Source organism: Emticicia sp. 17c (assembly GCF_037153985.1).
Taxonomy (GTDB): Bacteria; Bacteroidota; Bacteroidia; order Cytophagales; family Spirosomataceae; genus Emticicia.
This window is the reverse complement of record NZ_JBBAYI010000001.1, coordinates 115,344-230,686: the sequence shown is the minus strand read 5'-3', so window position 1 is coordinate 230,686 and position 115,343 is coordinate 115,344. Positions and strand designations below refer to the sequence as shown.

Annotated in this window: 107 protein-coding genes and 1 tRNA gene (2 of these 108 cut by a window edge); 61 read left to right on the top strand and 47 right to left on the bottom strand. The window is 38.4% G+C overall.

The features are described from left to right. On the bottom strand, positions 1-2,292 hold the 5' portion of the coding sequence (gene clpB, locus WAA15_RS01015; RefSeq protein ID WP_337040490.1) for an ATP-dependent chaperone ClpB. 327 nt of this gene lie to the left of the window's left edge; 2,292 of the gene's 2,619 nt are visible here — the first part of the coding sequence; its start codon is at positions 2,290-2,292; the stop codon falls past the left edge of the window. A 169-nt stretch (positions 2,293-2,461) separates the two neighbouring features. On the opposite strand from clpB, the gene WAA15_RS01010 reads away from it, so the two are divergent. Continuing rightward, positions 2,462-3,076, top strand: a complete 615-nt coding sequence (locus WAA15_RS01010; RefSeq protein WP_337040489.1) for an IMPACT family protein — start codon at positions 2,462-2,464, stop codon at positions 3,074-3,076. Positions 3,077-3,133: 57 nt separating this feature from the next. Here the strand turns inward: WAA15_RS01010 and WAA15_RS01005 are convergent, their stop codons facing one another. From WAA15_RS01005 to WAA15_RS00995, 3 genes are all read right to left on the bottom strand, one after another. Then, positions 3,134-3,424 (bottom strand): hypothetical protein, encoded by a 291-nt coding sequence (locus WAA15_RS01005; protein WP_337040488.1) that lies wholly within the window; start codon positions 3,422-3,424, stop codon positions 3,134-3,136. A 544-nt stretch (positions 3,425-3,968) separates the two neighbouring features. Beyond that, positions 3,969-4,145, bottom strand: coding sequence for a Sec-independent protein translocase subunit TatA/TatB (locus WAA15_RS01000; RefSeq protein WP_337040487.1), 177 nt, complete (start codon positions 4,143-4,145; stop codon positions 3,969-3,971). A 91-nt stretch (positions 4,146-4,236) separates the two neighbouring features. Further along, positions 4,237-4,668, bottom strand: coding sequence for a YkvA family protein (locus tag WAA15_RS00995; RefSeq protein WP_337040485.1), 432 nt, complete (start codon positions 4,666-4,668; stop codon positions 4,237-4,239). Between the two features lie 346 nt (positions 4,669-5,014). Between WAA15_RS00995 and mdh the strand changes: the two genes are divergently transcribed. From mdh to secG, 3 genes are all read left to right on the top strand, one after another. Continuing rightward, positions 5,015-5,959 carry a malate dehydrogenase gene (mdh, locus tag WAA15_RS00990; RefSeq protein WP_337040484.1) on the top strand — a complete coding sequence of 315 codons (945 nt, stop codon included), beginning with the start codon at positions 5,015-5,017 and terminating at the stop codon, positions 5,957-5,959. Between the two features lie 196 nt (positions 5,960-6,155). After that, the gene (locus WAA15_RS00985; protein ID WP_337040483.1) at positions 6,156-6,818 is read left to right on the top strand and encodes a tetratricopeptide repeat protein; all 663 of its coding nucleotides are present in this window, start codon (positions 6,156-6,158) and stop codon (positions 6,816-6,818) included. A 61-nt stretch (positions 6,819-6,879) separates the two neighbouring features. After that, the gene (gene secG, locus WAA15_RS00980; protein ID WP_337040482.1) at positions 6,880-7,239 is read left to right on the top strand and encodes a preprotein translocase subunit SecG; all 360 of its coding nucleotides are present in this window, start codon (positions 6,880-6,882) and stop codon (positions 7,237-7,239) included. Between the two features lie 130 nt (positions 7,240-7,369). Here secG and WAA15_RS00975 read toward each other — a convergent pair whose 3' ends face one another. Both WAA15_RS00975 and WAA15_RS00970 read right to left on the bottom strand, forming a co-directional pair. Then, positions 7,370-7,738, bottom strand: a complete 369-nt coding sequence (locus WAA15_RS00975; RefSeq protein WP_337040481.1) for a DUF2304 domain-containing protein — start codon at positions 7,736-7,738, stop codon at positions 7,370-7,372. 155 nt (positions 7,739-7,893) lie between these two features. Continuing rightward, entirely contained in the window at positions 7,894-9,135 is a 1,242-nt protein-coding gene (locus WAA15_RS00970) for an ABC transporter permease (RefSeq protein WP_337040480.1), read from the bottom strand. Positions 9,136-9,413: 278 nt separating this feature from the next. Here WAA15_RS00970 and WAA15_RS00965 point away from each other — a divergent pair, with 278 nt between their 5' ends. Next, the gene (locus WAA15_RS00965; protein WP_337040479.1) at positions 9,414-10,976 is read left to right on the top strand and encodes a M20/M25/M40 family metallo-hydrolase; all 1,563 of its coding nucleotides are present in this window, start codon (positions 9,414-9,416) and stop codon (positions 10,974-10,976) included. A 47-nt stretch (positions 10,977-11,023) separates the two neighbouring features. On the opposite strand, the gene WAA15_RS00960 is transcribed toward WAA15_RS00965, so the two are convergent. Continuing rightward, entirely contained in the window at positions 11,024-12,286 is a 1,263-nt protein-coding gene (locus WAA15_RS00960; protein WP_337040478.1) for an RNA polymerase sigma factor, read from the bottom strand. A gap of 2 nt (positions 12,287-12,288) precedes the next feature. Next, complete coding sequence (locus WAA15_RS00955; RefSeq protein ID WP_337040477.1) at positions 12,289-12,642, bottom strand: YciI family protein; 354 nt, start codon at positions 12,640-12,642, stop codon at positions 12,289-12,291. A 280-nt stretch (positions 12,643-12,922) separates the two neighbouring features. On the opposite strand from WAA15_RS00955, the gene WAA15_RS00950 reads away from it, so the two are divergent. Further along, positions 12,923-14,185 carry an asparagine synthetase B gene (locus tag WAA15_RS00950; protein ID WP_337040476.1) on the top strand — a complete coding sequence of 421 codons (1,263 nt, stop codon included), beginning with the start codon at positions 12,923-12,925 and terminating at the stop codon, positions 14,183-14,185. A 62-nt stretch (positions 14,186-14,247) separates the two neighbouring features. Here the strand turns inward: WAA15_RS00950 and WAA15_RS00945 are convergent, their stop codons facing one another. From WAA15_RS00945 to WAA15_RS00935, 3 genes are all read right to left on the bottom strand, one after another. Then, a complete protein-coding gene (locus WAA15_RS00945) occupies positions 14,248-14,442 on the bottom strand; it encodes a DUF2188 domain-containing protein (protein ID WP_337040475.1) in 195 nt (64 codons plus the stop codon). A 36-nt stretch (positions 14,443-14,478) separates the two neighbouring features. Then, a complete protein-coding gene (locus WAA15_RS00940) occupies positions 14,479-15,078 on the bottom strand; it encodes a DUF4142 domain-containing protein (RefSeq protein ID WP_337040474.1) in 600 nt (199 codons plus the stop codon). Positions 15,079-15,432: 354 nt separating this feature from the next. Further along, positions 15,433-15,774, bottom strand: coding sequence for a LytR/AlgR family response regulator transcription factor (locus WAA15_RS00935; RefSeq protein ID WP_337040472.1), 342 nt, complete (start codon positions 15,772-15,774; stop codon positions 15,433-15,435). Between the two features lie 299 nt (positions 15,775-16,073). Between WAA15_RS00935 and WAA15_RS00930 the strand changes: the two genes are divergently transcribed. After that, positions 16,074-16,373, top strand: coding sequence for a GNAT family N-acetyltransferase (locus WAA15_RS00930; protein ID WP_337040470.1), 300 nt, complete (start codon positions 16,074-16,076; stop codon positions 16,371-16,373). Between the two features lie 8 nt (positions 16,374-16,381). Then, complete coding sequence (locus WAA15_RS00925) at positions 16,382-16,948, top strand: DinB family protein (protein ID WP_337040469.1); 567 nt, start codon at positions 16,382-16,384, stop codon at positions 16,946-16,948. A 75-nt stretch (positions 16,949-17,023) separates the two neighbouring features. On the opposite strand, the gene WAA15_RS00920 is transcribed toward WAA15_RS00925, so the two are convergent. Both WAA15_RS00920 and WAA15_RS00915 read right to left on the bottom strand, forming a co-directional pair. Beyond that, positions 17,024-18,481, bottom strand: coding sequence for a hypothetical protein (locus WAA15_RS00920; protein WP_337040467.1), 1,458 nt, complete (start codon positions 18,479-18,481; stop codon positions 17,024-17,026). Positions 18,482-18,794: 313 nt separating this feature from the next. Then, complete coding sequence (locus tag WAA15_RS00915; protein ID WP_442892736.1) at positions 18,795-19,964, bottom strand: aldose epimerase family protein; 1,170 nt, start codon at positions 19,962-19,964, stop codon at positions 18,795-18,797. 181 nt (positions 19,965-20,145) lie between these two features. Between WAA15_RS00915 and WAA15_RS00910 the strand changes: the two genes are divergently transcribed. Then, complete coding sequence (locus WAA15_RS00910) at positions 20,146-22,137, top strand: M1 family metallopeptidase (protein ID WP_337040465.1); 1,992 nt, start codon at positions 20,146-20,148, stop codon at positions 22,135-22,137. Positions 22,138-22,149: 12 nt separating this feature from the next. Here WAA15_RS00910 and folB read toward each other — a convergent pair whose 3' ends face one another. The 3 genes from folB to WAA15_RS00895 form a co-directional block, all read right to left on the bottom strand. Continuing rightward, positions 22,150-22,530: a dihydroneopterin aldolase gene (gene folB / locus WAA15_RS00905; protein WP_337040464.1), complete on the bottom strand. Its 381-nt coding sequence runs from the start codon at positions 22,528-22,530 to the stop codon at positions 22,150-22,152. 41 nt (positions 22,531-22,571) lie between these two features. Continuing rightward, a complete protein-coding gene (locus WAA15_RS00900; RefSeq protein WP_337040462.1) occupies positions 22,572-24,059 on the bottom strand; it encodes a DivIVA domain-containing protein in 1,488 nt (495 codons plus the stop codon). A gap of 162 nt (positions 24,060-24,221) precedes the next feature. Next, complete coding sequence (locus WAA15_RS00895) at positions 24,222-25,127, bottom strand: WD40 repeat domain-containing protein (protein WP_337040461.1); 906 nt, start codon at positions 25,125-25,127, stop codon at positions 24,222-24,224. 114 nt (positions 25,128-25,241) lie between these two features. Here WAA15_RS00895 and WAA15_RS00890 point away from each other — a divergent pair, with 114 nt between their 5' ends. Beyond that, positions 25,242-25,751 carry a phosphoheptose isomerase gene (locus WAA15_RS00890; RefSeq protein WP_337040460.1) on the top strand — a complete coding sequence of 170 codons (510 nt, stop codon included), beginning with the start codon at positions 25,242-25,244 and terminating at the stop codon, positions 25,749-25,751. A 37-nt stretch (positions 25,752-25,788) separates the two neighbouring features. On the opposite strand, the gene WAA15_RS00885 is transcribed toward WAA15_RS00890, so the two are convergent. Further along, a complete protein-coding gene (locus WAA15_RS00885; RefSeq protein ID WP_337040458.1) occupies positions 25,789-26,985 on the bottom strand; it encodes a class I SAM-dependent rRNA methyltransferase in 1,197 nt (398 codons plus the stop codon). A 143-nt stretch (positions 26,986-27,128) separates the two neighbouring features. Here WAA15_RS00885 and WAA15_RS00880 point away from each other — a divergent pair, with 143 nt between their 5' ends. Then, positions 27,129-28,112, top strand: a complete 984-nt coding sequence (locus tag WAA15_RS00880) for a sugar phosphate isomerase/epimerase family protein (protein ID WP_337040457.1) — start codon at positions 27,129-27,131, stop codon at positions 28,110-28,112. Between the two features lie 80 nt (positions 28,113-28,192). Here the strand turns inward: WAA15_RS00880 and WAA15_RS00875 are convergent, their stop codons facing one another. From WAA15_RS00875 to WAA15_RS00865, 3 genes are all read right to left on the bottom strand, one after another. Beyond that, positions 28,193-29,008: a purine-nucleoside phosphorylase gene (locus WAA15_RS00875; protein WP_337040456.1), complete on the bottom strand. Its 816-nt coding sequence runs from the start codon at positions 29,006-29,008 to the stop codon at positions 28,193-28,195. Between the two features lie 86 nt (positions 29,009-29,094). Next, the gene (gene rpmB, locus WAA15_RS00870; protein WP_116985525.1) at positions 29,095-29,334 is read right to left on the bottom strand and encodes a 50S ribosomal protein L28; all 240 of its coding nucleotides are present in this window, start codon (positions 29,332-29,334) and stop codon (positions 29,095-29,097) included. Positions 29,335-29,424: 90 nt separating this feature from the next. Further along, on the bottom strand, positions 29,425-29,568 hold the full coding sequence (locus tag WAA15_RS00865) for a DUF5522 domain-containing protein (RefSeq protein ID WP_337041304.1): 144 nt from the start codon (positions 29,566-29,568) through the stop codon (positions 29,425-29,427). Positions 29,569-29,653: 85 nt separating this feature from the next. Here WAA15_RS00865 and WAA15_RS00860 point away from each other — a divergent pair, with 85 nt between their 5' ends. After that, a complete protein-coding gene (locus WAA15_RS00860; protein ID WP_337040454.1) occupies positions 29,654-30,094 on the top strand; it encodes a GNAT family N-acetyltransferase in 441 nt (146 codons plus the stop codon). On the opposite strand, the gene WAA15_RS00855 is transcribed toward WAA15_RS00860, so the two are convergent. Then, positions 30,091-30,594, bottom strand: coding sequence for a hypothetical protein (locus WAA15_RS00855; protein WP_337040452.1), 504 nt, complete (start codon positions 30,592-30,594; stop codon positions 30,091-30,093). The genes WAA15_RS00860 and WAA15_RS00855 overlap by 4 nt on opposite strands. Before the next feature lie 36 nt (positions 30,595-30,630). Beyond that, positions 30,631-31,206, bottom strand: coding sequence for an RNA polymerase sigma factor (locus WAA15_RS00850; RefSeq protein WP_337040451.1), 576 nt, complete (start codon positions 31,204-31,206; stop codon positions 30,631-30,633). A 134-nt stretch (positions 31,207-31,340) separates the two neighbouring features. Between WAA15_RS00850 and WAA15_RS00845 the strand changes: the two genes are divergently transcribed. Further along, positions 31,341-31,685 (top strand): DUF6249 domain-containing protein, encoded by a 345-nt coding sequence (locus WAA15_RS00845; protein WP_337040450.1) that lies wholly within the window; start codon positions 31,341-31,343, stop codon positions 31,683-31,685. Between the two features lie 18 nt (positions 31,686-31,703). Here WAA15_RS00845 and WAA15_RS00840 read toward each other — a convergent pair whose 3' ends face one another. Beyond that, positions 31,704-32,726 (bottom strand): WD40/YVTN/BNR-like repeat-containing protein, encoded by a 1,023-nt coding sequence (locus WAA15_RS00840; RefSeq protein WP_337040449.1) that lies wholly within the window; start codon positions 32,724-32,726, stop codon positions 31,704-31,706. 35 nt (positions 32,727-32,761) lie between these two features. Here WAA15_RS00840 and WAA15_RS00835 point away from each other — a divergent pair, with 35 nt between their 5' ends. Further along, entirely contained in the window at positions 32,762-34,117 is a 1,356-nt protein-coding gene (locus WAA15_RS00835) for a BatD family protein (RefSeq protein ID WP_337040448.1), read from the top strand. 1 nt (position 34,118) lies between these two features. Here the strand turns inward: WAA15_RS00835 and WAA15_RS00830 are convergent, their stop codons facing one another. The 6 genes from WAA15_RS00830 to WAA15_RS00805 all read right to left on the bottom strand — a co-directional run bounded on the left by WAA15_RS00830 (position 34,119) and on the right by WAA15_RS00805 (position 41,748). Then, the gene (locus WAA15_RS00830) at positions 34,119-35,768 is read right to left on the bottom strand and encodes an amidase (protein ID WP_337040447.1); all 1,650 of its coding nucleotides are present in this window, start codon (positions 35,766-35,768) and stop codon (positions 34,119-34,121) included. 213 nt (positions 35,769-35,981) lie between these two features. After that, positions 35,982-38,315: a ChbG/HpnK family deacetylase gene (locus tag WAA15_RS00825; RefSeq protein ID WP_337040445.1), complete on the bottom strand. Its 2,334-nt coding sequence runs from the start codon at positions 38,313-38,315 to the stop codon at positions 35,982-35,984. 115 nt (positions 38,316-38,430) lie between these two features. Beyond that, complete coding sequence (locus WAA15_RS00820) at positions 38,431-39,072, bottom strand: alpha/beta hydrolase (RefSeq protein ID WP_337040444.1); 642 nt, start codon at positions 39,070-39,072, stop codon at positions 38,431-38,433. Between the two features lie 59 nt (positions 39,073-39,131). Next, complete coding sequence (locus tag WAA15_RS00815; protein ID WP_337040443.1) at positions 39,132-40,418, bottom strand: NAD(P)/FAD-dependent oxidoreductase; 1,287 nt, start codon at positions 40,416-40,418, stop codon at positions 39,132-39,134. Positions 40,419-40,562: 144 nt separating this feature from the next. Further along, on the bottom strand, positions 40,563-41,093 hold the full coding sequence (locus WAA15_RS00810) for a DinB family protein (protein WP_337040441.1): 531 nt from the start codon (positions 41,091-41,093) through the stop codon (positions 40,563-40,565). A gap of 91 nt (positions 41,094-41,184) precedes the next feature. Then, positions 41,185-41,748, bottom strand: a complete 564-nt coding sequence (locus WAA15_RS00805; RefSeq protein ID WP_337040440.1) for a YceI family protein — start codon at positions 41,746-41,748, stop codon at positions 41,185-41,187. Positions 41,749-42,252: 504 nt separating this feature from the next. Between WAA15_RS00805 and iolB the strand changes: the two genes are divergently transcribed. From iolB to WAA15_RS00760, 9 genes are all read left to right on the top strand, one after another. Continuing rightward, complete coding sequence (gene iolB, locus WAA15_RS00800; protein WP_337040439.1) at positions 42,253-43,119, top strand: 5-deoxy-glucuronate isomerase; 867 nt, start codon at positions 42,253-42,255, stop codon at positions 43,117-43,119. 12 nt (positions 43,120-43,131) lie between these two features. Beyond that, positions 43,132-44,151: a 5-dehydro-2-deoxygluconokinase gene (gene iolC / locus WAA15_RS00795; protein WP_337040438.1), complete on the top strand. Its 1,020-nt coding sequence runs from the start codon at positions 43,132-43,134 to the stop codon at positions 44,149-44,151. Between the two features lie 28 nt (positions 44,152-44,179). Beyond that, positions 44,180-45,646, top strand: a complete 1,467-nt coding sequence (locus WAA15_RS00790; protein ID WP_337040437.1) for a CoA-acylating methylmalonate-semialdehyde dehydrogenase — start codon at positions 44,180-44,182, stop codon at positions 45,644-45,646. Positions 45,647-45,717: 71 nt separating this feature from the next. After that, complete coding sequence (iolG, locus tag WAA15_RS00785; protein WP_337040436.1) at positions 45,718-46,746, top strand: inositol 2-dehydrogenase; 1,029 nt, start codon at positions 45,718-45,720, stop codon at positions 46,744-46,746. A gap of 81 nt (positions 46,747-46,827) precedes the next feature. Next, positions 46,828-48,438, top strand: coding sequence for a sodium/sugar symporter (locus tag WAA15_RS00780; RefSeq protein ID WP_337040435.1), 1,611 nt, complete (start codon positions 46,828-46,830; stop codon positions 48,436-48,438). Between the two features lie 87 nt (positions 48,439-48,525). After that, entirely contained in the window at positions 48,526-49,470 is a 945-nt protein-coding gene (locus WAA15_RS00775; protein WP_337040434.1) for a class II fructose-bisphosphate aldolase, read from the top strand. Positions 49,471-49,503: 33 nt separating this feature from the next. Then, positions 49,504-51,375 (top strand): 3D-(3,5/4)-trihydroxycyclohexane-1,2-dione acylhydrolase (decyclizing), encoded by a 1,872-nt coding sequence (gene iolD, locus WAA15_RS00770; RefSeq protein WP_337040433.1) that lies wholly within the window; start codon positions 49,504-49,506, stop codon positions 51,373-51,375. A gap of 53 nt (positions 51,376-51,428) precedes the next feature. After that, entirely contained in the window at positions 51,429-52,328 is a 900-nt protein-coding gene (gene iolE / locus WAA15_RS00765; protein ID WP_337040432.1) for a myo-inosose-2 dehydratase, read from the top strand. Further along, positions 52,325-53,368, top strand: a complete 1,044-nt coding sequence (locus WAA15_RS00760; RefSeq protein ID WP_337040431.1) for a LacI family DNA-binding transcriptional regulator — start codon at positions 52,325-52,327, stop codon at positions 53,366-53,368. Before iolE ends, WAA15_RS00760 begins: the two co-directional genes overlap by 4 nt. Before the next feature lie 5 nt (positions 53,369-53,373). On the opposite strand, the gene WAA15_RS00755 is transcribed toward WAA15_RS00760, so the two are convergent. Continuing rightward, positions 53,374-54,234 carry a dienelactone hydrolase family protein gene (locus WAA15_RS00755; RefSeq protein ID WP_337040430.1) on the bottom strand — a complete coding sequence of 287 codons (861 nt, stop codon included), beginning with the start codon at positions 54,232-54,234 and terminating at the stop codon, positions 53,374-53,376. 613 nt (positions 54,235-54,847) lie between these two features. Between WAA15_RS00755 and WAA15_RS00750 the strand changes: the two genes are divergently transcribed. From WAA15_RS00750 to WAA15_RS00720, 7 genes are all read left to right on the top strand, one after another. Then, the gene (locus WAA15_RS00750) at positions 54,848-55,897 is read left to right on the top strand and encodes a sensor histidine kinase (protein ID WP_337040429.1); all 1,050 of its coding nucleotides are present in this window, start codon (positions 54,848-54,850) and stop codon (positions 55,895-55,897) included. Further along, complete coding sequence (locus WAA15_RS00745; protein ID WP_337040428.1) at positions 55,897-56,643, top strand: LytR/AlgR family response regulator transcription factor; 747 nt, start codon at positions 55,897-55,899, stop codon at positions 56,641-56,643. Before WAA15_RS00750 ends, WAA15_RS00745 begins: the two co-directional genes overlap by 1 nt. A gap of 108 nt (positions 56,644-56,751) precedes the next feature. Continuing rightward, on the top strand, positions 56,752-57,240 hold the full coding sequence (locus WAA15_RS00740; RefSeq protein WP_337040426.1) for a hypothetical protein: 489 nt from the start codon (positions 56,752-56,754) through the stop codon (positions 57,238-57,240). A gap of 168 nt (positions 57,241-57,408) precedes the next feature. After that, a complete protein-coding gene (locus tag WAA15_RS00735; RefSeq protein ID WP_337040425.1) occupies positions 57,409-58,041 on the top strand; it encodes a hypothetical protein in 633 nt (210 codons plus the stop codon). Between the two features lie 940 nt (positions 58,042-58,981). After that, positions 58,982-59,659 (top strand): response regulator transcription factor, encoded by a 678-nt coding sequence (locus WAA15_RS00730; protein WP_337040423.1) that lies wholly within the window; start codon positions 58,982-58,984, stop codon positions 59,657-59,659. A 14-nt stretch (positions 59,660-59,673) separates the two neighbouring features. Continuing rightward, the gene (locus WAA15_RS00725) at positions 59,674-61,044 is read left to right on the top strand and encodes a sensor histidine kinase (protein ID WP_337040422.1); all 1,371 of its coding nucleotides are present in this window, start codon (positions 59,674-59,676) and stop codon (positions 61,042-61,044) included. A gap of 9 nt (positions 61,045-61,053) precedes the next feature. Further along, a complete protein-coding gene (locus WAA15_RS00720; RefSeq protein WP_337040421.1) occupies positions 61,054-61,908 on the top strand; it encodes a sugar phosphate nucleotidyltransferase in 855 nt (284 codons plus the stop codon). Positions 61,909-61,944: 36 nt separating this feature from the next. On the opposite strand, the gene WAA15_RS00715 is transcribed toward WAA15_RS00720, so the two are convergent. Then, on the bottom strand, positions 61,945-63,195 hold the full coding sequence (locus WAA15_RS00715; RefSeq protein WP_337040419.1) for an MFS transporter: 1,251 nt from the start codon (positions 63,193-63,195) through the stop codon (positions 61,945-61,947). A 98-nt stretch (positions 63,196-63,293) separates the two neighbouring features. On the opposite strand from WAA15_RS00715, the gene WAA15_RS00710 reads away from it, so the two are divergent. The 6 genes from WAA15_RS00710 to WAA15_RS00685 all read left to right on the top strand — a co-directional run bounded on the left by WAA15_RS00710 (position 63,294) and on the right by WAA15_RS00685 (position 68,788). Continuing rightward, positions 63,294-64,397 (top strand): plastocyanin/azurin family copper-binding protein, encoded by a 1,104-nt coding sequence (locus tag WAA15_RS00710; protein WP_337040418.1) that lies wholly within the window; start codon positions 63,294-63,296, stop codon positions 64,395-64,397. Between the two features lies 1 nt (position 64,398). Beyond that, positions 64,399-65,880 (top strand): DUF7133 domain-containing protein, encoded by a 1,482-nt coding sequence (locus WAA15_RS00705; RefSeq protein WP_337040417.1) that lies wholly within the window; start codon positions 64,399-64,401, stop codon positions 65,878-65,880. Between the two features lie 111 nt (positions 65,881-65,991). Further along, a complete protein-coding gene (locus WAA15_RS00700) occupies positions 65,992-67,290 on the top strand; it encodes an acetyl-CoA hydrolase/transferase family protein (RefSeq protein ID WP_337040416.1) in 1,299 nt (432 codons plus the stop codon). A gap of 65 nt (positions 67,291-67,355) precedes the next feature. After that, a complete protein-coding gene (locus WAA15_RS00695; protein WP_337040415.1) occupies positions 67,356-67,826 on the top strand; it encodes a RidA family protein in 471 nt (156 codons plus the stop codon). Positions 67,827-67,906: 80 nt separating this feature from the next. Further along, positions 67,907-68,293, top strand: coding sequence for a MoaF-related domain-containing protein (locus WAA15_RS00690; RefSeq protein WP_337040414.1), 387 nt, complete (start codon positions 67,907-67,909; stop codon positions 68,291-68,293). A gap of 21 nt (positions 68,294-68,314) precedes the next feature. Further along, a complete protein-coding gene (locus WAA15_RS00685) occupies positions 68,315-68,788 on the top strand; it encodes a GNAT family N-acetyltransferase (RefSeq protein ID WP_337040413.1) in 474 nt (157 codons plus the stop codon). A gap of 78 nt (positions 68,789-68,866) precedes the next feature. Here the strand turns inward: WAA15_RS00685 and WAA15_RS00680 are convergent, their stop codons facing one another. Together WAA15_RS00680 and WAA15_RS00675 are read right to left on the bottom strand one after the other, a co-directional pair. Then, the gene (locus tag WAA15_RS00680; protein ID WP_337040412.1) at positions 68,867-70,108 is read right to left on the bottom strand and encodes an alkaline phosphatase family protein; all 1,242 of its coding nucleotides are present in this window, start codon (positions 70,106-70,108) and stop codon (positions 68,867-68,869) included. 102 nt (positions 70,109-70,210) lie between these two features. Further along, positions 70,211-70,618 carry a lipocalin family protein gene (locus WAA15_RS00675; RefSeq protein ID WP_337040410.1) on the bottom strand — a complete coding sequence of 136 codons (408 nt, stop codon included), beginning with the start codon at positions 70,616-70,618 and terminating at the stop codon, positions 70,211-70,213. Between the two features lie 208 nt (positions 70,619-70,826). Between WAA15_RS00675 and WAA15_RS00670 the strand changes: the two genes are divergently transcribed. From WAA15_RS00670 to WAA15_RS00660, 3 genes are read left to right on the top strand one after another with little or no spacing between them, the layout of a single operon-like run. Further along, complete coding sequence (locus WAA15_RS00670; protein WP_337040409.1) at positions 70,827-71,621, top strand: penicillin-binding transpeptidase domain-containing protein; 795 nt, start codon at positions 70,827-70,829, stop codon at positions 71,619-71,621. Positions 71,622-71,648: 27 nt separating this feature from the next. Beyond that, complete coding sequence (locus tag WAA15_RS00665) at positions 71,649-71,999, top strand: DUF1801 domain-containing protein (protein WP_337040408.1); 351 nt, start codon at positions 71,649-71,651, stop codon at positions 71,997-71,999. Positions 72,000-72,032: 33 nt separating this feature from the next. After that, positions 72,033-72,371, top strand: a complete 339-nt coding sequence (locus tag WAA15_RS00660) for a hypothetical protein (protein ID WP_337040407.1) — start codon at positions 72,033-72,035, stop codon at positions 72,369-72,371. Positions 72,372-72,455: 84 nt separating this feature from the next. Here the strand turns inward: WAA15_RS00660 and WAA15_RS00655 are convergent, their stop codons facing one another. The 3 genes from WAA15_RS00655 to WAA15_RS00645 form a co-directional block, all read right to left on the bottom strand. Next, entirely contained in the window at positions 72,456-73,361 is a 906-nt protein-coding gene (locus WAA15_RS00655; protein WP_337040406.1) for an OmpA/MotB family protein, read from the bottom strand. Between the two features lie 295 nt (positions 73,362-73,656). Continuing rightward, the gene (locus WAA15_RS00650) at positions 73,657-74,313 is read right to left on the bottom strand and encodes a heavy metal-binding domain-containing protein (protein ID WP_337040405.1); all 657 of its coding nucleotides are present in this window, start codon (positions 74,311-74,313) and stop codon (positions 73,657-73,659) included. Between the two features lie 159 nt (positions 74,314-74,472). Continuing rightward, positions 74,473-74,544 (bottom strand) — tRNA-Glu (locus tag WAA15_RS00645). Positions 74,545-74,721: 177 nt separating this feature from the next. On the opposite strand from WAA15_RS00645, the gene WAA15_RS00640 reads away from it, so the two are divergent. Both WAA15_RS00640 and WAA15_RS00635 read left to right on the top strand, forming a co-directional pair. Next, positions 74,722-77,220, top strand: a complete 2,499-nt coding sequence (locus WAA15_RS00640; RefSeq protein WP_337040403.1) for a M14 family metallopeptidase — start codon at positions 74,722-74,724, stop codon at positions 77,218-77,220. Between the two features lie 25 nt (positions 77,221-77,245). Next, positions 77,246-78,175, top strand: a complete 930-nt coding sequence (locus tag WAA15_RS00635) for a sugar phosphate isomerase/epimerase family protein (RefSeq protein ID WP_337040402.1) — start codon at positions 77,246-77,248, stop codon at positions 78,173-78,175. Positions 78,176-78,231: 56 nt separating this feature from the next. On the opposite strand, the gene WAA15_RS00630 is transcribed toward WAA15_RS00635, so the two are convergent. Both WAA15_RS00630 and WAA15_RS00625 read right to left on the bottom strand, forming a co-directional pair. Then, positions 78,232-79,326, bottom strand: coding sequence for a PepSY-associated TM helix domain-containing protein (locus WAA15_RS00630; RefSeq protein WP_337040400.1), 1,095 nt, complete (start codon positions 79,324-79,326; stop codon positions 78,232-78,234). A gap of 20 nt (positions 79,327-79,346) precedes the next feature. Further along, entirely contained in the window at positions 79,347-80,390 is a 1,044-nt protein-coding gene (locus WAA15_RS00625) for an SMP-30/gluconolactonase/LRE family protein (RefSeq protein WP_337040399.1), read from the bottom strand. 571 nt (positions 80,391-80,961) lie between these two features. Here WAA15_RS00625 and WAA15_RS00620 point away from each other — a divergent pair. Beyond that, positions 80,962-81,813, top strand: coding sequence for a glycoside hydrolase family 16 protein (locus tag WAA15_RS00620; protein WP_337040398.1), 852 nt, complete (start codon positions 80,962-80,964; stop codon positions 81,811-81,813). A 486-nt stretch (positions 81,814-82,299) separates the two neighbouring features. On the opposite strand, the gene WAA15_RS00615 is transcribed toward WAA15_RS00620, so the two are convergent. Genes WAA15_RS00615 through WAA15_RS00605 form a run of 3 tightly spaced genes read right to left on the bottom strand, consistent with a single transcriptional unit; the run spans position 82,300 to position 86,139 of the window. Continuing rightward, entirely contained in the window at positions 82,300-82,944 is a 645-nt protein-coding gene (locus WAA15_RS00615; protein ID WP_337040397.1) for a response regulator transcription factor, read from the bottom strand. Further along, complete coding sequence (locus WAA15_RS00610) at positions 82,941-84,899, bottom strand: sensor histidine kinase (RefSeq protein ID WP_337040396.1); 1,959 nt, start codon at positions 84,897-84,899, stop codon at positions 82,941-82,943. Before WAA15_RS00610 ends, WAA15_RS00615 begins: the two co-directional genes overlap by 4 nt. A 4-nt stretch (positions 84,900-84,903) precedes the next feature. Beyond that, a complete protein-coding gene (locus WAA15_RS00605) occupies positions 84,904-86,139 on the bottom strand; it encodes a nucleoside recognition domain-containing protein (protein ID WP_337040395.1) in 1,236 nt (411 codons plus the stop codon). A 109-nt stretch (positions 86,140-86,248) separates the two neighbouring features. Here WAA15_RS00605 and WAA15_RS00600 point away from each other — a divergent pair, with 109 nt between their 5' ends. From WAA15_RS00600 to glmS, 8 genes are all read left to right on the top strand, one after another. After that, complete coding sequence (locus tag WAA15_RS00600) at positions 86,249-87,025, top strand: M15 family metallopeptidase (protein WP_337040394.1); 777 nt, start codon at positions 86,249-86,251, stop codon at positions 87,023-87,025. Between the two features lie 8 nt (positions 87,026-87,033). Then, positions 87,034-87,630, top strand: coding sequence for a Crp/Fnr family transcriptional regulator (locus tag WAA15_RS00595; protein ID WP_337040393.1), 597 nt, complete (start codon positions 87,034-87,036; stop codon positions 87,628-87,630). A 150-nt stretch (positions 87,631-87,780) separates the two neighbouring features. Further along, entirely contained in the window at positions 87,781-88,719 is a 939-nt protein-coding gene (locus tag WAA15_RS00590; RefSeq protein WP_337040392.1) for a ring-cleaving dioxygenase, read from the top strand. Between the two features lie 7 nt (positions 88,720-88,726). Further along, complete coding sequence (locus WAA15_RS00585; protein ID WP_337040391.1) at positions 88,727-89,356, top strand: alpha/beta hydrolase; 630 nt, start codon at positions 88,727-88,729, stop codon at positions 89,354-89,356. Positions 89,357-89,432: 76 nt separating this feature from the next. Continuing rightward, complete coding sequence (locus WAA15_RS00580) at positions 89,433-90,242, top strand: glutaminyl-peptide cyclotransferase (RefSeq protein ID WP_337040390.1); 810 nt, start codon at positions 89,433-89,435, stop codon at positions 90,240-90,242. Positions 90,243-90,444: 202 nt separating this feature from the next. Continuing rightward, the gene (locus WAA15_RS00575; RefSeq protein ID WP_337040388.1) at positions 90,445-91,254 is read left to right on the top strand and encodes a glycogen/starch synthase; all 810 of its coding nucleotides are present in this window, start codon (positions 90,445-90,447) and stop codon (positions 91,252-91,254) included. Beyond that, positions 91,196-92,626: a DUF4270 family protein gene (locus tag WAA15_RS00570; RefSeq protein ID WP_337040387.1), complete on the top strand. Its 1,431-nt coding sequence runs from the start codon at positions 91,196-91,198 to the stop codon at positions 92,624-92,626. Before WAA15_RS00575 ends, WAA15_RS00570 begins: the two co-directional genes overlap by 59 nt. 167 nt (positions 92,627-92,793) lie before the next feature. Then, positions 92,794-94,632, top strand: coding sequence for a glutamine--fructose-6-phosphate transaminase (isomerizing) (gene glmS / locus WAA15_RS00565; protein ID WP_337040385.1), 1,839 nt, complete (start codon positions 92,794-92,796; stop codon positions 94,630-94,632). 93 nt (positions 94,633-94,725) lie between these two features. Here glmS and WAA15_RS00560 read toward each other — a convergent pair whose 3' ends face one another. Then, a complete protein-coding gene (locus WAA15_RS00560; protein ID WP_337040384.1) occupies positions 94,726-95,232 on the bottom strand; it encodes a GbsR/MarR family transcriptional regulator in 507 nt (168 codons plus the stop codon). A 339-nt stretch (positions 95,233-95,571) separates the two neighbouring features. On the opposite strand from WAA15_RS00560, the gene WAA15_RS00555 reads away from it, so the two are divergent. The 4 genes from WAA15_RS00555 to WAA15_RS00540 all read left to right on the top strand — a co-directional run bounded on the left by WAA15_RS00555 (position 95,572) and on the right by WAA15_RS00540 (position 102,905). Further along, positions 95,572-96,945, top strand: coding sequence for an aminopeptidase P family protein (locus tag WAA15_RS00555; RefSeq protein ID WP_337040383.1), 1,374 nt, complete (start codon positions 95,572-95,574; stop codon positions 96,943-96,945). Between the two features lie 45 nt (positions 96,946-96,990). Then, positions 96,991-98,244: a glucuronyl esterase domain-containing protein gene (locus tag WAA15_RS00550; RefSeq protein WP_337040382.1), complete on the top strand. Its 1,254-nt coding sequence runs from the start codon at positions 96,991-96,993 to the stop codon at positions 98,242-98,244. A 147-nt stretch (positions 98,245-98,391) separates the two neighbouring features. Then, positions 98,392-99,258: an ABC transporter ATP-binding protein gene (locus WAA15_RS00545; protein ID WP_337040381.1), complete on the top strand. Its 867-nt coding sequence runs from the start codon at positions 98,392-98,394 to the stop codon at positions 99,256-99,258. A gap of 20 nt (positions 99,259-99,278) precedes the next feature. Next, a complete protein-coding gene (locus WAA15_RS00540) occupies positions 99,279-102,905 on the top strand; it encodes an ABC transporter permease/M1 family aminopeptidase (RefSeq protein ID WP_337040380.1) in 3,627 nt (1,208 codons plus the stop codon). A 39-nt stretch (positions 102,906-102,944) separates the two neighbouring features. Here WAA15_RS00540 and WAA15_RS00535 read toward each other — a convergent pair whose 3' ends face one another. Next, a complete protein-coding gene (locus WAA15_RS00535; protein ID WP_337040378.1) occupies positions 102,945-103,523 on the bottom strand; it encodes a hypothetical protein in 579 nt (192 codons plus the stop codon). Positions 103,524-103,988: 465 nt separating this feature from the next. Here WAA15_RS00535 and WAA15_RS00530 point away from each other — a divergent pair, with 465 nt between their 5' ends. The 5 genes from WAA15_RS00530 to WAA15_RS00510 all read left to right on the top strand — a co-directional run bounded on the left by WAA15_RS00530 (position 103,989) and on the right by WAA15_RS00510 (position 109,525). Continuing rightward, positions 103,989-105,245: a nucleoside permease gene (locus tag WAA15_RS00530; RefSeq protein WP_337040377.1), complete on the top strand. Its 1,257-nt coding sequence runs from the start codon at positions 103,989-103,991 to the stop codon at positions 105,243-105,245. A gap of 671 nt (positions 105,246-105,916) precedes the next feature. Further along, positions 105,917-106,348, top strand: coding sequence for a hypothetical protein (locus tag WAA15_RS00525; RefSeq protein ID WP_337040376.1), 432 nt, complete (start codon positions 105,917-105,919; stop codon positions 106,346-106,348). A 970-nt stretch (positions 106,349-107,318) separates the two neighbouring features. After that, positions 107,319-107,969, top strand: a complete 651-nt coding sequence (locus WAA15_RS00520) for a hypothetical protein (protein ID WP_337040375.1) — start codon at positions 107,319-107,321, stop codon at positions 107,967-107,969. Next, positions 107,948-108,754: a sensor histidine kinase gene (locus WAA15_RS00515; RefSeq protein ID WP_337040374.1), complete on the top strand. Its 807-nt coding sequence runs from the start codon at positions 107,948-107,950 to the stop codon at positions 108,752-108,754. The genes WAA15_RS00520 and WAA15_RS00515 overlap by 22 nt, the downstream gene beginning before the upstream one ends. A gap of 96 nt (positions 108,755-108,850) precedes the next feature. Further along, positions 108,851-109,525 (top strand): response regulator transcription factor, encoded by a 675-nt coding sequence (locus WAA15_RS00510; RefSeq protein ID WP_337040373.1) that lies wholly within the window; start codon positions 108,851-108,853, stop codon positions 109,523-109,525. A gap of 9 nt (positions 109,526-109,534) precedes the next feature. On the opposite strand, the gene WAA15_RS00505 is transcribed toward WAA15_RS00510, so the two are convergent. Then, positions 109,535-110,626, bottom strand: coding sequence for a fatty acid desaturase family protein (locus WAA15_RS00505; RefSeq protein ID WP_337040372.1), 1,092 nt, complete (start codon positions 110,624-110,626; stop codon positions 109,535-109,537). 200 nt (positions 110,627-110,826) lie between these two features. After that, complete coding sequence (locus WAA15_RS00500; RefSeq protein ID WP_337040371.1) at positions 110,827-112,194, bottom strand: FGGY-family carbohydrate kinase; 1,368 nt, start codon at positions 112,192-112,194, stop codon at positions 110,827-110,829. 146 nt (positions 112,195-112,340) lie between these two features. Between WAA15_RS00500 and WAA15_RS00495 the strand changes: the two genes are divergently transcribed. Further along, positions 112,341-112,709, top strand: coding sequence for a hypothetical protein (locus WAA15_RS00495; protein WP_337040369.1), 369 nt, complete (start codon positions 112,341-112,343; stop codon positions 112,707-112,709). 53 nt (positions 112,710-112,762) lie between these two features. On the opposite strand, the gene WAA15_RS00490 is transcribed toward WAA15_RS00495, so the two are convergent. Together WAA15_RS00490 and WAA15_RS00485 are read right to left on the bottom strand one after the other, a co-directional pair. After that, on the bottom strand, positions 112,763-113,179 hold the full coding sequence (locus tag WAA15_RS00490; protein ID WP_337040368.1) for a hypothetical protein: 417 nt from the start codon (positions 113,177-113,179) through the stop codon (positions 112,763-112,765). Positions 113,180-113,332: 153 nt separating this feature from the next. Beyond that, positions 113,333-114,196 (bottom strand): chromate resistance protein ChrB domain-containing protein, encoded by an 864-nt coding sequence (locus tag WAA15_RS00485; protein WP_337040367.1) that lies wholly within the window; start codon positions 114,194-114,196, stop codon positions 113,333-113,335. A gap of 628 nt (positions 114,197-114,824) precedes the next feature. Between WAA15_RS00485 and WAA15_RS00480 the strand changes: the two genes are divergently transcribed. Continuing rightward, positions 114,825-115,343, top strand: partial view of a glycosyltransferase gene (locus tag WAA15_RS00480; RefSeq protein WP_337040366.1) — the 5' portion only. The gene runs 462 nt beyond the window's last position; the window shows 519 of its 981 coding nt (coding positions 1-519); its start codon is at positions 114,825-114,827; its stop codon lies beyond the right edge, outside the window.

The window sequence follows — 115,343 nt, the reverse complement described above, 5'->3', positions numbered from 1 at the left end:
TTCATCAATACGGTTCAAAAACTCTGGCCTTACATAAGCCTTCAATTGGTCGAGAACGGCATTTTTAGCTTCTTCCAGAATAAGGTGGTAATTCCAACCTTCGTTTTCTGCAAATTTTTCCTGAATAATATTACTACCCATGTTTGAGGTCATGATAATAATTGTATTCTTGAAATTGGCTATACGCCCTTTGTTATCGGTGAGGCGACCTTCATCAAGCACCTGCAACAGAATATTCCAAACGTCTGGGTGAGCCTTTTCTATTTCGTCGAGTAATACTACACTATAAGGTTTTCGACGAATAGCCTCGGTTAACTGTCCACCTTCATCATACCCAACGTATCCTGGAGGGGCCCCCACCAAACGGCTTACAGCGTGGCGTTCCTGATACTCACTCATATCTATTCTGACCAGTGCGTTATCGTCATTAAACAGATACTCAGCTAGCGCCTTCGCTAATTCTGTTTTACCAACACCAGTAGGCCCCAGAAACAAGAAACTACCAATAGGACGTTTAGGGTCTTGCAGCCCTGCACGTGAACGACGTACAGCATCGGCTACTACCTGAATGGCCTCGTCTTGACCTGCCACCCTGTTGTGTAGCTCGGTTTCCAGATGCAATAATTTTTCACGTTCGCTCTGAAGCATTTTAGCCACCGGAATACCCGTCCATTTAGCTACAACCTCAGCAATATTTTCGGCAGACACCTCCTCATGTAAAAGAGTGGCCTGTGTGTTGTCGGCCTGTTTTTGTATAGCATTTAACTGATTATTGGCTTCAACTAACTTACCATACCGAATTTCGGCTACTTTTCCATAATCTCCTGCCCGCTCGGCTTGTTCGGCTTCTAATTTCAGTTGTTCGATTTGTTCTTTCAACGAACGTAGTTCATTGATTGATTTTTTCTCGTTTTCCCATTTTGCCTTTAACTCGTTACGTCTTTCGTTGAGGTCGGCAATTTCTTTATTCAGAATGCTTTCTTTGTCTTTATTATTTTCTCTTCGAATTGCCTCACGCTCAATTTCTAATTGCATGGTTCTACGGTTCAGTTCGTCGAGTTCTTCAGGAACTGAATCCATCTCGAGGCGTAATTTTGAAGCCGCTTCATCCATCAAGTCAATTGCTTTATCGGGCAAAAAACGGTCTGAAATATACCTGTCTGACAATTCTACTGCTGCAATTACGGCATCGTCCTGAATCCTGACGCCATGATGCACCTCATATTTTTCTTTAATCCCTCTCAGAATCGAAATGGCATCCGTCACAGTTGGTTCATCAACCATTACGGCCTGAAAACGTCGTTCAAGGGCTTTATCTTTTTCAATGTATTTCTGATACTCATTCAAGGTGGTTGCGCCTATGGTATGAAGCTCCCCGCGCGAAAGGGCCGGTTTCAGTAAGTTTGCGGCATCCATTGCTCCTTCGCCACCAGCACCTGCACCAATAAGGGTATGAATTTCGTCAATGAACAAGACCATCTCCCCTTCTGAGTCTGTTACTTCCTTGATAACAGCTTTCAGACGTTCCTCGAATTCACCTTTATATTTTGCACCGGCAATCAACAAACCCATATCGAGCGATACAATGGTTTTAGATTTAAGGTTTTCTGGCACATCGCCTGATACGATTCTTTGCGCAAGCCCTTCAACAATAGCCGTTTTACCAACCCCTGGCTCACCTAACAGAATAGGGTTATTTTTGGTACGGCGTGATAAAATCTGTAACACACGACGAATTTCGTCATCACGCCCGATTACAGGGTCAATTTTGCCTTGCCTAGCCAAATCATTCAGATTTTTGCTATAACGTGCAAGGGCTTGGTAAGTGTTTTCTGCGTTTTGGTCTTTCACGGGGTTATTTTTTCCTCTAAGTTCTTGTATGGTGGATTTTAGTTCTTTTTCTTTAAAGCCGACTTCTTTCATCAGGTTTGCCACAGAATCTTTTCCGGCAATTAATCCCAGATAAAGAAGTTCGACACTAATAAACTGGTCGTTAAATTCTTTTAGATAAGTTTGTGACTTTGCTAAGGCAGCCGAGAGGTCGTTGCCTAAATAGGGCTGTGCGCCACTTACTTTAGGATAAGCATTTACAATATCTTCCAGACGTTTCTTGAAAATATTCTGGTTGACATTTAACTTGTTTAAAAGAAACGATGACGTATTGGCATCTTCTTCTAACAAAGCCTTTAATAAATGCCCGGTTTCAACAGCTTGCTGCATATTACCCTGCGCAATCTGAACAGCCTTCTGGATAATCTCCTGAGCCTTTATGGTATATTGATTAAAGTTCATAGTTCAAAAATTTTGTAATTGTTTATACATCTACAAAAAATATGCGAACAGAGCATTTTCGGAAAAATTGACAGAAAAACACTATTTTCTTCAAATTTCATGAGACAAAAAGGCAGATTCACGGCATTACTCTTATATTTTTAGCATTTTTGGCATTTATTTCTGGAATATGCTTTTTGACGACACCTATAAAACCATTGCCAAGCCAGCCGAGGGCTTATTTAAAGACAGAGGCAGTAAGTTTCTGGCGTTTGCTTACCCGTTACATCAGGAACAAGAGGTAAAGCAGCACCTCGACACACTGAGAAGCCTACACCCAAAAGCCAATCATCATTGTTATGCCTACCGTTTAGGAACAGACCGCAGCCAGTTCAGGGTAAATGATGATGGCGAACCCGCAGGCTCGGCTGGCAGGCCAATACTGAATGTTTTGTTATCAAAAGATATTAGCAATGTACTGGTGGTAGTAGTTCGCTATTTTGGTGGCACATTACTTGGCGTACCGGGCCTAATTAATGCCTATAAAGCAGCTACTTTAGAGGCTATGGCTAATGCACAGGTAGTTGAAAAAACTGTAAATGACCTCTACGAAGTGAGTTTTGATTTTGAGCAAATGAATGATGTGATGAAGATTATTAAAGAGTTTTCTCTAAAGATAAGCAATCAGGTTTATGATAACCGCTGTACTCTTACCTTAGAGGTAAGAAAATCGCTTCTGAATCAGGTGCTTAATAAAATTGAAAAAATTGATAGTGCCTCTGCTAATTATCTGCACACCCTTTAAAACAAAAAAAGCAAGACGGAAAGTCTTGCTTAATTTTGATATTTAATTTATAGTTTGTTAGAAGAGTCTTGAGAAGGCAACAGCTACAAATACTACAATTGATGCCCACATAGGCACACGACGTGCTTTGTATACCGCTACTTTAAATACTTTCAGATATTCCATTCTTAACCATACAGAAACAGCTAACAACAAGCACATGGCTGCGCTGGCAAACTTAAATGCCATTGCATGGGTTGGATTTTGTGAGAAAAAAAGGAAAATATTTACCAATAAAAGTAGGACTCCTAGAAGACCGAACACCTTCATTGTCCATGTGTAAGTTTCTTTATCTATGTTATTTCTCATGATTTTGTTGTTTGATGGACAAATTTAAAATATTTATTATGTATATGTCAAGTATTTTAGAATAATTTTTGGCTATATATATTATTTCCAAATAATATTCTGACCACATTCTTTATTATATATCTTTTAATATTAGAATAATACAATAAATATTTTACTAAAACTCTAAAATCATGTTTAAAAATATAGCATAGCAGATAATAAAAATTAAAATATCTAAAAAAACACCTTTCGGATTAAACTTATTAAAGCATTAAATAATATAACTTTTCCAAGAGTTAATTAAGATGTTTCAAGAGTTACTACATAACTTGAAGCCACCTGAGTAAATAAGACCAAATAAATGGTAAAATTCTGAAAAGTAAATTTGAGAAAAGAAGCAGCAGAGAAGTGAACGAGTTTTTTATTGAAAGCGTAGAAATAGCAGACAGGGCGTGGAATTGGCAGCTTTTATAGGGCTTATAAAATAATAAAGACAATAGCGATTCATACAAAACATGAATGCTATTGTCTTTCTGGATTAGGGCTGAATGAGATAATATTATTATTTTTCTTCAGAAGCAGCCTTTTCGATATTTTCTCTTACTTCGCGAGAAGCATCTTTGAATTCACGGATACCTCTTCCAAGTCCACGAGCTAACTCAGGGAGTTTTTTTGCTCCGAAGAAGAAAAGGACAACGACCAAAATCAAAACCATCTCTGTTGTTCCAAGACCAAACATGACGTATTAAGTTTAAATGTTTACTACAAAAATTCTATCACAAATATAAGTAAAATCTGAAAAATTAAAAATTAAATTCCTCTTAAATCCTTTAATTAGATTGAGGGACTGTTCTCTTCCATTGTTCAAATTTTTCTAGTTCATTACCAATGTTTTTAACAATAAACATCAGTAAAGCTACGTCGTCGGCAAAACCAACGTACGGCAATATATCGGGCAACAAATCAATGGGAGAAATAAAATAAATAAAACCCGCAATGATTTTCAATAAATTCTGTATTTCTATATCTCTATATTCTCCTACGGCATAAGCCTTTAACAGGCTTCCCAATAAGGTGATTTTTTCACGGAGCACATCAAACACTCCACCAACACCTAACTCTTGTACTTTGACAAGCGCATTTCGTAAAAGTTTAAGCAGGCTTTCGGCATTTTTAGCTAGTCTGGGGGCTTTTCTTAATGCACTTCTGTAAAACGCTGATTCTAATACTTTCGCAAGCAAGTTTTGTGAGTCTGATGCCATCTATGTTTTTATAAAGCTGATAATTTACTTAATAAACGAAAAAAAATTAAAAAAAAGTGGTGCGCTCGGAAAAAATGCAAAAAAAACACTAAAAAACCTTGTATTATATTAGTTTTGTCCAATAAATTTGGGCTAAAATTCTGAGTAAGTATCAGGCCACCAGCTTAATTACATTATATTTATATAAAATAATAATAAAATTATATACTTAAGTTTGTGGTTCAATTATTACATTATTTTATTTAAAATATTTATGAAACTTCATGTCAATAAATTTTACCCCAATGCATGATATGTTTCTAACCAATAAGCTCCGTTAGATACGGATTAGGGGTATTATTATCAAATGAAAGTAACCGTAGTTGGTGCAGGTGCCGTAGGAGCAACCACCGCCGATAACATCGCTCGCAAACAGATTGTTGACGAAGTAGTATTGTTAGACATCAAAGAAGGAGTAGCAGAAGGAAAAGCAATGGACTTGATGCAAACGGCTTCTCTGGAAGGTTTTGACACCAAAATTATTGGGTCAACTAACGACTACGCCAAAACAGCCAAGTCTGATGTAGTAGTGATTACTTCAGGTTTACCACGTAAACCCGGCATGACTCGCGAAGAGCTTATCGGTATTAATGCAGGTATTGTAAAAGGAGTTGTTACTCAAATTCTTACACACTCGCCTAAAGCCATTTTATTGATTGTATCAAACCCGATGGATACCATGACTTACCTTGCCTTGCAGGTTGCACAGTCGTTGGGTGTTAACAAAAAACGTGTAATTGGTATGGGCGGAGCGTTAGACTCATCTCGTTTCCGTTACTTTTTATCACAAGCCATGGGTGTTTCTCAGAATGACCTTCATGCAACTGTTATCGGAGGCCATGGCGATACCACAATGATTCCTCTTACCCGCCTTGCAACTTGGAATGGTATTCCGGTAAGTCGTTCTTTATCTAAAGAAACACTTGATAAAGTTGCTGCTGATACTATGGTAGGTGGTGCAACTTTAACCAAATTGTTGGGTACTTCGGCTTGGTATGCTCCGGGTATTGCAGCCTGCTCGATGGTTGAAGCCATTGTACGTGACGAAAAACGTGTAATTCCGGCTTCGGTAGCCTTAAATGGTGAGTATGGCCAAAAAGACATTTGTATGGGTGTTCCGGTAGTAATTGGCAGAAATGGCTGGGAAAAAATCATTAATTACCGCCTCAACAAAGAAGAGCAAGCGGCCTTTGCTAAATCGGCTGATGCAGTAAGAAGCATGAACAGCGTTTTAAGTACCTTGAGCCTGTAAGCCTTAAGGGTATTCTTATTTTAAGGGGAAATCTCGTAGCGAAACATCTGCGAGATTTTTCTTTTCTATAATCTGACCTATACAAAAATAAGCCATAAACAAGTAGTGAAATTTAGTGTTTTATTCATAAATTTGGCTTACCAAATCCCTATAAGTTACTATATCCCTAATTGTTTTTATTAAAACGTGCTTACAAATGCTTGACAAGAATAACTTTATCGACTTTCTCAATAATCCCCAGACTTTAAGTCTTAACGATATTATGCTCATGGAGAATATGACAAAAAAGTATCCATATTTTCAATTGGGCTATACACTTATTGCAAAGGGCATCTACACCAAAGCACCTGAAATTGCACACGATGCCATCAGAAAAGCCGCTATTTATGCCCTAAGCCGAAATGCGTTAAGAAAAGTAATTGAAAATGATATTGACTGGAACTCCAACATTACTGCCAGACTTGTTGATACCCCCATTGAAGTAAAATTTTCGCCTGATTCTATTGAAGAAGAATTAAATCGTGAAAAATTGGAAGAAGAACTGATAGAATCCATCGCCAAACCTGCTTTAAGAAATATTCAGGACGAACAATTGGCTATTATTGAACAATTCATTAAAAAAGAACCTCGTATTCAGCCTATCAGGCCAGATAGTATTAGCGAAGAAGTGGAAGACCTTAGTGAACGTAGTACTACCCTTAAAGGCCCGCTTTTAACCGAAAGCTATGCTAAAATTTTATACCGGCAAGGCAGGTTTGAACAAGCCATAGAAGTTTATCATAAACTTATTGCAAAAAATCCCGAAAAAAGTACTTACTTTGCAGCAAAAATAGTTGAATTAGAAAAAAAACGCCTCTGAGATAAAAAGTATCTTTATTTCGAGATAAATCATTGTTCAAAGTTAATTTTAAATTGAAAAGATGTACACTACAATCTTAGTTTTGATGGTTATTGTTGCCATTTTATTAGTTTTAATCGTATTAATTCAGAATCCAAAAGGTGGTGGCATATCAAGCGAATTTAGTGGTGCTGGCTCACAAATGTTTGGTGTGCAACGTACAGGTGATTTATTAGAACAGCTTACCTGGGGTTTCTTCGCTTTTATCATTGTAGGAACTCTGGTATCAGGTGTGTTTGTTAATAAAAACGGAGCTAATCAGGATAACGGCCTGAATGTTGAGAAATCTCAGACAGCCCCGAAAACAACTCCGGCTCCAGCTACAACGCCTGCTCCTGCAACTACTCCGGCTAATACAACGCCTGCTCAACCTCAGAAATAATACTCATTAAGCATAATTAAAAGCCCTGAAAGAGAAACTTATCAGGGCTTTTTGACATATATCTGATTCAAAAATTGTGTTTAATCTTTTTCTAATGCCTTAATAAAAGTATTGCTTTGGCTAGCTTATTTTAATTTGCTGTATTTTCTGTATCCTGCTTTGTTTTTTGCTCTTTTTCCTGCTTTAGTAAGGCTATTTCCTGTGCCAGTTTGGTTAAGTTTTTTTGCAATTTTGAATTAACTATTGATAGGTGCAGCAAATAAACGAGAATAATAAATATAAATCCTGTAAAAACCAGATTAGGGGCCTCATAGACTCCAAAAAGTTTTGACAGAACCTCAAGCCCGTTACGCCATATTGAAAAAATCCCGAGAAAAACTGTGCATATCAGCCAGACGATTGCATATTCTTCCCTTAGCTTTCCCTTAACTATGAGCCGGGCAATAGACAACAAGAAAAAGAAATTAATTATAATGGTTATAATCTGGATTCGTGCCATAATGAGTGAAGATTACAATAACAATTACCTACTTGAGAAGTAAAAGTAAATAATTATTACTGAATATGATGTTTTCAGGCAGCCCTAAATAAAAACATCTGTAATTAAAGAGATGCTTCTCTCCTACTTACAGATGCCTTTATTTATTATTTTATTTATTCATAACGAAGTGATTCGATAGGGTCCAGCTTTGAGGCTTTATAGGCCGGATAAATACCAGAGATAATTCCTACTGCTACACACACAATGATTCCCATCAGCATCCATCCCCATGGTACAATAAAGCTACTTTTATCGCTAATAAGTTTGGCTATCACATTGCCGATTGATATACCCATGATAATCCCGCCGATTCCGCCAAGAATACAAATTACAATTGCTTCCATCAAAAATTGCAAACGTATTTTAAAAGGAGTAGCTCCAATTGCTTTTCTGATACCGATTTCTCTTGTACGCTCAGTAACCGATACCATCATGATGTTCATCAAGGCAATAGCTGCCCCTAATAGCGTAATAATACCTATACCAAAACCTCCTGCTCTCAGATACCCTGTAACTTCTGAAAAGTTTTTTGCAAGCGCATCAGAACGTTCTATCTCAAACGAGTCTGGCTTACCAACATGGTCTTTCCTTACTCTTCTCATAATTGCCTCTGCTTCTCCTAAAATATAATCCATGTCAGAAACATTCGGAACAGAGGTAGTAATATCGAATGTAAGGGTACGGTTACCTGCAATCTGCCTGCCTGTTTCGAGCGGAACTAACGCCACACGGTCGTCGCCTCCGCCAGTAATACTTCCTTTCTTTTCAAGCACACCTATTACTTTAAACCGTAAACCCATCAGGGTTATATCTTTATCGATAGGATTCTCTTTAGGGAAAAGCAACGTAGCCACTTCACTACCCAATATTACCACGTTGTTGGTAAAATCAATATCATTTTTATTGATGTCTCTACCAGCTTGCAATTTATAGCCCTTAATGCTCAGGAAGTCTTCATCAATGCCCCTAATTAAGGTATTAGGGTTCGTTTTTACCGATTTATATTTTAGTTGAGCTGCCCCAGTAATACTGGCATAAATACTGATACTGGCAGGTGTTTTGCCCTGAAACAAGGTTTTATAAAGTTTTGCCTGACGGTAGTCTATCGGCGGAAAATCCTTATCTTCTACCCCCCCACTTCTGCGTCTCCATGGCCTTGGCCCTTTAATATCAAACGAGTTGGCACCTAGTCCGGCAAAACTATTATCAACAGAACTTTGCATTCCATCAATAGCCGTCAGGATTCCAACCAGCGACGTAATACCAATAGCAATAATCAGAGCCGTAAGCACTGTACGGAGCATATTTCCTTTGATTGACCGAAGCCCCTCCCGAACATTTTCTTGTAAATTCATTTGGCAAATTGCTTGAATAATAGAGAAAACAGGCGATTTATATTAGCCATCGCTCATATAAATACGTAATATATTTCTGCTTACAAAGTTCAACAAGAGTTTTGAAACCTACAAACCAGTGAGGTACTGATTCAGCCGTTTATCATTATTTTTAGACGAATCGTCTCTTTTCGGTCAGAAACAATGTTGGGTTTGATACTTTTAGGGTAATTTAATCAAACAAATTTATAATTGCTTAATTTAGCTCTATTAAAACATCATCAAACATTATTCTCTTCATGAAAAAAACAGTCCGTTTTCTTACTGCTGGTCTGATGCTCTCAGGCTCTATTGTGTTTGCACAGAGCAAAGAGGCTATAAAAGACCCTGTTATTGCTAACATTATTAAAGAAGCTAATGAAAATTCTCAGCTCGAAAAAATTGCTCACGAGTTAATGGATGGTATCGGCCCACGTTTGGTAGGGTCTCCACAAATGCAACAAGCACACGACTGGGCTGTTGCCAAATATAAAGAATGGGGTATATCGGCCAAAAATGAAAAATGGGGCGAATGGCGCGGCTGGGAAAGAGGGGTGTCTCATATCGACATGGTGTATCCAAGAGTTAAATCACTTGAAGGTATGCAACTGGCATGGAGCCCAAGTACAGGCGGAAAAGCCGTTACAGCCGAGGTAGTTATTATTCCTGACCTTGCCGATTCGGTGGCCTTTCAGAAATGGTTACCAAATGCCAAAGGCAAATTCGTAATGATTTCTATGAATCAGCCGACGGGCCGACCCGACTACAACTGGGAAGAGTTCGGAACAAAAGAATCTGTTGAGAAAATGAAAGCCGAACGTAACGCCCAAACTGAGGCTTGGAATAAGCGTATCAGTAAAACAGGTTATAATACCCGCACCCTACCATTGGCTTTAGAAAAAGCAGGGGCGGTGGGCATTGTAATGTGCTATTGGTCGAGGGGCTTTGGAGCTAATAAGATTTTTGGTGCTAATACTAAAAATATTCCTACTGTTGACATCGCACTGGAAGACTACGGATTACTTTACCGCCTTACGGAGTCGGGCATTAAACCTAAAATAAGCGTGCGTGCCGATTCGAAAGAATTAGGTGTTATGCCTACTTTTAATACCATTGCAGAAATTAAAGGTACTGAAAAACCAAATGAGTACGTAATGCTATCGGCTCATTTTGACTCATGGGATGGCGGCACAGGTGCCACCGATAACGGAACCGGAACAATTGTTATGATGGAAGCCATGCGCCTGTTAAAGAAATATTACCCTAACCCTAAAAGAACGATTCTGGTAGGCCATTGGGGTAGCGAAGAACAAGGTTTAAATGGTTCGAGAGCATTTGTGGAAGACCACCCTGAAATTGTTCAGAACCTTCAGGCTTTATTTAATCAGGACAACGGCACTGGGCGTGTAGTTAATATTACAGGACAAGGGTATTTGCACGCGTATGAATATATAGGAAGATGGTTGTCTAAAGTTCCGGCCGACTACAAAAAAGGGCTTGAAACCCGATTCCCCGGTGCGCCAGGTGGTGGTGGGTCTGACTTCGCTTCATTTGTGGCTGCGGGCGCGCCCGGTTTTTCGCTAAGTTCATTAAACTGGTCGTATGGCACATATACATGGCATACTAATCGTGATACTTACGATAAAATCGTTTTTGATGATGTGCGTAACAATGCTATTCTGGCGGCTATTTTGGCTTATCAGGCGAGCGAAGACCCTAACAGAACCTCTACCGAAAAAAGTGTTTTACCTTTCAATGAAAAAGGCGAGCAAGGCACATGGCCTGCCAAACGTTCACCTATCCGTAAAGGTGGGCTTGACTAACATTAAATATAATATTTATTGGATTAATAATGGGGTTAACAGCCCCATTATTGTTTGTGTATATCGGCTAGTTTTTGTTGTAGCAGTTTTCTTTCTGGCTCTGACTCGACCAGTATCAAGGCTTTTTCGTAGCACTGTTTTGCAGCCGAATATTCTTTTAATTCCAGAAGGAAATCTCCTTTAGCAGTCTGATATAAATAATGTTGGTTTAAATCGCTGAGCCTTTCAAGGTCTTCTAAAGCCGCTCTGGCTCCTGATACATAACTCCTGACAATAGCACGATTCAGGTATACAAATGGTCCTGGCTTTATATCGGCCAGTAAATTATACAAACGAAAAATCACCTCCCAGTTAGTTTGCTCAAAAGTTAGTGCTGAGGCATGATAAGAGGCTATGGCCGCTTCAATATGGTATTCTGTTATTTCGTTCCCTGCCGTTGACTTACTAAAAAACTCATACGCTTTTGCCAGCATGAATTTATCCCAGAGTTTACGGTCCTGATTTTTGAGTAATACAATAAGTCCTTTGTCGTCGAGCCTTGCCGGAAAGCGGGCAGTCTGAAAACACATCAAGGCTAAAAGTGCATAAGTTTTAGGGCTATCTGTTAGCGTATTACGTGTCAGCAGCAAACCCATTCGGATTGCTTCTTCACACAAATCATGACGAATAAGTTGGTCGGGGTGAGCAGAACTGTAACCTTCATTAAAAATAAGATAAATAATTTTCAAGACAGTTTCCAGCCTACCAGCCAACTCATTTGCCATAGGCACTTCTAATATAATATTTTCATTACGGAGTTTTTCTTTTGCCCGATACAGTCTTTTATTAATGGTATCTTCGGTTGTAAGAAAAGCCCTGGCTATCTCGGATGCACTAAGGCCACCTAATATCTTGAGACTTAATGTAATTTGTGACTCGGGCGAAACAGCTGGATGGCAGCACGCAAACAACATCCGAAGCTGGCTATCCTGAATTTCGTTCTCCAGAAACATTTTATTTAGCTCATTTGCTTCGTTTTCAGCTAAATAAGCTAGTTCGGTACTTAGCTCTGAAAAGTTTTTTTCTTTCCTGATTATATCTACTGCCTGATTTTTAGCTACTCTGTACAGCCATGCCGAGGGGTTATCAGGAATTTGCCGCCGCCATTCGTTCAAGGCTTTCAAAAGAGTATCTTGCACAATATCCTCAGCAATTTCGATGCGGTCAAAACCAAACATACGAGCTAATACGGCAGTCATCTTTCCCGCCTCATGACGAAAAAGATGACTGACAAGCTGATTAACCTGTTCGTATTTAATTGGGTCGGTCAAGACTATTCAAAATTCTGGATAGGTCTTACTTCAACAATACTTTCGTATTCATACATTGGGCAACCTTTCGACAACTCAATGGCTTCTTCTATCGAATCAGCTTTTAAGAGCATATAGCCACTGATAATTTCTTTAGCTTCAGTATAAGGGCCATCAGTTACCAAATGACTAGCTCCTTTTACCTGCTTGCCTGTCGGGTAAAGTGCATCTGTGGCAATGAGTTTACCTTGTGCGGCTATACCGCCAATCCATGTATTCCATTTTTGTAATTCGGCTTGCATGTCTTCAGGTGAAAGATTTTCCAAAGTAGATTCAACATCTAAAGTGTTACGAAAAATAAGCATGAACTTTTCCATGATTTTTTGTTTTTAATAGTTATAAATTAAATTTTTCCCTGAAGACGAACCAAATTCCTGTTTTTGGACAACAATTCAAAATTTTTTTTTAAATTGCTCTAAGCTGTAAAATCAAACAGCTTATCTTTTCAATAACAATAGCTTTTTTTCGTTACTTGGTATAAAGATTGCTATAATATGGTAAATATGTTTCTGAATGCACACTATTGAAAGAGGCATTTATGGCTCTGCAAAAAAATACATTCAGGCATATTTTCAAACTAATTCGGATTAATTACACATGAAGAAAGCACTTGTTTTAATAACATTATGTTTATCGATGGTTTCGCAGGTCTTTGCTAATAAGATTCTGATACCAATGGATGAAACACAGAAGAACCACTTGAAATCTTACGGAATTGCATTCTGGCTACTAAAAGAACATAATGTTGAGATTGAATGGTTGCTTAATTACCGTGGTGGTAGTTTCTTGTTTGATGCTTCTCAGAGTTATATTAATGAATGTGTGATTCGTGGCGTTAGCTATGAAATGATTTCAGATGCTGAATCACAGTCGATTCTGGCTCTTATAGCCTCTCCCGATGCCAACATGGATGCCGTTAAGCTCAATAAGGCACCTAAAATTGCGGTTTACTCGCCCAAATCAACCCAACCGTGGGACGACGCCGTAACATTGGTACTAACGTATGCTGAAATACCTTATGACAAGATTTTTGATGAGGAAGTACTGGAGAATAAATTACCCGAATATGATTGGCTACACCTGCATCATGAAGATTTTACAGGACAGTTCGGTAAGTTTTTAAGGCTCCGCGGACAAGCATGGTACCAAGACCAGAAACAGGAGGCAGAAGCTATTGCCCGAAAGTATAATTTCCAGAAAATTCCTGATTTAAAACTGGCTGTATCAAAGAAAATAAGAGATTTTGTATTTGGAGGCGGCTATATGTTTGCCATGTGTAACGCCACCGATACTTTTGATATTGCACTGGCAGCCGATGGTATTGATATTGTAGAATCGCCTTATGATGGTGATGGTGCCGACGCTAACGCTGATAAAAAACTCAACTTTGAAAATTGTTTTGCCTTTCAGAATTTCAGGCTATACATGAACCCTTATGAACTTGAGTTTTCTACAATCGACAGCCAACAGGAAGAAAGAGGAGTAAACGAGAACAATGATTATTTTTCACTGTTTCAGTTTTCGGCCAAATGGGACCCCGTCCCTACTATGCTTACACAAAACCATGTAAACCTTATTAAAGGCTTTATGGGCCAGACAACGGCCTTTAAAAAGCAATATATTAAACCCGATGTGATTACAATGGCCGAAAACCGTTCGTTAGGCGAGGCTCGTTACATTCATGGTACGGCAGGTAAAGGATTCTGGACGTTTTATGGCGGCCATGACCCCGAAGATTATCAACACTACATAGGTGAAGAACCCACCGACCTGAATCTTCATCCTAACTCGGCGGGTTATCGCTTAATTCTCAATAATGTATTGTTTCCGGCAGCTAAGAAAAAGAAGCTAAAAACCTGACAAATATAAAAAAGCTCGCTAATTGAAATTTAGCGAGCTTTTTTATATCCTTAGTAAGTAAATCAAGCATCTGCTTTTTTCACTTTTTTATTTCTGTTTTTTGCCCATTCTTCTGCTTTAGAAGTTGCAATGGCAATAGCAGAGCCTTCTTCACGGCCATTTTCCAGTAACGCATTAGCTATTTCAATAGCTTTGTTTCTGACTGGCGCCGAAAGATTCTTCAAGGATGGCGGATAATCAGATTTTGTCCAAGGCATAATCTTGCTGTTTAAAAGAAACTATCGTTTCTGTTATTACATCTTGTCTGTCATTTTCTCTAGTTTTTCTGCCTCTTCTCTATGATGAATCAACACAGGCAGCGTTTTAGCAGCAAATGCTTTTATATCAGCATCATTCCCTTTGTCGGCCAACTTCTGAAATTTGTCAACATCTTTTTTATGGTCATCTAGCATCATGTTCATATACTTTTTGTCGAACTTTTTACCATTTTCTTCTGACACATCATTAATCATTTTCTGATGTTCGTCGGTAAGAGAAGCCGGCAAAACTATACTTTTGCTTTCTGCCAACGTTTTAAGTTCGTTGTTAGCCTTTGTATGGTCGTCTATCATCATCTGTGCGAATTTCTTCACTTTAGGTGAGGTAGCTTTTTGCAAGGCTATTTTTCCTAGCTCAACCTCCATCATTCCGCCGCTGGCGATTTCAACAAGGTTTTCGGCATCTTCTTTTTGCGCTCTTGCCATTGAGTCAGTTGAGGCAGTGGCATCAATAGCCTCATTATTCATTTTTTCAGTTGAATCTTTTACGTTTTCACTTGTTGAATTTGAATTACATGCAGCCACACCAAGAGCTAAAACGATGGCTGTGCCTAATAAAACATTTTTAGTTTTCATGATAAAAAAAGGATTTTAGTGAATACTATTGATATAAATCCTTAAAAAGCTGTGCCAAAACTTAAAATTACTATATAATGAGGTACGTTTTACTGTGCTTATTTTGAGTAATTGAACCTACAACAAACATAAAAACTAATTAAGCGGTGGTATATCACAAATGATGGGGAATTTACACTACACAAAATCTTAAATTTTACTGAAAAATTATTTTAAGAAATGCGAGAACAAGACAGAATTTTGTGAGAAGATAGTGGATTTAATACCCCAACAATAGGGAGATAAGTACAAAATTGGTCAAAAATGACTCAGGCCAGAGCTATGTTTCTCTTGACCTGAGTTGATTTTATTTTTTCAGGCTTGCATAAATCTGGCTTGAAAGTCTTTAATTCGTCTTCTGGAAATCAGTAATTCTTCACCAGAGTTGAGATAAACCGAACCACTTACCTTTTCTAATTTTATTTTTTCAACATAGTGCATATTAATAATAACTCCGCGGTGTATTCTGAAAAAATACGGTAAACTCATAAGCTTATTTTCATAGACTTGCAGGTTTCTGGCACTTAGCAAAGTTCGGCCTTGCGTAAGATAAAGAATAGTATAGTTAATTTTACTTTCGAGGAAGATGACTTCATCGGGGCGGATATACTTCGATTTACCTCCGCTTAAAAAACGTAGCATGGATGTTTGATTCATTGGAAAGTATGTTTTCATGGAAATTGATAAAGTAAAAATTCACTTTTAAAAAGCAAATTTTTACTAAATTAATAAAACATTAGCAGAAACAAGCTCTTTTTTATAAATATTTATCGGTTTTACTACGTATATGGCTAAAGTAATGTGCTATTTTTTTTGTTAAAAATCAGATAGCAAAAAATTAATCAAGTGCTTTATTATTGTTTATCCTGCCTATTTATTAAAGTGTTAGCATGATTAACTCTTGGTTTACAGGAAAAATCTGTAATTTTAAGCACTTTTAAACACGATATTTTACTATGGAGCATTTACCAGAAGTTATCAATAATCAGGAAGAGAGCCGATTTGAAATCCATATTGGCGAGTACATGGCTTATCAGGAATATATTCAGACCAAAACTGAAGTAATTATTACACATACAGAAGTACCCGAATCGCTTGAAGGCAAAGGTTTAGGAAGTTTACTAGCAAAAAATGCCCTAACCTATACCGAAGAAAATGGCTTGAAAATAAGACCACTTTGCCCGTTTATGGCAGCCTATATGCGTAAACATTATGATACCTACAAACATTTACTTGTACCAGCTTTTGACTTGTAAGATATAACATGAAAATATCCAGAAAAAAAGCCCTTAAATCGTTGTTGGGAACAATGGTGGGGATACCCGTTTTAGCTAAAGCTCAGGATAAAACCAATAAAGATTTATTAGGTTTCAAAGAAGAGTTTTCGGCTGCATGGAAAAGCTCGCTTGACTATACGCTGAAAATATTCAATCAGATGCCTGAAGATAAATTTGAGTTTAAGTATACGCCCGAATCTTTTTCGTTCCGTACGCAGTTTGTGCATTGCATTACTTTTACAACGGCGCAGATATGCGGTCGGTTAAACATTCCGAACCCTTACGATGAAAAAGAAAAGCAGAATGGGTTCTGGGCTAAACTATCGAAAACTGAACTTGAAAACGAACTGAAAGGCTTTTACGCTTGGGTTGAAAAAACAATTCTAGAAACCAAGCCTGAAAAACTTACACAGCTTGAAAATTATGCTGGTGATAAAATTCCGGTTTGGCGTTTGTTTTATGCACTCGAAAACCACATTATTCATCATCGTGGGCAAGCCATCTGTTACTTACGCCTGAATGGCATTACGCCAATCGGATACATAGGCTGGTAAAGAAATACATTTATTTACCAAATAAAACGCCCCTGCAAGGTTAACTTACAGGGGCGTTTATTGTAGTAGAAGTTATTATTTCTCAACACAAGAACCTTCTTTGCCATCTTTACAACAACGGTTGTAAGATTTGCTTAGTTTTTTGTATTGGTTTTCGTCAAGGCTAACATATAGTTTATTATAGTCGCCTACCATTACATCTTGTTTTGTAAATTTATAATCTAACTTAACCGGAATATTAACGTTTTGGTCAGGAAGTGGATTACCGTTAGCATCGCACACTCTGAAGATTTTCGATACATTGCTTAAACCAGAAGTAACTACTTCATAGCTTGATTTAACAGGTACTGAGAATGAACCTAAACAAAGGTATTTTTCTGGCATTTCCCCTTTGGCCAATTTACCTGTTTTTTTGTAAACTCCAATAATAGTTACGCTTGGTGTTGCACTCTTAATGCTACCATCCTGAATTTCAGACTTACCAATGAAGTTAACTTTCTGGTCAGCACATTTAGCTGCACCTGCTGTTCCGATGGTTACATCTGTTGGGTTCTCAGACAATACTTTTTTCTCGATTGTTTGAGTAGCAGTACTTGTAGTACTTGCAGCCACGTCGCAAGCTTTGTAGGCTTTGCTTAGTGCTTTAAATTGTTTTTCATCAACGTTCAGGTAAATTTTATCACCTTCACCTACCGACACATCTTGTTTTGTAATTTTGTAATCAAGGTTCAAAGGCAAAGTCAGGTTGATTGGTGCTGGTGCGGCATTGCCTTCTACACAAACCGGAATTGTCTTAGCATAAGACATTTCGCCTTTCACATTAAAATCGTAAGTAGCACGGTAAGATACTGGATATGAACCAATGCAAAGACCTTTCTGACCATTTACAGCTACGATTTCCATTGTTTTGCTGGCATTCATTACATCACCACTCGATATTTCACCTTTAGCTGATAGGCTCACTTGTTGGTCAACACAAACAGTTGGAGGAGTTACTGGCGGAGGAGTAATATACGTAGGAATATAAAACGCGTTACCGCATTTTTTCATGATATAAATGAAACATTCGCCTGTTTTTGCTTTGATTCTAAAAGTTTCGAAGTCTCTTCCAAGAATTGACCATACGTATTTATGACCTCTGGCATAAGCTCCCATCCAACCAGTAGCTCCTTTGGCAAGAATTTCAGGAGTAATAGAAGCGGGCGTAAAAGCAGGGTCTTTGAATCCGGTATAACCAAGAGCAATCAATAAATCATCCATTTCTTTTTTAATTCCTTTCTGATTTTTTTGATATACTTTTTTTAGGTAGCTATAAGCAGATTGTGACGTATGACTAGGAATTTCTCCAAATTGTGGGCTTGTACCGAGTCTGTTCAATACAACAGGTGTTTTATCGGCATTACCTTGAAACACTTTATAAGGTAATGAATTACAAGGAGAGGCTTGTTGATTGGGAGAAGGGTTCTGTTGCGCAAAACCCAGCATCGGTAATAATACCACAAGTGTGAGAATTCTAAATGAATGAGCTTTCATTTTTTTAATTTTTTAAAGTGTCTGAATAAATTTCTAATCCAACCGGATACAAAAATAATTTATTTAAATTAAGATGATAGAACCAGTGTTTTCAGGGAAAAACCTTTCTATCTATTAGGTTTTGTGATTATAGGCCTCTAAAAGGTGTTGTAAAGAACAATAGTGAGACTCTTTTTCGCAAAAATGGTAATTATTTAATTTAAAAACAAAAAACTCATAGCTTAATCTTACAGGGCCTTTTGTATTTTTTGTATTTTTTTCTGGAATGAACAATTTACACAGTCTTTTATTGAAAAATGCTTTACTATTTTAATTATTTGCTTGAAAATTTGTAAATAGTTGTTGTTTTGTAAGTCTCGCCGGGGCGTACTACAACCGACGGGAACTCTTTCTGGTTAGGCGAGTCAGGGAAGTGTTCGGTTTCAAAGCAAAATCCATAACGCTTCTTATATACTATGCCATTTTTACCTGTTATTGAGCCATCAAGAAAGTTTCCAGTATAAAACTGTACTCCGGGTTCAGTTGTAAAAACTTCCATAAAACGGCCAGTTGTTGGCTCATACGCCGAAGCAGCCAAAACTAATGAATCTTTTTTAGGTTGATTCAGCACCCAGCAATGGTCATAGCCTCCGCCGACTTTTATTTGCTCATCGGTTGTATCATCAATTCCTTTACCAATGGTTTTTGGTGTTGTAAAATCAAACACAGAACCTTTTACAGCTTTTAACTCGCCAGTAGGTATTAATGTTTTGTCAACAGGCAAAAAATGATTGGCATTAATCATTACCTCATGGCCGAGGTGGTCGGTTTTTCCACCTGTAAGATTAAAATAAGAATGCTGAGTAAGGTTTACAACAGTAGGTTTATCGGTAGTAGCAGTGTAGTTTATTTCCAGTGCGTTGTCGTCAGTTAAAACATACGTTATTTCAACATTCAGGTTACCCGGATACCCCTCTTCGCCATCTTTACTTACATAATTAAGTTTTAGCCCATTTCTACCGTCTTGTAGTTCTTCTGTTTTCCAGACTACTTTATCGAAACCTATTTTTCCACCATGCAAGTGGTTGGGTCCGTTATTTTGTAATAGGTTATAGGTTTTTCCGTCTAATGTAAATTTTGCATTTGCAATACGGTTTCCATAACGCCCAACTAATGCCCCAAAGAAAGGGCTAGCCTTGAGATACCCAGCTAGGGAGTCATATCCTAGTACCACATCTTCATATTTTCCATCTTTATCAGGGGCTGTCCAATGGGTAATTAATCCGCCATAATCACTTATTTTCACTTCCATACCTTTGGCATTTTTAAGTGTAAAAAGGCTTACTTTCTGGCCATCGGGTAATTGCCCCCACGCTTCTTTCAAAATAGATGTTTTTGTAGTTTCCATTGTATCTTCACTCTTTTTAGATTGGCAGGCCATGCTAAAACATGATAATAGCAGCACTGCCCAAATTAATTTGGTTTGAGTTTTAAAATTAGTCATGCTCGTTATGGAGAGGGTTGATTTAAACTGTCAATATTACACAAAAACTCTTAATTTGAAACCCTGTTTCTTTAAACATTTATGAATTTTAACTTCGTTCATTAAACGAAAACCCTATCTTTACCGTTTTAACATCGTTATTTAACAAATTTATAAACCAATATCATACCTATTTCTAAATATGCAACTACGCAAGCTATTTATTGCAGGGCTTTTAGCTGTTACGCAGATTTCGCAGGCACAAACACCGGCGGTATCTAAATATGACAATCGCGATGCTTTTAATCCTTTGTTTAATTTTATGCCAGGTACTGCCTATCGGAGCGGCTCAGGCGCACCCGGGCCCATGTACTGGCAAAACAGAGCTGATTATAAAATCAATGCTACGCTTGATGAAGCAGCCAATACTCTTACAGCAGAAGTGGAAATCACTTACAAAAACAATAGCCCCGACAAACTCCCTTTTGTTTGGTTACAGTTAGACCAAAACCAGTTTAATGATAACTCCCGTGGTGGCAAAACAACGGCTATTGCAGGCGGGCGTTTCGGCAATACGGGCTTTGATGGCGGTTATGCCATACAATTTGTAAGTGCCGAGAAAAAAGTTACGGTTGGCAAAAAATCATCGAACCGATCGGTTTATGCCGAACACCTGATTGATGACACCCGTATGCAGATACGTTTATCAGAGCCACTCACCAATGGAGAAGAATTAAAAATAAAGATTAGTTATTCTTTCAAAATTCCTCGTTATGGCTCTGATAGAATGGGAAAACAGGAAACAGGCAATGGTACTATTTATGAAATGGCACAGTGGTATCCACGAATGGCTGTTTATGATGACATTGAAGGCTGGAATACCCTTCCGTATCTCGGAGCTGGTGAGTTTTATCTGGAATATGGTGATTTTGAATACAATATAACTGTACCATGGAACCATATTGTGGCAGGGTCGGGCGAGCTAACGAATGCCAGTGAAGTATTAACGCCTGAGCAAATCAAACGCCTGAACGAAGCCAAAAACAGCGACAAAACTGTTGTTATCAGAAGTAAAGATGAAGTTAGCGACGAAAAATCAAGACCTCGTACAAGTGGCACGCTAACTTGGAAATTCAAATGTAAACAAGCACGCGATGTGGCTTGGGCTTCGTCAAAATCATTTGTGTGGGATGCCGCCAAAATTAATCTGCCAAGTGGAAAAACTTCGTTGGCGCAGTCGGTGTATCCGACTGAAAGTGCAACTAACGATGGCTGGAATCGCTCAACCGAATATGTAAAAGGGTGTATTGAGTTCTATTCTAAATATATCTATGAATATTCTTATCCATCGGCTACGAATGTTGCAGGTGTAGTTGCCGGAATGGAGTATCCCGGCATTGTTTTCTGTGATTACAGAGATAAAGGTGAAAGCCTATGGGGAGTTACCGATCACGAGTTTGGTCATAACTGGTTCCCGATGATTGTGGGGTCTAATGAAAGAAAATATGGCTGGATGGACGAAGGCTTTAATACGTTTATTAATACGCTTTCAACTAAAAACTTCAATAACGGAGAGTATTATCAGCCAGAAAATGTGCGCCAATACGCCCCGTATTTCTATGACAGAGACCCTATTTTAAATATCCCTGATGTTATTCAAAGTAATAATTTAGGGCTAGCTGCTTACATGAAACCCGGTTTTGGTTTAACCATGCTGCGGGATATTGTATTGGGTGAAAAACGTTTCGATTACGCTTTCAAGGAGTATGTAAACCGCTGGGCTTTTAAACACCCTACCCCGCTTGATTTCTTTAGAACAATGGAAGATGCCGCAGGTGAAGACTTGGGTTGGTTCTGGAAAGGCTGGTATGTGAATGACTGGAAAATTGACCAGAGTGTAAAAGATGTAAGTTATATTCAACAAGATGCCACTAAAGGTGCCGTAATAACGATTGAAAACCTTGAAAAAATGCCAATGCCTGTTACCATAGAAATTAAGGAATCGAATGGTACAAGTAAACGGGTAGAGTTACCAGTAGAGATATGGCAACGTGGTAGTAGCTGGAGTTTCAGGTATCCGTCAACCTCAGCCATTGAGTCAGTTGTGATTGACCCAGATGCTAAATTGCCTGACGTGAATACAAAAAATAATCAGTGGAAACCCGCAAGATATAGCTCGCCACAAGCAAACTGATAAGCTAATCTTTTAGCCTTCTTCTACCGGAGGAAGGCTAAAAGGCGTAGTAATTGTTACTTTTGAACGTTCGCAAACCCCACCAATAGGCGGATTAAATTTTGAAACATTCACAGTAATTTGTTGTATTTCAGGAAACTGCTCTTTAACAGCTTCAATAATTTTATACGCTATATGCTCTAATAGCCGATGTTTTTCTTTCATAACATTGGCTATTATTGTATATACTACTTCATAATTAACGGTTAATCTCAGCTTATCCTCTTGCGCTGCCCTATTTAAATCGGCCGTAATGGCTATATCAATAGAATACTTATTCCCGATTTTCTGCTCTTCATCATAGTATCCGTGATAAGCAAAAAACTCCAGTCCTTCAAGCGAGATAATTCCCATATTATTATGTATCAATTACTTTGTGTGATATTTATTAAGCTCTAGATATTATCAAAAAATGACCCTCCACCGCTATTGCTCTCATTACTTTTACCGATAATATCATTAACTGTTGGCAACGGGGTATTATCTTTAGCAGGCGAGTCAGCTTTTTCAACCATTGCTTTTCTGATAGCCGCTTTTACTTTATTCACCTTTTCGAGCATTTCCTCGGTAATTGATTCAATGTTGTTTTCCTGTGCTGTTTTAGGCGGTTCAACTTTTGGCGTTTCTATTTTGGCTACGGGTTCTTCTGCTACTTCTTCTGTTTCAGTTTCACCAATGGAGTCAAAGAAACCTACGCTATTATCAATGGCTTTTTCTTCAACATCTTCCACTGCCCTTCCTCCTATTAGCCGTTCTTTCATCTCGTCAAGTTCTTCAAAACGCCCTTCTGCAGCTAACAACGCCTGTTCTACCCAAGTACTTGGGTCGTGCATGGCATAGGCAGGTCCGGCATTTTCTAGTATTTCACGAATTCTGGCTACTGGTGTAGATGCTAAGTCTTTAAAGTTAAAAATCCCAGAATCGTACAGTAACATGGCTATTTTAGGGCCAATACCCTCAATAATCGACAAGTCTTCGGTTTTTCTTTCCTCAACTGGGGCTTTTTCAACCAATTCCTCTTCGGCTACTGATTCTTCCACTATTGGTTGTTCATCCTCTTCTGGCTCCTGTTCTTCTTCTTGTGGTCCTTCCTCTATAATATCATTAGCAGACGGTAGCTCTTCTGGTTCTTCTTCCTCCTCTTTTTCAGCTTCTTCTGTTATAGGTTCTTCAATTTCGGGAGTTTCTGTTTCTTCAACTACTTCTGGTACTTCTTCAACTATCTCCTCGGTTTCTTCCTGAATTTCTTCAACAATAGCTTCGGTTTGAGGCACGTTCGGCGTTTCCAATTCTTCTGCTTCAAGCGTTTCTTTGTCTGAAAGAATAGCACTTGCTTCGGAGAATTTTTCTTCAAACTCCTCTTTGTTGAATTTCTCTTCAAAGCGTTTTACATGCTCAAGTGTGGCCATAGAAAGGCTGCGCATTTGTACCAGTAAGTTGTTTTTATACTGGTCCATATCTTTGAAGTCTCTTTCTAGCAGTTTTACTTCGCCAAGCACTTCTTCTTTAATGTATTTTGCTTTTGTTTCGGCTTCGCGTATAATTTCACGGGCTTTTTCTTCAGCTTCCTGCACAATTTGTTCGCTTTTCTGCTTCGACTCCTGCAAGTATTTATCAGCCTGCTGATTTGCCTGCTCGGTAATCATGGTGCTGGTATCTTCGGCTGTTTTTAAAGTCTTGAACAAAGTCATTTCAATCTCCCGAAGTTTGCTGGCTTCTTTTTCGGCCATTTCAAGTTGCATTCTCAGCATCTTGCTTTCGTTAAGTATGCGTTCCCACTCCTGCGAGAGATTTGCTAAAAAATTATCAACTTCTTCGATATTGTAGCCTCTGAAAGTTTTTTCAAATTCATGTTGGCGTATTTCGAGCGGTGTAATTTTCATTTCTTCAATGTTTTATGGAATTATTAAGGCAAAAATAATAAAAAAACTATCGGTACTCCTTTTTTTAACTTTTTTCTTCAATACCTGGGCGGCATCTTGAATATGATTTAAAGGGCATTATTCAGTATAACCAGTAAACACATATTTAGTTTTGACCTGATTTTATTCATGCAATTGCCAGACCGAAACCGTACGGTCGTCACTACATGAAACAATCTGCTGCTCATAATCTGACCACCATACTTTATTAACTGATGTGCCATGCCCTGCGTGGCGGGCCCTATCTATAACTTTTAATAATTTGAATTGGCTGGCATCCCAGACTTTAATTGATTTGTCCATACTACAAGTTACAAATCTATGCCCGTCAGGGCTAAATGCCAGATGGTTAATGGCAAACGTATGGGCCACTATTTCTTCTTCCTGTTTATAGTCTTGCTCGGCGTTCCAGACTTTTAGTCTGGCATCTCTACTACCCGACAACAATAACGTAAAATCGGGCGAATACTTTATTGTAAAGACCGAATTGTTATGCGCAGGTATTACTTTTTTTAGCTCAAAATTCTTTAAATCAAAAATTTTGATGGTATTATCGCTATATCCTGCGGCTAATTCCCGTTCAATGGGGTTAATAGCCAAGCACCTGACACTTACATCAGCGGCTTTCAAGTGTTTCCGAAAAGCAAAACTTTCAACATCAATGACTGATATTACCCCATCGCTTCCGGCAACAAATGCCTGATTGTCATAGAACTGAATATCAAAATAAAGAGCAGAGGCTAATTTTAAGGAACGGATTTCTTTTTTGGTTTCGAGGTCAATTACATGAATACCTTCCTGATTCTGGGCTATCCACAAGTGGTTTTCTTTTGGCACATAGGCCATTGCATAAACCGAATTTGTTACTTTGGCTATCAGTTCGCCTACGTCGGGTTTCTGAAGATTCCACCTTACTACGAAGCCATCGCCTCCTGCTGAAAAAAAACGATGTTTATCACCTGATTTTTCCAAGGCATATACGCAGTCACGATGCCCGCTAAAGGTATCTATTTTCTCAACTTGAATCATGGCTTTTACATGATTTTCACAATCATGCACTTATTTGTTTGTTAAGGATAAGCAATTTATTATAATTTTGTCTGCAAAACTAATTCTTAATATTTCAATTAATTGTAGCATCACATGAATTTTTCGGAAAATATAGAAAAAAATGTTGTTTTTACTCAAGTTGAGAAAGAAATTACTGGTTTAGGCTTTCAGATTGCCACACAAGACCAGAGCCGCCCTTGGGGGGGCTTCTTCGTTCTGAATGAAGAACAGGCTCCTGAATTCATTAAAACTTATTTTCCTCATTTAAGTATCAATGATTTTGCTCCGGGCCAAAAACTCAGCCCTAAAATTCTGGTTGTGGCTCCTCACAAACGTCTGTCATGGCAGTACCATTTCCGCAGAGCCGAAATCTGGAAAGTAGTAGGTGGCATTGCAGGTGTTGTAACGAGCGATACTGACGAACAAAACGACGTACAAACACTTGCCTTAGGTACAATTATTAACTTGAAACAAGGAGAAAGACACCGCCTGATAGGCTTAGACCAATGGGGTATTATTGCCGAAATATGGCAACATACAGACCCTGAGAACCCATCGGATGAAAACGATATAGTCCGTGTGCAGGATGACTTCGGCCGTTAATATACAATACTTTGCAGGTTTTGAACCTGCAAAGTACCTACTCAATATGTAATACCAGCCCTTTTAAATAACTCCCTTCGGGATGAAATAAATTAACTGGGTGGTCGGCTCCCTGTGAAAGATGATGCAATACCCGTACCTGCCGGCCTACTTCAAGTGCTGCCGAAACAATTGTGTTATAAAAAAGTTCGCGGTCTACCACCTGAGAGCAGGAGAAAGTAAACAGAAGCCCTCCTTTTGCCAGCCGTTTGATTCCTTCTATATTCAGGCGTTTATAACCTTGCACGGCCTGATGCCTTTTGGCAATACTCTTGGCATAGGCAGGTGGGTCAAGAATAATCAAATCATAAACCTGATCATTCTTTTTCAAGAAGTTCATTACATCTTCTGCATAGGCTTCATGGTTACTTACTTCTCCGACATTCGCAGCTACGTTCTGATTCACCAGTTCAATAGCCTTTTTTGAAACATCAACCGAGTGTACATCATTGGCCCCAGCCTTTAAAGCATAAATCGAGAACCCTCCCGAATAGCAAAAAGCATTTAATACCTTTTTACCTTTGGCATATTCTGCCAGTAGCTTACGGTTGTCACGTTGGTCGAGGAAAAAACCTGTTTTTTGCCCTGTTTCCCAATCAATCAGAAACTTGTTTCCGTTTTCAGCTACTTCATGAGGCAATGATACTGCCAAGCCATTTTTCAAAAACAGGTAAGAATTAGTTACTGTTTTGGCAAACTCGTCTGGCAGTGTTTCGGTACTTTTATCATAAATAGCCAATAGTTCATCGGCATAAATACGCTTAATGGCCGATACTATTTTTTCTTTCTCACGCCACATACCTATGGTATGCGCCTGAAATACTACCACATTATTATAATAATCAAGAATGAGCCCGGGGAATCCATCTCCTTCTCCGTGCGTTAGTCTATAACAGGTGGTTTCTGTCTGATGTTGCGCAACCAGTATCTGGCGTATATCATACGCTGTTTTGAGTTTCTGATACCAGAAAGCCTCATCAACTATCACTTGTTCATAAGAAAAAATCTTTACCGTTATACTTCCTTTATAAAAATGTCCGGTAGCCAGATACCCACCTTTTTTATCACATACTTCTACGGTATCACCATCGGTGGGTTTACCTTCAATTTTAGCGATGGCTCCTGAAAACACCCACGGGTGAAGCCTTTTCACGACTTGCTCTTTGCCTGCTTGTAAAAAAATTTTTGCGTACATGCCTTCTTTGTTTTCCTAATCCTTTTACAAAATAAGAAAATTATAGCCCCTAAACGAAACGTTTTTACAATTTTATATTTACATTTACCTTCTTTTCAGATAGCAGTATTTGTTTCTAACCCCTTAATATTAATAAGATAACTATGAAGCTAAACCGTCGAAATTTTCTACGTAACACAGGCCTGCTTGCGGCAACTCCACTATTAGCCAATGAGTTATGGTCATGTACGCCTTCATCAAAAACAGAAGAAAAAAGTGCTGATTCGACAGCAAAATCATCGATGCTTATTGACCCCTCGGTTAAAGAATTTGGTATTCAACTCTGGACGGTTAAAGAAGACTTGGCTAAAGACCCTAAAGGTGTTCTGAAAGCATTGGCTAGCTATGGTTACAAACAAATTGAGAGTTTTCAAGGTGATAAGGGTGTTTTCTGGGGCATGACAGCCAAAGAATTTAAAACCTTAATGGATGACTTAGGCACGAGCCTTATCAGTACCCATTGCAGCGAAGAGTACACCATGAAAAAAGAAAAAGAAGGAGAATTTAAAAAACTGGTTGACGATGCCGCAAGTATTGGCATGAAATACCTGATTAATCCTTTTCTTGGTGATTTAAAGAAGGAAGATGAATGGAAGAAAGCAGCCGAAGGGTTGAACCGTCAGGGTGAAATAGCGGCTAAAGCTGGCTTACGTATGGCCTACCATAACCATAATTTTGAATTCAAGAAATTTGCCAATGGCACTATGCCTCAGACAATTCTGCTCGAAGGTACTGACCCCAAACTAGTTGATTTTGAAGCTGATTTATACTGGGTAGTTGCGGCAGGCGAAAACCCTGAAGAATGGTTGAAAAAATACAAAAATCGTTTCCGTCTTGTGCATGTCAAAGATATAATGGCTGACGATAAAGTAAAAGAAATTACTGTGAAAGAAAAAGTTACCGACCCGTTATTCTCGTTCTCTACTATTGTTGGAACTGGTAAAATAGATTTCCCGCATTTATTGAATGTAGCAAAACAAAACGGTGTTGAATATTTTATTGTAGAACAGGAACGTTTCGATGGCACTACACCACTTAAAGCAGCCGAAGCAGATGCTAACTATATGAAAAATCTGGTTTTTGCTTAAAATAAATTCCTATCTATTTTTATATAAAAACGGGGCAGATGCGTGTACATCTGCCCCGTTTTTAACAAATGACTTATTTGCTAGAAAGTTTTTATTAGTTCTTTTATCATGAATGTCATGGTGGGTTCTGCTTTATGAGCAGCCTCTAGAATTCTACTCAGTTCGGCTTTTTGCAAAATTTCAGGAATCCCCATATCAGTAATTACTGAAATCCCGAAAACTGGTATATCCATTTGCCTTGCTACAATTACTTCTGGTACTGTACTCATTCCGACGGCGTCAGCCCCTAACATTCTTAGCAACCGATACTCGGCTTTAGTTTCCAGATTAGGCCCTGCAACACTCACATACACGCCTCTATGAATACCCTCAAGTGCATTTTGAGTAGCAATTAACAAGGCTTTTTCAATGGTGTGTATATCATAAGGTTCGCTCATGTCAGGGAAGCGGTCTCCCATAATGTTTTCGCCCACTAACGGATTTTCGGGCAAAAAAAGTGAGATATGATCATCAATAATCATTAAGTCGCTTTCCTTGAAGAGTGGGTTCAGCCCACCCGCGGCATTTGATACAAACAGGCGTTCGATTCCTAGTAGTTTCATTACACGTACCGGAAAAGTAACCTGTTGCATCGAATAGCCCTCATAATAATGAAAACGGCCTTGCATACAAACTACTTTTTTGCCGCTAAGTGTACCAAATATGAGCTTGCCTTTATGAAATTCGACGGTAGCTAAAGGGAAATGAGGTATATCAGCATAATTGAGTACAAACTCCACTTCTATTTCGTCGGTAAGTTTACCTAAACCCGTACCTAAAATAATTCCGAATTGAGGTCTGAAACTGTCAGTTTTTGATTGAATATAGGCTGTTGATTCTTCTATTAAACGCAGCATAGTTATAGGTTTTAGTGAGCTAAATTACAAAATAAAAAAGCATGATTCGTGGAATCATGCTTTTTTATCTGCGAACGAGCTATATCTTACAAAGCCAATGTACCTTTGCGAGCTGCATCAACCAAAGTAGCTTCTAAGCCTTTTTTGTTGATAGTACGAAGGGCTGAAGTCGAAACTTTCAATGATACCCACACACCTTCTGATTCTAAGAAAAATTTCTTAGTTTTAAGATTTGGGAAAAACTTACGCTTTGTTTTATTGTTAGCGTGCGATACGTTGTTACCGACTTGCGTTCTTTTACCAGTAATTTGACAAACCTTTGCCATTGCTTAATATAATATTTTCTATGAAAAAAAGATAATTCCTTAAACGGGACTGCAAAATTCGTATTTTTTTCGGAAATAAAAAAGTAACTTTCACTTTTTTTTGAATCCATACGGGCAATGTTTACATCCACTTTTGCAGCAATACCCCCTTTTTTTATGGTATGCTTCCGTAAATACCATTAATTCTCCTTCAAAATAGTAGTCTTCTTCCTGCAAGCGTGAAGAAACAAACACTTTTTTTTTATTTTTTCTATTTGCCAATTTTGATATAATAGTTAGTTCTATTAACTTTTGTTCTGAAAAAATGTTTTAAAAAACTATGAATATCACTATAAGAGTCGCTACGATTACAGATGTACCAGAGATTCTGAAAATATATGCTGCTGCCCTTGATAACCACCAAGTATTGACAGTTGGAGAAGCTGAAAAGATTTTTGTCAGGCAAAATCAGTACCCCGACTACCATGTATTTATGGCAGAAAATGAGCACCAAGCCGTGGGGACATTTGCCCTGCTGGTTATGGAAAATATGGCACACATGGGAACGCCTTCGGCAGTGGTTGAGGATGTGGGCGTGCTTCCTGAATTTCAGGGATTCGGAATAGGTAAAAAAATGATGGCTTATGCTTTGCAATATGCCAAAGCTAAAGGGTGCTACAAGATGTCGCTCTCGAGTAATTTGCGCCGCGAGCAGGCACACCAGTTTTACGAATCGTTAGGTTTTACAAAGCACGGATACAGTTTTCTGATGGAGATTTAACCTAAACTGACTTTTCTATGCCTGAAATAAGGTCTTAGTATCTTTTTATCAAATACAACCAGTATTACTATCAGGTTTAACAAAACAGCAATTTTTGTAAAATACTGCACCTGCAAAGTACTAACGTATTTTGAAAAAATATCAGGCGAATTACTTGTTACATCAGAAGTTGGCTGAAATGCTATAATGATACCAACAGCAATCAGAAACATTGCTGCCATTGTACCACCAAATATGTAGGTTAATTTGCGGCTCCAGACTCTTTCTCTTACATGAATCACCACTAGTTTTTCCTCAGGAATACAGGCAAGTACTTTTTCGGTAAAATTCGCCGATGTTTGCTCCAGCGGCAAGGCTGCCAAATCAAGATGAATAGCTTCCAGTTCATTAAAATATTGTTTATATTCTAACGAATTATTCATAAGATGGCTATGTAGCTGCATAAGCTCTGCACTAGCACAACCATCAATAATATCAAATATCTGTTCGTCTGTCAACATAAATCTTTTGCTTTACTATTATTTTGCCACACCTCACTATATCAAACTTCTTACTTCGTCTTTCCAGTGTTTTCGCATTTCTTCTGCCAGTCTTTTTCTGGCTCTATGAATTTTAACTTTTGCCGTTTCGGCAGTAATTTCAGTGATGGCTGCAATTTCTTCTAATGATTGTTCCTGAAGGTAAAACAACGTTATCATCATTACATCATCGGCCGAAAGTTGCTGCATCGCTTTTTTAATAGCCTCCTGTCTTTCGTACTTTCTGACCTCTTCGCTCGAATCACTTAAATTACTTACTTCTGACGCCTGCACACACAGGTCTATATCTTCAGTAAAGATACGATTTTTTCTTTTTTGCATCAAGGCAGCATTGAAAACAATCCGATAAAACCATGTGGTGAATCTGGCTTCAAAATTAAAGGTATCAATATTTTTAAAAACCTGCAAAAAAGCATCCTGCGCTACTTCTTCGGCCTCCTCACGGTTATTAAGTACTCTGAATGCCACTGTAAAAGCATAGTTCTTGTGGCGATTAATCAGCTCTTTGAAAGCCAATCTATCGCCTGTTTTAATTTTTTTAATGAGGATAATATTTTTCTGGTCGTCGTTCACTTGGCTATTCGATGCAGCTTTTCTGAAAACGTTACAACTTTCTGAAAAAATTTTTTTTTACCCGACCCGTAACCTAGTTTTAAAGACCTGCATCCTATCGTCAAATATTATTTCACTTTTAAAATCATTTAATTATGGATGCTCGTGTAGTAGCTTTAATCGTTCCGATTACTGCAATAGTTTGCTTTTCTGGGCTTTTGGCTATATTAAGAAAATTTGAAAATGAGGAAAGAATGGCTATGATTGAAAAAGGGCTTACCCCCCCACAAAAAGAAAGCACCAAAGTTAATCCTGCTTCTGCCTTACGTTGGGGATGCCTTTTTATGGGAGTTGGCTTTGGTATCTTTCTGGCTAATTTTATAAGCACTGTTAAAGATGAATCAGATGCGCTATATCCGGCATTTATTCTATTTTTTGGCGGCTTAGGGCTTCTTATTTCTTATTATATCCAGCTAAAACTCGACCAAAAACACAAATAGTTTTCTTACATTCTAAGACTACTTACGCCACTTAGCCAAATTACCTTTGCCACCAATTGCCCAACAATCGTTTTTATAACATGAAACCGCATGGAAAGCCTCATTATCGATGGCTTTCCATGTTTTTCCCATATCGTCCGAAAGCCCCGTGCCTGAAGTGCCTACTACTAATAAACTTTTATCAGATAAAACCCAGCTTGATTCTTTTAAGCCATCTGGCTTGGCTTGTGGCAACAAAGCCCATGTTTTACCGCCATCATGCGTAATGGCTATGTTATCTGAAACCTTTTTGTCTTCTTTATAATCGCCTCCTGTGGCAATTCCGTCTTTATCTGAATAAAAATGTAGCCCGAAAATACCTGAGGTTAAGCCCTGAGTAAAAGGGGTTTCGGCAACTTGCCATGTTTCGCCCTTATCAGTGGTATAAAAAACCCTACTTTGCGTATTTATCCATGCCTTTTTTTTGTTGCGCGTAATTACACACGTGCCACTAGCTGCAAAAGAGGCTTCACCTTGTTTAATAACAGGCAGTTTATCTTTAGCTATTCTATGCCATGTTTGCCCACCGTCTAATGTTCTCAGAATAAAAGGTTTATCATCAACAGGGTCGCCAATGAGTACCCCTTCTTTTTCATTCCAGAAATCGAATGAATCGAAAAAAGCACCTTTTTCATGTGTTTCAAAAACTATTGTCCATGTATTGCCCCCATCAATCGTTTTGTAGATTCTTGCGGCATTTTTTTCGGCCTCGCCTGCACTCATGGCAAAGGCTATGTGTTCATTAGCTCCATAAATATCTCTGAAATCAAGAGTTTCAGCCCCTTGAACTCTTATTACCTGCCAATGCTGGCCTGCATCGGTAGTTTTCAGGATGGTGCCTTTTGTGCCACCAGCCCAAACCACTTTACTACTAGTTGCACAAATAGAACGGAACGATGCCTCTGTGCCTGCATTTTGTTTGCTCCATTGAGCTTTTAGAGTACTAACCGATAAAATTAAAAGGAAGGATAAACGTTTTTTCTTAAAAATAAAGTTAATCATATCAATCATTCAGAATAGTGGTATATTTTTGTGAGATGAACCAACGAATGTACATATTTCTTTCTACTCTTTTTTGCTTTTTTTGCAGCTTTTTTGCCTATGGGCAAGAGGATGTTAAGATAGAGTTCGGAAAAAAGAACTTGTTAACTGATGAGGTACTTGTGATTAATGTATTTATTAAAGGCAGCGACAAATCGAATGTAAGTGCTTTTCCTGAAATTCAGGGATTTACCAAAGCTGACAGAAAAATTGTACATACCAAAGGACAAGCCCATACTATTACCCAGAACTACACCCCTTCTAAAGAAGGCACCTACCGTATTGCCCCTTTTGAACTTACAGTAAACGGTAAAACTTATGAGTCGGAAGCTACTACTGTTGTGATAACAGCACCTAAAGATACAGATGAAGAGGAAGAGCTTATAAATACCGAAGATATTAAAGAAAATGCTTTTCTAGGTATGAATATCGACAAAAGCAAGGTGTATGTAGGGGAAGGTTTCAAGGTATCTCTAGCCTTTTATGTAGCAGAAAGCAATACAATGAAAATAGAGTTTCCTGACAACCTGAACGCGCAGGTTGATGCTATTGCTAAAAAAATAAAATCGCCTGATTGTCTGGAAGAAAGAATCAACATTACCAACATTGATGAAGGCCATAAAACAATAAATGGAAAAAAATTCTTTGTATATAAGTTTTTTGAAGCCATTTATTTTCCGTTGAATAACCAACCTGTAAAAATTCCTGCTGTTGAGTTACGTATGACCCAGATACAGAAAAAAACAGGAGAAAAAGAATCGATTAGTTTCAAGAATAAGCCTTTTACCGTAAGTGTAATGAGTTTGCCAGACCACCCCCTGAAAGATAAGGTTGTGGCAGGTGATTTTAGTTTATTGGAAGAAATAGAAACAAGAAAGATTAATACCGGAAAAAGTTTTAATTATAGTTTTAAAATAGCAGGACACGGAAATTTTGAAACTGTTAACGTTCAGTCGCCTGTTAATGATAGTTTTTTTGACTTTTATCCACCTGAAGTCAGAGAAACAAGTAATAATGGACAGGGCATTCGGGAAAAAGAGTTTCGCTACCGGATTGTGCCTAAAGACTCGGGGCAACAATCTTTAGACAAATATTTTTACTGGATTTATTTCAATACGAAGGATAAAAAGTATGATACCCTAAAGTCTCACATAAGAATAAAGGTTCTGGGAAAAACAATTGCTGATAAAGAATCGGACACCTCACAGGATATATTCGCGGGTATTGATAAGCTGGATACATCAACCGTTGAAACAAATTATCAGGAGGTAATCAAGAATATTTCGAACCTCCTGATAATTTGCATGATTATGGGCTGTCTGTATTTTTTTAGCTGGAAAAAGCAGAAATAACTTACAACTTCGGATGTTTCTTATGAAAATCGGTTGCGTCCTGATACGCCTTTGCTACTTGCAACAACTTAGCTTCGCCAAATAGTTTTCCCATAAATGTGATACTTGTCGGGCGGCCTTCTGGTCTGAAACCATTAGGCAAAACCACACACGGATGCCCCGTAAGGTTTGTCAGTGTAAGATTCCGGCTAAACGAAGGCGAAAGGTACACATCAATTCCTTTTAGACGGCGTTCCATTTCCTGAATTAACAATGTACGGTGCCGATTGGCTTGTAAGTACTCAACGGCAGGAATAAACCGCGCCGAACGAAAGGCATTAGGCCACGCGTTTTTGTTTTGCCTGACCATTAAATCGTCTTTACCCGAACGGGTTAATTCATCAAAAGCGGCTGCGGCTTCAACACCCAATAAAAAACTGATGTCGTTCGACGGCAAAGTAGGTAATTCCAGAGGTATCAACTCTGCTCCCAGCTTTCTTAAAACCGCTAATGTCAAAGAATCTGTTGTTTTATTGGGGTATTTTCTTTCAAATTCACTTTTCAGATAAGCAATTTTTATTCCTTTCAGACCTTTGGTTCCGTCATAGTTAAAAGGGGCTTGCATACAGGTAAAATCTTGGTTATCAACACCATGTATAGCATTAAAAACAATTGCGCAGTCTTCAACAGTTCTACATATTGGCCCTAGTTTATCCATGCTCCAGCTCAGTGCCATAGCTCCGGTACGCGGAACACGCCCAAATGTGGGGCGCAAACCTGTGGTTCCGCACTCAGACGATGGCGAGACAATTGACCCGAGGGTTTCACTCCCGATTGCAAAAGGTAAAAGACCTGCCGCCACTGACGAAGCCGAACCCGCCGAAGAACCACTGGACCCACGGTTTAAATCCCACGGATTAAGGGTCTTACCACCAAACCATACATCGCCCATAGCTAATTCACCTAGAGTTAATTTAGCACAAAGTACTGCTCCAGCTTTTTCGAGCCTTTGTATTACTACGGCATCCTGCTCAATTACTTGCTCTTTATATGGCACCGAACCCCAAGTTGTTTTGTAGCCTTTCACAGCTAGTAAATCTTTAGCGCCGTAGGGTATTCCATGCAATAAACCTTTGTATTTACCTGCTTTTATTTCTTCATCGGCCTTTCTGGCTTGTTTCAAAGCAAGGTCTTCGGTAATTGTAATGGCATAATGTAGTTTAGGGTCATATTTTTTTAATCTTTCGATAAAAAACTGTGTAAGTTCCAAAGACGAAATCTTTTTTGTACGAATCAATTCTGCCAACTCTCTTACTGAATAAAAGGCGAGGTCATCCCGATTAACTGGTAGCTCCACCTCTCCAACCTGAGATGCTTTAAACGGGAGGTAGTTTTTTTCAAACTCAAAACCTATGGGTAACGGATTAAAGTATAAAGCCGGAGCCACGCTGTTATCTAGTGGAATTTTCCTGATGCTCTCAAAATCTTTCCGATTATCATTTAAATCGTTAATCATTGAATCCGCTTCGGCATCTGTAAAATCTAGCCCCAGAATTTTTTCGGCCTGATTAACCACTTCAACAGTAATTGGTGGGTTGTCGAGTGCTTTGGTAATAAATGCCCCTAAACCTAAAGAAGCCATGCAAGCAAGGGGGAGTACAATTTTCTTCATAAGTTATAGTTTGTTAATGAACAGAAATATATAATTTGTTAAGTGTTTTTAGCATTTACAAAGCCCACGTGCGCAAGCTAATCCAATGCCTGCAAACATTATAGCAACAGACACATAGATTTTTTCATAAGGGTATTTTTTGCTTGTGAATTTACATAAAAAGCCGAAACACTAATGTTGTTCCGGCTTTTATTTTTTGTAAAAATACGCTCTTTATCTGGCCTGATTTATTGCCTGTTTATAGCTAATTAACTGGATACCCTTTTGCTCAATTGCTGCTTTTACTTTCTCGCTGGTAAAAATGGTAGTTACATCCTGCCGACCTTTGGCAACATCTTCATATCCGATATGATAAATAGCTCGAAGTTCATCATTATCAATGCCGGGATGTTCCACAAAAACATAGGTTTTACCTTCTTCTAGTTTATCCAACATTTTAATAAAAGCCTCTATGCGTTCGTCGGTCGATTTATTTCGGAAATCAAACCCAGTATAGCTAATACCAAAATCTTTCTGAGAGTCGGCATCTACCATTACCAGATTATATTCTTTTGCTACTCTTTTTGCCATTTCTTTCACTTCGGGCGTAAATGCGGTGCTACCCATGTGCCCCGACACGTGGCTCAGCCGAGGAATATACTTCAAGGCCATTTCTATTTGCGCTCTTAGCTCTTTTTCTACGTCGGCTAGTTGCCATGTATTATCTAGCACAGCCTGTTGCGGATAATTGTTATTATGGAAGAGCATCGGGTAAAAGTATCCATCTTTATTACGCAAACTAGGTGCGTCGGTCATTGGGCGCCATTTAATGTTATCCCATTCACTTGTAATAGCAAAATGAAGTCCAACATCAATTCCATTGTTTTGCTCCAGTAATTTTACAGCTTCTGGAAACCACGGAGACGGAACAATTACCTCAATCGATGTTTCAATACCTTCTTTATAACATTTTATGAGGGCTTGGTTACCTGAGTGAGAAAAGCCCATGTCGTCTCCACGGACAATCAAACGTGGCGGATTACTTAAGCTCTTCCTTAATACTCCTTTTGTGCTTGATTTACTAAAAATACTTGCCAGCTCAATTGAAACGTTATCGCCATCGAAAGTACATTTAATGGTTTCTGTATGTGGGCTTTCAATGTATCGCAAAGTGAATTCCAAAGTATGGTCATCTTTCCATGTATAACTGCCAGCCGTTTTAAATGGAGGCAATCCTTTACGGTTTGCCTTAGCTCTGGCTACCAGATATGGCCCCTGTTTAGTGGTTTCGCTGTACGCCCATTTTCCGGCTCCAAAGGGTAAAGTATGTGTTACTGAATCTGTTTGTAAAGTGAGGTTACAAATACCATTTTTGAAATCTAAGCTGATGCTCTTCAAACTTTTATCGTTAGCAATAATACCGAAGGTTTTACCAGAAAGTTTGGCTTCAAGAGCCGTTATGTCGTTTTTCTGTGGCACAGGAAGTGCCAACGTACTTATTTTTTCTTTTAATGCGATTAATGCTTTGGGGTTAGCTGCTAGTTTTTTGGGCTTAAAGGCAGGTAGAATATATTTCCAGACCAGATTAATCTCTGACTGCATATCGGGTGCTTCGGCAGTTATTGCAACTACGGCATCTTGGTCGGGCATTACAATGATAAACTGCCCGTTGGCTCCATCGCCTCTATAAGCATTATTACGGCAACGCCACATCTGGTAGCAATATCCTTGCAACCAATCGCTTGAATCTTTTTTAGCTTGTGGGGCGCTTGGGTCTTGCATAATTTTCATGGTTGAGGCTTCTTCTACCCACGAGGCAGGCAAAATCTGTTTTCCTTTCCACATACCTTTTTGCAAAAACAACTGCCCGAATTTTGCCATATCTTCAGTTTTGATTCTTAAGCCCCACCCTCCGGTGTTGATTCCGTTGGGGTCAACCTCCCAGTCTATTCCTTCAATACCTAGTGGCACAAATAAACGTGGTTTCAGATAATCGACTATTTTTTCGCCTGTTACTTTTTGTACAATTGCCGAAAGCATATAAGTAGCTACCGAGTTGTATAAAAATTTACTGCCGGGCTGATTCACAATAGGTGTATTAAGAAAAGTTTTCACCCAGTTATCACTCGTAGCTACCACACCAGTTGGGTCAGGAGCTTGGCCAGCACTCATACTCAGGAGGTCTTTTACTTTTAACTCTGCTAAATTGGGGCTTATTGTCTGAGGTAAGTCATCAGGAAAAAAGGAAATAACTTTGTCGTTCACTGTCAGGCGTTTTTCGGCAACAGCAAAGCCTACGGCAGTGGCTGTAAAACTTTTACTACACGAGTACATGGTATGTTTTAAATCGGCACGGTAAGGATTCCACCAGCCTTCTGCCACTACTTTGCCGTGGCGGATTATCATAAAACTATGGAATTCGTGTTTGCTTTTAGAGGCGGCTTCCAGAAACTGCGTAATACCTTCGCTCGAAACACCTTCCGCTTCAGGCGTACTACGCGGCAATGAATTAGTTTTCTGGGCAAATGTATAAACGCTAAAGAGGAGGAAAATACATATTTTTCTCATAGGTATTGGTTGAAGTAGGTTAAATAGAATGAGTTTGAAAACGAAATGAAAGTTAGAGAATATCTATCGATTTTCATAATTTCTTTTCAGAAGGCTATTAAAATGAATTGGGATTTCACGCCATGCAGTTTTGAAAAATTATACTTATTTCTTTTGCCCTGTTTACAGTCATGAAATGCCCACCACCTTGTACTACAACATCTGTTTTTATAAAATATGCGGGCAAGATTTTATCGGCAGTTCCATGGATATGAATAGTGTTCGGATGAATTGTCTGGTTTTTCCAGCATAGAATTTTATTAATAGCCCATTTTAAAAAATCTTCGTCTAAATCCTGAAGAATGTTGGCAAACATATTTTTATGTTGCTTGTCGCTTATCCCAAAAAGCCAGTCGCTTATAAAAGTATGCTGTTTTAAAAGAGTAATGGGCAAGAGTTTATGAATAGCCAAATACCCTGCCCAACGATAATAGAAAGGAATTTCAGTATATATTTTGGCAGATGCCAGCAAAATAATTTTTCGTGTATTGACGTATCTGGCAACTTCTATTGCTATCATACCACCAAAGGATAATCCTATCAAAACAGGGTTTTTGGTGTTTATCTGGTTTGTAAGCCTTTGGGCATAAGCCTCTATACTTTCGTTATTTTCGGGTTTTATCCATTGAATAAAGACAGGTTTAAAAGTGCCGAAATCTATTTCACCAAATACTCTTTCATCTACACCCAAACCGCTGAATACATAAACATTTTCCATGAAATTATCAGAAAAGCAAAGAGAGAGCTTTTCACTCTCCCTTTGCAAAAAATATCTTATCAGCTTCCGGTTTTAGTTTTAGGCCGGATAATAAGCCTCAACGACTGGTCGTAAGTTATATAACTCCATAGCCAGTTAATAAATACCATTACTTTATTTTTGATACCAAGAATCGACATTAAGTGTACGAACATCCAGACGTACCAAGCAAAGGCCCCCTGAAACTTCCAGAAAGGCAAGTCTACTACTGCCAGATTTCTACCAACTGTTGCCATTGAACCCAAATCTTTATATTCAAAAGGTTTTAGGTCTTCTTTTCGCATAATTTTAAGGAAGTTCTTGGCTAATAGTTTTCCCTGCTGAATTGCTGGTTGTGCCATTTGCGGATGCCCATTAGGAAATTTCGGGTCACCGCTCATTAAAGCGATGTCTCCTACGGCAAAAATATTTTCATAGCCGTCAACCTGATTAAACTGGTTCACTTTTATGCGGCTTCCCCTACCATAAATTTCAGGTGCGAACCCTTCAATTGAATTTCCTTTTATACCTGCGGCCCAAACTACGTTATTGGTACGTATTTGTTCGCCTGTACTGGTGTAGGCATATTTTCCGTCAAAATCTGTAATTCTAACACCTGTTTTTACTATCACACCCAAGCGTTCGAGGTATTCTTTCCCTTTGCTTGATGCCTCTTCTGACATTACTTCCAGCACCTCGGCCGAAGACTCAAAAAGGTAAATTTTCATCATATTGAAATCCATCTCAGGATAATCTTTTGGCAAAATAACCTTTTTCATCTCTGCCAGTGTTCCTGACACCTCAACTCCTGTTGGCCCCCCTCCTACTACTACCATATTCATTAACCCCTCACGTGTTTCAGCATCTTCGGCCGTTAGGGCATCTTCAAAATTCTGCAATACACGGTTACGCAAGTAAATAGCCTCTGAAACTGATTTCATCGGAATAGCATTTTCAATCATGTTTTTCATGCCGAAAAAGTTTGTTCCTGCACCCATAGCCAAAACAAGGTAATCGTAGGTAATTTCTCCTAACGCAGTATCGATGCTATTTTTTTCAGGGTTTACTTTGGTTACTTCTGTAATACGGATGTGTACATTTTTCTTTCGTTGAAAAATTTTCCGAAGCGGAAATGAAATAGAACTTGGCTCAAGACCAGCCATGGCCACCTGATAAAAAAGAGGCTGAAACTGGTGATAATTATTTTTGTCTATCAAGACAATCTGAACATCGTGTCTGGCAAGTTTTTGAGCTAGTGCCAAACCTCCGAAACCGGCACCAATAATTACGATGCGTTTCTGGGGAGTATCTGGAATATTTGGAGTCATATTACATGTAGCCGAAGCTTTTTGGATTTTTCTAATAATAGAACGCCAAAACAAACATTATTGTTCGACTTTTTCAAGAATTATTCTATTATTTTTCAATAAAAAAGCCCGTTTGTTTTTACATCAGACGGGCTTTCAGATTTGTTAGAATAACATTTCATTTGGGGGCTTAATGCCTTTCATACGGATATAAATAGTGGTTTGCCCACGGTGGTGTGTCTGATGCTCAAAGGCTTTGGCAAATACCATTTCTTTGGTCATGTCGCCTCTGTTACCAAATTTTACCATTTCTTTAAATTGCTCGTCGGTCATGCCTTTTAAGGCATTTATTACAAAATCGTAGCTGTCTAAAACCATTTTGGTAGTTGCAGCCTTCGATTTATCTTCGGCTTTTTCAGAGGCCCCTCTTTCAATAGGACTTTTAACACCACTAGCCAAAGAGGCAAAGTTGTAATTAGCATCGGCTAAGTGTAAAAGTTGCTGTGCAAAAGAGCGAATGTCAGGCGAAGGCTTAAAATCGTAGCCATCTTCTGGCATGGTTTCCAGATACAATTTAGTATATGCTTTTGCTCTTTCCCATTCTTTAATCATTTGTTCTTTATCGAGCGCATAGGCGTTCGAAAAGCCGAAGGCAAATAGCGCCAGCAGGCTTAATAGTAGAGATGTTTTTTTCATTGTAATAGATGTTTGAGATTTTAGAAGTAAATGTAACAAAAAAGAGACTTCCTGATGAGCAAGAAGTCTCTTTTTAACGATTTATTTAAAATTAGTTAGCAACAAATTCGCCACTAGCTCTTAATTCTACTTCTTCGCTTACTACGGCAGACGGCATAGCACCTACGCCAAAAGCAGTACGGTTGATAGTACCACTAGCTTTGAAACCAGCTACTTTTTTGCCTTGACGGTTAGTAGTTGTACCAATCAAAGTCAGGTCAATAGTTACAGGTTTTGTTACGCCTTTCATGGTTAGGTCGCCGGTTAACTGAAATTTTTTAGGGCCAACACTTTTGATTGACGTACTTTTGAAAGTAAGTGTCGGGAATTTCTCAGTGTCGAACATATCAGCTTTTTGCAAATGCCCGTCTCTCATTTCGTTGTTGGTTGTTACGCTTTTCGCATCAATTGTTAACTCAAAAACTGCATCTGAGAAATCTTCTTTTGATGAAGTAATGCTTGCATCAAAGTTTTTGAAAGTACCGTCAACTTCTGACAGCATAAGGTGTGTTACAGTAAAGTTTACTTTAGTGTGTGCTTTGTCGGCCGACCACTTCTGTGCAAATGAGCCAACTGACGCCAATAGGCTAAGTACCAAAACAACTGCTTTTTTCATTGGTTCTGAATGATTTTAATTAATAATAGTGAATTGATTAAGAAAAACAAATGTAGATACATATAATATATATACAAGTATTTTCTCAGGTTTTAACAAAACATTAACTTATATAAGTTCAACAAAGATTGCAAAAGCAATAAAAATCAGCGGGGTGTGTCGACATATTCCGAAAATCACTCGGCATTTTTTAATATTAAGCCGATTTCTTCTTTGTCTTCAAAGCCCTTTAAATAAAGATAGTTTTTGAAGCATTTGTTGTTTTCAATTCTACCCCAAATCAATTTAAAACGTTTGCATGACAATTTGAAACGTTTGCAAAAATAAATATTTTTATATTTAGTCTTTATATAATACTATTGCATCAATTATAGCGCCCTGCATACAATTATTACATCAAAAACTTGTCTATACAAGTTAGCTAATATACTTTTGCAGATGCCTTAGTTCAGGCGAGTCCAGACAAAATAATCTAAACCTGTTTGATAGCTGTATTACCCTACTATGAAAGACCAGAATTTATTAGTTAAACCACAAAACAACCCTATCTATCAGCATTTTACGGCTGAAGATGCCGGCTGGAAACATCTTAATTTCGGGGCCAGAGTAATGCAACAGGGCGAAGAATGGGAACACGATACCACCGAAAATGAAATGGCTATTGTGCTTCTGGGAGGTAATTTTAAAGTTGCATCTGACAAAGGAAACTGGGAAATAAAAAACGGACGCAAAGATGTTTTTAGCGGTATTGCACACACGTTGTATTTACCTCGCCATACTAAATTTACACTTACGGCAACCAGCCCTGTACTTGACATTGCCTACTCATGGGTAAGCACCGACCAAGACTTTGCCCCTTATCTTAAACAACCTCAAGAAGCAGCCATTGAATTACGCGGAGGTGATAACGCTAATCGTCAGATAAATAGCCTCATACAACCCGGGTTTCCGTGTCATAAAATTGTTTGTGTTGAAGTTTATACACCTTCAGGCAACTGGAGTTCTTTCCCTGCCCACAAGCACGATGAAAGAAAGGTTGATGCTAATGGCCAACTAATTGAAGCCGAATTGGAAGAAATTTATTTTTACAAATTTCAGTCACCGCAGGCTTATGCCATTCAGCAGGTATATACCTACGACAGAAGTCTGGATGAAATTATCAGAGCCAAAAACAACGAAGCCGTTTTAGTACCTAAAGGGTACCACCCCGTAGCCGCCTGCCACGGGTATCATGCTTATTATCTCAACTTTTTAGCCGGAAGCGACCAGGTACTTACTGCCACCAACGACCCTGACCATGAATGGATATACGGAACCTGGAAAACACAAGACCCAAGATTACCGCTTGTAACCGCCCATATGAACGTATAACCAGCCCTTTTTATGCAAGCAAATACAAAAAAATATGATATCCTGACCATAGGACGCTCCTCTATTGATTTATACTCAAACGATATAGGTTCTCCTTTTGTTGATATTAGCTCTTTCGGAGCCTTTGTGGGGGGGTCTCCGCTGAATATTGCCGTAGGTTGTAAACGGCTTGGCCTCAATACCGGATTTCTAACAGCCGTAGGTAACGACCAAGTCGGCAAATTCATTTTGCATTTTTTAGATAAAGAAGGTATTAATACAGCCTCAATTCCTACTATTGATGGTACACGTAGCTCAGCCGTTATTCTGGGCATTGAACCACCCGACAGGTTTCCGCTGGTTTATTATCGTGATAATTGTTCTGATATTAATATCAATCTTGAGCATATCCGCAAGGCTGACATTGCGTCTTATCGGTCGGTTATGTTTTCGGGAACTGCCTTTAGCAAAGACCCAAGCCGTACAGCCATGTTTTATGCCATAGAAGAAGCACAAAAGTATGGTGCTGTAACTGCTTTGGATATAGATTTCAGGGCCGACCAATGGTTTGACCCTCTGGCCTTTGGCGTAACTATCAGGGCTGCCCTTCCTTATATGGATTTTGTTTTAGGCACCGAAGAAGAAATTCTGGCAGCATTCATGACCGACCCTAAACAACTGGAAATAAAGCACCAGCAGATTTCTGCGCCAGAAATCAGAGGAAATATTGACAACGCTATTCAGGAGATTCTCAATAAAGGTGTAAAAACGCTGATTGTTAAAAGAGGTGCTGATGGGGCTTCAATATTCCAGAAAGGAAAGGAAGAAATAAAAGTACCGGGGTTTCCGGTTGAAGTAATAAACGTACTTGGGGCAGGCGACTCATTTGCCGCAGGCTTTATGTATGGCTACTTGCAGGGCTGGGATTTATATAAGGCTGTCAGGATGGCTAATGCCACAGGTGCCATTATGGTAACCAAACATGGATGTGCCAATTTTATGGCTACTCTCGACGAAGCCCTGTCATTTGCCAATAGCAAGGGTGGATTATAATATCTGATAAAATTCTTTTTTAAAATACATGACAAAATTAACTAATTATATCGGTGGGCAATGGGTAAACAGCCACTCGGCAGCAATGCTAGATGTGAAAAACCCTGCTAATCAGGAGGTAATTGCACAAGTGCCGCAAGGGTCGGTGCAGGATGTACAACAAGCGGCAGAAGCGGCAGCCAGAGCATTTCCAGAGTGGCGAAATGTACCTGCGCACCGTCGGGTACAATACTTGTTTAAACTAAAAAGCCTGCTCGAAGACAATATCGATGATATATCCAGAACTATCGTATTAGAAAGTGGCAAAACCTTTGGCGAAGCAAAAGCAGAAATGCAGCGCGCCATTGAAAATGTTGAAAATGCCTGCGGAATACCTACAATGATGCAGGGAGATTTTTCAGAAGATATTGCCCGTGGTGTAGATGAATTCATGATTCGCCAACCTGTTGGGGTATGCGCCTGTATTGCTCCTTTCAATTTTCCGGGTATGATTCCTTTCTGGTTTTTACCTTATGCTATTGCTTGTGGCAATACCTATATTATTAAGCCTTCAGAGAAAGTTCCGCTAACCATGACAAAAGTTATCCAACTCATGGAACAGCTAGACCTTCCGGCAGGTGTAGTCAATCTGGTAAATGGCACTAAAGAAGTAGTAGATGGCATTTTACAACATCCGGTTATCAGGGCTATTAGTTTTGTAGGGTCAAGCAATGTAGCTCGTTATGTTTACTCACAAGGTGCGCTTTATGGCAAAAGAGTACAGGCACAAGGAGGAGCTAAAAATCCGGTACTGGTACTACCTGATGCCGATATTGAAATGACTACCCAGATTATTACCGATAGTGTTTATGGCTGTGCTGGTCAGCGTTGTCTTGCAGCTTCTACAATTATTACCGTTGGCGAATACAAGCATATTACCGAAAGTCTGGTTGAAGCAGCCAAAGGCCGCACCACAGGCTTCGGTCTGGATGAAACCAGCCTGATGGGCCCCGTCATAACTTCTGAAAGTAAATCAAGAGTAGAACAACTTATTCAGCAAGGTGTAAAAGAAGGCGGAAATCTACTCGTAGATGGCAGCAACAAAAAGGTATCAGGTTATGAAAATGGCAACTTCATTTTACCTACTATTCTTGAAAATGTGCCGCTTGAAAGCCCTGTTGCTCACACCGAAATATTCGGCCCTGTAATGTCGCTGATTCATCTGAATGACGTTGACGAGGCCATTGCCTTTATCAATAGCGGAAAATATGGTAATGCTGCCTGTATTTTTACCAGCAGCGGAGCTAGTGCCAGAAAATTTAGGCATGATGCCGATGCCGGCAATATCGGTATTAACATTGGCGTAGCTGCGCCTATGGCTCAGTTTCCGTTCTCGGGTTGGAAAGACAGCTTCTTTGGCGACCTACATGGTCAGGGGATGCACTCTGTCGAGTTCTTTACACAAACCAAAGTTGTTATTGAACGTTGGCTTAAAGAATGGACCCGCAAATTCTAAAACACTTTTGCTATTTAATTAAATTATTAGTCATTCATACTTACCTATATTAAACTTTACAGATTCTGGAAATGAAAAATACTTTAAAAATCGGCATTGTCGGCTTAGGGCGTATTGGACAAATTCATCTTTCTAATATTGCTACCCGCATAAAAAATGCAGAAGTTGTGGCTGCCGCCGATATATCGGAAAACCTTTTAGATTTTGCAGTAAGACATGGCGTAGAAAATGTTTCTACCAGCCCGGAATCTGTACTGACAAACCCCGATGTAGATGCCGTAGTTATTTGTACCCCTACCCCGTCTCATGTACCTTATACGATTCTGGCGGCTCAACACGGTAAACATATTTTCTGTGAAAAACCCCTTGATTTAAGCATAGAACAGATTCTGACTGCCAAAGAGGCCGTTGACCTCGCTAACGTGCAGCTGATGCTCGGTTTTAACAGACGCTTTGATGCCAACTTTCTGAAAGTAAAAGACATGGTTCATGCCGGGCTTGTGGGCAACCCCCATATTCTTAAAATTACAAGCCGTGACCCCAACCCTCCACAAATTGAATATGTGAAGTCGTCAGGTGGGCTTTTCCTTGATATGGCTATTCATGATTTCGATATGGCCAGATATGTGATGAACAGCGAGGTAGTTGAAGTATATGCCAAAGGTAAAGTACTGGTTGACTCCCGAATTGGTGATGAAGGAGACATTGACACTGCCATAACTACGCTTACTTTCGCTAATGGAGCCATTGGTGTCATAGATAACAGCCGCAAGGCAGTTTATGGATACGACCAACGTATAGAAGTATTTGGTTCGGGAGGGATGACACAAACCAAAAACAATACCCCTGATACGCACGAATATTATAACGAAAAAGGGGGGCATTTATCATTACCGCTCAATTTTTTCCTTGAAAGATATGCCGAATCATACGTAAACGAAATCAATGTTTTTGTTTCGAGCATTCAAACGGGTGAGAAAGTTCCGGTAAATGCGCACGATGGCCTAATGGCTACTGCCATAGCTATGGCAGCTAAGCAGTCATGTCTGGAAGACCGCCCTGTAAAAATAGATGAAATACTGAATATCATTGCCGCTTAATAGCACCGACTTACGTACTTTTTAATAGAAATACCCATTACCTAAATTATCTATTTAACCCTAAAATAAAGTATTATTCGAATGGAATCGGCTGGTTTACACACCCTTGATTATGTAGTTTTCTTTTTTTACTTTGTCCTTATTCTGGCTTATGGGTATTGGGTATTTCGTAAAAAGAGTGCCGACAGCAACACAGCAAAAGGCTATTTTTTAGCCGAAGGCTCTCTTACTTTCTGGGCTATTGGTGCCTCTTTAATTGCTTCAAACATTTCAGCAGAACACTTCATCGGTATGTCAGGGTCAGGCTTTGCTATTGGCCTTGCCATTTCCTCGTATGAATGGATGTCAGCGGCTACCTTATTGGTGGTGGCGGTTTTCTTCCTGCCTGTGTATCTGCGAAACAAAATCTATACAATGCCGCAATTTTTGCGGCAACGTTATAATCCGGTAGTAGCTACAACAATGGCTATATTCTGGTTATTGCTCTACGTATTTGTTAACCTTACCTCTATTTTATACCTAGGGGCATTAGCCCTTGAGGTAACCGCAGGTGTTAACTTTAATTTATCGATAGTTGCATTAGCTGTTTTTGCCATTATTATTACTATTGGTGGCATGAAAGTTATTGGCTATACCGATGTTATTCAGGTAGTTGTGTTGGTTTTGGGCGGGCTTATTACTACGTATTTGGCAATGGATATGGTAGCCAAGCATTTTAATACGCCTAATATACTCAGTGCATTTGGCACTTTAAAAGAACAGGCAGATTCTCATTTCCACATGATTCTACCCAAATCAAGCCCTCATTATAAAGATTTACCGGGCTTGACTGTAATCATCGGGGCCATGTGGATTAACAACCTGAACTATTGGGGGTGTAATCAGTACATTGTACAACGTACGCTAGGTGCCGACCTCAAAACAGCACGCCAAGGAATTGTCTTCGCTGCCTTTTTAAAACTTTTAATTCCGCTGATTGTGGTTATTCCGGGCATTGCAGCATTTGTACTGCATCAGAATGGTATGTTTCAGAAAGAAATGCTCGATGCTACTGACGCTGTCAAGCCTGACCACGCCTATCCAGTTTTGCTTAACTTGCTTCCTTCAGGCTTGAAAGGCATTGCATTTGCAGCTTTAACAGCTGCCATTGTAGCTTCGCTAGCAGGCAAAGCCAATAGTATTTCTACTATCTTTTCGTTAGATATTTACAAAATTTATATCAAACCCAATGCCTCTGATAAACATCTGGTACGTGTAGGACGCATAGCCGTTTGGGTTGCTATGGGTATTGCTACGCTCATTGCTCCGCAATTAAGGGTATTAGATCAGGCTTATCAGTTTGTGCAGGAATATTCGAGTTTTATTACTCCGGGTGTATTTGCTATTTTCTTTCTGGGTTTATTCTGGAAACGAACCAGCAGTATGGCGGCTCTTGTAGCAGCTTTATTGACCATTCCGCTATCATTGGCCGGAAAACTATGGTATCCAGAAATCCCATTCCTTGACCGCATGGGAATTATTTTTGTCATCCTTATTGCTATTATGGTAGCCATAAGCCTGTACTCAAAAACAAAAGATAGTTCAAAAGAAATGATAGTGGGTATACCAAAACCTGATTTTACTACCGGATTCATAATTTATACTACAATTATCTGTGGTATTTTAGTAGCTTTATATACGGCATTCTGGTAATAATAACCTGATTATTTATGAGATATACAGGCGGACTTGCTCTTGTAGTTCGCCTCAATAGTTTTAATTCACTAATTTTTTATAGCAATGCTTCTTACAACCAAAGAAATATTTAAAAAAAGTTATGGTAAATACGGTATAGCTGCCGTAAATGTTTTTTTTATGGAAGAAGTGCACGGACTTTTTGCAGCAGCACAAAAGGCCAACGCACCTTTTATTGTACAAACCACTCCTTTTGCACGCGACTACGCCCACCCTACTATGCTTCTGGCTATGATTGAGGCAGCGGCAAAGATATATCCTGATGTAGTTTATGCAGTTCATGTTGACCACGGCGTAGAAGACCATATTTATGATGCCATTGATAGTGGCGGCTATACCTCGGTCATGATTGATGCTTCGCATGATGATTTTGATACCAATGTTGCACGTACAAAAGCCGTTGTTGAGAGAGCCCATGCTAAAGGCATAAGTGTAGAAGCCGAACTGGGTGTTTTAGCTGGCGTTGAAGATGACCTCATTGTTGAAGCCGGAAAATCTTCTTATACAAACCCTAAGGATGTTGAAAGATTTGTTAAAGCTACCGACTGTGACTGCTTGGCTATTGCCGTAGGAACAAGCCACGGAGCATATAAATTTAAAGGAAAACAGGGAATCCAGTTCCATATTTTGGAAGAAATACAAAAACGCCTCCCTGAGTTTCCGCTGGTTTTACATGGGGGGTCATCGGTTAATCCTGATGAAATCAGACGCATCAACAACGCAGGTGGAGCCTTGAAAGATGATGCACAAGGCGTATCGATGGCCGAAATACAAAAAGCCATCAGCTTGGGTGTTTGCAAAATAAATATTGCAACAGATGCCCGCTTGCTCTGGACACGGGTAGTACGCGAATTTTTCAGAGATACCCCCGAACAATTTGCCCCCACAACACCGGGCAAAGTATTAATGGAAGAATATGTGAAGTTTATGCTCAATAAATTTGATGATTTCGGAGCAACTGGCAAAGGTGTAGACTTCGGCATTAGTTGATAAATCGTTCATTTATTCAATCCCTCCTTAAACATGTCGAAAACGATAAGACTCACTGTTGCACAGGCAACTATAAAATTTTTAAAAAATCAGTACATCGAACGTGATGGCATTGAGCAACCTTATTTTGGTGGTTGTTTTGGTATTTTTGGCCACGGAAATGTAGCTGGTCTGGGGCAAGCCTTACAACAAAATCCTGATTTCAGGTATTATCAGTGCCGTAATGAGCAATCAATGGTGCATACGGCCGTAGCTTATGCCAAAGTAAAAAACCGTCTGGGGGCAATGGTATGTACAAGTTCTATCGGGCCGGGTGCTACAAATATGCTTACTGGCGCGGCTTTAGCTACCATTAACCGCTTACCGGTTTTACTTTTACCCGGCGATATTTTTGCCACCCGTGAACCCAATCCGGTATTACAACAACTGGAGAGCAATGTAACTCAGGATATCTCTGTCAATGATTGCTTTAAGCCTGTGTCAAAATACTGGGACCGCATCAGTCGCCCTGAACAATTAATTTACTCATTACCTGAAGTCATGCGTGTGCTTACTTCTCAGGCAGAGATGGGCGCAGTTACGCTTTCAATGCCACAAGATATTCAGACTCATGCGTATGATTACCCCGAAGCTCTGTTTCAAAAAAGAGTATGGCATATAGCTCGCCCACGCCCTGATTTAACAACCCTGAAAAAAGCGGCCGAACTCATCCGCTCTTCTAAGGCCCCTGTAATTGTTGCGGGAGGTGGAGCTACTTATAGCGATGCCAATGATATACTACATAAGTTTGCCAGCCAAACAGGAATTCCTGTTGGAGAAACTTTTGCAGGCAAAGGAGCAGTGCGGTACGATGCGCCTTATGCGCTTGGAGGTTTAGGAGCTACCGGAACCCGATACGCCATCGAGATTGCCAACGAAGCAGATGTTGTCATAGGCATAGGTACCCGTTACAGCGATTTCACAACGGCATCCAAATCTATTTTCCAGAATCCCGACGTAAAATTCATCAATATCAATATTTCAGACTTTGATGCCTTTAAACACGCTGCCCTCCCTTTAGTGGCTGATGCCAAAGCCACTCTTGAAGAATTATTAGCCCTGCTCGAAGGTTTTGAAGTAGACGCGGCATATAGAGAACGTACTCAGCAAATGAACAAAGACTGGGACAATGAAGTTACGCAGATTTATGCCGAAGGAAACGGCCATACTCCTCCTATTGACCAAGCTGTGGTTATTGGTACACTTAACAGCTTTATGGAAGACCGTGACATCATGATTAACGCCTCTGGCTCGGCCCCAGGCGACTTACATAAACTCTGGCGTGCAACTGACCCTAAAAATTTCCATCTGGAATATGGCTTCTCGACAATGGGCTACGAAATTGCAGCAGGTTTGGGAGCAAAAATGGCCGATACTTCTCGCGAAGTATATGTGCTTTGCGGCGACGGTGGCTACCTCATGAACAACCATGAGATTATCACAGCCATTCAGGAAGGATACCGATTTACCGTTTTACTATTAAACAACAATGGCTTTGCCAGTATTGGTGGGCTGTCTGAAAGTATTGGCGGCGAACGTTTTGGAACACGATACGTATACCGCAATGAAGAATCAGGGCAACTATCAGGCGATTTCCTTCCGGTAGATTTAGCTAAAAATGCTGAAAGTTTAGGAGCCGTGGTAATTAAAGCTACTGACAGACCTTCTCTGGAAAAAGCCCTTGCAGAAGCAAAAAAACAAGACAGACTCACAGTTATTTATATCGAAACCAGTTTATATAGAACTGTTAAAGGATATAACGCATGGTGGGAAGTACCAATTGCTGAGGTTTCAGAGTCAGAGTCGGTGCAAAAAGCCTTTGAGACTTACAAAACCAATAAAAAGACACAAAAAATTTATCTATAATTATTTTAACCCCAACACGGCACATCCGTCTGCATATCTGTAAAATAACAAGCATGAGCACTAAAAATATAAAACTAGGAGTTGCCCCCATTAACTGGACTAACGACGATCTACCTGAATTAGGGGCCGAAAACACCTTTGAGCAATGTATCAGCGAAATGGCTTTAGCTGGCTTTGAAGGTTGCGAAGTTGGTAATAAATACCCGCGCGACACAGAAGTTTTAAAGAAAGCTCTTAACTTGCGAAACATTCAAATTGCGAACCAATGGTTTAGCTATGAACTTACAACAAAATCTTTGCAGGAAAATATCGTAGAATTTAATAAATTGCTCGACTTTTTAGGTGCAATGGGTTGTACGATTGTTGGCGGAGGAGAAACGGGCAATAGCTGTCAAGGTAAAAATGTACCTGTTTTTGAAGGCAAAGGCATGTTGAATTCGGCCGCAGACTGGAAAAAATATGGCGAAAACATGACAGAACTAGGCAAAATAGCTTCTGACAGAGGTTTTAAGTTATCGTTCCATCATCACATGGGTACAATTGTGCAAACAATAGAAGAAACCGACAAGTTTTTAGAAAACACTCATCCAGACTATGTTTTTCTGAACTACGATTGCGGTCACTTCCATTTTGCAGGTGAAGACCCTGTTTTGGCCTTAAAAAAATATATCAGTCGTGTAGGGCATGTACATTTGAAAGACATACGCCCCAAAGTTTTAAAACAAGTACACGACGAACAATGGAGTTTTCTGACAGCAGTCAAAAATGGTGTTTTTACAGTTCCGGGAGATATAGAGGGGTGTATTAACTTCCCCGCATTATTTTCAATTTTGCAAGAACATAATTATAAAGGCTGGGCTATTGTTGAAGCAGAGCAAGACCCTGCCAAGGCAAATCCTTTAGAATATGCTTTAATAGCACGAAATTATATAAAAAAGAACTTAGGTATATGAGTGGAACTTCTCAAATTACCATCAAAGACATAGCTAAAAAATTCAAGTGTTCGCCCTCGACAGTGTCGAGGGCTTTGAATGACCATGACGCTATCAATATTGATACGCGCAAAACCATTCAGGAATACGCAAAAAAAATGAATTATCAACGAAATCAGGTTTCGTTGAGCCTGCTGAATAAAAAAACTTATTCTTTAGGAGTTATTGTTCCTTCGCTCAAATATAGCTTTCTCGAAGCATCCGTAATAGAAGGCCTACAATCTGTACTACAACCTCTGGGCTACACCATCAGCATCTGTATTTCGCAGGAGAGCCATACTATTGAAGCGCAAAATGTAGAACAACTTTTAGCTAGCCGTGTAGATGCTATTTTCTTATCGGTTAGTCAGGAAACCTATAACTTAGGATTTTACGGGCATTTTGATAGCATTATCAATGCCAATAAAAGCCTTATTTTTATTGACCGTGACTACGAAGGTTTTAAGTCGAGCAGAGTTGTGGTAGACGATTATCAGGGAGCTTACATAGCGGTTGAGCATTTAATCAAGATGGGCTGTAAACGAATTGCTCACCTGAAAGGCCCAAATGGCACCTCTGTTTCTGAAAAACGTCTGGAAGGTTATCTTGATGCCCTTAAAAACAACAATATGGTTATTGATGAAGACCTGATTCATACGGCAGGTTTTTTATCAGACAGAGCTATTTTTCCGACAAAAGCATTGCTTGATAGCTCAAACCGCCCCGATGGGATTTTTGCCGTAAATGACCGCGCAGCTATTGGTGCTATCTCTGTTATCAGGTCAGAAGGTTTGAGTGTACCCGGCGATATTGCCGTAGTAGGTTTTGATAATGACCCTTCTTCGGCATACATTACCCCGTCTCTTACCACCATTTCACAACCTAGCTTTGAGATTGGGCGGGAAGCAGCACAGCTTTTCCTGAACTCACAAAATATTGAAAAAGAGGGAGAAGCAAAATATGAGAAAATTATACTTCCCCCTGAATTATTAATTAGAGAATCTTCTTTGAAAATACCCTGATAAAACTAAACTAGTGTTTCTTTAAAAAGCCTTAGCGTACGCTCCCAAGCTAACTTTGCAGCTTCAGGGTTATATCTTGTCGGAGCAGTATCGTTATTAAAGGCGTGGTTGGCCCCGTCATATACATATAATTCATATTTTTTACCGGCATCTTTCAGGGCTGCTTCATAAGCCGGAATCCCAGCATTTACTCTTTCATCTAAACCACCATAGTGCAACTGAAGGGCGGCTTTTATTTTAGGTACATCCTGCGTATCGGCCTGACGGCCATAATAAGCCACGGCAGCATTAAGCTGTGGCGCATTTACAGCTAACTGGTTTGCTAGCCCACCGCCCCAGCAAAAACCTACACAACCCGTTTTACCATTACTCTCGGAGCGCGCCCGCAGGTAATCGAGACCTTTCAGAAAATTATTCAGGTTTTTTTGTGCATCCAGCTTCCCAAATAAGCCCCTTGCTTCATCTTCATTAGCAGGTGTGCCACCAAATGGAGACAGCGCATCTACTGCCAAAGCCAGATAACCCGCTTTAGCTACACGCCTAGCTATATCCTTAATATGTGGGTTCAAACCTCTGTTTTCATGGATAACAAGTACAGAACCTAGTTTTGTAGCAATAGTTTTAGGTTTTGTGAGGTAACCCCTCATGGTGGTTCCATCCCCTTCATACGTGATGCTCTCAATTACTAAATCATCGTCATCTTCGCCAATAGTAGCTGCTTTTGCATAGTTTACTTCAAGTAAGGGTAAAACTGCAATAGCGGCGGCCGTGCTTCCTGTAAGTTTAGCCAAGCGTTTCATGAACTCTTCCCGACTCAACGGTACATGTGTGTACTCATCAAATAAATTAATAATTTCCTGATTCATAAAAGTATGATTTAACGTTAAAACTTATTTATTTAGGAGAGTGTTTGCAGAAATTAAAAATTTTAATCTATCTTAGCAGTTCATCACAAGCAATGGCTATCTTTTATTCCTGATAGCAAATTTCACCGAGTCATACTGCCAAAATTATAAAAAAAGAAGCTTGTCGCAAAGCAACAAGCCTTTTCATTAACCTAATTTTATATTTAAAAAATCTTTATCATCCCTGATTTTAACAAGAGAAAACAAGATGATGTTTGTTCTGATTCGGGAATCTTTAAAAACTCTGATACTATCTATGTTGTCAGAGTTTTTCTTTAAAGACGCAATAAACTTCAGATAGGTTTCATCTACTTATGTACTTTAATCAATATTTAATCTATCTAAGCTTATTTTCACCTCAAAACAACTAACAAATAATATATGTTCAAACATCAATTATACCATTAGGCATATTTTCTCGACAAGTGAGCATAATTATTATAAAATAGTCGAGTTTTTCTGTCAAAGAATCGGTAAAATGTTCCGAAGAGTATAAAAGTAATTCTTATCACCTGCCCCTACATTTGTTTATTGAACAATAACCTGTTATTTCGTTTTTCATTTTCTGGTATTTATGTCAATTCAGGTATTTGTTCAGCGTCATAGAGTATTAATTGTGCATCTGGCCTTCTGGTGCGCTTATTTCTCTTTCTTTTTTTACCAGATTAGTTTTCAGAACGGCGACCAGAGTAGCTATCTGCGTTTACTGGCCGATGCCTTTGCACACGTTTTAGTAATAGCAGCAGCCAGTTACATGAATTACTTCTATTTTCTTCCCCGTTTTTTAAATCACAAAAATATATGGCAGTATCTTCTCGAATTTATTATTCCTTTTATTTTCCTGCATATTTTTCTTATTTACATTAAGCGACAGATTTATGTTGATAGTGGAGACATCCGCCGAATTGAGATTGTTTACAGTAGCAAGTTTTTTATTAAAAGTTTTATAAGTGCCATTTTCATTGTGATTTTTGTTGGCATGCTCAAAATCATTGAAAATTGGTTTGAACTCGAAGCAAGAAAAAAAGAGGTAGAAAACGAAAAATTAACTACTGAATTACAGTTTTTAAAGGCTCAGATAAACCCTCACTTCTTATTTAATACATTAAATAACTTATATGCGCTGGCTTTTTCTAATTCTCCGAACACGACTGAAGTAATTGCCAAGTTGTCGCAAATGATGCGCTATATGCTTTATGAGTCAAACCACCATAAAGTTCCATTAAACAAAGAAATAGAGTATATAGAAAGCTATATAAGTCTTGAAAAACTTCGTCTGAATCATAAAATTCCGATAGATTTTGTAGTAAAAGGCAACACCTCTCAGGTAATGATAGTACCTTTGGTATTGATTACTTTTCTGGAAAATGCTTTTAAACATGGAGTAAACGGCAATGACCCAGCCTCGTGGGTAAAGGTTACGCTAAGTATTGAAGGGCAAACCTGTATTTATACAGTTGAAAACAGTACATTTATTAAAATGAACAGCAACACACGAGAGAGTTCGGGCATAGGGCTTAAAAACCTGAAACGGCGGCTTGAATTAAGTTACCCCAAAGCGCATGAATTAAAAGTTCATCATAAAGAAAATAAACACAGTATTCAATTAAAGATAAATTTATAATGCTCATCAGGTGTGTAATTGTTGAAGACGAACCACTAGCCCGTAACCTACTGGAGCAATATATACAGAAGGTTCCTTATCTGGCACTAGTACAGTCATTTGCCAATCCATTAGAGGCACTTGACTTTCTGCACAATAACAGCGTTGATGTGCTTATTTCTGACATACAAATGCCTGAACTTACCGGCATAAGTTTATTAAAAGTACTCTCTTCAAAACCACTTATTATTCTTACTACGGCTTTTCCTGAGTACGCCCTTGAAGGCTATGAACTTGATGTAATGGACTACATTCTAAAACCTATCACGTTCGAGAGGTTTTTGCAATCAATTGAAAAAGCCAAAGGCCGCTTACAAGCAGTAAAACAAGTAGTCGTACCCGATGTGTCGGTAGGGAAATCATTTATTTTTGTAAAAGACCGCACTAAACTAGTAAAAATTAATCTGGATGATATAATATATGTTGAAGGGCTGAAAGATTATATTATTATTTATACCACTACCAAACGAATTGTACCTTTACAGACGCTCAAATCTCTAGAAACACAGTTGCCTGCCGACAGATTTATACGTATTCATAACTCCTATATTGTTTCGTTCGATGCCATCGAAACCATCGATAAAGAAAAAGTACAGATTCAGCCACTTACTTACCCAACAGGCACTCCTCCTAAAACCTCGCTACCCATTAGCGATACTTATCGTAAAGCATTTAAAGATTTTATCGAAAAAAAACAGATAGGCTAAAAAAAATCGTTTTACTATTTTAATGGGTCTTTCATGAATTCTTCTATGGAGTTGATTCATACTTTATTAAAAAATTCTAATTTTGTATTAACAAAACGCATTTTACCTATGTATACTATTCAAAAAGGGCTAAAGACCATTTTTAGCTTAATATGTTTTTTCTTCCTTACTGCCTTATATACACATGCACAATATTATCCGGGGCAATACGGCCGCGGGTATGGTGGGGGTATGAGCCGATACGGCGGCTATGGAAGTGATTTTGATACCCATAAACCAAAAGTGCTAGACCCCGACGAAATAGCCAAGGAAGAAACCAAATGGATGGTAAAGAAATTAAAATTAACCGACGAACAAGAAGTGTTGATTTCTTCATTGAATGAAGATTATGCTTACCAACGGAGAGATATGTACGAGCTGATTAAAAAAGATTTTGGCTCGTCGCGTCCTACTCCTCAACAAATTAATGATGCCAAAGATAAAATGGCAGCTTTGGAAGAAAAACAAAATAAAGAACTGGAAAAAATACTTACTCCCGAACAGTACAAGACGTATCTGGACAAAAAAGCAGACGCAAAAAAGAAGGCCAAGCAATAATGAAATTATCTGGCTATAAACCTGATAGTGTTTATAGCCAGATATAAATACCCAATGTTTAGGAAACCTAATTTCATTAATAGTTATTGTAACTATCGGGTTATTATAGCTTTTTCTATTATATTCTTATGCTATCTTTCTGCCTTACAGGCACAAAGTACTCTTTCATTGTCTGATTCTCTTCTGACAAAGCCTCTTGACAGCTCATACACCAAAGCAAACTTTACTATCAACTGGGATGCCCGTAGCTCTTTTATAAAAGATAAACGAGTAAATATATGGGGTATTAACTCAGGAATTATTTTTGGCAAAAAACGGAATCAGATTACAGTGGGCTACTACTGGATGAACTTCAACTCTTATTTACGTTTAATCGACCTCAGAAAAAGTGCTTCTAAAAGAGTAAATCTGGATTACTACACCAAAACAGATTTATACTTTTTTAGCCTTATGTACTGGAAAAACTTTATAGAAAACAGACGTTGGCGTGTAAGCGTACCTTTTGAAGTAGGCATAGGAGCCACCAAAAATCAGGGGGCTAACCTGTTTACAGATTTACGCATCTGGAAACGAAAAGATTTCTTTATGCCTGTTCAAACTGGGTTATATGTAAAATGGAAGGCTACCCGATGGGTAGGATTATCTGTGCAGGGTGGATATAGATATGCTCTTATTTCAAAAAATATTCAGGGGAATTACAACGGTTTTTATTATAGTTTTGGCCTTGCATTACAATCTGAATTATTTAAAGATATTTATAGATGGCTATTTAAGAAGCATTCGGCCCAGCAAGTCGAATAAAATACAAAGGGGAAAGTGAGTCTGCAAGACCCATTATACGTTTGCCCATACAATTATTGGCTGAAATATTATTTTCTCAAATCCAGACAATAAGAGATGAAAATATATGTTTAATAGCTATATTAGCAGGATACATCTATATTTTTTATTTATTTTTTTTGTATCGAAAAAAAAAATAAATAAATTTACTCTTGTGAATGAGACAAGACGCGTGCGAACGAATAAATTTCAAGAAAATTATAATTTTTCTTGTTTTTTTACCAGAGTTTTTTTTACATTTGTTGTATCAAAAATAAATAATTAAAAAAATACTTGTTTAGTTATCTATTTCGTTTTTATATTTGAAACTGAAATCATTGCGAAATAAATTTGTGAAGAGAGGCGATTTCAGTGCAACGTTTAAAAAAATAAACGTTATTTATATTAAGAATAAAAATATTAAAGATAAAAGTTGTGTGGATTTAGTAGCGGGAAAGGCTGGAGTCACTTACTCCAGTCCTTTTTTTTTATATATACCTCCGTATTTTAATGCCTTTTTAACCTGCAATTAATAGCAATTTTAAGACCTTCTCATAATTTTGTATCAAATAATAAGAACGTAATATAGTTTTTTCATAAAAGTTGTGTGGATTCAATAGGACAAAGGCTGGGCAGATTGACCCAGCTTTTTTTTTGATTTTATTGGCAACAATATTTCTTACCATGATATTATTTGCCATGAAATACAGCCTTTCATTGTTCAGAGGAGCTTATTGCTTTTAACCTGTTTTTAATGTGATATTAAAGTTATATTCATCTCAGTTCATGAACTTTGCTACCATAGTAATAGGGGTTCCGAAAAATTCTTGTTACTAAAATTTCCGATATTTTTTTTCTGGAATTTTATTTTAAAAAATTATTGATTAACTTAAAATTCGATATAACTATGCATAATAATAATATGAGAGTTTTAGTAGTGGAAGATGAGCCAAAACTAGCAGAGTTTGTAAAAAAAGGACTTGAAGAGAACGCCTGTAACGTTGATGTTGCTTATGACGGACAAATAGGCAGAAATATGGCTCTTAGTAATCCATACGACGTACTGGTTCTTGATGTAAATCTACCTAAAATAAATGGTTTTGACCTTGCTCAACAATTGCGTCAGGAACAATTAAGTACACCAATACTTATGTTAACAGCTATGGGCAGCATTAACGACAAATTAATTGGCTTTGGTGCAGGCGCAGACGATTATCTGGTAAAACCATTCGAATTTAGAGAATTACTGGTTCGTTTACGTGCTTTGCAACGCCGCTCAAGTGATATGATGCCCCAGCACAACGTATTAAAAGTTGCCGACCTAGAGCTTGACCTGAACGAAAAAGTAGCTCGCCGCGGTGAGCATACCATTGATTTAACTGCTCGCGAATTTGCCTTGCTCGAATACCTCATGCGCAACAGAGGCCGAGTGGTGTCACGCGTGGATATCGCTGAAAAAGTTTGGGACATACATTTCGACACAGGTACAAACACGATTGATGTTTACATTAACTTCTTGCGCAAGAAAATTGACAAAGATTTTATGACTAAACTCATTCATACCGTAGTAGGTATGGGTTATATCCTGAAAGAAGATTAAGCCTGTGTATTGAAATGAAAATTGTAGACCGACAACCTTTAAGAGCCTCATTAATTGTGTCCGTTTTATTTGGGGCATTTTCTTTGGTTATCTATAATTTTTACGCTGATTTCCGTCAGAAAGAATTCCTTAAAATTCTCAGGCAGAATGCAATCTCCCGCGAACGTTTATTAGCCGATAGCACCTCACTTACACCAGAAATCCTGAGGCGCATTGAAACAAACTCGGAGTTCAGAATGACGGGCGAAGGTACTGGTATTTATGATACCACCGGACAAGCTATCTATGTTTCTTCGGCCGAAAAACAGTTAAACTCCGGGCTTCTTAAGAAAGTAATCAAAAAGAAAGAAGTTGTCATTGATAGCCTCGATGTTGACCGTATTCTGTTTCTTTATGAAATACCTGAAACCCACAAAAAAGTAATTTTATCTGCCGCGGCCATTGATGATTTCGGGTATGCCAAGCAGGAAAGGCTCCGAGACCTGCTCATTGTGGGTACATTTATTGCCATTATTGTCATAATTTTAATGATGCGTTTTTTTGTAAAACGCGATGTAAAACCTATTGGCCAGATAGCCGACCGCATGGAGCAAATTACAGCCCATGATTCAAACCAGCGATTACCAGAAGCTAACCTTCAGGATGAAGTAGGGCAAATGGCCCGTACATTCAACGACCTGCTCGACCGCCTCGAATTTGCCTACACCCAGCAACGAAATTTTGTGTCGTATGTTACCCATGAGTTACGCACGCCTTTAACAATTATGCAGGGGCAGGCTGAGGTAACGCTCATGAAAAACCGTGACAACGAAGAATACAAACAGGCTTTGGAGTCGGTCAGGGCCGAAGTACAAGACATGATTAAGCTCGTTAATGAACTGCTGGAACTAGTACGAGCTAATGCCGACGCACATCTGGTTGATTTGCGGCAAGTGCGCGTTGATGACCTGCTCTGGCTGGCACGAGGGCAACTTATGCAGAAAAAACCACACTACGAAATAAATGTCTCCTTTGGCGAAGTGCCAGATTCAGACGATATAACTGTGATAGGTAATGCCGCTTTACTGAAAATGGCTTTCATGAATGTAATGGAAAATGCGTGCAAATATAGCCTAGAGCCTGTTTGCCATGTATTAATTCATACCAGAAAAAAAGAAGTAGAAGTGCGCTTTATTGACCATGGCACAGGTATTTCGGAAGAAGACTTACAACATATTTTCGAGCCTTTTTATCGGTCGGTTAATACGCATGATATTTCAGGGCATGGTATTGGTTTGCCACTTACCAAAAGAATTATTGAAATACACCGTGGAAAAATATCAATTGAGTCAGAAGTTGGGCATGGTACAACAATTATGATTATATTGCCGATTATTGAACAGTAATATATCCTAATGAAACTACTTATTTTAGCTGGCGGGATGTCGTCCCGTATGAAAAAAGCACTCGAATCCGATACTTCACTTGACCCCAAATTAATAGAACAAGCCAATACACTACCCAAATGTATGATAGGGCTAGGCAAAAACGGCCGGCCTTTTCTTGACTATGTACTTTACAATGCCTCATTGGCTGGTATTAAAGAAGTAGGGCTGGTATTAAATCCGAAAGATACCGTTACACAACCCTATTATGAGGCCTTAAGTGCCAATAATAAAACATGGGGCTTGTCTGTCAGCTTTGTAAGGCAATATATTCCTGAGAATAGAGAAAAACCACTAGGCACAAGTGATGCTATCGAGCAGGCACTCACACAGCTTCCTTCATGGCAAAACAGCAGATTTATTGTTTGTAATGGCGATAATCTGTACCCAAGCAAGGCTTTCCGTATTTTGGCAGAAGATACACATCCTAATGCAATGCTCGACTGGGACACTACAACATATACCGTAGAGCGAATCCGCAATTGTGCCATTATTAAAACAGACAAGGAAGGTTTTTTAATTGATTTACTGGAAAAACCTACCGATACCGAATGGCAGGAGATTGTTCAGACCATGCCGCGAATTGGCATTAGCTGGAATATATTTGCTTTTACTGCTCAGGACCTTTTGCCTTTTTTACAAAAAACGCCTTTACATCCTATACGTAACGAAAAGGAAATACCTGTAACGGTCAGGCTATGGACGAAAGAAGAACCTCAAAGTATATTTGCCATTCCTATCTCAGAAACCATTCCTGATTTAACCAGTAAAAGTGATATTGCTGAGATTCAGACAATTATAGAAAAACAGTATGGTGATTTTTAGCTTTTAGGCAAAGCTAAAAAACGGGATACCTCTACCCTATTTCTCTTTCTTTACCACCAGTTCTTTTGTTGGGTCAATTAAAAACCAGAGTAACGAAGCCACTATCAGGCATCCGGCTATAAGAAATAACGGATAATTGAAATTACCTGTATGCTTTACAATAATTCCGAAAATAACGGTTATAAAAAAGCCCCCTAATTGACCCGCAAAATTCATAGACCCCGATACTGTACCTGAATATTGTTTGCCGATGTCTACACATACGGCAAAAGCCACAGGCAGTGCTAGGTCTTTTAATAATACACACAATGAGAGTAAATAACCAGCCAGTTGGTTATCTGTAATTAGCCCAGACAACAAAAAACAAAGACTTGAACTACCTAACCCAACAACTCCAATTACCCGCCGACCAACTTTCAGACCGTATTTCTTAGCCAGAAAATCACTGGCAGTACCCCCAAGTAAACACCCTATGGCCCCTAAGGTGTATGATAACGAAACAAACTTATTAGCCTGTGCCTCGGTCATGTGCCTGCCTTCCTGAAAATAAATAGACGACCAGTTAGTAAAAAAATAAGAAGCATAAAAAAACAAATGACACATTAACATCAGAATCCAGACGTTTGGGTTCTTTATTACGACTTTCCAGTCAATGTGGTGGCTCGAGGCTGTTTTTTTTCTATTATTTTCAATTTCATTCAGTTCTGCTGGGCTAATGTTTTTCATCTGCGCGGGCGTATCCCGAAACAAGAAATACCAAGCTGTTGCCCAGATAACCCCCACTACCCCTAATACTAAAAATGCAACTCTCCATCCTGCCTGATGCACAAGAGGAATAATTAATATAGGAGTTAATGCACCTCCCATACGGCCCGCAGCCCATATAACTGATTGCGCCCTACCCACTTCGACCGAAGGAAACCACCTTGATATAACAATAGAAGCATTCGGAAAGGCTCCGGCTTCGCCAATACCAAACAAAAACCTTACAACGAGCAAATAAATAAAATTAAAAGCTGTACCAGTAAGAGCCGTAAAAGCCGACCACCACACTACCACTCTTGTTAATACTTTGCGAGGCCCGATTTTATCGCCTAAAATACCGGTTGGTAATTCAAAAAGAGCATACGAAAGTGAAAAAGCTCCTAGTATATAACCGAAAGATTCATTATCGAGATTTAAATCTGGTTTTACGTACTTACCCACTACATTCATGCAGACCCTATCAAGATAAGTAATAATAGAAAGCAGAAATAAACCCGCAAGGACTTTGTAGCGAACTTTCATAAAGATTTGGTAAGGGTAGTAAATTTATAATAAGTAAATATAAAAAAAATAATGATTAGTCCCTATTTTTGAGTACACATTCACCCTATCAATTAATTATGTTCAATTATGTTCTGTGTATCAGGCGACAACTGCTTTGCCTGATGCTGTTTGTATGTTTTATTTATATTCCTGCTACTGCCCAACAAGATACTACCATCATTATCAAGGTTTTAGGCGGTTTACAGTTCGATACCCCCCGTTTCATGGTCAGGCCCAATACCAGAGTAACAATCACGCTAGATAACCACGATGACATGGCTCATAATCTGGTAGTGACTCAACCTAATGCACGCTTAAAGGTTGTAGAAGAAGCCCTCAAACTGGCCGATAAAGGGGCTCGCATGGATTACGTGCCTAACTCGCCACTTGTAATGGCCCATACCAAGATTCTTGAACCAGGCCGCATGGAAAGTATTACTTTTATTGTAGACAAAGAGGGCATTTACCCGTATGTATGTACTTACCCGGGGCATGGCTATGTAATGTATGGAGCAATGTATGTAGGCACTAAGCCTTTGCCACCACTTGACAAAGACCTGAATGTGCCTGAATCTCAAAGACAGAAGGGAAACACAGCAACTAGTCATGAAGGGCATCACATGGCCGCTCCATCACCGCATCCTTATCCCTTACAATATCCGCTCTATTACAGAACCTTTATGCCCGACTGCGGCCCTGCGGCTATTGCGGTAGCTTTAAGCCCAACAGAATCTTACTGTTTTGATGCGGGCAAGTGCTACCTCAGATACGCATGGTCGGGTGGTTTTGTTGATAACAGCGAACAATGGAAAGGTAACGGCAGTAAACTCACAAAAGTTGTCGGTAATATTTACTGGCGTGACAAAACCGATTTTCCATTCAGAATCGAAAAAACAGAGAATATCCCTACCGTCGATTTTAAAGGGTATCACCTCACTAAACGGATACCTACTTTCAAATATCTTCTTAATGAGATAGAAGTACATGAAACCCTTAAACTATTACCTGACGATGCAGGGTTAAGCCGGACATTTATTTTTAAGAATAACACAAAACCTCTTTTGTTTATTACTAAAGCCGATGATGGTATTCAGTACCAGAGTTCGGTCGGTAAGTTCGTTGATGGCGTATTAAAGATACCTGCCAGAACACAAAGAGTCACCATAACCATGAAGAAATAAGATGAAAAAGATAAGCATTATTGTCATTTGTTTGTTATTGATACAAAAAGCCACAGCTAGCTATTTTACGCCCAAAGATTCTGCGGCTAACTACTATACCGTTGAAAACATTCCGTTACCCGAAGGATTGATAGCAGAAACAGGAGCTATCGGGTTTATGCCCGATGGTAGGTTTATTGCTTGTTTTCATAGAGGCGAAATAATGACTTACAACCAAAAAACAAAAAAGTGGAAACTTTTTGCAGAAGGCTTGCACGACCCTCTGGGAATACTGGTTGTAAGTAACAGCGAGATTCTGGTTATGCAACGCCCCGAACTAACCCGCATCAGAGATACTGACGGAGACGGCATGGCCGACGACTACCAGACTGTAACCGATGATTTCGGGTTATCTGGCAATTATCATGAATTTGCCTTTGGGCCTGTGGCCGACAAACAGGGTAATCTTTATATAGCTCTTAATCTGGCCTCTAATGGCGCAGGCATACGCAACGAAATCAGAGGCAAATATGATTCTTTGTCGCGCCCCGGGCGTATGTACTCCTGTGTACCTTACCGCGGCTGGGTAATGAAACTTACAAAAGATGGCAAACTACATCCCTATGCTGTTGGGTTTCGTTCGCCTAATAGTCTGGGATTTGATGCAAAGGGCAGGTTATTTGTGTCTGATAATCAGGGCGACTGGCTCGGAACCAGTAAATTGTTTCATGTAGAAGAAGGCAAGTTTTATGGGCATCCGGCTGGTTTAATCTGGAAAGAAGATTTCCCCAGAGTAGTACCCATTAAATTGCCCGTTTCAAAGCTAGACAGTATGCGCACAAAAGAATCTATCCAGTTTCCTCACGGATATTTCGCCAATTCGCCTACGCAGCCTATCTTAGATAATACAGGCGGGAAATTCGGCCCTTTTGCCGGACAAATGATTGTAGGAGACATGGACCACAAATATATGATGCGCATCCTGATGGAAGAAGTGGGCGGTGCTTTGCAAGGTGCGTGTATTCCTATGAATTTTGGTTCTCAGACACGTATTGGTAACAATCGCCTCGTTTTCGCGCCTGATGGCAGCTTATGGCTTGGGCAAAACGACCACGGCTGGGCGGGTTCGCGCGGTATCCAACGTATTGTCTGGAAGGGGAAAACGCATCTTGATGTAATGGCAATGAATCTTACCAAGACAGGATTCGATTTAACTTTCACCCTGCCTCTTAACGAACAATCAGCACAGGATATAAGCAACTATAAGTTCAAAAGATATTATTACGAATATCATCAGGCTTATGGCTCTAAACAGTTCGATGTGCAGGACATCCCTGTAAAATCAGTTAAGGTATCGGCCGACCGTAAAAAAGTATCTATCGAACTAGCCGACATGAAAGCAGGTTATGTATACGAACTAAGAACTGGCGATTTAAAAACTAATGACGAAAAATACCTTTTTAACAATTTACTCTGTTATTCGTTAAACAAGTTAAAAGAATAGCTTTTTGTGGCTGTACGATATAAAACATTTTTAAAACTGATTTATATCATATTCGCTCGTAGGGATAAGTATGAATTTTGCACCAACAAGAACCTACTATTGTACTTTGTTATGCCAATTGTTACAGCCGAAGAAGCCCTGAAAGTTATTAAATCAGGCGATAAAATATATGTGCACAGCGTAGCCGCAGCCCCTTTGCATTTACTTGAAAATCTGGTAAAACGTTCTGGAGAACTCCGAAATGTTGAGTTATACCATTTACACACTGAAGGCGATGCACCTTATACCCGCCCCGAATACGAAGGGATTTTCCATACAAATGCTTTTTTTATTGGTAAAAATGTAAGAAAAGCCATCGAAGAAGGGCGTGGGAGTTATATTCCTGTGTTTTTATCTGAAATACCGAGGCTATTCCGACAAAAAATTATCCGTCTGAATGTGGCTCTAATTTCTGTTTCTACACCCGATAAAAGTGGTTTTTGCTCATTAGGGACTTCAGTAGACGCTACATTAGCGGCCCTTGAATCGGCCGATATTGTTATTGCACAGGTAAACAAATATGTACCAAGAACACTGGGCCATAGCCAGATTCACGTAAGCAAAATTCATTATCTGGTTCCGTTCGATGCTCCATTACCGCAGGTTTCGTGGGGAAATCCTTCTGAAATTGAACAAAAAATTGGTAATCATGTAGCTTCGCTAGTCGAAGACGGCGCCACTCTTCAAATGGGTATCGGCAGCATACCTAATGCTGTATTAGCCGCACTTGGTAACCACAAAGATTTAGGTATTCATACTGAAATGTTCTCAGATGGCCTTATTCCTCTGGTCGAAAAAGGAGTAATAACAGGTCGGTATAAGAAAAAACACCCCGGTAAAATTGTTTCTACCTTTTTGTATGGTACTAAACAACTTTATGATTTCGTAGACGATAATCCGCTTATCAATATGCTACCTGTCGATTATGTAAACGATACCACCATTATCAGGCAGAACCCAAAAGTAACTGCTATTAATAGTGCTATTGAAATTGACATAACAGGGCAAGTTTGTGCCGATAGCATTGGTTATTACATGTATTCAGGTGTTGGTGGACAAATGGATTTTATGCGGGGTGCGGCTCTGTCAGAAGGTGGCAAACCCATCATTGCTTTAGCTGCCAGTACTAAAGATGGAGAATCTAAAATATGTACTCATTTAAAAGAAGGTGCAGGCGTGGTTACAACAAGAGCGCATGTACATTATGTAGTTACCGAATATGGCATAGCCTATTTATATGGAAAAAACTTGGTTGAAAGAGCCAAAGAGCTAATTAAAATTGCTCATCCAGACCATCGGGAACGCTTGACAAAAGAGGCTCTTGAGCGTTTTAAACATCAGTACTCGCATGGTACTTATACTTATTTATAATTGATTATAACGGCAGACTGGAAAACCAATCATTTGTTTTAACTTTAAACACAAAATCAAATGATATGAAATTATTACTTTCCATCCTGTCGCTATTTTTTGCCTTGAATGGCTTCTCACAGCAAAATTCTTCTGCCCTGAAGTTTGTCAACCCAAGCTCGGTTGCAACTCCTAAAGGCTATTCTCAATCGGCACAAGTAGATTTGGGCAATTCAACATTGCTGCTTATTTCAGGACAAGTTCCGCTCGATAAGCAGGGAAATCTTATCGGAAAAGATAATTTTTCACAGCAAACCGAACAGGTATTCGCTAATATAAAAAGTATTATCGAAGAAGCTGGCGGTACTATGAATCATCTGGCAAAAATAACTATCTTCATTAAAGACGTAAGTAAAATTCAGCTTGTTAGAGACATAAGAGACCGTTTCGTGAATATACAAGCACCTCCGGCCAGTACGCTTGTAGAAGTAAGTAAGCTCTATCGTGACGACGTAATGATTGAAATAGAAGCAACGGCCGTTATACCTAAAAAATAGCTTCGGTAATATGTCTTTTTTTATTACTTTAGAAAATGATTTGAAACTAAACGATTTTCAAAATTTATCCGCTAACATTTATGTATAAACTTATATTTTCGTTTCTTCTGCTTTTTTCTCTTGCTTCTTGTATCGGTAAAGGCGAGAAAGTACCACTTATTAATACGGGTAAATTCGAGGTTGGACAAACTTATATTTATGATTATGGCGATGCCAAGTATGAAGTAAAATGCTTAACCGATAGCACCCTTCACTGGAAATGTATAGAGGGAGAAGAATTAGGCAAGGAAGAAACTGATAAATATTACAAACAAGAATTGGAAGGTAACAGCGTTTTTCTGACATGGGCCGAAGCCGATGGCATAGGAGTAAGCCAAATAATTGACTTTAACAAAAATACCGTAAAATTATACCTGAAAATCGACAAACAGATTGAAACAGCAGAAGCAAAAATATCTAAAAAATAAGTTTCTGCCACTAACAATAATATGGCAATACTATTCAGAAAAGCTACTAAAGATGATGTTCCGTTTATTATACAAATGCTTGCCAACGACAAGTTAGGCAAACTGAGAGAAGATTATCAGAATCCTCTGCCACAGAAATATTACGAGGCATTTGCACGTATCGATACAGACCCTAATCAGGAATTGGTTGTGGTCGAAAATGAAGCTACCGAAATTATAGGCACGTTGCAATTAAGTTTTATTCCATACCTGACTTATCAGGGTGGTATAAGAGCGCAAATAGAAGCCGTCAGAATCAGAGAAGATGTTAGAGGTACCGGTATAGGTCACCAAATGTTTGAGTGGGCTATTGAAAGAGCCAGACAAAGAAAAGCCCACCTTGTGCAATTAACTACTGATAAAAGCCGCCCCGAAGCCTTACATTTTTATGAAAAGCTAGGCTTCAAAGCTACGCATGAAGGCATGAAACTACACCTTGATTTACCCATAGGCTAGGCAATGCAGCTTTCCAGATAGTTGTCAAAAAACTGTTATATTAAAATATCGGTCGACAATTATTAATAGTAGCCCGTTTTATGGCTTTTTTTCTCCTAATACAATCCAGCGGTTAAGGGTATTATGTGGCATTTCCAGCACTATCTTGTAAAAAGAAGTATCGTATTTACTGGCATCAATTATGGCCTTTTCAGCACTGACAGGAGCTTTGCCCACCAAAACATAGTTATCCATGGTTCCTTCGCTGAAATAATTGGTTGTGCTTAACCAGATTTTAGCTTGTCCTTTTTTATCAAGTGCTTTCCATGTTAATGTTATCTTACCATCCTTTAAAACTGCAGTAGGCTGAATGGCCGAAACTTTACCAGTTATAGGTACACCATCTATTTCAAATTGTCGGTTACGGGGTAAAGTTACATTCAGGAAAGATGCAATAGAAGGCATTATATCTACAATACCCGGCTGATACCCACGAAAATACTCGTTAAGGTTTTTTGCATTCGATACTATCCATGTATTGCGTTCTCTATCTGACTGCCCACCATGATTTTTCCCTGTTTGGGCATCACGACCGTGGTCTGTTGTAATATATATTACCCAATCTTCTTTAAAATTCTTCTGACGATACTCAATAGCCTGCCAGACTCTCCCCACTTGCTTGTCCATTTGTTCAATAGCTGAATAAAACTGTGGGCTATCACCAAATTTGTGGCCCATATCATCGGTAAATTCCAGATATACCCATGTTAAATCAGGAGCATCGGTACGTATTGATTGAGCAGCTGCACTGGCAATTTTTTCGTCTATAAGGTTAATATGTTTACTATCACGGCTATGCGGATAACTAACTGTGTCTAATTCCAAGCCATCAAGGTGGTAATTAGTCATGATATTACCTGTTTGTGGCAGGTCTTCTCCTACGAGTTTGGTACGGTTGTCGAGCCATGTTGAGAAGATAGCTGTTTTTTTCTGAGGGTACTGTTCTTTAAAAAATCTGAAAATAGTCCAGTAATTATAATTAGGAGCTTTTATATCATTGCCCCATACATTATGCTTGTTCACCCAAGTTCCTGTCAATAAACTGTTATAACCCACGGCCGAAATAGTCGGTGTTTGAGAATAACTTTTCCGTTCGCCCCCGACGTATGCTCGTGCATAGCCACCAACCTTAGCAATCGAATCAAGGTGAGGTTTATTTACTTTTTCAATAACATCGGCCGGAATTCCATCAACAATAATAAAAACTGCTTTATTTGAACGTTGCGCGGTGCTGCCAAAAGCATAAAAGAGAGTTAGAAGTAAAAACAGATTTTTTTTCATGGTATTGCGACAGAGAAAATCATTTATTGACCGCAAATATAGGTAAACGACAACGCTACTTCTAAGTTACGTAGATGAAATATATATTAAATTACAGTATTTTTACTCTCTTTCAAATATATATTCGCCTGTGTCGAACGGCACTATTACCAGTTTTTTATTGGTCAGGCTCTTAATTTTGATAAGTCGGCCCGCCAGAGAAGACATACACATCGCTTTAATTCTTACATCGTTATTTTCAATTTCATAACTTCCGTTGCCACAACCTAAAAAAGCGTGTTCGACAGGTATCGTATTTTGGTAATATTCCTTAAAAGTACCTTTGACCGAAAACTCAATAAAAACGCCTTTATTTGCTGGTATAGTAATATTAGTACACGTATTGGTTCCTTCCGGCTTACAGTAGCTTTTCAGTTTCCAAGTTCCCATAAGACCACTCTCAGGTTCGATTTTGTCGCCTTTACAAGCAGCTATTAAAGCCAGCAAGGCTAGCATAAGTAGATTTTTCATAAAAGTATCTGAGTAAAAAGTTGTTGAGTGAACAATATTAACAAAACTTTATGAACCTGCCAACGTTCTTGTTTTTGAGATGACTTTCTTTTTATTTGCAAGCCCTCAATTAGAAAGGTATTAATATTTTTAACCTAATTTTGGGCTTGAGCTATATTAGTAATTTATAGAGTAAAAGTTCCTGATTTAAGCCCTATCAAACAAAATTATGAGAATCACTATTGCAGTTTTAATTCTTTTATCAAAAGCAGTTTATGCCCAAATCGATTTTGTGACTCCCTTTAAAGATTGTCAGATAAATGGCAGTACATCTATTTATGACTATCAACACAAAACATGGATACTCAGCGACAGCTTCGACGCACAGCTAGCCACATTACCGGCATCAACTTTTAAAATTATTAACCTCCTTATAGCACTAGAAACAGGTGTAATTAAAGATGAAAATGCTATTGTGAAATGGGTTGGCAAGACAGATACCACTCTATATGGGTATCGGCCAGATATTTACAAGGATATGTCGGTTAAAGAAGCCTTCGAGGTATCAGCAGGTTGGGTTTTTATTGAGTTAGCTAAGAAGATTGGTAAAAAACGTTACAAACACTACTTAAGTTTATGTAATTATGGCAACGTGAACCTTTCGCAGAAGGATGCTGATTTCTGGAATTTTGGGAACTTTGCTATTTCACCCATCAATCAGATAGAATTTATGATAAAAGTTTATGAAGAAAAACTACCCTTTTCAAAAAGGAATCTCGAAATTCTGAAAAAAGTAATGATTACCGAACAAAGCAATAATTATTCGATAAGGTCAAAAACTGGCTGGACGAGGGTTTCTGGTAAAGATATTGGCTGGTGGGTAGGCTATGTAGAACGAAAAGACAACGTTTATTTTTTTGCTACACTCATTATTAAACAACGCAGTACAATTAACAAAAACTTTGGTCAATGCCGCAAAGACATTACCAAGAATATTCTGAAACAATTAAAAGCATTAGATTAGACACCTAAGATATATGCTCTTAACTCTATGCTGACCGAACTGGAAAATTATTATTTCAGGCAATCTGAACCTATTCAAAGCTGTTTGCTTGCCTTGAAAGGCATTGTGATGGGTGTTAATGCCAGCATTACGCATGAACGTAAATATCAGATTCCGTTCTTTTATTATAAAGGCAAGAAATTAGCTTATTTGTGGGTAACCAAGAAAAAAATTCAGATGGGGTTTATTGAAGACAAAAGCCTGCAAAACCCTGTTGATGGGATAAAACCCAAAGATAAGTACCAGAGTATTATAATAAAGCCTAATGAAGATATTCCATTAGATATTATTTTACAAAACCTTGATCGATTAATACATTTGTATGAAAATAAGGTTTGAATTTAAAGTATTAAGAAAAATAGATTAAAAGCAATGAATCAATTAAAAGAAACAGATAGACCACCAGCAATTACATTCGGTTCGACAGTTGGCTTTGTATGGGCCTCATTAAGTATTCCACTTATTTTTCATAGCGTTTCTAAATCTGTTGGCAACTGGTACCCTCCTTATCTGGCGTTCTCGGTAGTTGTTAGTTTCGTAGCAATTTTTGGTATCTGGCTCATGAAAAAATGGGGCTTTTATACCTATGTAGCCTTTATTATTCTTAACCAGATTGTTGTTTTAAGTACCGATACATGGTCATTGTTTTCCATTCTTGTTCCAGCAATTGTAGCTGGTATAACATTTACACACCTGAAAAAAATGTCCTGATATTTGCAGATTAGCTCATAACAAAATAGCCGCATAAAATTTTATGCGGCTATTTTGTTATATGACTTGCTAGTTTTTATTAAATCATTTATCAGGATTTAACAAATCATAGAATTGGTCAAGTTTAGGCATCAGAATGATACGAGTACGACGGTTAGTTGCACGTCCTTCTGGTGTATCGTTGCTTGTTAATACGTTGTATTCTCCTCTACCTGCTGCAATTAGCTTGTTAGGGTCAACTTTGAATGTAGTTTGTAAGGCACGAACCACAGAAGTTGCTCTTTTCACACTTAGGTCCCAGTTATCGTTTACGCAATCGTTATGGATAGCTACGTTGTCTGTATAGCCTTCAACCATTACTTCAAGGTCAGGGCGAGACTGGATAATTTGAGCGATTTTACCTAATACTTCGGTAGCTCTTGTCGATAATTTGAAACTTCCGCTGCTGAATAACATTTTATCAGAAATGTTTACCATCACAACAGTTTTATCAACTTTGATTTCAACATCTTTGTCTTCGATACCAGCACTCAACACGCGGGTTAAGTTTACAGCCAAAGCTAAGTTAATTGAATCAGTTTTAGTTCTGGCAGCATGTAGCAAGTTAATATATTTATCTTTTTTCTCTAATTGAGCTAGAGTTTTATCGATATTATCATTTGCTGCTTTTGAAAGAACTGTCAGGTTACCTACTTGTTCCATTTGTTTGTCACGTAGGCCTTTCAAATCGTTAACTTGGTCTCTCAAGTCTTTGATTTGTTGCTCACGTTGCTGAATGTCACTTTGTGACACAGTACGTAGGCTTTCTTTCTCTTGTTCAGCTTTAGCTAAACGGTCTTTAAAATCTTGTACGGTGTCACCACATTTTACTAAATCAGCTTGTGATTTTTCGTATTGCTGTTGAAGACCTGCATATTTCTTCTTTGCAACACACGATGACATCAGGACAACAACTCCAATAAAGAATAAGAATTTAGAAGGGGTTCTCATACACTAATCTACTTGTGTTTAGGGTTTAAAATTTCCGCAAATTTCGGAAATAATATATAAATAAAAAATTAAATATTTATTACTGATACACTTTTTTAATTCTTAATACGTATATCGGCTACAATAGTACTATTAATAAATTAAAAATCATTAAAAAAATTATAACTTTTTTCAACATTGAAGATATTCTTTCTTGAAATAATACTAATTTTCAAATGCACTTTTTATTTACCAGAAATTTATTTTACGAAAAAAACAAGTTTCAAGTCACGAGTTTTCAGAAGGTTTCTGAAAACTATATAACAGAGTTAGCTATTTTTAAATACTTATTCAGTTCTTTCATTCTTTCAAGACTATCAACAAGTATTTTTATGCTTTCGGTGGCAGTTTGCGAAAAAACTTCAAGGTTTTTTACTCTTACAGCAGTTCCGGTAGCACAAACCATTATTAGGCCTCGTAATGCACCTACTTCGGCATAATCAATATCAACACCTATAACGGCATTGCCTCCCAACGCGATAGTTTTAGCTCTGAGCATTTTCATGCAGTTATCTTCACCCAAAGAAATTTTGGAATTCATTGTATTTGACTCCAGTCCAAAAAAATCATTCCAACTAAGCGAAAGCTCGCTAATAAAACCCGTACCCATTGTCGATTGTGCCGTAACTATTTCTAAAATATCGTAGCTCCAAGAATAGGGTGATGAAATATTTATACACGGAACATCATTGATATGGTTTTTCTGTAAAGCATAATTTTCGTTCAGTTCATTTTGATAATTCGCACAGGCTTTATAAAACGGCTCTACTTTACATGAATCACAGTAAGCCGGAAAGCTATTACCTGTGAATAAATTAATAAATCCGACAAACTCGGTATGTAGCGCATTTGAGCCGAATAGCCCTTTTGGTTGAATTTTTTTAGCACAGCAGGGGCAGCTATCGTATTGCATAGATAATTTCAGGATTTTAGCCCCATAAACTTTTTTGCTTGAGCCGTTACAAGGCCAACAGTTTAGGGGTTTATTATTTAAGGGTTGAAAAGTTCATAAAAAAAGCCTGATAATCAGATGATTATCAGGCTTTTACAATTCTGCAACGCAGCGACTTTGTGACCCTAAGGGGAATCGAACCCCTGTTTAATCCGTGAAAGGGACTTGTCCTAACCGCTAGACGATAGGGCCGGCTGGTTCCATTTATCGTCTGCGTTTCCGAATTGTGGTGCAAAAGTACAGCTTTATTTTTACAATGCAATAGCTTGCCAAAAAAAAAGTGAAAAATTTTCAATTTTTTTTTTCAACCCCATTTTCAAGACGAAAAATCTTATATTTGAGAATTATTAAAATGTATCCGAAATCCCTATGAAAAAACTCAGTGTATTTCTTTTACTCTTCATTAACTTACTTTGGGCAGAGGCTCAAACAACTAAAACCCCCGATGAATTTCTTGGTTATAAATTAGGAACTAAATTTAGTTTTCATCATCGCATTGTTGATTACGTAAGATACGTAGCATCTCAGAACCCTACCCAAGTAAAAATTATTGATTATGGCTCTACCTTTGAAGGAAGACCTCTTCTGGTTGCTGCCATTGCATCGCCTGAGAATCTGGCAAAGCTGGAGGAAATCAGAACTTCTAACCTTAAAAATATTGGCTTGCTTGAGGGTAAGGCTTCAACCAAAGTACCAGCCATAGCGTGGCTTAGTTATAATGTACACGGGAACGAAGCGGTTAGCTCGGAGGCCGTTATGCAGGTTTTGTATGAGCTACTCAATAAGAACAATACTGTTACACAAAATATCCTGAAAAATACGGTTATACTTCTAGACCCTTGTATTAACCCAGATGGCCGCGACAGATACGCCCAATGGTATAACAGGGTTGCCAACCGCGGTTTTAATGCCACACCATTTGCAACCGAACATAATGAGCCTTGGCCAGGGGGGCGTTTTAACCACTATTTGTTTGACCCAAACCGTGACTGGGCATGGCAAACACAGGAAATTACTATGCAACGTGTGAAACTATATAACCAGTGGATGCCGCATTTACATGCCGATTTCCATGAAATGGGGCCATCAAGCCCTTATTACTTCCCGCCATCGGCACGTCCTTATCATGAAGACCTTACTCAATGGCAAAGAGAATTTCAGCAGACTATTGGCGAATACAACAAAAAATATTTCGACAAAAACTACTGGCTTTACTTCTCTAAAGAAAATTATGACTTGCTTTACCCAAGCTATGGAGACACCTACCCTTCTTATAACGGAGCTATCGGTATGACCTACGAACAAGGTGGTGGTGGCCGCGCGGGTATTGCCATAGCTAAAGAAGATGGCGACACCCTGACCTTATCGCAACGTATTTCGCACCATTTTTCGGCTAGTATGGCTACCCTAGAGGCTATTTCGTCGAGAGCCGATAAAACAGTTGAAGAGTTTACCAAGTTTTTTGAAAGAAATAAAAATAATCCTGTTGGTTTATATAAATCGTTTGTAATTAAAAGTAAGGGTAGCGAAGCCAATGTAAAAGCACTGGCTGGCTTGTTAGATAAATTACAGATTTCGTACAGCTATGCCAGCAAAGAAACGTCTGCTTCGGGCATTAGTTATAATACCCAGAAAGACGAATCTTTTAAGGTTGAACCCAACGACTTAATTGTAAGCACTTATCAACCGAAAGGCACTTTCGCCAAGATTCTTTTTGAGCCTAAAACTGTTCTTGAAGACTCGCTCACTTATGATATTACTGCATGGGGGTTACCTTATGCTTATGGTTTAAAAGCATTTGCTACTAAAGAAAAAATATCAGCGGGTAATGCTCAACCTACGAGCAATACCCCTGCTTTGAATATTGAAGGCAAACCCTATGCTTACGTTGCGTCATGGAGTTCGTTCGATGATTTAAAATTCCTGACTCATATTTTATCAAAAGGTATTAAAGTACGTTTCAATGAAAATCCGTTCGAGACCGAAGGCAGAAAATTTGATGTAGGCTCTGTTATTATTACCCGTACCAATAATCAACGCTTAGGCGACGAGTTCGACAGAATTATTCAGTCTGCTGCTAAAACATTTAATATCAATTTATTGGCTACCAGCTCTGGCATGGTTACTTCTGGTAACGATTTTGGCTCTAGTTCTGTAAATATTCTTAAAAACCCCCGTGTAGCTGTTATTTCGGGCGATGGAGTCTCTCCTACTGCTTTCGGCGAAGTATGGCACTTTTTTGAACAACAAATTAATTACCCGATTACCGTCATTGAAGGCTCTACGTTCTCACGTGTGCCACTCGACCAGTTAGATGTGTTGATTCTGGCAGATGGCAATTATGACAGGATTCTGGGTAATGGTGATGCCCTTAAAAAATGGATTCAGGGTGGTGGAAAGGTAATTGCGATGGAGTCGGCCACCAATTATTTCGCCGATAAAGATGCCTTTGGCTTAAAGCGTAAAAAAGATAATTCTTCAAACGATAAACCTGAGTTAAAGGCTTATGGTAACCGAGAACGTGAAAGTATTTCAGAACAGGTAGTAGGAGCCATTTATAAAGTAGAAATGGACAAAACACACCCGCTTGGCTATGGCACTAACGGAAGCTATTATTTACTGGCCCGTGACCCCTACAACTTCGATTACATAAAAGATGGCTGGAATGTAGGGTATCTGAAAGAAAATAACTACCTGACGGGCTTTGTAGGAGAAAAAGCTAAAGACAAGATGAAAAATACCTTAATTTTTGGTGTTCAGGATTTAGGCAGAGGCAAGATTATATACATGGCTGACGACCCTATTTTCAGAGGTTTCTGGTATGGTGGTAAATTAATTTTTGGTAATGCAGTATTTGTAGTCTATTAACATAACCTAATTTTACATTCTATTCATGCATTCAACCCGACGTTCCTTTTTAAAAAATGCCGCTCTAGGTAGTGCGGCTGTGTGTGCCCCTGCACTTACTCAGGCGCAACCTGCGGTTCAGGCAGCAGGTAAAATCAAACTGAGTGTTTCAAGTTACTCATACTGGCATTTCAAAGGAGAAAAATTTCCGATTGAAAAAGTAATTGACGAAGCTGCCAAATTAGGGCTCGAAGGAATTGATGTTTTGCATAGACAAATGGCCGGTGAAGACAACGCCTATTTGCAAAAACTAAAAAAACACGCTTTCGTGAATGGTATTGCCATGACCTGCCTGTCTATCCATCAGGGTTTTGTATCGCCTGATAAAGCTGTCCTCAAACAACACATCGACCACACCAACCATTGCATTGAGCTTGCCTATAAAATGGGGATTCCGTGTATGCGGTTGAACACAGGTCGTTGGGGAACCATCAAATCGTTCGACGACTTCATGGCCAAAAGAGGTATCGAACCAGCCATTGAAGGTTACACCGAAGATGACGCCTTTAAATGGTGTATCGATAGCATTCAGCAATGCCTGAAAAAAGCAGAAGAGTGTGGCGTGCTTCTGGCTCTTGAAAATCACTGGGGGCTTGGCTCTACACCTGAAGGAATGTTAAAAATAAAAAATGCCATTGATTCGCCTTGGCTGAGCTTGCTTATGGATACCGGAAATTTCCTTGAAAATCCTTATGATAAACTGGAAAAAATTGCTCCGCAAACCAGCTTTGTCCAAGCTAAAACTTACTACGGTGGTGGTGTATGGTATAGCCTTGACCTTGATTACAAGCGTATTGCCGACATCCTGAAAAAAGTAAATTATCAGGGCTATGTTTCTATCGAGTTTGAAGGAAACGAAGACCCTACCACAGGTGTTAAAAAAAGCGTCGATTTACTAAGAAGTGTTTTATATTAACTCCTCCTGAATATATACCTGGCGTTCGTAAGTAGTTTACGAACGCCTTTTTTATTTTATAAAGAGCGGTGTTTTCTTTTACGCCGCCACCAGAGTAAAAAACCAGTAACTGAAAGTAAGCCCGGTGTCAGGCCAATAGTAGTATAGAGTATTTTAATAGTTAGCCCCCCATAGCTGCCAATGTGCAAGGCATAGAAGCTAGCCTCTACCTTATCCCAGAAGTGTTCGTTGGCAATACGTGTAATTCTGACTAATTTTCCTGTCTGAGCGTCAAAAGCAATCGAATTATTGCCGTCCCAGATAGCGGCTTCGCCTTTCACAGCCCCTCTTACAGTAAATTTCTTCTCTGGCTGGGTAGGCAGATACACGTATTGAGGCATTAAATCAGGCATTTGCGCTAAGGCTTGCTGATACAGCGAATCAAGAGAATAGCTAGCTAAAGTATTAAGAGGCGTTGGAGTGATTTCTTTTTGCCAGTCTCTGACATCGAATGCAAACAGGTTTAACCAGAAGCCCGTAAAAGCAATAATAATATTAAAAAACAATGACCACACTCCTACTACTCTGTGCAGGTCAGAACTAATAGTCCGCCAGTTTTTACCCTTAATTTTTACCTGAAAAGTTAGAACCTTTTTGATAGACTTTTTGTAAATGATAGTTCCTGTCAGAATCGACAAAATCATGCACAGGCCCAGCAAAGCCGTATATGCGGCCCCTGGCACACCCAGTTGTAAACTAAAGTGAAACTGATATACCCATTCAATCGCACTAGGTGACAAGTCGTCCAGTTCTCCTTCTCTTAAAATTTTTCCTGTAAAGGGGTCATACGTAATCAGTCCTAAATCATAGCTTGTGATACGTGCGTCGTTCAGATACAGTCTGAAATTATACGCTTTATTGGGTGCATCATCGGGGTTCATCCAAGCAATACCATCAAGGTTCTGGTATCGCCTCGAAATATCTTTATAAAAAAAATCAAGCGGTAATTTTTTACCTCTTTGCTGAACCGTCAGCAGTTTTTCATTAGCCCAATTGTCGATATCCTCTTTAAATACCAGCGCAGAGCCACTCAAACCTAACAGAATTAAGAAAAAACCATTAATAAGCCCTAACCAACTATGTATTTTAAAAAGCTGTTTATTTAACCTCATTGCTCAGGAAACCAATTTATTTATTTTAACCAGACACCCAACAGTACTTTTTCTCCAAAAACACTACCTATCAATAGTTTATTATGCCACATTGCGCCAACACTCGACCCCGAAAGGGGTGTTCCATCGTTCAGGTAGATGTTTTCGATATGTGGTTCTACTCCATCAAACGAAATCTTCACAACTTGCGAGGGCGAAAGTTCAGAATGCTTTTTGGCATGGGTAGTAAAAGCCAATAATTTAGGATGACACCCCACCCATAAATTGCCCGATTCATCAATTTCAATATTATCGGCTCCATTAACGGGTATCTCACCCGTTTGTGTCAGGCTGCCCGAAGCTATGTTACGGTCAAAAACCATAATTTTTCGTCCTGTGGTAGCAGCTACAAAGAGCTTTTTTTTATCCTGACTAACATTAATTCCGTTGGCATATAAAATGCTTTCGACAAGAATACTAGCCTTGTTACCATCAAAATAGCAAACATTACCCGTAGGTATCTGCAAAAAGTCTTTTATCGAACGCCAAGAAGATTTCTTTTGATTATGGTCGTTAGTGAGGTAAAACTTTCTTTCACCTACCCCCACAATATCATTAGGACTGATAAATAACTCGTTGGTAATACTTTCCTTGTGTATCAATGTGCTGTCGGTAAACTGAAATATTTCAATAGAGCTACTACCGTTTCTCTTATGATTTACTACAAAAAGTTGTTTTCGTCCATCAGGTAATTGCAATAAACTGATTCCATGCGGATGGAAATCATTCATCAATAGTTCTTTTGTAAGAGAAACAGGCACCGGAGAGTTATCATTCAGGTTTAGCAAGTAGATGTTTCCGTCAGGTGCATTTTGTGCAAAACTGCTCGATGAAATCAGAGCTAAACCCGTAGTTTTATCAATAGTTATATCTTCAGCACCAGCAAAACCTTTAATTTCGGTAACGCGGTCTCCATTAAAATAGGGAGTAATTTTGGTAAAAACGCCAGCGTTCCAAAGGGTTTTTCCGACAAAAAGGCCAATAAGCAACAACAAAACAAGGGTAATTTTCAACCAGTTTTTCATAAGAGCAGTATTAAAAGGTTAAAACTTTAGTTCTTTTTCCAGATTATATATACGCAATAGCAATTCAGTAGGAAAATAACACCACCGATACTATGAAATAACAATCGATTATTAGCTTCATGTGATGCCTTGTTTTCTTCTACTTCCGTAACATTTGCCCAAGCGACAAAAGCATCAATCATAGGTAACACTCCCAAAAAATATCGTTTTTGCCCATTCAGATTTAAGTCTTATCATGTATCTGAATCCAATCAGGCTGATAATATAAATTTATGTTCCAGCGAAAGATGAATATTAAAAAAATACCAGATAAAAAAGTAGCTGTTAATTTGAGGACTTTTTTCATATCAGCAATGCTAGCGTTTTATAGTAAACTCAGCCTATTGTAGGAGTTACTTTTAATTAAGTAAGATATTAATTTTTTCAGTCAATAAAGTCATTTAAGTAAATTTTTTCATTGTTTTGTTATAAAAATAAAATATAGCCAATGTTTGTATATACAAAACGCTGGGGCGTTTAATGATTTCATATTTTATAACTTCAAAAATTATTGTTTTAACTTTCTTTTTCTATGAAAAAAATATTTGCTTTTAGCTTCGGTTTAGCAGTTTTAGGTCTGTATGTTTCCTGCCAGAAAATTCAGGATACAGATGAACTTACGCCTAAAAACTCAATATATGTAATTGATAATTCAAAGCCGATATGGGCCGATGAGTTTAACTACAACGGCGCACCAGACCCTACCAAATGGGGGTATGATATTGGTGGGCATGGCTGGGGAAACGATGAAAAACAATATTATACCAAAGATTTAAAAAATGCACGGGTAGAAAACGGCACACTTATTATTGAAGCCCGAAAAGAAAAATTTGAAAACAACGATTATACATCGGCCAGACTAGTTACAAAACACAAAGGTGATTTTTTATATGGTCGATTTGAAATTAAAGCTAAATTACCTAAGGGCCGAGGCACATGGCCTGCTGGCTGGATGCTTGCTACGGAGCAGTCGTATGGAGCAAATTATTGGCCTGACAATGGCGAAATTGATATTATAGAACACGTAGGTTTTGACCAAGACCGTATTCATGGCAATATTCATACTAAGGCGTTTAATCATACCATTAAAACCAACAAAGGCAATAATGTGGTAGTACCGGGGGTTTCTGACGGTTTTCATATATATGCCTGTGAGTGGACTCCTGACGCCATTAGTATTGAAATTGATGGAAACAAATATTTCACCTTTACCAAACAAAGTAATTATGGTTGGCAGGAATGGCCTTTCGACAAAAAATTTCATTTACTGCTTAATATTGCTATTGGCGGTGGTTGGGGTGGCCAGAAAGGAATTGATGATAGTATTTTTCCGCAAAGAATGGAGGTAGACTATGTAAGGGTTTATCAGGCTGTAAAAAAATAAAGCTGAAACCGCAAAGCCATTTATGTTATGATGACTAAATGGCTGGTTTAAAAATAAGAAAAGCAAGAATCAGGTGACTCTTGCTTTTGCTCTCGTCAAACTGCTGTTGATTATTAAAATCATCAATCCGTTGGCTTTAGCGAACGGGCTGATGACTTTAGGGCATTGAGCCTACGCTTTACAAGCATTTACTGCAATAATAACAATAAAAATCATCACAACAATAATTTCATCGAAATATTCGTAAATTTTTTTTTTCATAGTAACCTTCTTTTCATGTTTATGATTCCGTTCTTCTGCAAAAGGTTGGAAATCCGTCTCATTTTCTTTAACCAATAATTAAGATAAAGTGTTTAGAAGGCTGTCTTCATGGCTATAATACAAGTTGCGTATTGATATGCAAATATCGCACAGCCCTTGTTCATAGCCAATACCCATTTCAGGGTATTTTTTTAAGGCTTTATCCGTACCAGTACTTATATGGCATCAGATAAGTTTCCTTTCTACTGCATATTTTATAAGTCCTACTATGGTTTTTGTATTGGTTTTCCGATAAATATTCTTTCGGTGCGTTTCAACAGTACGCTCCGAAATATAAAGTTGCTTGGCTATATCAGCATTTGAAAACTCTTGTGCAATCAATTTCAGAATTTCAATTTCTCTGTCGGTCAAACGGTAATTTTCTTCTTCGCCATCGTTTCTACTGGCCAGACTCCTCAGAATTTCGTTTGAAACCTCTCTGCTGAAATATACATTTCCTTTGGCAATTTCATTAATAGCTTCTATGAGTTCGTTACGTCCGATAGTTTTCAGGATAAATCCTGAAATACCCGCATCCATTAAATCATGTACAATAGAAACATCGTAAGAAACAGACAAAGCCAGTACTTTAATATGGGGGAAATCTTTTTTAACTTTCTGAGTAAGTTCAATGCCTGTCATTTTAGGCATATATAAATCTGTGAGCAGAATATCAACCGGATTCTGGTGTAAAAAAGCAAGAGCCAATTTGCCATCTAGCAATTTACCAACTACCTCAAAATGTTCTACGTCATGAAGCATTGCTTCAATGCCATCAATCAGAATCTGATGATCATCAACAATTAAGATTCTAAGTTTTCGCGTAGTCATTTAGTAGAGGCAAGAGGTATTTCAACAATCACACTAGTCCCACGGCCTAATGCTGAATCAAAATTAACACTTCCATTTAAATATTCCACTCTTGTAGTGATATTTTTAATACCAACCCCCTGATTCTGGAGTTCGTTTATATTAAATCCTTTGCCGTTATCTTCAATAACCAGAATTAATTCGCTTTCATGCTTAACCAGTTCAATATTTACTTTAGTGGCATCGGCATGTCTGATAATATTATTCAGCACCTCCTGTACCACTCTGTAAAGCATGGTTTCTACTTTTTCGCTCAGCCTTTCTTTAATTCCTATAATTTGCAAATCAATTTGTAGCCCTCCTAAAGCATTAATTTTATTAACAAACTGCTTCAAAGCCGTTGATAAACCTAGCTTTGTTAAAGCACCGGGCATCATATTATGTGATATTTCCCTGATTTCCTTGATGCTCTCTTCTAACAGGTCAAGAGAGTTCTGAATGTCTTCGTTTTCTACTTTTTTCTTGGACAGAAAATTCCCTAATGCCATCCGTGCGGCTGCAATCATTTGTCCGATACCGTCGTGTAAGTCACGTGCAATACGTACCCTTTCTTTTTCTTCTGCTTCCAGTATGGCCTCGGTTCGCTGTTGCTGGGCAATGGTTTTTTCTAAAAACAGCTTCTCGGAGGTATCCTGCATGGCTTTTAAACGGTAAGCAAGCAACACCATTAACCCTACAATTTCAAGAATGAAAGCCCCTGCAAAGTATTCTATCTCAACCACACGGCTACCATTCAATACTTCGTAATTACTAAGGGCTGAATGAAAAACAATAAAAGTAATGGGTGTATTAGCCAGTAAGAAATACATGGCTTCTTTAGGAAAATGCCTTATGATAATGCAATAGATAGCTCCGAAGATAACATAAAGTGTAGGTATCCAGAAAATAAGGCTGAGGATATTACCAACCAACGAGCTATAGGCATGAAAAAGGTGGTCTTTCAGAAAAAGATGGTCAACATAAAGAAATATAATCATGACAACAAGTGTACCGATTAAAACCCATGTAGTGTATCTGAAAAACAAGTTTTTGATTAGGTCCCAGCGTAGGTATTTTCTGATAAATAGAAGCCCTGCAATCAAGAATAGCAAAGAACATACATACCTCACCCTATTACCTGCAACCCCGAAAGAGCCATCGACGTAAAACCTTATAAAATACCCCTGTGTAGTACAGATAAAACCCAATGCCATTAAAACATATACCCCATAATAAAAATAGAGCATATCCTTGAAGGCAAACAACAATAGAAATGAGAAAAACACCACAAAAAGCAGTATACCCGTAACAAACCCCCAGATATGGTAATCGGAAGAATAATAATAATAGTCGAAGGCCTCACGCTCCCAGATATTAACGGGTATCCAGATTGAGCCTACTTCTTTCCTTAATTTAATGTAACACGTAACCTCCTGATTTCCTTGAAGGGTAAAAGGAAAAATAAAATTTCGGTGTTTGATGGGCCTGTCGAGTTGGGGGGTATCCCACGAAAGAAATTGCTGGTGTATAATTTTGTTTTTTTCTACCAAAAACAACATACCTTCATCATAAAGCGGAATTGGTAAATCAATGACGAAGGTCTGAGTAATTTTTGTAGAGTTTTTCATCTGGAATTTAAACCAGTATGGATGCCCATTAGCCCAGAAAGTAGGCGCGTCTCCGTTTGCTCTTTTAAAGACAAAATTCTTCGGAAATTCCAGTATTTTTTCGAGTGTAAGCGTATAGCTTTTATCACGTAAGTAATAAATACCCGAAACAATTTTCTGTTTTTGCCAGTCGCCATCATAATTAACTTTGGCAATGCCCGATGTATCTGCCTGTGCCATTGTATCAAAACTCAGGCATACGAGCAAAAAAAGTAGCTTTTTTACCAGTTTATCGGATTGTTGTAATCTTGAAATTACTGGTAGTTTCATGGCATTAGTGGAAGAAAATATACGACACCACAATAGCGGCAATTACACCGGCCAAATCGGAGAGCAAACCAGCTACCAATGTATAACGGGTATGCTTAATGCTAACCGAACCAAAGTATAAAGCCAGAATATATAAAATAGTATCAGAACAAGCCTGAAAAACACAAGAGAGCCGCCCCACGAAAGAGTCGGCACCATAGGTTTTCATGGCATCAATCATCATGGCTCTTGAGCCACTTCCACTTAAAGGGTGCATCAAGGCGGTAGGCAAGGCATCTGTAAAGTCGGTATTCATACCTGTAAGGCTGAAAAGCCATTTCATGCCTTCAACGATATATGCCAAGGCTCCACAATTCCGAAAAACACTAATAGCCACAAGCATACCTACCAGATACGGCATAACTTTAATAGAGGTTTCAAAGCCATTTTTGGCCCCTTCAATAAAAGCCGAAAACACATCGACTTTTTTATAAATGGCCCCACCTATAAAACCTACAATAAATATGGTTAATAACAGATTACTTACAATTTTTGAAGTTGTTTCAATTTCGTCTTTCGATAATCGAGCAAAATACCAGATAACAAAACCGATAAAAGCCGTTAAACCTACCAACCAAGAAAGAAGTGTTTTATCGAAAAAATTAATACGTTGGCGGATTCCTACAAATAGCATTCCTGTAAGGGTTGCAACATATACCGATATCAAAGCAGGAATAAATATATCTGAGGGGTCGGCGGCATTGTAAATGGCCCTTTGTGCCATAATACTTAATGGTATTAATACAGGCCCTGCACTATGCAATACCATAAACATTATTTGCGCATTACTAGCCGTTTCCTTGTTAGGGTTTAACTCCTGCAAACTTTGCATGGCCTTTAATCCAAAAGGAGTTGCGGCATTATCAAGCCCTAGCATATTGGCCGAAAAATTCATAATCATTTGCCCGTTAGCTGGGTGGTCTTTGGGTACTTCAGGAAACAGCTTGCTAAAAAAAGGCCCTATAATTCTTGCCATACGTCTGATAACTCCGGCCTCCTCTCCTACTTTTAAAACACCTAAAAAGAAAGTCATTACACCAGCTAGTGGCAAAGCTATATCCATTACTGCGAGTTTAGCAGAATCAAACATACCATCTACTATGATTTTGAAGATTTCAGTATCACCAGTAAGAATAAGTTTAAATAATGCCACAATTAGCGCAATGATAAAAAATGCTACCCAAATGTAGTTTAATGCCATAAATTTGAGATTTTAGGGTTAGATTTGTTGGCAAGATAAAAATAAACCAAAACTTTATAAGTATTAATTGCGAGTTTTGTATCAAAATTAGCTACAACAAACTATTTCTATGGCAAAACTAAAACTAATTTCAAAAACTCTTATCTTAATTCTTACACTTCTTTCATGGGCTTGTCAGACCAAAACCAATAACGAAAACACTGACACCACAAAAACGGACTCCTCACTTATTAAAAAAGATTCGGTTGTAACAAGCACCGAAAACAAAATTCCTGAACTCGAACAACGCATGATTGACCAGGGTCTGGTAAATGTGCAAAGCCTCGACTCTACCATTATGGTTGAGTTAAAATACTCTACTACTGATAATTTCGTGGGCACCGATGTTTACGGCGACCTGACCCGCGCATATATGCAACAAAAACCAGCCGAAATGCTTGCCAAAGCCAGCAAAATTCTGCAAAGCCAATACCCTGATTATCGTTTATTGATATATGATGGGGCACGTCCTTTGTCGGTACAGCATAAATTCTGGGCTTTACTAGATACCATTCCACCTGTTAAAAGGGCCGATTTCGTTGCAAATCCGGCCGAAGGCTCTATTCATAATTTTGGGTCAGCCGTAGATTTGACCGTGTTTGACACCAGTACCAACAAGCCTCTTGATATGGGTACAAAATATGATTATTTTGGCGATTTGGCGTATCCGATTCTGGAAGACCAAATGCTCAAGGCTGGTAAACTAACCAAACAACAAATTGCCAACAGGCTGGTGCTACGTAATACCATGCACAAAGCCGGTTATATGCGTATAGACAGCGAATGGTGGCATTTTAATGCTATATCGCGCGCTAAAGCAAAAGAACTTTACAAAATTATAGAGTAACGTAAGGAATGTTCGAAGAGATTAACGCCTATATAAAACGCTATTCCGATTTTACAGAACAGGAAATAGCCGATTTTAATGCTTTGCTCCAACCCAAAACAGTAGCAAAAAAAACTTTTCTGTTACAAGAAGGAGAAATCTGTAAGTTTGAAGCATTTATTAAAAAGGGGTGTATCCGTACTTATTATATTGACCACAAAGGAACTGAGGTAACCCTACAATTTGCCATTGAAAACTGGTGGGTGAGCGATATTGCCAGTTTTCATGAGCAAAAGCCCAGTCTTATGTTTATTGAAACCCTAGAAGACTGCGAACTATTTTTGCTATCGCCTGAAACTAAAGAAAAACTTTTAAGTAAGGTACCCAAGTTTGAACGAATGTTCAGGCTAATGGTACAGAGAAATCTGACACGCCTGCAAGAACGCTTATTTCAGACCATAGCCACTACTGCCGTGGAAAAATACCTCGACTTTCTGGAAAGATACCCAAGTATTCCGCAGAGGGTTGCACAACATTATATAGCTTCTTATCTTGGTTTTTCGCCTGAATTTCTTAGCAAAGTAAGAACCAAACTCTCTAAAAAAAGCAAAACTGCAAAAGCATAAAGTATCATCGATATTTTATGGCTTATTTTTATTTCTTGTCCTAGTTCAATGTTTTTGAATTTTCAGGAGTGCAACTTTGTATCATCAAATCAATCACAACACGATTGAAATGAAACAGAAAGCATTCTTGAATTTTAAATAACTATAACAATGGAAAATAAAATCTTAGGCATTCACCATATAACAGCCATCGCTGGCGATGCCAAACGCAATTTCAATTTTTATACAAAAGTATTGGGCCTACGCTTTATTAAAAGAACTGTTAATTTCGATGACCCTCATACTTACCACTTTTATTTCGGAGATGAAGGCGGAAATCCGGGTACAATTCTTACGTTTTTTCCATGGGGAAGTGCGGTAAGGCAAGGCCGTAGAGGAGCCGGAATGGCTACTGAAATAGGTTATGCCGTACCAGAAGGCAGTCTCGATTTCTGGGTTGAGCGTTTTAAAAAATACAATGTTATTTATAACAAACCCGCTGAAAGGTTTGGCGAACAATACCTTACGTTCTTAGACCCTGACGGCCTTAAACTAGAGTTAATTGTACCTAAAAACCCAGACAACAGGGTTCCTTACGAAACCGATGAGGTAAAAGCCAATGTTGCTACCAGAGGTTTTTATAATACTACCATTACATTGAATGACATAAAACCAACTGCAATGGTATTGACAGAGGTATTTGGGTATAAATTAATTGCGCAGGAAGCCAATCGTTATCGTTATGCTACCGATACCGTAGCCACGGCCAATATTATTGACCTTGTAGAGCTTCCTAACGAAGCGCGCGGCATAGGGGCTGGTGGTACAGTTCATCATATTGCATTCAGGGTCAAAGATGATGCTACCCAGATGGCCTTTCATGATAAAATAGAAAAACTGGGCTTTCATATTACCCCACAAATTGACCGTAACTATTTTCATTCGCTTTATTTCAGAGAACCAGGTGGCGTATTATTTGAAATAGCTACTGATAATCCGGGCTTTACTGTTGACGAAGCGTTAGAAGATTTAGGTACTAGTTTGAAGCTACCGGCACAATACGAACCCAGAAGAAAAGATATTGAAGCGCATTTAGTACAACTTGATTAATAAAAAAATGGAATTTCAAACATTAAAATATATTTATCAACCTGCTAATCGTGTAGGAGCGCATACTTTGCTGCTCCTGCACGGAACAGGAGGAGACGAAACCGACCTACTGCCAATTGCTCAGGAATTCGGAAATGATTTTAATATCTTAAGCCTGAGAGGAAACGTTTCTGAAAACGGAATGCCCCGTTTTTTCAGACGATTAGGCATGGGAATATTCGATGAACAGGATTTAACTTTTCGTACACACGAAATCGTCGATTTTCTGACAAAATTATCAGCAAAAGAAGGCTTTGACCTAACCAAACTCATTGCTTTGGGGTATTCTAATGGAGCTAATATTGCTGGTAGTTTACTGGTCCTGTACCCTGATTTTCTGGCAGGTGCAATTCTGTATCGGCCTATGCAGCCTTTCCAGAAAATAGATTTAGCACTAAAAAACACTAAGCAAACACCAATTTTTATGAGTAACGGCGCAAATGACCCTACAATCAGGCCATCGGATACGGCAAGCTACGTCGACATTCTGAAAACCGCAGGGTTTGAAGTAGCCAACCATACACTCCCCATAGGGCATAACCTTAGCAGAGAAGACCTAAGGTTGTCGGTAGAGTGGTATCATAAACATTTCAATTAATAATACTTTAAGAAGGATAATAGTAAAGTATAGTAATAGTTTTTTTAGATTTGCATCCAGAATAAGCCCGTAAATCATGAAAAAAATATTATTTCCCGCTTTAGCTGTTATCCTTTTTTCTTGTAATAACACTGAAAAAACCAGTAATACTTCCGAAACCAAAGCCAGTACAGCCACTATCGCTTACAAACTGGTTGGTTCTTTTCCGCACGATACCACCGCATTTACCGAGGGATTCCTGATACATGACAATCAGTTATTTGAAAGCACAGGCTCGCCCGACGAATTATCACAAACCGCCTCAACAATTGGTATAGTCGACAAACAAACCGGTAAAATTGATAAAAAGGTCACCCTTAATAAGGCTCAGTATTTTGGCGAAGGCATTGCCATTCTGAATGACAAAATATATCAGCTAACCTATAAATCGAAAGTTGGTTTTGTGTATGATTTAAAATCATTCAAAAAAATAAAAGAATTTTCGTTTAATAACGCTGAAGGCTGGGGGCTTACTACCGACGGCAAGGCTCTTATTATGAGTGACGGCACTTATAACCTTACTTATCTGGACCCCAACAGCTTGTCTGTTATTAAAACCCTTCCTGTCAGGGAGAACGGCTACGCCAAAGAATTAATTAATGAACTGGAATATATTAACGGATACATCTATGCCAATATCTGGCAAACGAACGAAATTATTAAAATTGACCCCGCCACCGGAAATGTAGTAGCTAAACTTGATTTAGGCCCACTGAAGGCTGATGCCCTGACTACCTACCCGAAGTCTTTGGAAATGAACGGAATAGCTTATGATTCCGTTACAAATAAAGTATATGTTACCGGCAAGATGTGGCCCAAGGTATATGAAATAGATTTTGCCCATTAAAATTCAAATACTTGGTTAATTGATTAGTAATACTGTTAGTTTATCGGGGGTAAAGGTCTGTCGCTAGCTTATCAATCGGAACTTTGGTAGAATTCAGGGGGTAATTCCATTTGTTTTCAAAGATTTTAATACAAATTATTAGTTTTTTTCGTATCTTTGCATACTTTTTGGAAGACACTCCCAATAAATTATTTTTTTCGATATGCGTAAACTCCGTATTCTGTACGTTGCAAGTGAAATAAATCCCTTCCTGCAAGTTTCAGAAGTAGCAGAATTTCTTCGTAAACTTCCGCAAGCCATGCAAGAAAAGGGCATGGAAATCCGAATCTTGATTCCGCGTTTTGGTTCAATTAATGAGCGTAAAAACCGCCTTCATGAAGTTGTAAGGCTCTCGGGCATCAATATTTCAGTAGGAGAAGACGAAAAACCTCTTATTATTAAGGTGGCTTCGATTCCAAGTGCAAAATTGCAAGTTTATTTTTTAGACAATGAAGACTATTTTAACAGAAAATACGTTTTCTTGGATAAGGAGGGAAGTTTCTACGATGACAACGACGAAAGAACAATCTTTTTCTGTAAAGGTGTTCTGGAAACAGTGAAGAAACTCGGTTGGGCACCCGACATAGTGCATTGCACCGACTGGATGACTGCTCTAATTCCACTGTATCTAAAAACGACTTATAAAAACGACCCTGTTTTCAAAGACACAAAGTCAGTTTTTACCATTTACAATAATGCTTTTGAACACAAGTTTGATGAAGACATTTTGGAAAAAGCAAAAGCAATGGATGTATCAGATGAAGCATTAGCCAACTTACGCTCTGCTGATTTTGAAGGGTTTATTAAAATTGGTTGTCAATATGCCGACTCGGTGGTGAAAGCTAACGAGGATATGAATGAAAAATTAAGTAAATTATTGAATGAAATTACAGCAAACAAAATTGAAGCAGGAATTGAAGACGACGACGTCACTGAAACGTACTTTAATCTTTACACAGAACTTGTTCCTTAATCGTAGCTGGAATATCTCACATAAGATGCGGAATGTAGCCATTATGCTACTTTCCGCTTTCTTTTTCTCTTGTGAGGACCCCATCAATATTGCGGTTGATACCCCTTCTACTGGTGGGCAATTTGTGACAAGCTTTACCGACACCCTAACCGTGAGCAAGGCCACTGTTATGCTCGACTCAATAGTTACCTCTACCCAAACAGGTGCAATTGTGGGGCAGTACAAAGACCCTGTCTTTGGTAATGTAACAGCCAAACTCTATACCCAGATAAGCCTGCCTTATGACCCTAACAACGGTTCGTATAGTGCATTTGCTTTACCTGCCGCTGATACCCTCAAACCGGTTTATGACTCCATGTATGTGTATTTAGTACATAATGGCTTTGCCTATGGAGACTCAACAAAGTCGGTTACGCTTAATCTCCACCGATTAACCGAAGACTTCGTAAAAGGTAAAAAATATACGAATAACGACGCTTTGGCTTATAACGCTACACCTCTGGCAAGTAAAGTGTTAACCTATAAAGACTTTAAGCGCGCCGTTACTTCTTCTACTGATAGTTTGATTAAATTCAAATTACCTGCCGCTGTGGGTAGCGAAATATTTGCTTTGGCCGGAAAAGATGCAGGAAAAGACATTGATAAGTTTACTGCTGCTGTTAAAGGGTTTGCTTTAACTGTAAATCAGGATGCACAGACGGTCTATGGCCTTTCTGTTTCTAGTAGCTTTCCTGCCATTTATTATCATACAGAGGGTGACACTGTCCGAAAAGCAATCAGCCTGACTTTCTTGGCAGAACGTTTCAGCCAAATTACGGGCAACCGTTCAGGAACTCCCCTACAAGACCTTAAAATGTTAGGTTCTATTCCATCACAAGCAACTGGTGGCAAAACCTATATACAAACAGGTGTAGGTATTACCACAAAAATGACCTTCCCTACTTTAGCCAATCTTCTAAAGGCTGGTAATGTAGCTATTAATAAAGCCGAACTCATTATTGAGCCCGATGTAGACCAGTTTACGGGTAACTTTAGACCACCAGTACAAATTGCTCTTGTTGAGATTGGAAAAGATAACAGACTCAAGAAAGTAAACAATGTTGAAGACTTTGTGGCTCTTGATGTAGCTAGTGGTACACAGTTTATCTCTGACTTTAACACAACTACCAACAACTATCAGTTTAATTTTACTTCGTACATACAAGAGATTATCAATGGCCGCAAAACAACCGACGGCATTGCTATTGTACCAAGTTTAGTTGGCACAAACTCTTCGACGGGTGCCACTACCATATCAATTTACAACAATAATGTTTCAAGAGCTGTTATAAAAAATATTAAACTAAACGTTTATTATTCAGGCAAAAAATAATCAGATACTCATATATCTACAATAAAAAAGGAGACCAAAATCTCCTTTTTTTTGTTGCAATATTGTATTTTTTTCATAAATTTGAATAGGTATGAACCTATTAGTTGGATTTTTCCAATTAAAAAAATTTTTATTCATAGAAAACTAAGAAAACATTTACTAAAACTATGTGTGGAATTGTTGCTTATGTAGGACACCGAGAAGCTGCTCCTCTTATCATCAAAGGCCTTAAAAGGCTTGAATATCGTGGGTATGATAGTGCAGGTATTGCTTTATTAAACGGGCATGAGTTAAATGTCTACAAGAAAAAAGGAAAAGTAGCAGACCTCGAAAATGAATTAAAAGGTAAAGAGCTACTGGCTAGCATTGGTATTGGCCATACGCGCTGGGCTACACACGGCGAACCAAACGATATTAATGCGCATCCGCATTATTCTACGAACAAGAAACTGGCAATTATTCATAATGGTATTATCGAGAACTACGCTTCTATCAAGCAAAGTCTAGTAAACAAAGGCTATGCTTTCGAAAGTGCAACCGATACCGAAGTATTAATCAAATTCATTGAGGATATTCAGGTAAGTATGTTTTGTACCCTTGAAGAGGCCGTCAGAATTGCCCTTCATGAAGTAGTGGGAGCCTATGCCATTGTTATTATCGATAAAGAGAATCCTACTCAACTGATTGCAGCCCGCAAAGGAAGCCCACTGGTAATTGGTGTAGGCGAAGATGAGTATTTCTTTGCTTCGGATGCTACGCCTATTATTGAATATACCAAAGAAGTGGTTTATCTGGATGATTATGAAATTGCTATCGTCAAAGATAATGAGCTAATTATCAAAAATCTGGCTAATGAAGATATTGCTCCGTACATCGAAACCGTTGAGCTTGAATTGGAAGCCATCGAAAAAGGCGGCTTTGACCACTTCATGCTAAAAGAGATATTTGAGCAACCACGCTCCATTGCCGATTCAATGAGAGGCCGTATTAATATCGAAGATGCTACGCTTCAGCTAGGTGGCTTAAGAGATTATCTCGACAAAATAGCTAAAACCGACCGTATAGTTATTGTAGCTTGTGGTACATCGTGGCATGCAGGTCTTGTTGGCGAATATCTGTTTGAAGAACTGGCACGCGTGAATGTAGAAGTTGAGTACGCGTCGGAGTTTCGTTACAGAAACCCCATCATCAAAGAAGGTGACATTGTAATTGCTATTTCACAGTCTGGCGAAACTGCCGATACAATGGCTGCACTCGAATTAGCTAAATCGAAAGGAGCCATCATATTAGGAGTTTGTAATGTAGTAGGTTCGTCTATTGCGCGTATTACCCATGCAGGCGTTTATACTCATGCCGGGCCTGAAATTGGTGTTGCCAGTACTAAGGCATTTACGGCTCAGGTTACAGTCTTGAGTTTAATAGCCATAGCTACGGCACATAAAAAAGGAACCATCAGCCATGATTTATACCGTGAGCTATTATTCGGGCTGGATGCTATTCCGGCAAAAGTGGAAAAAATCCTGAAAAGTGCCGAAAGAATAAAGGATATTTCGAAGTTGTTTACCTTCGCTTCTAATTTTATTTTTTTAGGACGTGGTTTAAACTTTCCGGTGGCTTTGGAAGGAGCCTTAAAACTAAAAGAGATTTCTTATATACACGCCGAGGGCTACCCTGCCGCCGAAATGAAACATGGCCCTATTGCCTTAATTGACGAAGATATGCCAGTTGTATTTATTGCAACCAAAGATGCGTCTTACGAAAAAATAGTTTCAAATATTCAGGAAGTAAAAGCACGTAAAGGGCGGGTAATTGCCATTGTAACAGAGGGCGATACGCTTATTCCAAAAATGGTCGATTTCGTGGTGGAAGTTCCCCGAACCAACGATTTACTTCTGCCATTGCTTACGTCTATCCCTTTGCAGCTTATTTCTTATTATATAGCTGTTCTTAGAGGCCGTAATGTTGACCAGCCACGTAACCTTGCCAAATCGGTTACGGTTGAGTAAAACACATAAAAAAGCAGTAATCGTCTATCAATGAGATGATTACTGCTTGAACCCAAAAACTCCAAAAAAATATACCTCCGAAGAGGAATATGACTATCTGTTAAAAATCTTGATAAAGTTACTAATCAGCCAGTTTTCGTCTGATTTCAGTAAAGATGTAAGCGTATTGTCGGCAAAAACGCTTACTGTACTTATATCATTAACAATTTTCAAAAATTCTTCTTTCTCAGCAGTGTCAGGTTTAATTCCTTCTTTTAAATCTTCCATTGCTTCTATTAAAGGTCCGATTTCTCGGCGTCGTCGCTCTTTTGCAATTTGCTTAGCAACTTTCCAGATATCTTTTTCAGCCATGAAATATTCCTTTCTTTCACCAGGAAGCAGCTGTTTATAAATTAGGCCCCAATCCATCAAATCTCTGAGGTTCATGTTCACATTTCCTCTGGAAATTTGTAACTCGGCCATAATTTCATCTGCATTCATAGACTTAGGGGAAAGCAAAAGTAGTGAGTGTATCTGTGCCATCGTGCGGTTAATCCCCCACTGACTGGCAAGCGTACCCCACGTATGGATAAACTTGTCTTTTGCTTCTTTTAGCTCCATAATAGACATTCTTTTTAATTTTTATATTTTGCACGTAAGTAGTATTTGCCTCAAAGTAAAATAACATTTTTGAATTTTCAAAATTTTCTGAAAGTATTTTGAAAAAAATAAACAAAAATCAGACCAAACTAGAAAAATTCATAACTATTTGACTAACAGTTGTTTACATAAGTAAATAACGAAAAATAATTTTCAAGTTATTAGCTAAACATGAGCATACCTTGCCCAAACCCAAAACTATACAGCAAAATGAGTTAAGACAGATTTAAATAAATTCGTTTCAAAACCTAACATATTAAGTGTAATTTCGCTTATTTAGCGGCATAAATTATCAGCAAAATGTTTTCTATCCAGACCTACATCGAACGACGCAATACCCTCAAACGTGCTGTTGGCAGCGGTTTAATTTTAATCATGGGCAACGAAGAAGCCCCCATGAATTATACAGATAATACATACAGGTATCGGCAAGACAGTAACTTTCTTTATTACTTTGGCATTAGCTTACCTAATCTGGCAGCTATTGTAGATGTAGATTCAGGAGAAGAAATTATTTTTGGCGATGAATTCACGATGGATGATATCATCTGGGTAGGGCCTCAACCCACACTGGCCGAACAAGCCCGCAAAGTAGGTGTTTACAGAACAGAGCCTTATGGCAAACTTTCTGAGAAACTCGCTAAAGCTGCACAAGTTCATTTTACGCCACCGTATCGTTACGAAAACAAATTCAAATTAAGCCAATGGCTGGCAATACCCGTTGCTCAACTCAAAGCCAAAGCATCTGAAACACTCATCAAAGCCATTGTCGCACAACGTTCTATTAAATCGGCAGAAGAAATTGTACAGTTGGAAGAAGCCGTAAATATAACACGTGAAATGCACTTGGCTGCCATGCGCGAAACACAGGCAGGCAAAAAAGAATATGAAATAGTTGCTGCTATTCATGCCAAAGCTCTCGAGTTTGGTGGTGAACTGGCCTACCCTATTATATATAGTATAAATGGGCAAACGCTTCATAATCATTATCATGGCAATGTAATGACAGAAGGTAAATTGGCATTGAACGATTCAGGTGCCGAAAACAGTATGCATTATGCCGGCGATATTACTCGTACAATTCCTGTCAGCAAAAAATTTACAGACAAACAGAAAGAAATTTATAATCTGGTACTGCAAATGCAACTAAGTGCCATTAATGCTCTTAAACCCGGAATAACGTATAAAGAAGTGCATTTGCTAGCCAATAAAGTACTTTTACAAGGGTTAAGTGAGCTAGGACTCGTAAATGGCGATATTGATACCATGTTAACCGAAGGCGTACAAGGTTTATTTATGCCTCATGGCTTAGGGCACGCCATTGGCCTTGATGTACACGACATGGAGGATTTAGGCGAAAACTATGTAGGTTACCGTGAAGGTATTGATAGAAGCACCCAACTAGGGTTAAAATCTCTTAGAATGGCGAAAGAATTAGAAGCTGGCCACGTAATAACCGTAGAACCGGGTTTATATTTTATTCCTGAATTAATTGATAAATGGAAGGCTGAAAACAAGTTTACTAATTTTATTAATTATCAGGCATTAGACAAATACAGAGATTTTGGAGGTGTACGCATCGAAGATAATTGCCTGATAACTCCTGATGGGTATCAGGTTTTGGGTAAGCCAATTCCTAAGACTGTGGAAGAGGTAGAGGCTCTACGAAGTTAACATTCAAAAGAGTGTTTCATTTTGCAAAACACTGGCAAGATTCCTATGAAAAAACTGATTTGTATCTTATCACTTATTTCTCAAAGTATGTTCGGCCAAACGGTAAACTATGATGAGGCCAAAATGCCTCCTTATACGCTCCCTGATATTCTGACAGGGGTAAATGGGAAGAAAATCACGACTATTCAGGGATGGGAAGCTAACAGGCCCGCACTATTGAATCTTTTTGCAGAGAATATGTATGGCCACACACCTGCCATTAGCTCAAAAAAGAAATTTAAAGTACTTGATGTAAACACAAATGCTCTTGACGGAAAAGCCATCCGTAAGCAAATACTTATTACATTTGACGACTATCCGCAGTTAGGAGGCATCAGCGTTTTGTTATATATACCTAAGCATGTTAAAAAGCCTGCCGTTTTTGTAGGTCTCAATTTTGAAGGGAACCATTCGCTTACAGATGAGCCTGATATTCCGATTACTCAAAACTGGATGATTGATTTCCAGAAAGACCCAAACCGGGTAAAAGATAATCTTGCCTTGGAAGGCTCAAGAGGTAAAGCCGTAGTAGAAACATGGCCTGCTGAAAAGATAATTGATAAAGGCTTTGCCATGGCTACGGCTTATTATGGCGATGTTGAGCCTGATTACCCCGAAGGCTGGAAAAAAGGTCTGAGAGGTGCTATGGGTTTAAAAGATGTAACTCAATGGAGTGCTATGGGAGTATGGGCTTGGGAGTTAAGTCGTATACTTGATTACCTTGATACCGATGCCGATGTAAACAGCAAACAAGCTATTGCAATTGGGCATTCAAGGCTAGGTAAGGCGGCATTCTGGGCAACTGCGCAAGATAAACGCTTTGCAGCCTTTATTTCTAATGAATCAGGTGAAGGGGGCGCGGCATTAGCCAGAAGATGGTACGGCGAAACCGTCGAGATTATAAACACGAACTTCCCACACTGGTTTTCAGGTCAATACAAAACCTTTAATAAAAATGTAAATGCTCTGCCATTTGACCAGCACCAACTGGTAGGGCTAATAGCTCCTCGCCCTGTTTACATAGCCAGTGCAGAAGAAGACCAATGGGCCGACCCTAACGGCGAGTTTCTTTCACTAAAAAACGCTGAACCGGTGTATGCACTCTATGGCAAAAAAGGCTTGAGTGTAGCGGTACAGCCTCCTGTAAATCATCCTGTTGGCGATTATATCCGTTATCATTATCGTTCAGGCAAGCATAATATGAATAGCTATGACTGGGAGCAATACCTGAAATTTGCAGAAGAAGTGATAAAAAAATAAAGCTGTTTGATGTTAATATTACTCTCTCGCTGGCTTTCATGGCCGGCTAGTTACCTCTTGTCATAATTCTGCCTCATTTTTAGTTATGAAATTCTATTATTAGGAGTTATTTTTGTTTTCATCCATCCTAAAACTATCTTTTTTCTTATGCAGCTTACCATTACCAATCTGAACAAAACATACGCCAACGGCGTACATGCCCTGAAAGACGTAAACCTCACGATTAATCAGGGGATGTTTGGTCTTCTAGGACCAAATGGCGCAGGCAAATCATCGCTTATGCGTACAATTGCTACCTTACAGGAGCCAGACAGCGGCAGTATTACTTTAGGTAATATAAATGTATTAACCCAGAAAGAAGAAGTTCGTAAAACTTTAGGCTATCTGCCACAGGAATTTGGGGTGTATCCTAAAATTGATGCCATTACGCTGCTGAATCATCTGGCTGTGCTGAAAGGAATCACTAATACCAGCGAACGTAAAGCCATTGTGGAATCTTTGTTACAAAAAACAAATTTATGGGAAGCACGCAAAAAGAATTTAGGGGGGTATTCGGGTGGAATGAAACAACGTTTTGGTATTGCTCAGGCCCTGCTGGCAAATCCTAAGCTTATTATTGTAGATGAACCAACGGCAGGGCTTGACCCCGCCGAACGCAACCGTTTTCTGAATCTTCTGTCAGAACTAGGCGAAAACACAGTTGTTATATTATCTACTCATATCGTTGACGATGTAAAAGAACTGTGTTCCGACATGGCTGTATTTAACAGAGGTGAAATCTTGTTTAAAGGCAGCCCCGATGAGGCACTCCAACAAATTGCCGGAAAAATCTGGGAAAAACGTATCAGCAAGTCAGAATTAAGCGACTATAAACAAAATTTCAGGGTAATTTCAGAAAAACTCATTGGGGGAAATCCGCTTATACATGTGTTTTCTGAAAATAACCCCGACGGCACTTTTGAAGCAGTCGAAGGTGATCTGGAAGACGTTTATTTCTCAAAAATATTTGCTTAAACCTTATTATATCTATCGCTATGTTAAAAGAAATACTAAGGTTTGAGTTTTCGTATAGAAAAAGCCGACCTGCCACTTATATCTATTTTGCAATATTTTTTATTCTTTGTTTTACAGCTTCAACTTCAAAGTATGTTAGTTTTGAAGGGGTAGCCGGAGGGCAAATTAAAGAAAACTCCCCTTTTTATCTGGCCATAATGACAATCATTATGACCTTTTTCATGACCTTCATCTGTTCGGCAGTAATGGGTGTAGCTGTACTGAGAGATTTTGAACACAAAACAGAATCGCTGATGTTCAGCACAACTATATCAAAGTTCGACTACCTCTTTGGCCGCTTTCTTGGCTCGTTTCTGGTAATGGTGCTGATTTATTCAGGTATCTGGATAGGCTTCATGGTTGGTTTCAGTATTGGCGAATATCTTCCTTGGGAACCATCGTGGAAAGGCAAACAGATGCTCCCTTTTAATGCGTGGTCTTACTGGCAGCCTTTCATTTTATGGGGTATCAGCAATATTTTTATTCAGGGGTCTATTTTCTTTGCCGCAGGTGCGCTTAGCCGTTCTACAATTGTTATTTATACACAAGGTATTGTTTTATTTGTCCTTTACCAGATAACAGGAACCATCATAGAAGATATCGACAACAAAACGCTCTCGGCCCTGCTCGACCCTTTTTGTTACCGTACTTTCAATATTTATACCGAATACTGGACTCCCGCGCAGAAAAACACCCTGATTGCTCCTCTTGATGGCGTATTGTTATGGAACAGGCTCATCTGGTGTGGTTTTGCCTTACTCATTCTTGTTATTACTTATTTTTCTTTCAGTTTTAATGTAGTACGCAACAGCTTATTCAAGAAAAAAACCAGTAAAACCGAAAGCATTACCATAAAACCTGAAGCCGTACAGATTCCGTTGGTACATCAGTTTAGTGGGTTTACAACCAACCTTGTTCAACTCTGGAAAGAAACAGTATTTTACAGTAAAATGGTCGTTCGGGAAATCCCGTTTATTGCTATCATCTTTGTTGGGCTGGCCGATTTAACCATTAGTTCGTTTTATTTTCAGGAAATGTACGGAACAAGCTCCTACCCTATTACAGCCAATGTGATAGGCCTGCTAAATGGCTTTGACTTATACTTTCTTATAATTGTTGTTTTCTATTCAGGTGAACTTATCTGGAAAGAACGTAGCTCTAATATGCACCTCATTGTAGATGCTACCCCCGTGCCCGACTGGGTTAATTTACTGGCTAAATTTTTAGGACTCCTACTGATTTACGTTGGTCTTTTACTAATACTTATTCTGGCAGGTATACTTATTCAGGCGAGCCATGGTTATTATAACTTTGAAGTATCTCTCTACTTTAAATCTATATTCACTAATACGCTCATCTTTTTAGTGCTTTATACGTTACTTTCTTTCTTTGTGCAGGTAATGGCCAATAGTAAATTTGTAGGTTTTGCCATGATGTTTGTGTTCTTTCTGGTTACCTTCTTTCTTGGCACTTCTGGTATTCAGCACCCTTTGTTTTCTTTCGGCAGCGGCAGCCTCCGCGACTATTCCGACATGAACAAATACGGCCATTTTGTTACCCGTTTTACGTGGTTAAAGCTCTATTGGTTAGCTCTTGTTGTGGTTTTATTTATAGTATCGGTTGTTTTTTCTGTTCGTGGGTCAGAAGCCATCCTTAAAACCCGCCTGCGTGTTGGTAAACTTCGGCTTACCCGTCCAATCCTCACCATCGGTATTTTTGCTTTAATTGCTTTTGCCGCAGCAGGCTGCTATGTGTTTTATAACACTAACCGCCTGAACAAATACGAAAGCCGCGAAGACCAAGAAGAAAAACAGGTTGCCTATGAAAAAACCTTGAAAAAATTCGAAAAGCTGCCACAACCGAAAATTATTGATGTGAATTTAAAGGTAGAGATATACCCAGAAAGCCGGAATTTTACTGCCGAGGGTTATTTCTGGCTAAAAAACAAAACTGATAAATCAATTGCAGATGTACATATCCAGAATGATATGGAGCATCGCATGAAGTTAGATTACCTGAACTTTACAAATGGTGCCAAAGCCAATAAAGCCTATGAAAAGTTTGGGTACATTATTTATACACTTAACAAACCGCTTGCGCCGGGCGATTCTGTCAAGATGTCGTTCAAAACCCGATTTGAGACCAAAGGTTTTCAGGCAGGCCAAACAAACACCGATGTTGTTTATAATGGCACTTTCTTCAATAATCTCTACTTCCCGACTATTGGTTATTCTGAAAATTATGAGATTTCTAAAGACGACTCACGCAGGAAACATAAATTACCCGAAAAAGAACGCATGATGGAGCAAAATGACCCGATAGGCTTATCGCAGAGCTTATTTGGAGACGATGCCGACTATATTCGTTTTGAAATGACTATTGGCACACAAAAAGACCAGATTGCTATTGCTCCCGGGTATCTACAAAAATCATGGGTTGCCAACGACCGTAAGTATTTCCATTATAAAATGGATGTACCTATGTGTAATTTCTACTCTATTGTTTCGGCTAAATACGAAGTAAAAAAGGATAAATGGAATGATGTAAATCTGGAGATTTATTACAATAAAGGGCATGAATATAACCTAAATCAGATGATGGCCTCAATGAAGGCTTCGTTCGATTATTTCTCTAAAAATTTCAGCCCTTATCAGTACAGGCAGATGCGTATCATGGAGTTTCCACGTTATTCAGAGTTTGCACAGTCGTTTGCCAATACTGTTCCGTTTTCAGAGGGCATAGGTTTTATACAGAAAGTTTCTGACCCTAAAAAAGACATCGATATGCCTTACTATGTAACTGCTCATGAACTTGGGCATCAATGGTGGGGGCATCAGGTAGCCGAAGCAAATGTTAAAGGCAACGCCATGCTTTCAGAAACACAGGCACAGTATTCGGCACTTATGGTCATGAAACATAGTGTTTCGCCAGAACTCATGCAGAAATTCCTGAAATATGAGCTAAATGCTTATCTGAGAGGGCGTTCGAGTGAACAGAAAAAAGAACAACCGCTAAATATGGTCGAGTCGCAAGGGTATATCCATTATCGAAAAGGTTCGGTTGTGATGTTTGCTCTTCAGGATTACATAGGCGAAGACAAAGTAAATCTGGCCTTACGCAATTTTCTGAAAGACTGGCAGTATCCGGGGCCAGACTCAAAAAATAAACGATATCCTACAAGTAACGACCTACTGAAATATTTTAAAGAACAAACGCCCGACTCGCTCAAAAATATTATTACAGATATGTTTGAGACCATTACTTTGTTCGAAAATAAAACGGAGTCGGTAAGCTATAAGCCTTTAAAAAATAAAACCTACGAGGTTAGCATTACCTCAATCAATGAAAAATTCAGGGCTGATAGTACAGGCAATGAAACGGCTATTCCTATCAATGACTGGATTGACGTAGGGGTATATGGCACCGACAAAAACGGAGAAGACAAACTCCTGTATCTGAAAAAACATAAGGTTACTCAAAAAAATAACAAGTTTACAATCATTGTTAAAGAAGAGCCTACCAAAGCAGGTATCGACCCAATTAACAAACTGATTGACCGCCATGCAGAAGACAACGTAAAGTCGGCCAGTAAAACTGAAGGAGTATAAAAAAATGGGCCGGAGTATTAAGCTACTTCGGCCCATTTTTTATTTAATTGAAATACCTAAGCTAATTCCTCCTCTTAATTCATACTTACTTTGTGCGTAAGAAGGAGTAACATTTGCCCTCACATAAACCACCCTCGGGTGTGGAGGAATATCAAAAACGACTTGTTGGCGGATTCCTACAATTAAGAAGCCAAAATGACGGGTATCGTTACCGGGATACGCCGCAAAAGTATAACCAGCACCCACTTCTCCGAACATTTCAGAAGCAATTTTTGAAGGGGCAGATTTACATCTTTTATAAACCCTGTTAAAAATACGTTTACGTAAGTTATTGAAAAGAAAATTATAAGTTGTTGTAACAGGTAATGATACCCCTGCGCTGTTGCTTACATTTATGGAATTTGTTCCACCACCCGGCACATATCCTACTCCTGCCCTCAGGCTTAAGAAACTGGTTCGCCAGCGTATGGGTAAATGTTCATAATTGACAGACAGAATCGGGCTTGTAGCGAAAGTCTCAACCATAATCGCTGAGGTATAGCGCGTACGGTACATAAGTTGTGCATTACTATTGCTGAAAAATAGCAAAACAAATAAAATAGAAAAGGAATATTTCACTCGATTAATTAGGAATAACTTTCATTTAAAGTAAGATAAATACATACCAAAATGTGTTCATTTCAAGAAAATTTGCTTAATTCACGGCTGAACTCTTAAAAATAAACAGAAAACAGAAAACATTAGGTAAAAATCATTAACAAACTGTATTAAAATTTAGAAAATACCTAAACTCTATATGATACACTTCATCGAAATTATCAGAATCTTTCTCATTTTGAGTATGACCTATCTGATGGTAATACCTAGCCTTAATAGCTACAAAACGATTAGCCTAAGCTTTTTATTGCAGCCTATAGCTGGGGCATTTACTACTGATTCATTTTTTATGAAGGCAAAGGTATCTTCTTTTCAAACGAAACCGCTCAGTTTTAACTAATAAAATAATTTATATACTGGCCTGATACTTATGAAGGTCTGCTATTATTAAAATTTTTAACTCAACAATCTAACACCAAATTTACCATGAGCATCAGGTTCAGGCTAATTATCATGAATTTCCTCCAGTTTTTTATTTGGGCTTGCTGGCTCATTACAATTGGAGCTTATTGGTTTCAATATAAACACTGGCCGGTAGCAGAGTTTGGAGCCATTTTTTCAACCATGGGGATAGCCTCTCTTTTCATGCCAACACTAACAGGTATTATTGCCGACAAATGGGTAAGTGCCGAAAAACTATATGGCATTTTACATTTATTAGGAGCTGCCGCTTTAATGTATATTCCGCAGGTTGATAACCCTAAAGAGTTTTTCTGGGTAATTCTGCTGGTTGTAATTTTTTATATGCCCACTATTGCCTTAGCCAACTCTATTGCTTATACAATTCTGAATAATACTCAAACAGATATTGTAAAAGACTTCCCTCCTATCAGGGTTTGGGGTACTGTGGGTTTTGTTGTGGCCCTTTGGGTTGTAAGCCTTACTGGCAATGAAACTTCTCCGAATCAGTTTTATATTGCTGCCGGAGCCGCCCTCGCATTAGCTCTGTACTCTTTTACTTTACCGAACTGCCCTCCGTTAGCTGCTCAATCTGACAAAAAAACGTTTGCCGAAATGCTGGGGCTTAATGCCTTTGCTTTATTTAAAGACGCCAAAATTGCCATGTTCTTTATCTTCTCAATGTTTCTGGGGGCATCGTTACAGTTAACCAACGCTTATGGAGATACCTTTTTGCACGATTTTGCAGGCATCGGCCTCTATAAAGATACCATGGCTGTAAAATATCCGGCTATTATTATGTCTATTTCTCAAATTTCTGAAACACTGTTCATTCTGGCGATTCCATTCTTTTTAAAACGATTCGGAATTAAACAGGTAATGCTTTTCAGTATGATAGCCTGGATATTACGTTTTGGCTTGTTGGCATACGGGAACCCCGGAAGTGGCTTATGGATGATTATCCTATCTTGTATTGTTTACGGAATGGCCTTTGATTTTTTTAATATTTCAGGCTCATTGTTTATTGAAACCTACACGAGCCCGAAGATACGTGCCAGCGCACAAGGCTTGTTTATGATGATGGTTAACGGCTTTGGGGCTATTTCAGGAAGTCTGATAAGTGGATTTATTATTGAAAAATACTTTACAAACAATGAAACCAAAGACTGGACAGGTATCTGGCTTTCCTTTTCTATATATTCGTTAGTAGTAGCTGTGCTATTTGCTATCTTGTTTAAACATAAGCACGAGAAAAATCTTATTAAAGATGATATTCGTCATTAACCAAAATACATAGTCAGAAGTAAAACGGGGAGGTACAAATGGTTGTGCCTCCCCGTTTTGATAAGGCTTGTATCAATTGGGTTACACAATTTTTTTGTGGTATTCGATTACCCCCTAACCAAATGCTTCGGATACCGGCTAAGCAATCAGTACTGCTAAACGCTAGCTGATACAAAAGTCATATTTGTTTTTCAACGGATATAAAATTATTTGGGGAAAAATTTAAAGCAGAGAAGCTCCAAAGAAAGCCTATTTAAAAAGATATAAGAAATGTTTTACTAATAATAAGTATACATTTGCTGGTATGTTTAGGCCAAACCCTATTTTATTCTTACTAATATCTTTTGCTATGCGGATGTATATATGAGCTATTCAGAACATTATCTTATATAAATAATAGTATAGCTTCACTGCATTCATTTTTATAAAATAAGTGGTCAGGTAATGCTATTTTATAAAAATTATAGCTTTTATCGTGCTAAAAATCAATGCTCAAATTTCGTAAGAAAAACATTTTTAACTATACGTAAAAATACCTGTTTTTAAGAACAGGTATTTTTTTTATCGGTCAATGAAAGTATTTTTAAACGAATAATAAAAACAGGTATTTTTACGCATATTGTCACCCGTAAAAAGACCTACATTTGTCAAAACCAAACCATTATTTAACCATGAACATAACCCCTAGTAATGTAACCCCGGACGGTGCATCGCCGGACCCTTACAAAATTCCATTAGCTACTGCTAAAGAGTGGATAAACAACTGGCTGAATTTTGACCTGAATCAGGCTAAAATTACCCCTAAAGAAATGAAAGCCTTTGCTGTAAAAAAACAAGACCTGCAAGCTCTTTCAAATCTGGCTCCAGATTCAAACTGGATTCGGATGTACATCGGACTAGAGCAACGAGCAGACGGTACTTATCAGCCTCATTTAGTGATGGTAAATGCTGAAGGTCCTGACCAAGTAGATGCCAAAACGCGTCTTGACATCAAAGACCTTATTGATTATGACCCAACCACCGAAACTGACGAGTATTTTGTTAATGATTACACAAAAGTTTGCCCCCCGTTTTGTGACCCGGACAGCGAGCTTAATAACTAAAAAAGTGAGTTTAAAAGATAATCGTATCCTCAGGAATAAAGATGCAAAGGTTAATCTTACTTCAATAAATAATTTCGGTCGTGATTATACTTTATCACTAACCAAATATTAGGCTCTACCCTTAATGATGCCCGAAACAACTTTTGCTCTAAATAATAAACTCAGGTTTTGCGTAGCTTTTAAAACTGTTTTCAGTATAAAATTACCAGAACTTTCAGGGTTAAACACGTCAGGTTGATAAATGTATAACAGGCTAATTACATAAATCTAAAAGCATTTATCAACCCTAATAAAACTTAGCTGTAAACTTATTTTTATCTGAAAACAGGCAATAAAATTCTGTTACGGTGTCCTTTTTTATTTGTCCTGAGATACTTATAAGTAGAAGTATAGCTGTAAAATTATTTCGACGCGCTAGAATTAGTTAGGAAACTGTGGTTTACTATTATTCTAAATAAGCTAGGCACTTGTGTAGAGACGGTTCGTATTATAAATTATTTATTACTTTGCTGAATTATAACCGTAGTTTATTAAGTTATGCCCGGCATGACATCAAACATTTTTCATGTTTAGTTAAAAACATCAGCAATAATTTTTTAATGGTTAATTAATTGCTGAAAAGTTAAAACAATGTTTAATCAATAATGCCCCAAAAGCCGGTTTTATATGACCGTAACTTTAAGGTTTTATTAATGATTACTTTGAAAACTATTGACTAAAAGTGAATTTCGTGTTAATATTGAGAATAATAAAAAAATAATAAAGAGAGTACCGGATATGGCTATATGCCTAATAATAAACTGTATAAAATTGACCGTAACGCCATTAATAATTGTTTATTGAAACTTTTTATCTCTTAAACACTTATCAGGCATAAAGCAATTGCAAAACAAGCCATATTATTAATAGATTTTGGTAAGTGCCAGTTAGTTTTTCTGAAAGACTCTCTTTTATAATTAAACCACCTGAAATGTTTGAAAAAGTTACAAACTGGCTGGTAACGTATGTATCGTTCATTTTACTTTTACCGATAGTAGTTGTTATATATCGAAGGAAGTATCTTAAAAAAGAGCTTATAGCAATAGGTGTTTATATGGCATTTACGATTTTTTCGCAAGTGGTAGCTATTGTTGGTTCAAAAATTTTCAAGAACAACCTTCCTTATCTGCACTTTTATACTATTGTTGACTTTGGCTTAATCTCATGGTTTTACAAAGAGTATCTGGGCACGTTTCTGAATCCGAAAATTATTTATGCTAATTTTCTTTTCTTTACGCTGCTAGCCGTACTCAATGTAGTCCTGAAAGTGCAATCAATTTATGAGTACAATTCGTACCCACGCGGGTTAGAATGTATCTTTGTTGTATTCTATGCCATTGTAGCCTATTACAAAACCATTAAGTCGCTCGAAATAATTTCAATAGAAAAATCGCCATTGTTTTGGATAAATGCGGGTTTTCTGTTTTATTTTGCAGGGAGTCTATTTTTATTTGTTCTCGGCAATTTAATCTTGAAACAAGATGTTCATTTAAGCATGCTTTCGTGGGCTATTCATGCCTGCCTTTGGGCTTTAATGTACATATTTATCGCAATTGGTCTATGGCACAGTCCTCGTCAGTAGGTGCATCTGTTGACATGTATGTTATGATTATAGGTGGAACCATCATGCTTTTTTTATTGGCAAGTGGTATCATTATCTTTATGGTGCTTTATCAGCGTCGTATGCTTGAACACAGAATGAGCATACAAGCCGCTGAAACCAAGCATCAGCAAGAATTATTTTATGGTACCCTTGAAGCCATTGAAGGTGAAAGAAAACGCCTAGCTCGTGACTTACACGACGAAGTAGGTGCTTCGCTTTCGGTAATGAGGTTGCTCGTAAATGAAGTAGCTACTTTTGCCGAAAAACCTTCGGAACTTGAAAAAAGCAGTAGCAAGTACAAAACCATCATTGATAATACCATTGATAATGTCAGACGTATTTCTAACGACCTATTACCACAGGGATTAGAAGAGTTCGGGCTGGAGTACGCCGTTGAGGGTTTGTGTGAAAAAATCATGGATGTGTCGGACATAGAAGTCAGGCTCAGCCGAAAAGATGTGAAAAATATCAATAATACTATTAGTCTGGCTGTATATCGTTTATTACAGGAATTACTGAATAATGCTGTTAAGCATTCTGAAGCAAGCCTGATAGAAATAAATATCCGAAAACACAATTCAGACTTGCTACTTAGCTATTCAGACAACGGAAAAGGGTTTAATTTTAATGAAGCTTATCAAAAACGAAGCCTTGGATTAAAAAATATTGAAACCCGTACAAAAGTTTTAAACGGAACTGCTAAATTTGAAACGCGACCTAACGCTGGATTAAAAGTTGAGATACAAATCCCTCTATCACAATAATACTCAGGACACATACCATACCATATTTTTCTGCTGTTGACTAATTAACTAAAAAGCATTGCAAGCCTTAACCAGGTATTGATTAATTAGGTAATCATGAAAAAAATTAACGTCGCTATTGCTGACGACCAAATCCTTTTTCGTAAAGGAATGGCCGCTATTATTAACCATTTAGCTGATACACAAATTATTATTGAAGCAGACAACGGTAGAACCCTTCTTGAAGCAATTGAAGCAAGTGAAATAAAGCCTGATATTGTTCTACTCGATTTATCGATGCCAGAACTAAATGGTGTAGAAACCACCAAACTGCTGCATAATGAATACCCAGATATTAAAATCGTGATTTTATCGGTTCATAGTGATGAACGCTTTGTGGCACATTTAATGGAATTGGGCGTAAATGCGTACCTTTTCAAAAATGTAGAACCTTCAGAGGTCGAAAAAGCTATTTTAACTGTTATCGAAAAAGGATTTTATTTTAATGAAGTATTTCTGAAAGCAATGAAAAACCGTGTAATTGGTAAGAAACCTCGCTTGCTGATTCAGGATAATATCCCGTCAACACTTACACAACGTGAATTAGAGGTGCTTGATTTAATCTGTAAGCAATATACCGCACAGGAAATTGCCGAAAAATTATTTATCAGTACGCGAACCGTAGATGGCCACAGAAACAATCTTCTGGAAAAGACCGGAGTTCGGAACACAGCAGGTCTGGTTGTTTTTGCTATCAAAAACAACCTGCTCGACCCGTCTGCACTTTTATAATGTGGTAAATTAATTTACGCCCAAATTTTTCAACATCCTGATATGTGAATCAAGGGCGTTAGTAAACGATGCTTTATCGTTATAAGGAATATCAAAATCATGCGCTGTATTTCTGACAATGGCAGAAATAGCTCTGTAATGTATATGCGAAATATGCGGAAACAGATGATGCTCTATCTGGTAGTCAAGCCCTCCTATGTACCATGAAAACATGTGGTTTTTGCTGGCGAAGTTTGATGTAGTTTGCAATTGATGAATTGCCCAGGCATTATTAATATTTCCGTTGTTGTCTGGCGCAGGTTGGCTGGCTCCTTCCACAATGTGCGCCAACTGAAAAATAGTACTCAGAATTAAGCCGGCCACACAATGCATTATCAAAAAGCCTAAAAGACACTGCCAGAAACTCAGGTCAAGTACTATCATCGGGAGTACGAGTAATGTCAAAAGATATATTACCTTTCCGATTATGAGCCTTACTATTTCTTTTCTTGGGTATGATTTAACCAACCCTGTTTTTGACATTTCATTGTATAGACTTATTTCTTTAAAATCTTTCCATAAGAAAGAGATTGTCATAAGGCTATACAGAAAAAAAGCATAAATATGTTGAAAACGATGAATAGATTTTAACTTGTCGGCACACGATAAGCGAAGCAAAAACTTTCCGGTTATGTCTTCGTCAATGTCATGAATATTTGTAAAAGTATGGTGCAGCCTATTGTGTTGAATCTCCCAGTTGTAAACATTTCCACCAAGCAGATATAAAGAAGAGCCAAATAATTTATTAATCCATTTATACTCAGAAAACGACCCATGAATGGCATCGTGCATGACAGACATTCCTACACCGGCTACACCAAAACCCATAATTATGGTTAAACCAAGCATCTGGACGGGTGAAAATAAACCCGTCAGGATAAGGCTATAAGGAATAAGATAAAGAGAGAGCATAAAAATTGCTTTTAGCAAAATAGCTTGCCCTCCGGTTTTTTCTATTTCATTATCTTTGAAATACCTATCGACATTGTCTCTTAAAACGGAAAAGAAAATTGATTTATCCTTGTTCAGGAATTTTACTCTACAATATGGGGAAGATTTCATTAAGGGGTTTTTTAGGGTAAGTAAATTTCTATAAGTTACTACTTTTTTTTCGGAAGAACATAATTTCAACTCCCCTTTTGTAAAATTTATTGTATAAATTGTATTATGTTTTGAAAAAACTTCTTACAATCCTGAATTTCTCCCCTTATTTATCGTAATTATTAGTTTCAAACTCCGAGACTGTTCATAGTATATTTTCTTTAGAAATACCTTTTTAATGAAATAATCTGTTCAGGTATTGGCTGCGTGTTCCAATGTTCATGGATTACCAGCGCGGCTCCTAACGCTGATGCCTGAGCAATTTCAGAAGCAAATACCTGCTTGTTAAAAAACGCATCGGCTAGCAAACTCATGTAAATTTCGTTCTTTGAAAAACCACCATCAACAAATATTTTTCTTACGCTCGTGCGGCCGATAGCCAATTTTAAAGATGCAATCTGCTGAGCTACCAAATCGAGCATAAACTGATGGTAGGCCTCCTCATAAGATTTAAATAAATTAATATTCCGCTCTACAAAAGGGCAATCAAGTAATACATCGGCGGTATCAGGTGTTGCCTGTTTGTATTTATTACGCAGAAAAACAATTAAGTCTCTGTCAAACTTTACTTGTTTATAATAATTAACATCAACGTTAAAATAATCGGCGAGGTGTTTAGTTTGGCGTTCATGCTCGTTTCCAGCAAAAATTCTTGAAGCCTTTACGGGTTTTCCTTCAAAGTTCATGTAACACAGGCAATCTTTAGCCAGTTCGTTCGCAGTGAGTGGCTCTTCGTTGAAAGGATTCAAGCTAATAGCCCAAGTTCCGGTTGAGATTAGAATAAAGTTTTCATCGAACGTTCGCAAGTACGGGACAAGAGCCGATGAACTGTCGTGAACACCTATGCCAACAGATAATTGTTTTTCTTCATCGACAAATACATGGTTCGTTAATAATGGTTTTTGTTGCACCGAGTGCAAATGTTCTGTTTCAACCCATGTATGATAATCGTTTTTATCAAAATCCCAAAGCAATGTGTGGCACCCGATGCTGGTTATTTCAGAGATAGCTTCTTTGGTAAACAGATAACTGCAATATTGCGGCAGATGCAAAGAGTAGCGAATCTGATGAAAAAGTGCTGGCTTCTCATTTTTAAGCCAATACAGTTGTAAACCCGAATTGAGCATTCCTAAATCGGGTGAAGCGGTTTCTCTGAAAACCTCTTTCCCATATTTCTCTACGAAAGCCTTATGCAAGGGTTTGGGCAGTTTCTTCAGGTAGTTATATAGTGCCGATAGCGGTTTTCCGTTGCCATCTAAATGCACAAGGCTTGCACCATAAGCCGAGAAATTCAGGCCTTTTATTGTAAAGTCAGGGTTTTGAGAAAGTTGCTGAAAACTACTCTTAATCCAGTTTGTGAGTTGTAGCAGGTCGTCAGAAGGGTATCCATCATCATCCAGACTCTCTTCCAATTGTATTTGTTCCTCTTTCAAGACCTCATAATTCTGGTCAAAAACCAATAATTTTTTATTTGTTTTACCAATATCAAAAACGGCACAAACCGGAATAGTAGCTTTCTTTTGAGTCATTGAGTGTTCACAATTTTTTGATTCAAAATTAAGAAAACAATCTAAGTATGCTACCTTAAAAATAAATTAATATCAAAGATTTTTGCAACTTTTGGGCTAGCCAGCGCGTTATGTCAGTAGTACAACAAAAATTATTCGAAAAAAAAATGAAAACTCTAATAAACACTTCTGTGGTGTTATTGGCGTTTGCCATAACAACCACGTCTTTTGCACAAAGCAAATCTTCGGCACCTGCTAATTATAAACAGCAGAATCAGCTTTTAGCGAAAAAAAGTAAGCCGACACAATCGAGTCAGATTGCGATTTCAAATGATTATACAACTAATCCTTTGGAAAACCATCGTAATTACAAAGCACATCTGAATGCCCCGCAACCTTCTACCGTTGTTTTCGACGTTAAGTTAGGTAACAGGCATCGAAATTATAAGCAAAAGAACCTGCTTACATCAAATGGCTACAAAGAAGCCACCAAGCAGCAAAAAGATATTGAACAAGAGGAATTGGTTTTGAAATAGTAGTGATTTAGTTCAATAAGAAAAGGTAGTCCTTTTGGGCTACCTTTTTTGTTTTAAAAGCTTAATCCAAACTGAAATCCAATCGTAAATGAAAGAGGCTTATTGTTACCAACCCGTAATGGTAATGGCAATGCAATGTAGTAGTTAGTGTTCTTATTTCTTTTCACTATCTTATTCAGAACAGGAGTTAGACCATATCGGCCTGAAGTTTCAAAAGCTGCTCTACCTGCAAAAGTAAAACCCTTCCCTAAAGCTACAATTACTCCGGGATGAATAAGCAAATTATTCATACGGCTAATTCCGTTTTCAGTAAGTATATGAGGTACTATTTCCAGAGAAAAACCTATTTTATTCGTTTTCCATAAATTTATACCCATCGGAAAACCAACAACATAATTATCCTTAAAATTAATAGTATTATGTTGGCTAAATGTAACAACCGGATGTACAATTCCTACATAACCTGCCATACGTGGGTATGAGATTACAGTTGTTGAAGTCTGTTGAGCAACAACGCATGTATTAATCAAGAGAAAGAAAGTAAATAGATAATATCTGAAAACCATAGTTCTAATTATTGTAATACACAAAATTAGGCTCAGACATTTTTCTAAAATAGGACATTATTTACCTTTTGTATCTAATTTACTTTTTCGAAAATTATTTTTGTAGGATGATGGATTTTTCCCTGTATAAACTTTGAATGTACGTGTAAAGTGGCTTTGGTCTGAAAATCCGGTTAGATAAGCTATTTCAGTGAGTGAATAGTCTGTCCTCTGCATAAGGTCAATAGCTTTTTCAATACGTTTTTTTCTAATATACTCGCCAAAATTAAGGTCGTCAAAATATTTTGAAAACTCTCTTGATAAATAAGACGGATTAAGTGCTAATTCATCAGATATTTTTCTGAGGTCAAAAACAAACTGTGTATCAATCTGGTCCTGAATTATATTTTTTAATTCTTTTACCCAAGCTGGTACCTTCTTTTTATCAGATTCTTGTAAAATTTTATGATAAAACTCGTGTAAAAGGTTTTCAAATGGGCTATTCTGTAAATGTTTCTGCTTGTATAAATGCGAAGCCCAACTATAAAGGGCATCATAAATAATATAGCCTTGTTTTAGCAGTTGCTCATCATCCTGAATATTGTAGGATAAGCCCGCCGATATTGCCATTAAACCCGCCGCTTCATCTGCAAGGTCATGTCTATCTGTATCAGCCCCTCTAACAATAAGTGCCATAATCTCAATAGCAGGGTCTTTTATCTGATATTTCTTTATAATATAATCGAAGGTACATTGATTATCATAATGTGTAAACTCTACTCCTGGTATATCAAACGGAATCGCCCTAAGTTCTTTTGCTTTTTCAAGCACCTCTTCAAATGGAACATAGATAAACTCTGCTTCTTTATCTATAAATTTTTTAATAAGCCACGGGCATGCTAATCGGTCAATCTTTGGTTTTTCTCTGGTTATCCATTTCATACAATAATTATTTTCTGCGAACATATTAACTCTGTAAAAATACAAATATTCAAGGTAACAGTTTTTGTATACCTCTATTTTGTAATTAAAAGGCTGATCTTTACATCTCTAGAAACAAACGTTTTGTCTGTATTTATATGGCTTGTGGTCTTATTCATTAAAAAGAAAGACAAGAATCAGCCCCTGTTGGCGTTATCTGTATACCTAGTATTTATTTGCAGAAGACTAAAAAAAGAAAACCTATCTAAAAGCCTCTTTTGGTGTCTTTCTGAAATTAAATTGTCAATCACTATTTCCCTTTGTTCTATTTCATTGATTTTTATTGAAAAATTAATGAATGAATCCATCTGAAAAAAACTTTTATGAAGTCAAATCTTTATTTTGGACAACCCCTCTTTTTATCTGACTGTAAACAGAAGGTAAGTTCTCAATTTTGCTTATCTTCTATTCTTATTCCGGCAAAAAAAGAGGGTATACTCCTTTTAAAACGTAAGTTTATTATTCCAGACTACCTCTCCGACTAGTACGTTTACATTGATTTTATTACCTGATTCACTATATGTTTCCATATAGCTGGTCGTCTTTTTTCCTCTTTTAAAATAAATCCCTGAATCCAAACTTTAATTTAATGAATATCCTTATCATGAGTAATTCGGTCTTACCTGTTTCTAAATACGGAGGTACCGAACGTATTTTGTGGTGGTTAGGGCAAGAACTAAACAAATCAGGACATAAAATTACTTATCTGGCTCCGGCAGGTACGCAATGTAATTTTGGCAGAGTTATTATTTACAAGCCTGATGTATCTCTGGAAAAACAAATACCGGCAGACATTGACATTTTACATCTGTTTGAAAAACCACAAGAGCCTTTATCGAAGCCCTATATTGTTATGATTCAGGGCAATAGAAACGATTTTGACGATTTTGATATTAATACCATCTTTGTTTCTGAAAATCATGCAGCGCGTTACCAGTCAAGTGCTTTTGTATACAATGGCTTGCAACTGAATGATTACGGAAAACCATCTTTTACAAATCAAAGAACTCACTTGCATTTTATGGCAAAGGCTGCGTGGCGTATAAAAAATGTAAAAGGTGCCATTGACATTGCACGCAAAACCAACAATAAACTAGCCGTATTAGGA

Bases quoted from the DNA above. Each gene is read 5' to 3' on its own strand.
- WAA15_RS00995 (WP_337040485.1), bottom strand. From the start codon at position 4,668: ATGGCATCAGACTCACAAAACTTGCTTGCGAAAGTATTAGAATCAGCG.
- WAA15_RS00585 (WP_337040391.1), top strand. From the start codon at position 88,727: ATGGAATTTCAAACATTAAAATATATTTATCAACCTGCTAATCGTGTA.
- rpmB (WP_116985525.1), bottom strand. From the start codon at position 29,334: ATGGCAAAGGTTTGTCAAATTACTGGTAAAAGAACGCAAGTCGGTAAC.
- glmS (WP_337040385.1), top strand. From the start codon at position 92,794: ATGTGTGGAATTGTTGCTTATGTAGGACACCGAGAAGCTGCTCCTCTT.
- iolD (WP_337040433.1), top strand. From the start codon at position 49,504: ATGTCGAAAACGATAAGACTCACTGTTGCACAGGCAACTATAAAATTT.
- WAA15_RS00975 (WP_337040481.1), bottom strand. From the start codon at position 7,738: ATGGCACGAATCCAGATTATAACCATTATAATTAATTTCTTTTTCTTG.
- WAA15_RS00950 (WP_337040476.1), top strand. From the start codon at position 12,923: ATGAAGAAAGCACTTGTTTTAATAACATTATGTTTATCGATGGTTTCG.
- WAA15_RS00505 (WP_337040372.1), bottom strand. From the start codon at position 110,626: ATGAAATCTTCCCCATATTGTAGAGTAAAATTCCTGAACAAGGATAAA.
- WAA15_RS00805 (WP_337040440.1), bottom strand. From the start codon at position 41,748: ATGAAAAAAGCAGTTGTTTTGGTACTTAGCCTATTGGCGTCAGTTGGC.
- mdh (WP_337040484.1), top strand. From the start codon at position 5,015: ATGAAAGTAACCGTAGTTGGTGCAGGTGCCGTAGGAGCAACCACCGCC.
- WAA15_RS00730 (WP_337040423.1), top strand. From the start codon at position 58,982: ATGAGAGTTTTAGTAGTGGAAGATGAGCCAAAACTAGCAGAGTTTGTA.
- WAA15_RS00560 (WP_337040384.1), bottom strand. From the start codon at position 95,232: ATGGAGCTAAAAGAAGCAAAAGACAAGTTTATCCATACGTGGGGTACG.
- WAA15_RS00675 (WP_337040410.1), bottom strand. From the start codon at position 70,618: ATGAAAAATCTACTTATGCTAGCCTTGCTGGCTTTAATAGCTGCTTGT.
- WAA15_RS00600 (WP_337040394.1), top strand. From the start codon at position 86,249: ATGGCAAAACTAAAACTAATTTCAAAAACTCTTATCTTAATTCTTACA.
- WAA15_RS00755 (WP_337040430.1), bottom strand. From the start codon at position 54,234: ATGAATCAGGAAATTATTAATTTATTTGATGAGTACACACATGTACCG.
- WAA15_RS00540 (WP_337040380.1), top strand. From the start codon at position 99,279: ATGTTAAAAGAAATACTAAGGTTTGAGTTTTCGTATAGAAAAAGCCGA.
- WAA15_RS00760 (WP_337040431.1), top strand. From the start codon at position 52,325: ATGAGTGGAACTTCTCAAATTACCATCAAAGACATAGCTAAAAAATTC.
- WAA15_RS00915 (WP_442892736.1), bottom strand. From the start codon at position 19,964: ATGACTAATTTTAAAACTCAAACCAAATTAATTTGGGCAGTGCTGCTA.
- WAA15_RS00665 (WP_337040408.1), top strand. From the start codon at position 71,649: ATGCTGACCGAACTGGAAAATTATTATTTCAGGCAATCTGAACCTATT.
- WAA15_RS00515 (WP_337040374.1), top strand. From the start codon at position 107,948: ATGGCACAGTCCTCGTCAGTAGGTGCATCTGTTGACATGTATGTTATG.
- WAA15_RS00630 (WP_337040400.1), bottom strand. From the start codon at position 79,326: ATGAGGTTAAATAAACAGCTTTTTAAAATACATAGTTGGTTAGGGCTT.
- WAA15_RS00910 (WP_337040465.1), top strand. From the start codon at position 20,146: ATGCAACTACGCAAGCTATTTATTGCAGGGCTTTTAGCTGTTACGCAG.
- WAA15_RS00720 (WP_337040421.1), top strand. From the start codon at position 61,054: ATGAAACTACTTATTTTAGCTGGCGGGATGTCGTCCCGTATGAAAAAA.
- WAA15_RS00520 (WP_337040375.1), top strand. From the start codon at position 107,319: ATGTTTGAAAAAGTTACAAACTGGCTGGTAACGTATGTATCGTTCATT.
- WAA15_RS00920 (WP_337040467.1), bottom strand. From the start codon at position 18,481: ATGAAAGCTCATTCATTTAGAATTCTCACACTTGTGGTATTATTACCG.
- WAA15_RS00790 (WP_337040437.1), top strand. From the start codon at position 44,180: ATGACAAAATTAACTAATTATATCGGTGGGCAATGGGTAAACAGCCAC.
- WAA15_RS00490 (WP_337040368.1), bottom strand. From the start codon at position 113,179: ATGGCAGGTTATGTAGGAATTGTACATCCGGTTGTTACATTTAGCCAA.
- WAA15_RS00860 (WP_337040454.1), top strand. From the start codon at position 29,654: ATGAATATCACTATAAGAGTCGCTACGATTACAGATGTACCAGAGATT.
- WAA15_RS00725 (WP_337040422.1), top strand. From the start codon at position 59,674: ATGAAAATTGTAGACCGACAACCTTTAAGAGCCTCATTAATTGTGTCC.
- iolC (WP_337040438.1), top strand. From the start codon at position 43,132: ATGCAAGCAAATACAAAAAAATATGATATCCTGACCATAGGACGCTCC.
- WAA15_RS00885 (WP_337040458.1), bottom strand. From the start codon at position 26,985: ATGTACGCAAAAATTTTTTTACAAGCAGGCAAAGAGCAAGTCGTGAAA.
- WAA15_RS01000 (WP_337040487.1), bottom strand. From the start codon at position 4,145: ATGTTTGGTCTTGGAACAACAGAGATGGTTTTGATTTTGGTCGTTGTC.
- WAA15_RS00695 (WP_337040415.1), top strand. From the start codon at position 67,356: ATGAAATTATTACTTTCCATCCTGTCGCTATTTTTTGCCTTGAATGGC.
- WAA15_RS00780 (WP_337040435.1), top strand. From the start codon at position 46,828: ATGGAATCGGCTGGTTTACACACCCTTGATTATGTAGTTTTCTTTTTT.
- WAA15_RS00895 (WP_337040461.1), bottom strand. From the start codon at position 25,127: ATGATTCAAGTTGAGAAAATAGATACCTTTAGCGGGCATCGTGACTGC.
- WAA15_RS00680 (WP_337040412.1), bottom strand. From the start codon at position 70,108: ATGAAAAAAAATCTGTTTTTACTTCTAACTCTCTTTTATGCTTTTGGC.
- WAA15_RS00705 (WP_337040417.1), top strand. From the start codon at position 64,399: ATGAAAAAGATAAGCATTATTGTCATTTGTTTGTTATTGATACAAAAA.
- secG (WP_337040482.1), top strand. From the start codon at position 6,880: ATGTACACTACAATCTTAGTTTTGATGGTTATTGTTGCCATTTTATTA.
- iolG (WP_337040436.1), top strand. From the start codon at position 45,718: ATGAAAAATACTTTAAAAATCGGCATTGTCGGCTTAGGGCGTATTGGA.
- WAA15_RS00670 (WP_337040409.1), top strand. From the start codon at position 70,827: ATGAGAATCACTATTGCAGTTTTAATTCTTTTATCAAAAGCAGTTTAT.
- WAA15_RS00820 (WP_337040444.1), bottom strand. From the start codon at position 39,072: ATGGAAAATGTTTATGTATTCAGCGGTTTGGGTGTAGATGAAAGAGTA.
- WAA15_RS00685 (WP_337040413.1), top strand. From the start codon at position 68,315: ATGGCAATACTATTCAGAAAAGCTACTAAAGATGATGTTCCGTTTATT.
- WAA15_RS00775 (WP_337040434.1), top strand. From the start codon at position 48,526: ATGCTTCTTACAACCAAAGAAATATTTAAAAAAAGTTATGGTAAATAC.
- WAA15_RS00955 (WP_337040477.1), bottom strand. From the start codon at position 12,642: ATGGAAAAGTTCATGCTTATTTTTCGTAACACTTTAGATGTTGAATCT.
- WAA15_RS00620 (WP_337040398.1), top strand. From the start codon at position 80,962: ATGAAAAAAATATTTGCTTTTAGCTTCGGTTTAGCAGTTTTAGGTCTG.
- WAA15_RS00890 (WP_337040460.1), top strand. From the start codon at position 25,242: ATGAATTTTTCGGAAAATATAGAAAAAAATGTTGTTTTTACTCAAGTT.
- WAA15_RS00595 (WP_337040393.1), top strand. From the start codon at position 87,034: ATGTTCGAAGAGATTAACGCCTATATAAAACGCTATTCCGATTTTACA.
- WAA15_RS00690 (WP_337040414.1), top strand. From the start codon at position 67,907: ATGTATAAACTTATATTTTCGTTTCTTCTGCTTTTTTCTCTTGCTTCT.
- WAA15_RS00880 (WP_337040457.1), top strand. From the start codon at position 27,129: ATGAAGCTAAACCGTCGAAATTTTCTACGTAACACAGGCCTGCTTGCG.
- WAA15_RS00875 (WP_337040456.1), bottom strand. From the start codon at position 29,008: ATGCTGCGTTTAATAGAAGAATCAACAGCCTATATTCAATCAAAAACT.
- WAA15_RS00745 (WP_337040428.1), top strand. From the start codon at position 55,897: ATGCTCATCAGGTGTGTAATTGTTGAAGACGAACCACTAGCCCGTAAC.
- WAA15_RS00925 (WP_337040469.1), top strand. From the start codon at position 16,382: ATGAAAATATCCAGAAAAAAAGCCCTTAAATCGTTGTTGGGAACAATG.
- WAA15_RS00590 (WP_337040392.1), top strand. From the start codon at position 87,781: ATGGAAAATAAAATCTTAGGCATTCACCATATAACAGCCATCGCTGGC.
- WAA15_RS00985 (WP_337040483.1), top strand. From the start codon at position 6,156: ATGCTTGACAAGAATAACTTTATCGACTTTCTCAATAATCCCCAGACT.
- WAA15_RS00970 (WP_337040480.1), bottom strand. From the start codon at position 9,135: ATGAATTTACAAGAAAATGTTCGGGAGGGGCTTCGGTCAATCAAAGGA.
- WAA15_RS00610 (WP_337040396.1), bottom strand. From the start codon at position 84,899: ATGAAACTACCAGTAATTTCAAGATTACAACAATCCGATAAACTGGTA.
- WAA15_RS00575 (WP_337040388.1), top strand. From the start codon at position 90,445: ATGCGTAAACTCCGTATTCTGTACGTTGCAAGTGAAATAAATCCCTTC.
- WAA15_RS00555 (WP_337040383.1), top strand. From the start codon at position 95,572: ATGTTTTCTATCCAGACCTACATCGAACGACGCAATACCCTCAAACGT.
- WAA15_RS00550 (WP_337040382.1), top strand. From the start codon at position 96,991: ATGAAAAAACTGATTTGTATCTTATCACTTATTTCTCAAAGTATGTTC.
- WAA15_RS00655 (WP_337040406.1), bottom strand. From the start codon at position 73,361: ATGAGAACCCCTTCTAAATTCTTATTCTTTATTGGAGTTGTTGTCCTG.
- WAA15_RS00740 (WP_337040426.1), top strand. From the start codon at position 56,752: ATGTATACTATTCAAAAAGGGCTAAAGACCATTTTTAGCTTAATATGT.
- WAA15_RS00485 (WP_337040367.1), bottom strand. From the start codon at position 114,196: ATGAAATGGATAACCAGAGAAAAACCAAAGATTGACCGATTAGCATGC.
- WAA15_RS00640 (WP_337040403.1), top strand. From the start codon at position 74,722: ATGAAAAAACTCAGTGTATTTCTTTTACTCTTCATTAACTTACTTTGG.
- folB (WP_337040464.1), bottom strand. From the start codon at position 22,530: ATGGGAATTATCTCGCTTGAAGGACTGGAGTTTTTTGCTTATCACGGA.
- WAA15_RS00625 (WP_337040399.1), bottom strand. From the start codon at position 80,390: ATGAAAAACTGGTTGAAAATTACCCTTGTTTTGTTGTTGCTTATTGGC.
- WAA15_RS00855 (WP_337040452.1), bottom strand. From the start codon at position 30,594: ATGTTGACAGACGAACAGATATTTGATATTATTGATGGTTGTGCTAGT.
- iolE (WP_337040432.1), top strand. From the start codon at position 51,429: ATGAGCACTAAAAATATAAAACTAGGAGTTGCCCCCATTAACTGGACT.
- WAA15_RS01010 (WP_337040489.1), top strand. From the start codon at position 2,462: ATGCTTTTTGACGACACCTATAAAACCATTGCCAAGCCAGCCGAGGGC.
- iolB (WP_337040439.1), top strand. From the start codon at position 42,253: ATGAAAGACCAGAATTTATTAGTTAAACCACAAAACAACCCTATCTAT.
- WAA15_RS00830 (WP_337040447.1), bottom strand. From the start codon at position 35,768: ATGAAGAAAATTGTACTCCCCCTTGCTTGCATGGCTTCTTTAGGTTTA.
- WAA15_RS00750 (WP_337040429.1), top strand. From the start codon at position 54,848: ATGTCAATTCAGGTATTTGTTCAGCGTCATAGAGTATTAATTGTGCAT.
- WAA15_RS00940 (WP_337040474.1), bottom strand. From the start codon at position 15,078: ATGAAAACTAAAAATGTTTTATTAGGCACAGCCATCGTTTTAGCTCTT.
- WAA15_RS00825 (WP_337040445.1), bottom strand. From the start codon at position 38,315: ATGAGAAAAATATGTATTTTCCTCCTCTTTAGCGTTTATACATTTGCC.
- WAA15_RS00660 (WP_337040407.1), top strand. From the start codon at position 72,033: ATGAATCAATTAAAAGAAACAGATAGACCACCAGCAATTACATTCGGT.
- WAA15_RS00650 (WP_337040405.1), bottom strand. From the start codon at position 74,313: ATGCAATACGATAGCTGCCCCTGCTGTGCTAAAAAAATTCAACCAAAA.
- WAA15_RS00635 (WP_337040402.1), top strand. From the start codon at position 77,246: ATGCATTCAACCCGACGTTCCTTTTTAAAAAATGCCGCTCTAGGTAGT.
- WAA15_RS01005 (WP_337040488.1), bottom strand. From the start codon at position 3,424: ATGAGAAATAACATAGATAAAGAAACTTACACATGGACAATGAAGGTG.
- WAA15_RS00945 (WP_337040475.1), bottom strand. From the start codon at position 14,442: ATGCCTTGGACAAAATCTGATTATCCGCCATCCTTGAAGAATCTTTCG.
- WAA15_RS00930 (WP_337040470.1), top strand. From the start codon at position 16,074: ATGGAGCATTTACCAGAAGTTATCAATAATCAGGAAGAGAGCCGATTT.
- WAA15_RS00510 (WP_337040373.1), top strand. From the start codon at position 108,851: ATGAAAAAAATTAACGTCGCTATTGCTGACGACCAAATCCTTTTTCGT.
- WAA15_RS00840 (WP_337040449.1), bottom strand. From the start codon at position 32,726: ATGATTAACTTTATTTTTAAGAAAAAACGTTTATCCTTCCTTTTAATT.
- WAA15_RS00715 (WP_337040419.1), bottom strand. From the start codon at position 63,195: ATGAAAGTTCGCTACAAAGTCCTTGCGGGTTTATTTCTGCTTTCTATT.
- WAA15_RS00835 (WP_337040448.1), top strand. From the start codon at position 32,762: ATGAACCAACGAATGTACATATTTCTTTCTACTCTTTTTTGCTTTTTT.
- WAA15_RS00900 (WP_337040462.1), bottom strand. From the start codon at position 24,059: ATGAAAATTACACCGCTCGAAATACGCCAACATGAATTTGAAAAAACT.
- WAA15_RS00845 (WP_337040450.1), top strand. From the start codon at position 31,341: ATGGATGCTCGTGTAGTAGCTTTAATCGTTCCGATTACTGCAATAGTT.
- WAA15_RS00525 (WP_337040376.1), top strand. From the start codon at position 105,917: ATGAACATAACCCCTAGTAATGTAACCCCGGACGGTGCATCGCCGGAC.
- WAA15_RS00935 (WP_337040472.1), bottom strand. From the start codon at position 15,774: ATGAATCAAACATCCATGCTACGTTTTTTAAGCGGAGGTAAATCGAAG.
- WAA15_RS00815 (WP_337040443.1), bottom strand. From the start codon at position 40,418: ATGACTCCAAATATTCCAGATACTCCCCAGAAACGCATCGTAATTATT.
- WAA15_RS00710 (WP_337040418.1), top strand. From the start codon at position 63,294: ATGTTCAATTATGTTCTGTGTATCAGGCGACAACTGCTTTGCCTGATG.
- WAA15_RS00700 (WP_337040416.1), top strand. From the start codon at position 65,992: ATGCCAATTGTTACAGCCGAAGAAGCCCTGAAAGTTATTAAATCAGGC.
- WAA15_RS00965 (WP_337040479.1), top strand. From the start codon at position 9,414: ATGAAAAAAACAGTCCGTTTTCTTACTGCTGGTCTGATGCTCTCAGGC.
- WAA15_RS00495 (WP_337040369.1), top strand. From the start codon at position 112,341: ATGAAAACTCTAATAAACACTTCTGTGGTGTTATTGGCGTTTGCCATA.
- WAA15_RS00810 (WP_337040441.1), bottom strand. From the start codon at position 41,093: ATGAAAAAAACATCTCTACTATTAAGCCTGCTGGCGCTATTTGCCTTC.
- WAA15_RS00530 (WP_337040377.1), top strand. From the start codon at position 103,989: ATGAGCATCAGGTTCAGGCTAATTATCATGAATTTCCTCCAGTTTTTT.
- WAA15_RS00500 (WP_337040371.1), bottom strand. From the start codon at position 112,194: ATGACTCAAAAGAAAGCTACTATTCCGGTTTGTGCCGTTTTTGATATT.
- WAA15_RS00580 (WP_337040390.1), top strand. From the start codon at position 89,433: ATGAAAAAAATATTATTTCCCGCTTTAGCTGTTATCCTTTTTTCTTGT.
- WAA15_RS00545 (WP_337040381.1), top strand. From the start codon at position 98,392: ATGCAGCTTACCATTACCAATCTGAACAAAACATACGCCAACGGCGTA.
- WAA15_RS00615 (WP_337040397.1), bottom strand. From the start codon at position 82,944: ATGACTACGCGAAAACTTAGAATCTTAATTGTTGATGATCATCAGATT.
- WAA15_RS00605 (WP_337040395.1), bottom strand. From the start codon at position 86,139: ATGGCATTAAACTACATTTGGGTAGCATTTTTTATCATTGCGCTAATT.